The sequence below is a fragment of the Belliella calami genome, assembly GCF_022549695.1.
GTDB lineage: Bacteria > Bacteroidota > Bacteroidia > Cytophagales > Cyclobacteriaceae > Belliella > Belliella calami.
The window spans coordinates 1-115343 of the sequence record NZ_JAKZGS010000003.1; the positions used below are offsets into that span (position 1 = coordinate 1).

The 115343-nt window shown below is 37.6% G+C and carries 102 protein-coding genes and 3 tRNA genes (1 of these 105 running past the window's edge); 52 read left to right on the forward strand and 53 right to left on the reverse strand.

What is annotated here, in order from left to right:
* Window positions 1-107 precede the first annotated feature (107 nt).
* The 4 genes from MM236_RS04670 to mutS form a co-directional block, all read right to left on the reverse strand.
* A tRNA-Leu gene (locus MM236_RS04670) sits at window positions 108-191 on the reverse strand.
* 62 nt (window positions 192-253) lie between these two features.
* Window positions 254-326: transfer RNA gene (locus MM236_RS04675), tRNA-Gly, on the reverse strand.
* Window positions 327-469: 143 nt separating this feature from the next.
* Window positions 470-1273, reverse strand: coding sequence for a LuxR C-terminal-related transcriptional regulator (locus tag MM236_RS04680; protein WP_241273785.1), 804 nt, complete (start codon window positions 1271-1273; stop codon window positions 470-472).
* A 91-nt stretch (window positions 1274-1364) separates the two neighbouring features.
* Window positions 1365-3977: a DNA mismatch repair protein MutS gene (mutS, locus tag MM236_RS04685; RefSeq protein ID WP_241273786.1), complete on the reverse strand. Its 2613-nt coding sequence runs from the start codon at window positions 3975-3977 to the stop codon at window positions 1365-1367.
* 87 nt (window positions 3978-4064) lie between these two features.
* Here mutS and MM236_RS04690 point away from each other — a divergent pair, with 87 nt between their 5' ends.
* A complete protein-coding gene (locus MM236_RS04690) occupies window positions 4065-4601 on the forward strand; it encodes an RNA methyltransferase (RefSeq protein ID WP_241273787.1) in 537 nt (178 codons plus the stop codon).
* 115 nt (window positions 4602-4716) lie between these two features.
* Here the strand turns inward: MM236_RS04690 and ccsA (MM236_RS04695) are convergent, their stop codons facing one another.
* The 6 genes from ccsA (MM236_RS04695) to MM236_RS04720 all read right to left on the reverse strand — a co-directional run bounded on the left by ccsA (MM236_RS04695) (window position 4717) and on the right by MM236_RS04720 (window position 13587).
* Complete coding sequence (gene ccsA, locus MM236_RS04695; RefSeq protein WP_241273788.1) at window positions 4717-7245, reverse strand: cytochrome c biogenesis protein CcsA; 2529 nt, start codon at window positions 7243-7245, stop codon at window positions 4717-4719.
* 20 nt (window positions 7246-7265) lie between these two features.
* Window positions 7266-7682 (reverse strand): cytochrome c maturation protein CcmE domain-containing protein, encoded by a 417-nt coding sequence (locus MM236_RS04700; RefSeq protein ID WP_241273789.1) that lies wholly within the window; start codon window positions 7680-7682, stop codon window positions 7266-7268.
* Between the two features lie 121 nt (window positions 7683-7803).
* Window positions 7804-8067: a CcmD family protein gene (locus MM236_RS04705; protein ID WP_241273790.1), complete on the reverse strand. Its 264-nt coding sequence runs from the start codon at window positions 8065-8067 to the stop codon at window positions 7804-7806.
* A gap of 4 nt (window positions 8068-8071) precedes the next feature.
* On the reverse strand, window positions 8072-8749 hold the full coding sequence (ccsA, locus tag MM236_RS04710; RefSeq protein WP_241273791.1) for a cytochrome c biogenesis protein CcsA: 678 nt from the start codon (window positions 8747-8749) through the stop codon (window positions 8072-8074).
* A 365-nt stretch (window positions 8750-9114) separates the two neighbouring features.
* Window positions 9115-12864 carry a DEAD/DEAH box helicase gene (locus MM236_RS04715; RefSeq protein ID WP_241273792.1) on the reverse strand — a complete coding sequence of 1250 codons (3750 nt, stop codon included), beginning with the start codon at window positions 12862-12864 and terminating at the stop codon, window positions 9115-9117.
* Window positions 12865-12921: 57 nt separating this feature from the next.
* Window positions 12922-13587, reverse strand: a complete 666-nt coding sequence (locus tag MM236_RS04720; protein WP_241273793.1) for a heme exporter protein CcmB — start codon at window positions 13585-13587, stop codon at window positions 12922-12924.
* A 215-nt stretch (window positions 13588-13802) separates the two neighbouring features.
* Here MM236_RS04720 and MM236_RS04725 point away from each other — a divergent pair, with 215 nt between their 5' ends.
* The 5 genes from MM236_RS04725 (at window position 13803) to MM236_RS04745 (ending at window position 16276) form a co-directional block, all read left to right on the forward strand.
* Window positions 13803-14258 carry a mobile mystery protein A gene (locus tag MM236_RS04725; protein WP_241273794.1) on the forward strand — a complete coding sequence of 152 codons (456 nt, stop codon included), beginning with the start codon at window positions 13803-13805 and terminating at the stop codon, window positions 14256-14258.
* A complete protein-coding gene (locus MM236_RS04730; RefSeq protein ID WP_241273795.1) occupies window positions 14249-14845 on the forward strand; it encodes a mobile mystery protein B in 597 nt (198 codons plus the stop codon). Before MM236_RS04725 ends, MM236_RS04730 begins: the two co-directional genes overlap by 10 nt.
* A 231-nt stretch (window positions 14846-15076) precedes the next feature.
* Window positions 15077-15469, forward strand: coding sequence for a VOC family protein (locus MM236_RS04735; protein WP_241273796.1), 393 nt, complete (start codon window positions 15077-15079; stop codon window positions 15467-15469).
* Window positions 15470-15471: 2 nt separating this feature from the next.
* Window positions 15472-15855, forward strand: coding sequence for a hypothetical protein (locus MM236_RS04740; protein ID WP_241273797.1), 384 nt, complete (start codon window positions 15472-15474; stop codon window positions 15853-15855).
* A gap of 55 nt (window positions 15856-15910) precedes the next feature.
* Window positions 15911-16276, forward strand: a complete 366-nt coding sequence (locus MM236_RS04745; protein WP_241273798.1) for a DUF2200 domain-containing protein — start codon at window positions 15911-15913, stop codon at window positions 16274-16276.
* A gap of 316 nt (window positions 16277-16592) precedes the next feature.
* Here the strand turns inward: MM236_RS04745 and MM236_RS04750 are convergent, their stop codons facing one another.
* Window positions 16593-19790 carry a chemotaxis protein CheB gene (locus MM236_RS04750; RefSeq protein ID WP_241273799.1) on the reverse strand — a complete coding sequence of 1066 codons (3198 nt, stop codon included), beginning with the start codon at window positions 19788-19790 and terminating at the stop codon, window positions 16593-16595.
* Window positions 19791-20928: 1138 nt separating this feature from the next.
* Window positions 20929-22182 (reverse strand): methionine adenosyltransferase, encoded by a 1254-nt coding sequence (metK, locus tag MM236_RS04755; protein WP_241273800.1) that lies wholly within the window; start codon window positions 22180-22182, stop codon window positions 20929-20931.
* Between the two features lie 425 nt (window positions 22183-22607).
* Between metK and MM236_RS04760 the strand changes: the two genes are divergently transcribed.
* The 3 genes from MM236_RS04760 to MM236_RS04770 are packed head-to-tail and all read left to right on the forward strand — an operon-like array spanning window position 22608 to window position 24488.
* The gene (locus MM236_RS04760) at window positions 22608-23054 is read left to right on the forward strand and encodes a hypothetical protein (RefSeq protein WP_241273801.1); all 447 of its coding nucleotides are present in this window, start codon (window positions 22608-22610) and stop codon (window positions 23052-23054) included.
* A gap of 4 nt (window positions 23055-23058) precedes the next feature.
* Window positions 23059-24252 carry a GTP-binding protein gene (locus MM236_RS04765; protein ID WP_241273802.1) on the forward strand — a complete coding sequence of 398 codons (1194 nt, stop codon included), beginning with the start codon at window positions 23059-23061 and terminating at the stop codon, window positions 24250-24252.
* Window positions 24253-24308: 56 nt separating this feature from the next.
* Complete coding sequence (locus MM236_RS04770) at window positions 24309-24488, forward strand: hypothetical protein (protein WP_241273803.1); 180 nt, start codon at window positions 24309-24311, stop codon at window positions 24486-24488.
* A 224-nt stretch (window positions 24489-24712) separates the two neighbouring features.
* Here the strand turns inward: MM236_RS04770 and MM236_RS04775 are convergent, their stop codons facing one another.
* The 3 genes from MM236_RS04775 to MM236_RS04785 are packed head-to-tail and all read right to left on the reverse strand — an operon-like array spanning window position 24713 to window position 27411.
* Window positions 24713-25594 carry a mechanosensitive ion channel family protein gene (locus MM236_RS04775; RefSeq protein ID WP_241273804.1) on the reverse strand — a complete coding sequence of 294 codons (882 nt, stop codon included), beginning with the start codon at window positions 25592-25594 and terminating at the stop codon, window positions 24713-24715.
* 33 nt (window positions 25595-25627) lie between these two features.
* A complete protein-coding gene (locus tag MM236_RS04780; RefSeq protein ID WP_241273805.1) occupies window positions 25628-26338 on the reverse strand; it encodes a methyltransferase domain-containing protein in 711 nt (236 codons plus the stop codon).
* A complete protein-coding gene (locus MM236_RS04785) occupies window positions 26335-27411 on the reverse strand; it encodes a type III polyketide synthase (RefSeq protein ID WP_241273806.1) in 1077 nt (358 codons plus the stop codon). Before MM236_RS04785 ends, MM236_RS04780 begins: the two co-directional genes overlap by 4 nt.
* Window positions 27412-27495: 84 nt before the next feature.
* Here MM236_RS04785 and MM236_RS04790 point away from each other — a divergent pair, with 84 nt between their 5' ends.
* Window positions 27496-28386, forward strand: coding sequence for a UbiA family prenyltransferase (locus tag MM236_RS04790; RefSeq protein WP_241273807.1), 891 nt, complete (start codon window positions 27496-27498; stop codon window positions 28384-28386).
* A gap of 3 nt (window positions 28387-28389) precedes the next feature.
* Here the strand turns inward: MM236_RS04790 and MM236_RS04795 are convergent, their stop codons facing one another.
* Window positions 28390-29502, reverse strand: a complete 1113-nt coding sequence (locus MM236_RS04795) for an NAD(P)/FAD-dependent oxidoreductase (RefSeq protein ID WP_241273808.1) — start codon at window positions 29500-29502, stop codon at window positions 28390-28392.
* 117 nt (window positions 29503-29619) lie between these two features.
* Between MM236_RS04795 and MM236_RS04800 the strand changes: the two genes are divergently transcribed.
* Entirely contained in the window at window positions 29620-32145 is a 2526-nt protein-coding gene (locus MM236_RS04800; RefSeq protein ID WP_241273809.1) for a zinc-dependent metalloprotease, read from the forward strand.
* 142 nt (window positions 32146-32287) lie between these two features.
* Complete coding sequence (locus MM236_RS04805) at window positions 32288-32707, forward strand: Fur family transcriptional regulator (RefSeq protein ID WP_241273810.1); 420 nt, start codon at window positions 32288-32290, stop codon at window positions 32705-32707.
* Here MM236_RS04805 and MM236_RS04810 read toward each other — a convergent pair.
* Complete coding sequence (locus tag MM236_RS04810; RefSeq protein ID WP_241273811.1) at window positions 32704-32940, reverse strand: hypothetical protein; 237 nt, start codon at window positions 32938-32940, stop codon at window positions 32704-32706. The genes MM236_RS04805 and MM236_RS04810 overlap by 4 nt on opposite strands.
* 164 nt (window positions 32941-33104) lie before the next feature.
* Here MM236_RS04810 and MM236_RS04815 point away from each other — a divergent pair, with 164 nt between their 5' ends.
* Window positions 33105-33584, forward strand: a complete 480-nt coding sequence (locus MM236_RS04815) for a YcxB family protein (protein ID WP_241273812.1) — start codon at window positions 33105-33107, stop codon at window positions 33582-33584.
* 83 nt (window positions 33585-33667) lie between these two features.
* Here MM236_RS04815 and MM236_RS04820 read toward each other — a convergent pair whose 3' ends face one another.
* Window positions 33668-34171, reverse strand: a complete 504-nt coding sequence (locus MM236_RS04820) for a fasciclin domain-containing protein (RefSeq protein ID WP_241273813.1) — start codon at window positions 34169-34171, stop codon at window positions 33668-33670.
* 261 nt (window positions 34172-34432) lie between these two features.
* Here MM236_RS04820 and rlmH point away from each other — a divergent pair, with 261 nt between their 5' ends.
* Window positions 34433-34906 (forward strand): 23S rRNA (pseudouridine(1915)-N(3))-methyltransferase RlmH, encoded by a 474-nt coding sequence (gene rlmH, locus MM236_RS04825; RefSeq protein WP_241273814.1) that lies wholly within the window; start codon window positions 34433-34435, stop codon window positions 34904-34906.
* 75 nt (window positions 34907-34981) lie between these two features.
* Window positions 34982-37780, forward strand: coding sequence for a M16 family metallopeptidase (locus tag MM236_RS04830; RefSeq protein WP_241273815.1), 2799 nt, complete (start codon window positions 34982-34984; stop codon window positions 37778-37780).
* 2391 nt (window positions 37781-40171) lie between these two features.
* On the opposite strand, the gene guaB is transcribed toward MM236_RS04830, so the two are convergent.
* The 4 genes from guaB to MM236_RS04850 all read right to left on the reverse strand — a co-directional run bounded on the left by guaB (window position 40172) and on the right by MM236_RS04850 (window position 45763).
* The gene (gene guaB, locus MM236_RS04835) at window positions 40172-41650 is read right to left on the reverse strand and encodes an IMP dehydrogenase (RefSeq protein ID WP_241273816.1); all 1479 of its coding nucleotides are present in this window, start codon (window positions 41648-41650) and stop codon (window positions 40172-40174) included.
* A gap of 229 nt (window positions 41651-41879) precedes the next feature.
* Window positions 41880-43226, reverse strand: coding sequence for a dicarboxylate/amino acid:cation symporter (locus tag MM236_RS04840; RefSeq protein WP_241273817.1), 1347 nt, complete (start codon window positions 43224-43226; stop codon window positions 41880-41882).
* A gap of 18 nt (window positions 43227-43244) precedes the next feature.
* A complete protein-coding gene (aroC, locus tag MM236_RS04845) occupies window positions 43245-44321 on the reverse strand; it encodes a chorismate synthase (protein ID WP_241273818.1) in 1077 nt (358 codons plus the stop codon).
* Window positions 44321-45763, reverse strand: coding sequence for a BatD family protein (locus MM236_RS04850; RefSeq protein WP_241273819.1), 1443 nt, complete (start codon window positions 45761-45763; stop codon window positions 44321-44323). The genes aroC and MM236_RS04850 overlap by 1 nt, the downstream gene beginning before the upstream one ends.
* 117 nt (window positions 45764-45880) lie before the next feature.
* On the opposite strand from MM236_RS04850, the gene MM236_RS04855 reads away from it, so the two are divergent.
* A complete protein-coding gene (locus MM236_RS04855; protein WP_241273820.1) occupies window positions 45881-46072 on the forward strand; it encodes a hypothetical protein in 192 nt (63 codons plus the stop codon).
* A gap of 39 nt (window positions 46073-46111) precedes the next feature.
* On the opposite strand, the gene queG is transcribed toward MM236_RS04855, so the two are convergent.
* On the reverse strand, window positions 46112-47053 hold the full coding sequence (gene queG / locus MM236_RS04860; RefSeq protein WP_241273821.1) for a tRNA epoxyqueuosine(34) reductase QueG: 942 nt from the start codon (window positions 47051-47053) through the stop codon (window positions 46112-46114).
* 169 nt (window positions 47054-47222) lie between these two features.
* A complete protein-coding gene (gene ruvB, locus MM236_RS04865; protein WP_241273822.1) occupies window positions 47223-48257 on the reverse strand; it encodes a Holliday junction branch migration DNA helicase RuvB in 1035 nt (344 codons plus the stop codon).
* Between the two features lie 158 nt (window positions 48258-48415).
* On the opposite strand from ruvB, the gene MM236_RS04870 reads away from it, so the two are divergent.
* The 11 genes from MM236_RS04870 (at window position 48416) to MM236_RS04920 (ending at window position 62667) form a co-directional block, all read left to right on the forward strand.
* Window positions 48416-49477: an FAD:protein FMN transferase gene (locus tag MM236_RS04870; protein ID WP_241273823.1), complete on the forward strand. Its 1062-nt coding sequence runs from the start codon at window positions 48416-48418 to the stop codon at window positions 49475-49477.
* A 30-nt stretch (window positions 49478-49507) separates the two neighbouring features.
* Window positions 49508-50281, forward strand: coding sequence for a ZIP family metal transporter (locus tag MM236_RS04875; protein ID WP_241273824.1), 774 nt, complete (start codon window positions 49508-49510; stop codon window positions 50279-50281).
* Window positions 50282-50418: 137 nt separating this feature from the next.
* Window positions 50419-50841, forward strand: a complete 423-nt coding sequence (locus MM236_RS04880; RefSeq protein ID WP_241273825.1) for an IS1/IS1595 family N-terminal zinc-binding domain-containing protein — start codon at window positions 50419-50421, stop codon at window positions 50839-50841.
* Between the two features lie 137 nt (window positions 50842-50978).
* Window positions 50979-52430 (forward strand): porin, encoded by a 1452-nt coding sequence (locus tag MM236_RS04885; RefSeq protein WP_241273826.1) that lies wholly within the window; start codon window positions 50979-50981, stop codon window positions 52428-52430.
* 12 nt (window positions 52431-52442) lie between these two features.
* Window positions 52443-52706 (forward strand): DUF4212 domain-containing protein, encoded by a 264-nt coding sequence (locus MM236_RS04890; RefSeq protein ID WP_241273827.1) that lies wholly within the window; start codon window positions 52443-52445, stop codon window positions 52704-52706.
* A 20-nt stretch (window positions 52707-52726) separates the two neighbouring features.
* Complete coding sequence (locus MM236_RS04895; protein ID WP_241273828.1) at window positions 52727-54412, forward strand: sodium:solute symporter family protein; 1686 nt, start codon at window positions 52727-52729, stop codon at window positions 54410-54412.
* Between the two features lie 300 nt (window positions 54413-54712).
* Window positions 54713-57436 carry a sensor histidine kinase gene (locus MM236_RS04900; RefSeq protein ID WP_241273829.1) on the forward strand — a complete coding sequence of 908 codons (2724 nt, stop codon included), beginning with the start codon at window positions 54713-54715 and terminating at the stop codon, window positions 57434-57436.
* A gap of 6 nt (window positions 57437-57442) precedes the next feature.
* Window positions 57443-57799: a response regulator transcription factor gene (locus tag MM236_RS04905; protein ID WP_241273830.1), complete on the forward strand. Its 357-nt coding sequence runs from the start codon at window positions 57443-57445 to the stop codon at window positions 57797-57799.
* Between the two features lie 43 nt (window positions 57800-57842).
* Window positions 57843-59735 (forward strand): acetate--CoA ligase, encoded by a 1893-nt coding sequence (acs, locus tag MM236_RS04910; RefSeq protein WP_241273831.1) that lies wholly within the window; start codon window positions 57843-57845, stop codon window positions 59733-59735.
* A gap of 309 nt (window positions 59736-60044) precedes the next feature.
* Window positions 60045-61991 carry a DUF294 nucleotidyltransferase-like domain-containing protein gene (locus tag MM236_RS04915; protein ID WP_241273832.1) on the forward strand — a complete coding sequence of 649 codons (1947 nt, stop codon included), beginning with the start codon at window positions 60045-60047 and terminating at the stop codon, window positions 61989-61991.
* 1 nt (window position 61992) lies between these two features.
* A complete protein-coding gene (locus tag MM236_RS04920; RefSeq protein WP_241273833.1) occupies window positions 61993-62667 on the forward strand; it encodes a 3'-5' exonuclease in 675 nt (224 codons plus the stop codon).
* A 362-nt stretch (window positions 62668-63029) separates the two neighbouring features.
* Here MM236_RS04920 and MM236_RS04925 read toward each other — a convergent pair whose 3' ends face one another.
* From MM236_RS04925 to glyA, 5 genes are all read right to left on the reverse strand, one after another.
* Window positions 63030-64499 (reverse strand): glycine--tRNA ligase, encoded by a 1470-nt coding sequence (locus MM236_RS04925; RefSeq protein WP_241273834.1) that lies wholly within the window; start codon window positions 64497-64499, stop codon window positions 63030-63032.
* 77 nt (window positions 64500-64576) lie between these two features.
* Window positions 64577-65368: a M15 family metallopeptidase domain-containing protein gene (locus tag MM236_RS04930; protein ID WP_241273835.1), complete on the reverse strand. Its 792-nt coding sequence runs from the start codon at window positions 65366-65368 to the stop codon at window positions 64577-64579.
* A gap of 381 nt (window positions 65369-65749) precedes the next feature.
* Entirely contained in the window at window positions 65750-66187 is a 438-nt protein-coding gene (gene rpiB, locus MM236_RS04935) for a ribose 5-phosphate isomerase B (protein WP_241273836.1), read from the reverse strand.
* A gap of 4 nt (window positions 66188-66191) precedes the next feature.
* Window positions 66192-67040 (reverse strand): twin-arginine translocase subunit TatC, encoded by an 849-nt coding sequence (tatC, locus tag MM236_RS04940; protein ID WP_241273837.1) that lies wholly within the window; start codon window positions 67038-67040, stop codon window positions 66192-66194.
* A gap of 169 nt (window positions 67041-67209) precedes the next feature.
* Entirely contained in the window at window positions 67210-68478 is a 1269-nt protein-coding gene (gene glyA / locus MM236_RS04945; protein WP_241273838.1) for a serine hydroxymethyltransferase, read from the reverse strand.
* A 603-nt stretch (window positions 68479-69081) separates the two neighbouring features.
* Here glyA and MM236_RS04950 point away from each other — a divergent pair.
* Genes MM236_RS04950 through MM236_RS04960 form a run of 3 tightly spaced genes read left to right on the forward strand, consistent with a single transcriptional unit; the run spans window position 69082 to window position 70657 of the window.
* Window positions 69082-69573: an RNA polymerase sigma factor gene (locus MM236_RS04950; RefSeq protein ID WP_241273839.1), complete on the forward strand. Its 492-nt coding sequence runs from the start codon at window positions 69082-69084 to the stop codon at window positions 69571-69573.
* The gene (locus tag MM236_RS04955) at window positions 69557-69883 is read left to right on the forward strand and encodes a hypothetical protein (RefSeq protein WP_241273840.1); all 327 of its coding nucleotides are present in this window, start codon (window positions 69557-69559) and stop codon (window positions 69881-69883) included. The genes MM236_RS04950 and MM236_RS04955 overlap by 17 nt, the downstream gene beginning before the upstream one ends.
* A 15-nt stretch (window positions 69884-69898) precedes the next feature.
* Window positions 69899-70657: a Spy/CpxP family protein refolding chaperone gene (locus MM236_RS04960; RefSeq protein WP_241273841.1), complete on the forward strand. Its 759-nt coding sequence runs from the start codon at window positions 69899-69901 to the stop codon at window positions 70655-70657.
* A 257-nt stretch (window positions 70658-70914) separates the two neighbouring features.
* On the opposite strand, the gene MM236_RS04965 is transcribed toward MM236_RS04960, so the two are convergent.
* Window positions 70915-71787: an alpha/beta fold hydrolase gene (locus tag MM236_RS04965; protein WP_241273842.1), complete on the reverse strand. Its 873-nt coding sequence runs from the start codon at window positions 71785-71787 to the stop codon at window positions 70915-70917.
* A gap of 374 nt (window positions 71788-72161) precedes the next feature.
* On the opposite strand from MM236_RS04965, the gene MM236_RS19680 reads away from it, so the two are divergent.
* Genes MM236_RS19680 through MM236_RS04975 form a run of 3 tightly spaced genes read left to right on the forward strand, consistent with a single transcriptional unit; the run spans window position 72162 to window position 74064 of the window.
* Window positions 72162-72290: a DUF2306 domain-containing protein gene (locus MM236_RS19680; RefSeq protein WP_255742339.1), complete on the forward strand. Its 129-nt coding sequence runs from the start codon at window positions 72162-72164 to the stop codon at window positions 72288-72290.
* Between the two features lie 38 nt (window positions 72291-72328).
* On the forward strand, window positions 72329-73357 hold the full coding sequence (locus tag MM236_RS04970; protein ID WP_241273843.1) for a sensor histidine kinase: 1029 nt from the start codon (window positions 72329-72331) through the stop codon (window positions 73355-73357).
* On the forward strand, window positions 73354-74064 hold the full coding sequence (locus MM236_RS04975; protein ID WP_241273844.1) for a LytR/AlgR family response regulator transcription factor: 711 nt from the start codon (window positions 73354-73356) through the stop codon (window positions 74062-74064). The genes MM236_RS04970 and MM236_RS04975 overlap by 4 nt, the downstream gene beginning before the upstream one ends.
* 142 nt (window positions 74065-74206) lie before the next feature.
* Here MM236_RS04975 and MM236_RS04980 read toward each other — a convergent pair whose 3' ends face one another.
* The 17 genes from MM236_RS04980 to MM236_RS05055 all read right to left on the reverse strand — a co-directional run bounded on the left by MM236_RS04980 (window position 74207) and on the right by MM236_RS05055 (window position 88146).
* Window positions 74207-74431, reverse strand: coding sequence for a hypothetical protein (locus MM236_RS04980; RefSeq protein ID WP_241273845.1), 225 nt, complete (start codon window positions 74429-74431; stop codon window positions 74207-74209).
* Between the two features lie 93 nt (window positions 74432-74524).
* Complete coding sequence (locus MM236_RS04985) at window positions 74525-75283, reverse strand: hypothetical protein (RefSeq protein ID WP_241273846.1); 759 nt, start codon at window positions 75281-75283, stop codon at window positions 74525-74527.
* Entirely contained in the window at window positions 75283-76233 is a 951-nt protein-coding gene (locus MM236_RS04990) for a hypothetical protein (protein ID WP_241273847.1), read from the reverse strand. The genes MM236_RS04985 and MM236_RS04990 overlap by 1 nt, the downstream gene beginning before the upstream one ends.
* 465 nt (window positions 76234-76698) lie before the next feature.
* The gene (locus MM236_RS04995) at window positions 76699-77016 is read right to left on the reverse strand and encodes a hypothetical protein (protein ID WP_241273848.1); all 318 of its coding nucleotides are present in this window, start codon (window positions 77014-77016) and stop codon (window positions 76699-76701) included.
* 88 nt (window positions 77017-77104) lie between these two features.
* Entirely contained in the window at window positions 77105-77338 is a 234-nt protein-coding gene (locus MM236_RS05000) for a hypothetical protein (RefSeq protein WP_241273849.1), read from the reverse strand.
* A gap of 140 nt (window positions 77339-77478) precedes the next feature.
* Entirely contained in the window at window positions 77479-77886 is a 408-nt protein-coding gene (locus tag MM236_RS05005; RefSeq protein ID WP_241273850.1) for a hypothetical protein, read from the reverse strand.
* Between the two features lie 326 nt (window positions 77887-78212).
* On the reverse strand, window positions 78213-78599 hold the full coding sequence (locus MM236_RS05010; protein WP_241273851.1) for a hypothetical protein: 387 nt from the start codon (window positions 78597-78599) through the stop codon (window positions 78213-78215).
* Window positions 78600-78610: 11 nt separating this feature from the next.
* A complete protein-coding gene (locus MM236_RS05015) occupies window positions 78611-78793 on the reverse strand; it encodes a hypothetical protein (RefSeq protein WP_241273852.1) in 183 nt (60 codons plus the stop codon).
* Between the two features lie 857 nt (window positions 78794-79650).
* Window positions 79651-80037 (reverse strand): hypothetical protein, encoded by a 387-nt coding sequence (locus MM236_RS05020; protein WP_241273853.1) that lies wholly within the window; start codon window positions 80035-80037, stop codon window positions 79651-79653.
* Between the two features lie 11 nt (window positions 80038-80048).
* Window positions 80049-81896, reverse strand: coding sequence for a hypothetical protein (locus tag MM236_RS05025; RefSeq protein WP_241273854.1), 1848 nt, complete (start codon window positions 81894-81896; stop codon window positions 80049-80051).
* Between the two features lie 151 nt (window positions 81897-82047).
* Window positions 82048-83010: a Fic family protein gene (locus MM236_RS05030; protein ID WP_241273855.1), complete on the reverse strand. Its 963-nt coding sequence runs from the start codon at window positions 83008-83010 to the stop codon at window positions 82048-82050.
* Between the two features lie 167 nt (window positions 83011-83177).
* The gene (locus tag MM236_RS05035; RefSeq protein ID WP_241273856.1) at window positions 83178-84017 is read right to left on the reverse strand and encodes a CPBP family glutamic-type intramembrane protease; all 840 of its coding nucleotides are present in this window, start codon (window positions 84015-84017) and stop codon (window positions 83178-83180) included.
* A 23-nt stretch (window positions 84018-84040) separates the two neighbouring features.
* The gene (locus tag MM236_RS05040) at window positions 84041-84451 is read right to left on the reverse strand and encodes a hypothetical protein (RefSeq protein ID WP_241273857.1); all 411 of its coding nucleotides are present in this window, start codon (window positions 84449-84451) and stop codon (window positions 84041-84043) included.
* Between the two features lie 209 nt (window positions 84452-84660).
* Window positions 84661-86544 (reverse strand): molecular chaperone HtpG, encoded by a 1884-nt coding sequence (gene htpG, locus MM236_RS05045; protein WP_241273858.1) that lies wholly within the window; start codon window positions 86542-86544, stop codon window positions 84661-84663.
* A 557-nt stretch (window positions 86545-87101) separates the two neighbouring features.
* Window positions 87102-87332, reverse strand: coding sequence for a hypothetical protein (locus tag MM236_RS05050; protein ID WP_241273859.1), 231 nt, complete (start codon window positions 87330-87332; stop codon window positions 87102-87104).
* A gap of 13 nt (window positions 87333-87345) precedes the next feature.
* Window positions 87346-87702: an RDD family protein gene (locus MM236_RS19760; protein WP_369415184.1), complete on the reverse strand. Its 357-nt coding sequence runs from the start codon at window positions 87700-87702 to the stop codon at window positions 87346-87348.
* Window positions 87703-88074: 372 nt separating this feature from the next.
* Window positions 88075-88146: transfer RNA gene (locus MM236_RS05055), tRNA-Arg, on the reverse strand.
* A 304-nt stretch (window positions 88147-88450) separates the two neighbouring features.
* Here MM236_RS05055 and MM236_RS05060 point away from each other — a divergent pair.
* The 10 genes from MM236_RS05060 to MM236_RS05105 all read left to right on the forward strand — a co-directional run bounded on the left by MM236_RS05060 (window position 88451) and on the right by MM236_RS05105 (window position 96179).
* Window positions 88451-89017 carry a 30S ribosomal protein S16 gene (locus MM236_RS05060; protein ID WP_241273860.1) on the forward strand — a complete coding sequence of 189 codons (567 nt, stop codon included), beginning with the start codon at window positions 88451-88453 and terminating at the stop codon, window positions 89015-89017.
* 15 nt (window positions 89018-89032) lie between these two features.
* On the forward strand, window positions 89033-89563 hold the full coding sequence (rimM, locus tag MM236_RS05065) for a ribosome maturation factor RimM (RefSeq protein WP_241273861.1): 531 nt from the start codon (window positions 89033-89035) through the stop codon (window positions 89561-89563).
* 1 nt (window position 89564) lies between these two features.
* On the forward strand, window positions 89565-90251 hold the full coding sequence (trmD, locus tag MM236_RS05070) for a tRNA (guanosine(37)-N1)-methyltransferase TrmD (RefSeq protein WP_241273862.1): 687 nt from the start codon (window positions 89565-89567) through the stop codon (window positions 90249-90251).
* A 92-nt stretch (window positions 90252-90343) separates the two neighbouring features.
* Window positions 90344-90715: a 50S ribosomal protein L19 gene (gene rplS / locus MM236_RS05075; protein WP_241273863.1), complete on the forward strand. Its 372-nt coding sequence runs from the start codon at window positions 90344-90346 to the stop codon at window positions 90713-90715.
* A 268-nt stretch (window positions 90716-90983) separates the two neighbouring features.
* The gene (gene gltX / locus MM236_RS05080) at window positions 90984-92522 is read left to right on the forward strand and encodes a glutamate--tRNA ligase (protein WP_241273864.1); all 1539 of its coding nucleotides are present in this window, start codon (window positions 90984-90986) and stop codon (window positions 92520-92522) included.
* 55 nt (window positions 92523-92577) lie between these two features.
* On the forward strand, window positions 92578-92781 hold the full coding sequence (locus MM236_RS05085) for a hypothetical protein (protein WP_241273865.1): 204 nt from the start codon (window positions 92578-92580) through the stop codon (window positions 92779-92781).
* Window positions 92782-92791: 10 nt separating this feature from the next.
* Entirely contained in the window at window positions 92792-93451 is a 660-nt protein-coding gene (locus MM236_RS05090) for an outer membrane beta-barrel protein (RefSeq protein WP_241274165.1), read from the forward strand.
* Between the two features lie 68 nt (window positions 93452-93519).
* Window positions 93520-94101 carry a NifU family protein gene (locus tag MM236_RS05095; protein WP_241273866.1) on the forward strand — a complete coding sequence of 194 codons (582 nt, stop codon included), beginning with the start codon at window positions 93520-93522 and terminating at the stop codon, window positions 94099-94101.
* A gap of 4 nt (window positions 94102-94105) precedes the next feature.
* Window positions 94106-95194 carry a DUF3810 domain-containing protein gene (locus MM236_RS05100; RefSeq protein ID WP_241273867.1) on the forward strand — a complete coding sequence of 363 codons (1089 nt, stop codon included), beginning with the start codon at window positions 94106-94108 and terminating at the stop codon, window positions 95192-95194.
* A gap of 85 nt (window positions 95195-95279) precedes the next feature.
* Window positions 95280-96179, forward strand: a complete 900-nt coding sequence (locus tag MM236_RS05105; RefSeq protein WP_241273868.1) for a M23 family metallopeptidase — start codon at window positions 95280-95282, stop codon at window positions 96177-96179.
* A gap of 93 nt (window positions 96180-96272) precedes the next feature.
* Here MM236_RS05105 and MM236_RS05110 read toward each other — a convergent pair whose 3' ends face one another.
* The gene (locus MM236_RS05110; protein ID WP_241273869.1) at window positions 96273-97190 is read right to left on the reverse strand and encodes a DMT family transporter; all 918 of its coding nucleotides are present in this window, start codon (window positions 97188-97190) and stop codon (window positions 96273-96275) included.
* A gap of 11 nt (window positions 97191-97201) precedes the next feature.
* On the reverse strand, window positions 97202-98191 hold the full coding sequence (gene dusB / locus MM236_RS05115) for a tRNA dihydrouridine synthase DusB (RefSeq protein WP_241273870.1): 990 nt from the start codon (window positions 98189-98191) through the stop codon (window positions 97202-97204).
* Between the two features lie 38 nt (window positions 98192-98229).
* Between dusB and MM236_RS05120 the strand changes: the two genes are divergently transcribed.
* From MM236_RS05120 to MM236_RS05140, 5 genes are all read left to right on the forward strand, one after another.
* Entirely contained in the window at window positions 98230-99189 is a 960-nt protein-coding gene (locus MM236_RS05120; protein ID WP_241273871.1) for a CPBP family intramembrane glutamic endopeptidase, read from the forward strand.
* Window positions 99164-99370: a putative signal transducing protein gene (locus tag MM236_RS05125; RefSeq protein ID WP_241273872.1), complete on the forward strand. Its 207-nt coding sequence runs from the start codon at window positions 99164-99166 to the stop codon at window positions 99368-99370. The genes MM236_RS05120 and MM236_RS05125 overlap by 26 nt, the downstream gene beginning before the upstream one ends.
* Entirely contained in the window at window positions 99354-100211 is an 858-nt protein-coding gene (locus MM236_RS05130) for a phosphatidate cytidylyltransferase (protein WP_241273873.1), read from the forward strand. The genes MM236_RS05125 and MM236_RS05130 overlap by 17 nt, the downstream gene beginning before the upstream one ends.
* A gap of 74 nt (window positions 100212-100285) precedes the next feature.
* Window positions 100286-101563, forward strand: coding sequence for a Glu/Leu/Phe/Val family dehydrogenase (locus MM236_RS05135; protein WP_241273874.1), 1278 nt, complete (start codon window positions 100286-100288; stop codon window positions 101561-101563).
* Window positions 101564-101647: 84 nt separating this feature from the next.
* Window positions 101648-102307, forward strand: a complete 660-nt coding sequence (locus tag MM236_RS05140) for a phosphatidylserine decarboxylase family protein (protein ID WP_241273875.1) — start codon at window positions 101648-101650, stop codon at window positions 102305-102307.
* Window positions 102308-102578: 271 nt separating this feature from the next.
* Here the strand turns inward: MM236_RS05140 and MM236_RS05145 are convergent, their stop codons facing one another.
* The 3 genes from MM236_RS05145 to MM236_RS05155 form a co-directional block, all read right to left on the reverse strand.
* Window positions 102579-103052, reverse strand: coding sequence for a Clp protease ClpB (locus tag MM236_RS05145; protein ID WP_241273876.1), 474 nt, complete (start codon window positions 103050-103052; stop codon window positions 102579-102581).
* A gap of 66 nt (window positions 103053-103118) precedes the next feature.
* Window positions 103119-103496, reverse strand: a complete 378-nt coding sequence (locus MM236_RS05150) for a hypothetical protein (RefSeq protein ID WP_241273877.1) — start codon at window positions 103494-103496, stop codon at window positions 103119-103121.
* Window positions 103497-104126: 630 nt separating this feature from the next.
* Window positions 104127-106307, reverse strand: a complete 2181-nt coding sequence (locus MM236_RS05155; RefSeq protein WP_241273878.1) for a S9 family peptidase — start codon at window positions 106305-106307, stop codon at window positions 104127-104129.
* Window positions 106308-106755: 448 nt separating this feature from the next.
* Here MM236_RS05155 and MM236_RS05160 point away from each other — a divergent pair, with 448 nt between their 5' ends.
* The 3 genes from MM236_RS05160 to MM236_RS05170 all read left to right on the forward strand — a co-directional run bounded on the left by MM236_RS05160 (window position 106756) and on the right by MM236_RS05170 (window position 112525).
* Window positions 106756-109911, forward strand: coding sequence for a SusC/RagA family TonB-linked outer membrane protein (locus MM236_RS05160; protein ID WP_241273879.1), 3156 nt, complete (start codon window positions 106756-106758; stop codon window positions 109909-109911).
* Window positions 109912-109923: 12 nt separating this feature from the next.
* On the forward strand, window positions 109924-111417 hold the full coding sequence (locus MM236_RS05165) for a RagB/SusD family nutrient uptake outer membrane protein (RefSeq protein WP_241273880.1): 1494 nt from the start codon (window positions 109924-109926) through the stop codon (window positions 111415-111417).
* Window positions 111418-111535: 118 nt separating this feature from the next.
* Window positions 111536-112525 (forward strand): D-alanine--D-alanine ligase, encoded by a 990-nt coding sequence (locus tag MM236_RS05170; protein WP_241273881.1) that lies wholly within the window; start codon window positions 111536-111538, stop codon window positions 112523-112525.
* A 123-nt stretch (window positions 112526-112648) separates the two neighbouring features.
* Here MM236_RS05170 and MM236_RS05175 read toward each other — a convergent pair whose 3' ends face one another.
* Window positions 112649-114943 carry a T9SS type A sorting domain-containing protein gene (locus MM236_RS05175; protein WP_241273882.1) on the reverse strand — a complete coding sequence of 765 codons (2295 nt, stop codon included), beginning with the start codon at window positions 114941-114943 and terminating at the stop codon, window positions 112649-112651.
* Window positions 114944-115019: 76 nt separating this feature from the next.
* Between MM236_RS05175 and MM236_RS05180 the strand changes: the two genes are divergently transcribed.
* Window positions 115020-115343: the beginning of an Lnb N-terminal periplasmic domain-containing protein gene (locus MM236_RS05180; protein ID WP_241273883.1), read on the forward strand. It continues 870 nt past the right edge of the window; the window shows 324 of its 1194 coding nt (coding positions 1-324); its start codon is at window positions 115020-115022; its stop codon lies off the right edge, out of view.

Sequence of the window (115343 nt, forward strand, 5' to 3'; positions counted from 1 at the left end):
GAAGTTAGTCCTACGTAGATATACTTTCTAATAGAACTTGATATGGCGTATACAAAAAACATAATCAAATATAAAACAAAAAACCTCGTAGTTATACGAGGTTTAAGTACCAGGAGCGGGAATCGAACCCGCACGGCCGTGAAGCCACAAGATTTTAAGTCTTGCGTGTCTACCAATTCCACCATCCCGGCTTCACTTCGACATAAGCCGGAGCTACTTGTAAACAACAAAGCCCTTTTTCAAGGGCTTTTTGAGCGAGAGACGAGATTCGAACTCGCGACCCCGACCTTGGCAAGGTCGTGCTCTACCAGCTGAGCTACTCTCGCTTTTGTTATTTTCTGACTTTGACCTTTTGTCTCTATCTTTTGTGTGTGCAAAGGTATATCAGTTTTCTTTATTTGCAAAAGGCAAACGCAAAAAAAATCAAATATTTGTGCTGATAGATGTTCCTTTGTTGATTATCAGGAAATTAATTTATCGATGTTGTGATCAAAATTTTCATTAACTCTACTGTATTTTTGGCTTTAAGCTTTTTGAAGATGTTTTTTCGATGAGTATTGACTGTGTTTTTGGCAATATTGAGTTGATCAGCGATTTCTTGTGAGTTCTTACTCTCCAAAATCAACTTTGCAATCTCCTTTTCTTTTTTTGTCAGTTTAAAATTTTTCGTTTGAGGGTCTTTTTTGGAGGCATGGATTTTATTACCACTTTTGGAAGTGTAAGAATAACTCCAGTCAAAAATATTTACTTGAGGAGGATTGACCAAATGGACTACAATGTGAAGATCGAAGACAACATTTTTATTCTTATCTATCAAATATGGCCTTACTTTAGATGCAAACCATTTTACTTCTTGTGTTTTGAAATGAACCCAGCGGACTGTATAAGAAAATTCAAAACTTTCCATTTCTTCTCTTGTGAGTTCTTGCAAAAGATCGAAGACAATTTTCTGGAATTTTGCCAACTCAGGAACATCTTCAGGATGGAGCATTTCCAAGACAGCTTCCATTCCTTTGTTATGGAAAAATGAACTTGGGTAACCCATGATCTCTTCAACATTGTCTGTGAAAAATGCCAAACTCAAGTCTCGGTAATCTATACATCCGATAATGATACCTTCTTTCATTCCTAGATTTTGGCTGATCACTTCAAGATCACTTAGTAACTTATCTTCATCAATGTCCTGTGTATTAAACTCTTTCTCTTTCCAATCAATAAAAAAATCCGCAAAGGAATTTTGCCTTTTTAGCCTTTCCCGTAAAAATTTATCCATAATCTTATATATATATGCGCAAACTAGCTTTTAAAATAACAGGATTAACATTCTTTTTCAATTAATTAATTTAAAAAAAAATTATTTTTTTTCATTTCTCTAATTTTTTCTTTATTTCATTTAATTTGATCAATGCTTCTACAGGGGAAATGGTATTGATATCAATTAGGTCTAGCATTTCCTTTGCTTCTTTATATTTTGGGTCTATTTCAAACATAGACAATTGATAGTTGTTTTTGGGCATATCCTTTATTTTTTCCTTTTGCTTGTTGAGGTCTTTGTCCTTCTCAAGATGTACCATGATCTCAGATGCTCTTAGCACCACAGGATTAGGCATCCCTGCCATTTGTGCGACATGGATACCAAAGCTATGTTCACTGCCCCCTTCTTTCAGCTTTCGCATAAAGATCACTTTGTTTCCAACCTCCTTTACGGACACGTTGAAGTTTTTGATTTTTGGAAAATCCTCAGCAAGTTGATTCAATTCGTGGTAATGCGTGGCAAAAAGTGTTTTCGCCCTTGATTTTGGGTGGTTGTGCAAAAATTCTACAATGGACCAAGCGATGGAAATCCCGTCATACGTGGAGGTGCCTCGCCCGATTTCGTCCATCAGTACCAAGCTTCTGTCTGAGAGATTGTTCAGAATGCTGGCCGTTTCTGTCATTTCGACCATAAAGGTAGATTCCCCTTTAGCCAAGTTGTCTGAGGCTCCTACACGTGTAAAGACCTTGTCGATGATACCAATTCTTGCAAAAGATGCCGGTACAAAGCTTCCCATCTGAGCCATCAGTACAATCAATGCAGTCTGTCTGAGTAGTGCCGATTTACCTGCCATGTTTGGGCCTGTGATGATGATGATCTGCTGCGTGTCATTGTCCAGATAGATATCATTAGGAACATAAGCCTCCCCTACAGGCAATTGCTTTTCGATCACTGGATGTCTCCCATCTTTGATTTCCAGCGTGTCAGTGTCTGATATTTTTGGTTTGCTATAATTGTTGTTTTTAGCCACTGTTGCAAATGAAAGCAATCCATCTACAGTAGCCAAAACCCTCGCGTTTTGCTGGATTTGAGTGACATACTCTGAGGCATCTTGAACCAAAGCAAGAAAATACTTCTGTTCTATGGCAATCATCCTTTCCTCAGCATTGAGGATTTTCTCTTCGTATTCTTTGAGTTCTGGTGTGATATAGCGCTCAGCATTGACCAGAGTCTGCTTTCTTATCCATTCTTCTGGAACTTTATCTTTGTGAGCATTGGTGACTTCTAAATAGTATCCAAATACTTTATTGAAAGCTATTTTTAAAGAAGATATTCCCGTTCTTTGTACCTCTCGTTGCTGCAATTGTACCAAGTAGTCTTTTCCAGTATTGGCAAGTCCTCTGTATTCATCCAATTCTCCATCTACACCATCATTGATAATGTTTCCTTGATGTGTAAGCATAGGAGCATCTTCTTGAAGTTCCCGTTCGATTTTTTCCAACAGAAACTCACAAGGATTTACTTGATCTGCTAATTTTTTGAGTGAGTTGTTAGAGGATTTTTTAAGAAGCTCTTTTATCGGAAGTGTGTTTTTGAGTGCTTTTTTCAACTGATTCATCTCCCGGGGATTGATCCTTCCCACTGCTACTTTAGAAATCAACCTTTCAAGATCTCCTATTTGCTTGAGATGGGTTAGAGTTTCATCAGAAAGCTCTCTTTCTGTAAAGAAGTGCTCCACCACCTTCAGCCGCTCCTCGATTGGTTCTTTTTCTTTTAGTGGTAATACCATCCATTTTTTCATCATCCTCGAACCCATTGGCGTCACGGTATGATCCAAAATGGATATCAATGGAATCCCACCTTCCTGCTGTGGATATACCAACTCTAGATTTCGGATGGTGAATTTGTCAAGCCATACATATCTCTCTTCGGCAATTCTGGAAATGGCAGCGATATGTTTTACCTCTTTGTGCTCAGTTTCTTCCAAATAGAAAAGTACAGCACCGGCAGCAATGATTCCATGCTCCAAATTTTCGATCCCAAATCCCTTTAGGTTGTTTGTGGCAAAGTGATTGGTAAGTTTTTCATACGTATAGTCAAATTGATAAACCCAATCCTCACAATGAAATGTTGAAAAATTGTCCTTGAGAATCTCAGAGGCCCTGGCTTTTGCAGTTTTGGAATAGATGACTTCAGAAGGGCTAAAACTTTGGAGTAATTTTTCGATATAGGATTGAGAACCCTCAGCACACATAAATTCTCCTGTAGATAGATCCAAGAATGCTATGCCTAAAGTGTCTTTCCCAAAGTATATTGATGCAAGGTAATTGTTTCTTCTTTTGTCAAGTACATTGTCATTGAAGGAAAGTCCTGGGGTGACAAGCTCTGTGACACCACGCTTGACGATTCCCTTGACTTCTTTAGGATCTTCAAGTTGATCGCAGATAGCAACCCGATTTCCAGCTCTCACAAGCTTTGGCAGGTAGCTGTCCAATGAATGATGCGGAAATCCTGCCAGTTCAATGTGGGAAGCAGAGCCATTTGCTCGTTTGGTCAATACAATATCAAGTACTTTGCTTGCCTTGATGGCATCTTCTCCAAAAGTTTCGTAAAAATCCCCAACTCTGAAAAGCAGCAATGCTCCAGGGTGTTTTGCTTTGATAGCATTATACTGCTTCATCAAGGGAGTTTCTTTTACTTCTGTTACCTTCGCTTTGGCCATTTTCTACCTTAAGTTAAATCTTTATGCTAATTTTGAATCTGCTTGAAAGCTTGAAATTAAAATATTAAGAAAGGTAATCAAAACCCAATGAAAAAATTAAGTATGGAAGAGCTTAATAGGCTCTCAGTGGAGGAATTCAAAGAAGTGGATAAAAGCCCGATAATCATTGTATTGGACAATATTCGCAGCTTGAACAATGTTGGGTCTGCTTTCAGAACTTCCGATGCATTTTTGATAGAAAAAATTTACCTCTGTGGGATTACAGGCACTCCTCCACATCGCGATATCCAAAAAACCGCCCTTGGCGCCACAGATTCCGTTGCTTGGGAATATAAATCAACAACCCTTGAGGCATTGGATGAAATCAAGTCACAAGGTTACGAAATCTGTGCTTTCGAACAAGTCGAAGGAAGTGTAAAACTGAATGAATTTGATGCCAAAGCTGATCATAAGTATGCGTTGGTTTTTGGAAATGAAGTATTTGGAGTAGAAGATGAAGTTGTCAAAGCTTCCGATCATGTCATAGAAATCCCTCAGTTGGGGACAAAGCATTCATTGAATATCTCCGTGACTTTGGGTGTCGGTATATGGGATTTTATGACAAAAATGGGTTTGTTGAGATAAACGCCCTTAAATAGTATTCTCTCCATTCCATCCTTTTGGTAAAAGAGGACTGAAAAATTGCACAAGTACAAATGCATTATGTCCATGATTCTGCACTTGTACTTGTGTAAAATATTTATTCCAATCCTTTATCTCGCATTTTGGAGAACTCGTCATACCTTCTGTAGATCGCCACACAGAAGCCGATCAACATAATGATCGTACCAGCCCATAGAATATTGATCTGAGGCTTGACAATGGCTTTGAGGATTACATAGTCTTTTTGAGTGCTATTGACTGTAAAGACAAATTTGTTTTCTTCCGGTAAAATATTTGTTAACTCGATTTTGATTCCAAGTTCATCATCTATGATTGGAACTCTGCCGACTTGATTATTTCTGATGATAAATATTGGTTCTAGCACTTTTTCCACATCATAATCCTGAATGGTTAGCTTTGCTTTTACGGCTACATCGCCGTCGAATAGCTGCATCCCATCCAATTCCTTCACTACATCTGCACTTTCAAACTTGGTGACCATGTCAGATATGAAAAATGTGTCATTTGGTGATACTTCAAACACTTCGTCTTTATTCCACTCTGGATCTTCAAGGTCGTTGATTACAGACACAAATGTGTACAAATCTTTGTTCAAGTATCTCTTCGAATCTGGTGATGATATCAAGCCCATGGAAGTATTGTACTGTGCCATAGGACTGAGGGAAAAAGCCAATTGATCTTCTTGATAGTAGTCTATTTTGTAGTAGTTGTTTTCCTCTAATACAATTTGGACAAATTCACCTTCCCTGTGGTATGTTTTTCCATCCACCACGATATCTTTTAAAGCAATTGCATGATTTACCCCTTCCGCTTTTTTCAAGATTTTGCTTTCTACAAGCCCTGGTACTCCTACTACCTTTTTCTGACGACCTCTATAGATGGCGGTATAGTCTTTGATTTGTGTAGGTTTGTTGATCCAAAGAAGTACATGTTCCTTGTTGATTTCATCTTCAAAACTATTCTTGTATGTCAGACCGGATAGGTTGTACGAAATCGTCTCGGAATAGCCCGAAGAGAACATCACGCCGATCAAAATCATCCCCAATCCAATGTGTGCCAAAGATCCACCTGCGAGTTTGAAGGTGGATTTTTTTAGAAGTTTAAATAGAATAGTAGCATTGGCAACAATCGTAAATGAACCGGCTAGTACTACGACGATATAGCTGACATTGTAAACCTTTCCCAAGACAATGATCAAGGCAGCTATCAAAACTGAAATAATGTATGGCATCACCAAAGTGTCTTTGAGTGTTTTTCCATCCATTTTATTCCACCAAAAAAACTGTCCAACCGCAGTAAGTAAGGCTAAAACAACAGCAAACCAAAGTTGAAATTTGGTGTAAAACCCAACTTGATCGGTAGGAGGTGCCATATTTGAGATTCCTCCGAAACTTTCTACGATAGCGTTCCAAACTGGAATCGAGGTAGGAAGGATCACTTGAAAAGCCATCAATGATAATGTCGTAGCTCCTATGAATATCCAAAATTCCCGTGAATACACAGATGCTTCTTTGTCTGAAGTAGGAATGTACTTCCAAGCTCTGACAGACAGAAAAATAGCAACTGCCAAGAAAAACAGTAAGTATATCAAAAGCTGTCCGGAAAGTCCCAAGTCAGTGAATGAATGTACTGAAGAATCTCCCAATACGCCACTTCTAACCAAGAAAGTAGCATAAAGTACCAATATAAACGAAGCAATAATCAGTACGATGGAAGTCTTCAAGGCTGTACTACTTTTCTTGAATGTAATCATCGTATGGATCCCAGCAACCATAATCAACCATGGAACATACACCGCATTTTCCACTGGATCCCAGTTCCAGTAACCACCAAAGTTCAGGGTAACATATGCCCAATAAGCACCCATGATAATCCCCATACCCAATATCATTGCAGAGAATATTGCCCAAGGCAATGCTGGACGAATCCATTCAGAATACCTTTTGGAAGCTAAGCCAGCCATCAAGAAAGCAAATGGCACCAATGTGCTAGCATATCCCAAAAACAATGTCGGTGGATGGATTACCATCCAGATGTTTTGTAACAAAGGATTCAGGCCAGTCCCATCTTCCGGCACAAAATCTGGGTTCATTTGGAAAATAGGGGCAGATATGGCATCTCTCAAGAGTATAAATGGAGAACTGCCTATTTTCAAATCACCAATTACTACTCCCAAAATCATTGATACCAAGAAAGCTTGAACCAATGCAAATACGATCATTACAGGGCCTTCCCAAGACTTGTTGGTATGAATGACCACTAGACCCAATACCACATTCCAAAAGATCCATAATATGAACGCACCTTCTTGACCTTCCCAGAAACTGGAGATCATGTAGTGGACAGGCAATGCTATGGAAGAATGTGAGTAAGCATAGAAATACTCAAATCTATGGCTGTAGATAATTTCAAAAAGAGAAATGGCAATTGTCACACTCGCAATAGAATGTATATAAAAAAGTATGCGGCTGAAATTTCTCCAGTTTGGTTTCTCCAGTTCGGAAGCTACAGTATATTTATAATAAGAAAAGGCCGTCACCACAGCACTCACAAAAGCAAGAATAGTAGCAAAATGACCTAAATTACCAGCAAAGGTATTAATCATAACTTAAATTTTAATCAAAATTACATTCCGGCAGTATTCACTTCCGTTTCTTGGTATTTGGAAGGACATTTCATCAAGATTTTGTCCGCCATGAAAATCTCCTCAGATTTGTAAGCACCAATCACCACAACTTGTTCAGATCTATGAAAATCTGCAGGTACAGGTTCATTGTAAAATACTTTTTGCTCAGTGCCATCATTATCAATCATCATAAAGTAAAATGAAGTTTTGTTTTCATTTACTTCTATCCCTTCTACTTCTCCTGAAATCCCTTTTTTCAGCTGACCCACTACGTGTATCGCTTTATCTTCACCTTTTACCTTCATCTCCTTTGCAGTAGCAAAGCTTTCATAGGTACTTGCATCTCCAAGCATCGATACAATGATCACTATTGCTATTGCAATAATTCCAAGTCCTAAAATGTGCCCTTTTTTCATCTGTTTATAATTTGATTTTTAGCCTTCGTAATTTTACCCAATAATAAAGATTTTCTATCCCCATTTTTGGAGGAATCCACTTTGACTTTGTTTGTCATTTATCTTAGATTTCAAAACATCTTTATTTTGAATTTACCCCACGATCTTCTTGAAGTAATTTTTCCAATCTGCTGATTTTTCTATCGGTTGCTATGACATAAACCAAAATTCCGGCAAATACGATCCCGATAATTCCTACTAAGACATATATTTTTCCTTCTGACCGCATGATATCAGCCATTTCGATTTTCGAATTGTTGTAATCGTCTTCTGTGATGGCGATTTTCTCCTGAGCGTAGCTTTGAAAGCTAAGTAAGAGAAACAACATAATAAACCACTTTTTCATCTATTTATAATTGATTGATCAATCTGTCTTCTATTTTTCTTTCTGCTCTTTTGAGCTTTATTCTAGTGACACTAATCCATGTGCCCAAGAGCGTCCACGCTAACACAGCCGGATAGAATACTTGTCGTAAGTTGCTATCCATATCGTATGCGTTGAACCCTGGGTTGCCACCATTCCCTGGGTGGAGGCTATCCGTCAGTCTTGGTAATACGAAAATCAAAGGAATAAAGGCAGCAAAAGCGAAAATATTATATACAGCACCGATTCGCGCTCTTTGGTGTACATCTGTCAGTGAATTTCTCAAAATCAAATATGCAAAATACATCAATAAACCAATTGCTGATGCATTCTGTTTCGGATCTCCACTCCAATAATCTCCCCAAGTGAATTTTGCCCAAAGCATTCCAGTCACGATTCCCAATACTCCAAACAAAATCGCTGCATTGGTAAATTCAATAGCAATGTCATCGTTTCTTAGATCATTTGTCTTGAGGAATTTGATACTATAAATGACAGCTACCACGAGCATGATGATCATTCCAAACCACATCGTGACATGAAAATAGAGCGCTCGGATTGTCTCGTTGAGAATAGGAAGTCTGGGAACATCGAGTAAAAGTCCTGCAAAAATAGTATAAGCTAATAGTACTATTGTCAGAATTTTCCACCAGCTTAATTTCATGTGTCTATAATTTTTTTTCAGAGGTCACTAGGAATCTCGCATGATTAATCAAATCTAGCATTGACATTTTCGTTATGCTCGATTTCATGTAATCGTTTTTTGCTTTTCGAGTGCAAAAATAAGGTATAAGTTCTTGATTCTTGTGCTTTTTGTTAGTTATTTAAACAGTGCCAAACGAATGTCAATGAATTGCAAAAAATTCGATATCAACTTCTCTATAAAGATGGAAAAGAAATATAAGATGTTGCCAAAAGAAGGTCTTAAAACTCTATACGTTTACGCCATGATTTTTCGATTCACTAATGCTGTCATATTCGAAAGCATCTAATTGTCAATGTGATAGTTTCATGTTCGGAAATTGATGATTAATCAAACAACCCCAACATTGCATCTTTATCCAGTGACGCCAAAAAGCTATCTCCATCAGAAATTACATCCTTGGCAAGTTTGATTTTTGCCTGTTGTAAATTCATGATTTTCTCCTCAACAGTATCTTTGCAAATCATTCTATAAGCAACGACATTTTTCTTTTGTCCCATCCTATAGCACCTGTCGATGGCTTGGTTTTCCGATGCGGGATTCCACCATGGATCTAGAATGTACACATAATCTGCTGCAGTTAGGTTCAAACCTGTACCTCCGGCTTTCAAGCTGATCAAAAATACTCTTTTGGATTCGTCATTTTGAAATTCGGTAACAGACTTTTCCCTCGATTTTAAACTTGATTTACCGTCCAAATATGCATAAGGGATCTGGTATTCCTCCAATTTTTCTTTTACGATTTCCAACATCTTAACAAATTGGCTGAAAACAAGTATTTTGTGGTCTCCAGTTTTTTCCAAAATATGTTCGATCAAAATATCGGTCTTGATCGATGCATTACTTTTTTCTGTGTGTTTAACTAGTTTGGTAGAATCACATATCTGCCGAAGTTTTGTAAGGCCTTCCAAAAGATACATTTTGGAGTTTTCAGCTCCTTCCTCTTCTATTTTTTTCATCATATAATCACGATACTCGTTCCTATATGCATCATAGATTTTTCTTTGGCTGGCATCCATAATACAGTAGAGATACTCTTCCATTTTCTCAGGAAGCTCTGTCAATACCTCTTCTTTAGTTCTCCTTAGCACAAAAGGCTTGATTTTCTTCTGTAGCTCCATCAAAGCTTCTTTGTCCCCATTTTTCAATGGAGTGAGATAATTATCTTTGAAGTTTTTTAGGGTAAAGAAAAAACCAGGGTTTACGAAACTCATCTGGGCAAAAAGTTCTGTAAGTCCATTTTCGATTGGTGTGCCAGACATGGCTATCCTCAGTTTGGCTTTCAGTTTGGTGATGGACTTGAACCGAAGGGAAATTGGATTTTTGATGGCTTGCGATTCGTCTGCTATCAATAAGTCAAACTCAATCTCTGAAAGTAATGCCAGATCATTGATGACTAACCCATAGCTTGTAAGCAATACTTGGTGTTGAAGCAAATCCTCACTACTCGTATATCTGTTGCCATGGTGGATAAAATAGTCCAGGTTCGGGGCGAATTTCTCAATTTCATCACGCCAATTGAAAAGCAAAGTGGTAGGTGCTACAACCAAGATTTTAGCTTTAGGCTTTTCTTCGATTATTTTGCAAATAAAGGCGATCATCTGGAGTGTTTTTCCCAATCCCATATCGTCAGCCAATACTCCACCCCACTGATATTCCTTCAAGAAACCCAGCCAATTTAGTCCTATCTGCTGGTAGTTTCTCAAATTGGCCTTTAGTGAAGATGGTACAGTTGTATTGGTTATACCTTGGAAGGCTTGGAGACGCTCTTTCTTTTCTGTGATTTCCTGTAGGATTTTCGGAAATAGGCTTGCCTCTTCAATTTCCTCCAGCACTTGGAAGTGTGTCTTTGCAATCTTGAGCTCTTCTTTGTCCAAATTGGCGGTTCGAAGAAGTTTTTTGAATTTATTGAGCCATCTTTCAGGAAGTAGGCCAATAGAACCATCGCTAAGCTCTACAAAATCCTCGTTTCTCTCTATTGCTTTTTTGATGTCTTTTAGTTTGATTTTTTCATCTCCAAAAGCTACAGATACATTTACCTCAAACCAATCTTGTGTAGATCCGAAATCCATGCCTATGACAGGAGGGAAAGGGCTGTATTTTTTGATTTTGAGATTTTCGAGTCCAAAAACTTTGATTTGATGGGTTTTGAGTGTCTCGAACGCGTCCATAAACCAAAGCCCTTCCATAAATGCATCTTGATTAAGATGGAAGAAGCCTTGCATCCCTGCATTTTTGAACTTTGGGTGTAGGTCTCTCAGCACTTGCACAAATTCCCTTTCCAATTCTTCATTCCTTAGATAAATTGTCCTTGAGATAGGATCCAGAACTGATCCAGTTTCTAAGGGGTTGGAAAATGCTTCTTCACTGTATCTGACTTCTGGTCGAAACAATATCAAGCCATTCAATTCTGATATGTATAAACTCCGAAGTGGTGGATGATCAACTGTAGCCTCTTTGGTGAGACCACTTTCATCATGTATCTCCATAGATTTGGATAGTTTTAAGAGAATTTTGTTGACAAATTCATCTTTTTGACCTTCAAGAAACTGGATTTTTGGGATGTTTTTGAAATGTTTTAATGCGTCTATAGATTCGAAATTCTCCGTGTAAAGAAGGTGTTTTTCTTGATAAATTATGAAAATATCCGTGAACAAAATGGATTCGGAGGTGACGGCATCCAATAAATCAATCTTTTCATCCTTAAAATAAACAACAAAGTTAGAAGTGTAGAGCGGTCCAGTTTTGCTGATGTTTAATTTTATCTTGGCTAGATGAGGTTGGAGCTCGTTTTTGACATTACTTTTTCTTATGTCTTTTTGATAAAAATGATCTGGTACAAACTTAAAGAGAGGATAATCTTCTGCTGTAGCCAAAAACTCTTTGAATAACCTAAAAGTGGATTTGCTATGATTTTTTTGAGAAACCTTAATCAAATTATTGGTTATTGATAGTAATGAAGAAAGGTTTTTTGATTCTCTGAGCTTTATGTCATCAGGATCCTCGATCGAAGTGAATTTTACACTGAAAGATTCCGGATTTTTCTTGGTGCCTTTTGCCATAAAAGGAACAACAGTGTGAAATTTATGGTAGTCGAAGACCAATCCAAAACCTGCATTGTAAAGGCCCGCTTCATTTTCACTCATCAAATTTTCGAGAACTGTTTCTGCTGTGTTGGCCGAAACATCAACGAGATAGGATTCGATATCTACAGGAAGCCTACTCAGATCTCGAAAACCAACCAATTCCCCATCAGGAATTAGTAAAACCTCTCCTCTGGAAAAGACCACTCTTAACGCATTTTCAGGATCTTTGACGAAGTCTGTCAAGCCCATCGATTCCAGTTGATTTATTTTGAATTGTTTTCTTAAAGGTTCTGTCAGAAAGTTGAGTTCTTTCTTTTTCTCGCTGGCATATCTTACTTTGAACCAAGTCAAAGCCCTTTTCTGTATGAAATCTCTTCTATCTTCTGACGAGATTATGACTTTCCCTTCTTTATAAATGACGTAAAACCTTCCAGAAAAGTCCATTCCACGCAAATCATAACCTAGTCCATTTTCCATAAAGTGGAGATTTACCAAATCAGCCCTTACATGGCTTTGGTTTTGGAAAGGGATACTTTCAGCAAGATTCAAAATGTCCTTTAGCTCACAGCTGATTTCTATTGGAAGGACTGACTTTGGTGATTCTTGAGGAAAAAGAGGAATTATTTTAGATGAAAGATCAGATTTTTTTTTGGCAAGCAAAAAATGAATAGCTGCCGCTGTATGCTTACAGTAATCATTTTCTTCAAAATAAACACACTCACAGGATAGGTTGTCAGTTTCAAAATCTTCAAACTCATCGTATTCATCAAACTCAAAATGTTCATCATCTTCAAACAGACAAATGGAAACCTCATAAGAAGAAGTTAGATTACCTTTTACCTTGAATAAATAAGTCTGGCTTCCTTTCTCATAATCCAAAAATCGGACTCCTCCTTCCAAGAATAGCTTATATCCTCGATCCAAAATCTGAGGGTCATGATAATCTAGGAAATCTACTAAAGTACTGATCTCGGCAGATGATAAACTCATTTTTATTTGTCTATTTGGCTTTGAAAGCAAACATAATCAAACATCATAAAAATGCAATCAACTCCTCCACAAATAGGGGAACAGAATATAAGCTGTAGCTGAAATTATTGCATTGATAGCCAAAAGTGTAATCAGCTTATCCAAACTGACACTCCAGTCCAAGCCGTCAATAGCGTTTTTGGAAACTCTGATCGCCATCAGTAGAATCGGAATGATGACAGGAAAGCTCAAAATTGCCATCAATGTGGCATTGTTGCTGGCTTTGGAGGCAATGCCGGAGACCATGGTAAGGCAAGCCGAAAAGCCCAAGGAGCCTAGAATAAGGTTTAGCAGAAACAACCCTTGATCCTGAACGGGATTCCCCAAAATGATACTAAATACCAAATATCCCAAAAGTGCCAAAACCAATGTCAAAATTGAATTATAAATGATCTTCGAAATGATAATGGCTTCTGGCGAAGCAATCATATAATAGTACAATTGCCGTCCCTGATGCTCTTGCACAAAACTTTTCGCCACAGCATTTACAGCTGAAAAAAGGATAATAATCCAGTAAAGCGCATTCCAAGTAGGAACTCCAATATTTCCCTGCTTTGCACCTACACTGAGGTAAGTGATAAATACAGCTGAGACCACATACAGCAAAATCCCATTGAGAGCATATTTCTGCCTCCATTCAAGTGTGAGTTCTTTGAGGATTAGTGTATGGATCTGTTGGAGCATGCGTGATGATTTGTGCCAAAGATAGTGGATAAATGGGATTCATTGCTTCTAAATATTTTATTTAAGCCTGAGAAAGTTTACAGTAGAAAAAAATTTAGGAAAGATCTGATGAATAAATTTAAAAATAAAGTAAGGTTAAAACTTGATTAAATTAAAATTATTGTCAATATTTAACCTTACAAATAAATATAAATAATCAATCTTTAGACTGACTTATGAAAAAGAAAAAATTACTTCTTAATCAACTTGAATCGAAGCTTGAAAGCTTTTCTAAAGTCAGTGTAGCTACACCCCCGACAGGTTGGATAAGAGGAATCAGAACTTCACTTGGAATGACGTTACAACAACTAGCAATTAAGCTCAATGTGACCAAGCAGAGTGTTCAGGAATTAGAAATAAGAGAGAAGGAGGGGACAATTACAATCAAAACTTTAAGAGAGGCTGGACGAGCCCTAGACTTGGAGTTTGTATATGGGTTTGTTCCTAAGGATGGTTCATTAGAAAAATACATTGAAAAAAAGGCATATATTTTGGCTAAAAAGATTGTTTCTAGAACATCTGATACCATGAAACTTGAAGATCAGGAAAACAGCAAGCAACGAATAGACAAAGCTATTGAGGAAAGAATGTTAACTCTAAAAGAGGATCTACCTAAAGCTTTATGGGATTAGATTTACCTAATTTCTTTGGTCAAACCCCTCTGGATGAAGATGAAAAAGAAGGGCTTTTAATTCCCGCCATTTCGTCTAGGGAAGAGCTTGATGAGTTCGAACAGCAAAACATAGAAGACGCCATGCAATGGGTTTTTGGTAAATCCTTGAAAGTGGAATCTATCTTTATCGAAAAATTTGTTTGTGATTTACATAAAAGAATGTTTAAGCATGTATGGAGTTGGGCAGGGAAAATCAGAAAAACAGATAAAAATCTAGGAGTTAGCAAATATCAAATAGCTGTTGAATTAAGAATTCTTTGTGATGATGCCCTTTTTTGGATTAAAAATGACTCTTTCCCAGCCGATGAAATAGCTTTGAGATTCAAACACAGAATTGTAAGCATTCATTGTTTTTCCAATGGAAATGGTCGGCATAGTAGGTTGATGGCTGATATTATTGTCAATAAAGTATTTGGAAAGCCAATGTTTTCTTGGGGCTCTAAGGGCTTGATTCAAAACGATGAAGTAAGGTCACGGTATTTGAAAGCTATAAAGAGGGCTGACATAGGTGAATATGAACCTCTTTTAAAATTTGCAAGATCTTAGAATAATTGCAAATTCAGAATTCAAATTGAGCACTTGCTAGATTGACCAATACCCCAAAACAGGATCAATAAATGGCTTTGATTAATGTAAAAATTTTTTAATTTTAATTAAAAGTATTTAAAGATTAGCATCCTATAATCTCGAACAATCATATCGTATAACTCAATATAAATATATTGATCTCCATATTAAATTTCTTTGTATCTTAAATCATCTAAAAATAACTCAATCATGTCAAAAGCTACAAAAAACCCTTTTACATGGCTCGAAATCTATGTTGAAGACATGGAGAGAGCTAAAAAGTTTTATGAAAATGTATTTCAAATCGAAATGATCTCCATGCAGACACCGGGAGATTTTAGTGATTTGGAAATGTGGTGTTTTCCTTGGGCCGAAGGTGAAAAAAATATCAGCGGAGCACTCTGTAAAACAGCTGATTTCAAACCTGGGCCGGGAGGCACACTTGTTTACTTCACTTGTGACGATTGTTCAATAGAGGAGTCCAGAGTTCAGCAGGCAGGTGGACAAGTTATCCAAGAAAAAATGCCGATTGGAGAACATGGCTTTTGTAGTGTAATCATTGATACAGAAGGCAATACCATTGGACTGCATTCAGATCTGTAAAAATGAATTTTAGAGTAGATGTCGATACCTGGTTTGTCTTTAGCATTCTGTTCATAACAGCGCTTTTTTTGTTGATAGTTGGATTTGTGGCAATACCTTTTTTCTTGAGAAAAAAGCAATTGAAACGGATTCGATCTAAAACATTACGCAAAAAAAGTCTGTATGAACAGCTAGAGACAAAAATGAAAGAGCAAGAAATTTCGAGTTTGGAATCTAGGAATTTTCTCCTTGAAACTAACTTAGAAGCTTCATTGCAAGAACTTATCAGATCTAACTTTAATGCATTACAAGTCAGTGCATTTTATGCGGAGTTTGAAAAAGCTTTAGCTTTAATTTTCAAGATAATTGGATATGATTCCAGTCTTTATGCCCATTTTATAAAATAGGGTTTATTTTAGTCAATAAATATCAGAAATTTTCAAGAACAAAACCTCAAGAAAAATGATACCCACCCCAGAACATAATGAAAGAATGGCAAAAATGACCTTTGCCTCGGTCTATCCGCACTATGTCACCAAAGTAGAAAAAAAAGAGCGGACGAAAGATGAATTGCATCAAGTCATCAATTGGTTGACTGGCTTTGATGATGACAAGATCCAATCTTTGGTAAATGAGGGAGTCACATTTGAAGAGTTTTTTGCTCAGGCAAAACTACATCCAAATGCAGAAATGATCACCGGAACCATCTGCGGATACAAAATCCAAGAAATTGATAATCCTCTCACCAAACAAGTAAGATATTTGGACAAACTGGTCGATGAACTGGCCAAAGGGAAGAAGATGGAGAAGATAATGAGGGATACTTAATTGATATATGAATATTTGATTTTGAGGGTATTGATAGATGAAATAAAGTTGAAATATGGTAGAAGTAGAATTGAAATATTTGAACTGATTAATTCTTTTGCTATTTGAATAAATCCAGTATCCTCTGTGGTAAAATCAAGTTAACAAATAATGAAAATTAGGCTTTTAGCCCTGCCATCTGAGGTAGCGATTAAAGTTTAACCACAAAGTGCAAGGAGGTTTTCACTAAGGGCACAAAGGTAAATTCGAAGAATTGGAATCCTTGTGTTCTCCGTGCCACCTTGGTGACCACAAGAAAATTAGAGTCATGGATTTCTTAAATTGCTTGGGCACATTTGAAATAGACCTTGAATGTCGAGCCTTTCCCCAATTCACTTTCCACTTCGATATCTCCTCCTGCGAGGTTGATGATTTTTTTTACCAGAAATAAACCTACGCCACTACCTTCTACATGATCGTGAGCTCTTTTGAACCTCGCAAAAATTTCATATTTTTTATTTTCAGGGATACCTAGTCCATTGTCGGTAATAGTCAGTATGATATTATCATCCTTTGATTCTGTACTAAACCTTACCTCAGGTGCTCGATCAGGGGAGCGGTATTTTATCGCATTGCTAAGAATATTTGTTAGGATACTCCTTAGGTTTTTTCTCGAAAATGGAATTTCAGCAACTTTTAAGTCTAGACTAATGACACCTTTTGACAAATTGAGCATATCTTTCATGCTAAATTCGATGTCTTTGAGCATTTCTGCCACATCTATGTTTTCACTTACATCGATTTCATTTTCAATTTTGACAATATCTGTAATTTCATTGATGATAGAATCAAGGTTAAGGGTGGACAGGTTTATCATTTCCATAATTTCCTTGTCTTCATCTTTATGAATATCCAGAGAATCTTCCAAGATTGTGATCAGTGATCTTAGATTGTTGAGTGGTCCCTTCAAATCATGCGATACAGAATAGATAAAAGTATCATGGTCTTCATTGATTCTTGAAAGTTTGTTTTGGACTTTTTTCAGCTCCGTGATATCGTTGAAAGTAATAATAGCACCATCATTTTGGTTGTCTTTTAGCTTGATATAGGGTATCACTTTCATTTGATACCATCGTCCGTCATTGGTCTGCACTTCTTTCTCTATTTTCGTTTCTTCAAAAATCACTTTAGCAATGTCATCCATCATCGTCGAGAATTTGATATTGGTTGACAGATCACTTATCAATCTGCCCAAATCGCTTTCTTTCAAGTTGATTTGTAAAATAGCTGATGGTGTGAATTTCCTTAAAATAAGATGTCTGTCTACATAAAGTTGTGTATTGACTGTAGATTTAAAATAGTTGTTCAGATCGTCATTAAGGTCTGCAAGTTCTTTGATTTTGAGCTGATACTCATTGTTTACCGTTTGAAGCTCCTCATTCACGGACTGAAGCTCTTCGTTTGTACTTTGTAATTCTTCATTTCCCGAAATCAACTCTTCATTGTAAGAAGAAATGTTGTTATTGGACACTTCAATCGCATCATAGGCATCTATCAGCTTGTGTTTGGTTTCTGCCAACTCAAGTTTCATGTCTTCAAAATAGCGAGCAGTATGCTCTTCTACGACGAAAGTCTCTACATCCTCTACCTGCAATTCTTTTTCTTTTTCCTCACTGAACAAAACCAACGCGATATCTTGGTAAGATTGATCTGAAGAGATGAATGGTTTTATGACGACATTTACTAATTGGTTAGCATTATTAACTTTAGAAGTGACTTTCTTGATTTTGGTTTTCCTGTTTTTTTGCACAGCTTTTTTCAAAGTAGTGGAAGTCGCAATAGCGAGTTCTTCAGGTAACATTTCCAAAAGATTGAAGTTGAATATTTTTGGGAGAAGATATTTTTCGTAGTTCCCTATGGTATGCAGAATTTCAAAATTGGTATCTATCCAGATTCCCGCTTCATGCCCAGACTCCTCTAACAAAGTATGATTTACAAGTTCTGTGAGATTGTTTTTTTTCAGGTTTTTTTGTGGTGTCGTACTCAAGTTGGGGTTGATCATTTGTCGTTCCAATCCAGGAGTGCTATAAGTTGTGTTTCGTAAGTTCTGTACTACTTCTATGCTTTTGAAAATTTTCCATTTCTTATCCTGCTCTATGAATGATTTTTTCAAATCCCCCAAGCTCTCACTTGGCCCCAAGAACAAATACCCGCCCATATTCAGGCAGAAGTGGAGTGAAGCAAGGATTTTCCTCTGTAATAATGGGTTGAGATAAATCAGTAGGTTTCTACAACTTATCAGATCTATTTTTCCATAGGGTGGCTGCTTTACGATATCATGTTCGGCAAAAATGATCATTTTTCGGACATTGTCCCTGACTTTGTATTTCTTGTCTTGTTTTATAAAATACTTTTCAAGCCTTTCTTTAGATACCTCTCTTGAAATATTTTCAGGATAGACTCCTTTCGAAGCATGCTGAAGTGCTGACTTGTCGATGTCGCTAGCAAAGATTTTTACTTCTAGGTTTTTTTGAAGCGAAGTGAGAAGTTCCAGAATAAGGATGGCAATAGAATAAGCCTCTTCACCCGTGGCACATCCCACTATCCATACTTTCAGGGTATCGACTTGAAGTTTTTCTTTGATGATTTCTTTTAGGACTTTTTCTTTGATGATTTCAAAAGCTTCGCTGTCACGAAAAAATTTAGTCACACTGATCAAAAACTCCTTTGCTAGAATGTCGATTTCAGAAGGGTCAGAATTGAGGAACGCTGTATAATCTTGAAAAGTACCGATATCGTTTTTTGCCATCCTTATCAGCACTCTCCTTATTATGGTAGGTCTTTTGTATTCCAAAAAGTCGAATGGGGTGTTTTTTTGGACAAGATTAAGGATTTTAACCAGTTCAGCTTCATCGTTTTTTGATATTTGGTTGAGGTTGTTTTCCAAAGAAGCTTGTTTTAGATAGCTAAATATCGCTTCCGGGATCAATTCCGAAGGACGGATGATATCTACATTTCCAGACTCAATGGCACTTTTGGGCATCCCATCGAATTTTGCGCTTTCGGGGTCTTGGGCGATTACGTATCCACCATTTTGCTTGATGGCTGTGATTCCTTTGGTGCCATCAGATCCGGTTCCAGAAAGTACGATCGCTATACTTTTGTTTCCACAATCATTTGCCAATGAATCAAAAAATATGTCGATTGCAGTATTTGGTTGCTTTGCATGGCTATCGGAGAGAGACAATATTCTGTTTTTGATTGTCATATTCTTTCCTTTTGGAATCAAATAGACACAATTTGCCTTTACGATCATGCCGTTTTCAGCAATTGAAATTTCAAGCTTACTGTGCTTAGCAAGCAACTCTGCCATGAAGCTTTTGTGGTCCGGAGAAAGGTGTTGAATGATCACATAAGCCACTCCGTCTTCTGGAGTATTGTCAAAAAGAGAATGAATAGCCTCCATTCCTCCAGCGGATGCTCCAATTGCAATTATGAAGAAATCATTATTAGGGTTTTTGGTTTTATCAATCATAGCTGTGGGTCTTAATAATATATGAGTATCCGCAATGTTGCACGTTGGCTCAGAAGAGGCACTATGTGTTGCGGATTCTCGTCAACAGACAACTGTCAACTGTCAATAGAACCTCTAATCATTTATCAAACATTCTATTGATTGGCTACGTGCAATCAAGCGGATAGACATATAATAATATTGGTCTTGCAACATTTTTTAGAGACAAGCCAAATAATAATCAAAGATTTTGATCGAAGTTTCTTACTTAGTACTCTTTTCGTATTGAAATAAATAAAAGTCTGGCTGCATAATTATAGGTGCTTTTTGTTCAAGTTACGTTTAATTTCAACAATTATACCTTTTATGTTTTTTTAATTATCTTCTTGAAATTTAGAATGTTAAACCCGTAAAACTTGTGCACTATCAAATGGCGCCTTCCCATTAGATAATAGTTTGTTGCAAAATGCTGTAAAACTCGATTCTCAAGGTGAGTATAATCAAAAGTGATGATCAAATACAGTTGTTACCAGAAAGAGTACAAATTTCACAAATGTCTTGCCTTTATAATGTCAGCTTATTCTTTCCTAGTGCCCCTGTGGTTAAAATTTGATGATTCTTTGGGGTGTTTTTTGGTGGGAACTGGGTGTTGTTTAGAAACAGATATATTTTTACCCCAAAGTGCGTAAAAGTTGCACAAAGTTCACGGTGGCAATTCCCAGAAATGAGGATTTTATCATTTCCATAAATTTTTTTTATGAATATCTGCCTACATAAAAGTAGCCACTTAAAATAATGTATTCAGTTCAAATCCATCAGCAGTTGACCGTAAACTATTGTCTGTTGACGATTATAATAAGTGATATATTCACCTATTGATGTCATTGCGGATAATCATAAAAATATATCCCCTTTTGAAAAAATCCTTGAAATAAAAACTGTATCTTCCTTACAAATATATTCATCATGGCAAAGGAACACACGGTCAAAAAAGCGGACAAGAAAAAACCTGAAAAGAACTTGAAGGAAAAAAGAGCCGAGAAAAAAGCCAAACAGGCAGATAAAAAGAATAGGGACTAAGCATTGAAAACTGTTTTCTTTGATTAGACATAAAAAAAGCGACTGAGAAGTCGCTTTTTTTATGTCTAATTAATTAATCTCAAAGCGAAAATGACTTCTTGATTTTATCTACATAATCCAGTTTTTCCCAAGTGAAAAGCTCTACATCCAAATTAATGGACTTGCCATCAGGTGTGTAGAATGTCTTATTCACCACTTCGTTGGTTCTACCCATATGCCCATATGCGGCTGTTTCTTCATAAATAGGATTTCTCAATTTCAACCTTTGCTCGATGGCATAAGGTCTCATATCGAAGATCTCTTCGACTTTTTTGGCGATTTCGCCATCTGACAAACTTACTTTTGAAGTACCATAAGTATTGATGTAGATTCCCATTGGCTTGGCTACACCAATAGCATAAGAAACTTGCACAAGGATCTCATCAGCTATTCCAGCAGCCACCATATTTTTGGCAATATGTCTAGTTGCGTAAGCTGCTGATCTATCTACTTTTGATGGATCTTTTCCAGAAAAAGCCCCTCCACCATGTGCACCTTTTCCACCATATGTATCCACGATGATTTTTCTCCCTGTCAATCCTGTATCTCCATGTGGCCCTCCAATCACAAACTTGCCAGTTGGGTTGATGTGATAGGTGATTTGATCTGTAAACAAAGCTTGGATCTCAGGCTTCAATTGGGCTTTTACCCTTGGGATAAGAATATTGATCAAATCTTCTTTGATCTTGGCTAGCATGGTAGGTTCATCGCCAAAGTCATCATGCTGAGTAGATATCACAATTGCTTCGATTCTTTGGGGCTGATTATTATCAGAATATTCGATTGTTACTTGGGATTTTGAATCAGGTCTCAAATATTTGATCGCGTCAGACTCCCTTCTCATCTCCGCCAATTCTTTCAAAATCCTGTGGGAAAGATCCAAAGCCAAAGGCATATAGTTATCAGTTTCCTTTGTAGCATAGCCAAACATCATTCCTTGATCTCCAGCACCTTGCTCTTCTGGACTTTGACGATCTACACCTTGATTGATATCAGGTGACTGTTCGTGAATCGCAGAAAGTACACCACATGAATTCCCATCAAACATGTACTCACCTTTGGTATATCCGATTCTATTAATGACATCTCTTGCGATTTTTTGTACGTCTAGGTAGGTTTCTGACTTCACCTCACCAGCCAATATAACCTGCCCAGTAGTTACCAATGTTTCACAAGCTACTTTGGATCTAGGGTCAAAAGCTAAAAAATTATCAATCAATGCATCTGAAATTTGGTCAGAAATCTTATCCGGGTGACCCTCAGATACTGACTCTGAGGTAAATAAATATGGCATATTTTTATTATTTTTTTACATTTTCTAAATAGTGCGTAAAAATAAGCTTTCATAGGGAAATAAAAAACCTGATTTCTTGAGATCTTTAAAGTATATGCAATCTCCAGAATTACATTTTTTATTTCTATTGATAATTTATGCATAAATTTGATTCTTAATCCAAACCAAAGGCCACCAACCGTAGCTTTCCGTATTCTCAAATACTTAGACTGAACAATAGAACGTCCTAAAGAAAATATAATCTGATTTTTGAGAATAATTAATACAAGAACAAAAATATAAATGCAACATTGTTGCGTTTATAATCAATAATATCTTACCTTTGAACCATATCATTCACATAGTGTTCTCTTCATTTGAATGATGATGGTTGACAACAGGCTCTGAATTTAGGTTCAGAGCCTTCTTTCAAAAAAATGAACACGATGAAAAAGATAGCATTAACGTTAATAGGAGGGCTTTTGCTCCTCAGCAGTATGGTAAGCGTAGAGCCTGATATGTGGGCTATGTTTTCCAAAACCAGGTTTGTCGAAAAACTGAATCGAGAGTTTGGCATGTATTTTCTTTACCCAAAATTCCCTGATGAATTGATGGAGTTTGAGGGAAAAGTCGTTACTGTTTCGGGATTCTACATTCCCTTGGACATGAATGCTTCAAACATTGCTGTCCTTTCAAAATTTCCCATGGCAGAATGTTTCTTCTGTGGTGGAGCTGGACCTGAAAGTATTGTCGTAGGCTATCTTAAAAAGAAACCCAATCGTAAAATCAAAACCGATGAAATCGTCAAAATCAAGGGTAAATTGAAGCTCAACGAGAATGATATAGACGAGCTGAATTTTATTCTTCAAGATGCCGAGATCATCTTAGACTAAAAAAATGCAAAACAAACTTCCTGTAACTGTTCTTAGTGGTTTTTTGGGAGCGGGGAAAACAACACTCCTCAATCATATTTTACACAACAAAGAAGGTTTGAAAGTAGCGGTGATTGTCAATGACATGAGCGAAATCAACGTGGATGCCCAACTGGTAAGACAAGAAAACACACTTTCCAGAACTGAGGAAAAGCTGGTAGAAATGAGCAATGGCTGTATCTGCTGTACACTTCGGGAAGATCTCATGCTAGAAGTAGAGAGATTGGCAAAAGAAAATAGGTTTGATTACCTATTGATCGAAAGCTCAGGAATTTCCGAACCACTTCCAGTAGCGCAGACTTTCAGCTTTATTGATGAAGAGCAAGGCATAGATTTGTCAAAGTACAGCCGACTTGACACCATGGTCACGGTAGTAGATGCGTTAAATTTTTACAAAGACTTCGGAAGCAGTGATACTGTCCATTCCAAATCCCTCAATGACGATCCTGAAGACCAGAGGAGTATTGTCAATTTACTCACCGATCAGATCGAATTCGCAAACGTGATCATTCTCAACAAAGCAGACCTTGTATCTGCTTCACATATCGCAGAATTGAAAGCCATCATCTACAAGCTTAATCCAAATGCCAAAATAATAATCTCCGATCATAGCAAAGTAGATCCCAAAGAAATTCTAAATACAAATCTTTTTGATTTTGAAGAAGCTTCTGCATCAGCAGGATGGCTGGCAGAATTGGAAAACGACCATGTCCCAGAAACAGATGAGTATGGAATTTCTTCTTTTGTTTTTAGGGAAAAGCGTCCATTTCATCCCCAGAGATTTTGGGAGTATATCTCATTCAACTGGCCAGCAGGCATCATTAGAAGCAAGGGATTGTTTTACATCGCTTCTCGAAAAGATCAGGCAATATCCTGGTCACAAGCCGGCGGCTCTGTCAAAGCAGACCCTGTAGGTGTCTGGTGGGCAAGCATGCCTTTCAAAGAAAGAAGTCGCTATGCCTCCTATATAGACAACCAAGCGTACATAGAATCGAAATGGGATAAGAATTTTGGAGATCGACAAAATGAGTTGGTACTTATTGGCCAAGATATAGACAAAGAAAAAGTCACCAATGAACTGGAATCTTGCTTATTGACACCTTTGGAAGTTGCTGATTTTCTAAACGGAGAAAAATTCTCAGATAATTGGCCTATCTAGACCAGATGATTTCTGGAAATGATTGTCTTCTTTTGCTGATTTTACGTTAGACAAGCATGGCAAAGAAAAAAGAACAAAAAAATGAAGAAGAAGCTGAAGAATGGGATTTCAGCGAAGGTTTTGGAGGGATTCCTGATGATGTCGATCTGACCAGAAATATAGGTTGTGCATCTGACAGCAAAAAAGGGAAGAAATCTAGGAAATCAGAAAACGAAAATAATTCAAATAAAGGTTGATTAATAAATAAAAAAAGCTACCCAGTTGACTCTGAGTAGCTTTTTTTTTATGTTGTCATATGCTTCTTTTCCAGTGGATTTGATTGATAAAACAATTGGTTGCTTCAAACCAATGTCTGTCAGTATCCATTATCAATCCACAATTGATTGAGGACAAATGAATGCATTAAAATCATTACTGGAAAACTTGCATATGCCCATATTTTCCATTTCAACTTTAGAAATTATTCCTGACTTCCTTCAGAATCTCCTTTAACTTTGGCTGCTGGTATTCCTTCAGGATAATAGTGATTCACATCTCTTTGCGGGAATGGAATCTCAATATCATTGGCCTCAAATGCTTCTTTGAGTGCTTCCATATTGTCCCAATATACAGGCCAAAGATCCCCAGCATCTGCCCAACATCTCACAGAAAGGTCTAGTGAACTATCACCAAAGCTTGTAAATAGAACTACAGGTGCAGGGTCTGCATGAATCCGCTCATCCTTTTTCAAAATATCAAGTATGATCTGTCTAGTCTTCTTTAGATCAGTACCATATGCCACCCCTATGGACATCTCAACTCTTCTCGTTGGCTTTTCGGATAAGTTTATTATAGAATTATTTGCCAATGCACCGTTAGGGATAGTAACTACTCTGTTATCAAAGTTTCTGACTTTTGTGTATAGAATGTCAATAGTCTCAACAGACCCCAAGGTACCCTGTGCTTCTATTGTATCCCCTACTCTAAATGGCTTGAAAATCAATATCAAAACCCCACCAGCAAAATTAGATAAAGAGCCTTGCAATGCCAAGCCAATAGCCAAACCTGCAGCACCTAAGATTGCTATAAATGAAGTCAATTCGACGCCCAAATTTGATGCAATGGTGATGAATAAGAGAACATACAGTATTGCCCTAGCAAAGCTTTTCAGAAAAGAAGACAGTGAAGCATCAATGTTATACTTTACAAACAGTTTGTCTATTGTCTTTATCAAAAATCCAATTACTATCCTACCAATGATAAAAATAAGTAGGGCACCCAAAATCTTTGGGCCAAACTCAAACAAAAACTCTACTGCTTTTTTCCTGATTTCTGAAACTGTGTCTAAATCTAATTCCATCATAATTAATCTATTTTTAATTTTCAAAGTACAAAACTACAAAATCAATCCGATTACTCGCCAACGAAATGCCCAAAACCATCGGATTTGAATTGTTTTTAACCCTGACAATCTTAAAATTCTATGTAAATCCTTTTTTGAAAATCCTCTTAGCACAGACAGCGGCCCATCATTCTGAACCATTGGGGATTTGGAAAAAAACCTTGTCAACACCTTGATGCTAAAATATGCCACCCGATGACGGTGAAGGTCATTGATAACGATTCCAAGCCTTGCTTTCTTTACAAAAGACTTGAAAAGTCTAACCAATTCCTCGTCTGTAAAATGATGGGTGAACAATGTGCAGGTAATTATATCTACTTGATCTTGTTCAAAACTTTCGTCAAAAACATTCTCAGTCTTCAATAAGACCCCATTCAAATCTTTCAACCTATCCTTTGCAAAATCAATTGTATTTCTATTTGCATCTATCCCCAGAAAGTTACAGTTGTAGCCTTTTTTCTTTGACCAGTCTGACATCACACGAATCATGTCCCCTCCTCCACAACCTAAATCTGCTATGGAATAATGCTCTTGGGGGTGCTTTTCTATGATATGCTGTAAGCCCGTTGTAGTCACTTTATTCCCACCTAGAAGCTTATTGATAGTCCTGAGTTCTTTGAGAGATTGCTCCAATACAGGCCCTTCAAACTCCAAATCATCCATGATCTCCTTTTCGTAACTCCTTTGGCTGAATCTTCCCATCATTTCTCCAATAATAGTGTCTCTAATGTCAACCCTGGGCCAAAACCCATTGCAAGTATATCACCTGATTTCTCCTGGTCTTCGAGCCATTTTTCCAACACAAATATTATAGTGGCCGATGACATATTCCCTTTTTCCTGTAGAATCTTGTGAGAATAAATGTTTTGATCTGATGATATTTTGAAAGCTTCCTCGACTTTTTGCAAGATCTGCTTGCCTCCCGGATGTACCGCAAAGTGCGAAATCGACGAAAGCTGATGCTTTGATTCCAAATAGCTCATAAGTTTATGAATCCCTTGACTCAGCAACTCTGGCACATATTTGCTCAGCTTCATCTCAAAACCAAAATCACCAATAGACCAAGCCATATCATTTGCTCCTTCTTTTACGATCTGACTACCATAATTTTTGATTTTCAGTCCTCTTCCATTTTTTGAAATAAGCACAGCCGCGGCGCCATCAGCAAAAATGGCATTGGCAATAAGATTATCTTCGGTATATGTTTTTTGGAAATGAATCGTACATAATTCGACTGACAGAATAAGCACGTTTGCTTGGTGATCTGAATCACAAATTCTGTCAGCTAGTTTTATCGCATTGAATGCTGCATAGCAACCCATAAAATGAATACTATACCGCTCAACCGTGGAGAGAAACCCCATCTCGTGGATTAGATCTATTTCCAGTCCTGGAGCATACATACCAGTACATGACACCAATATTAGGTGGGTTATATCTTTGGTTTTCAAAGATGATTTATTCAAACAATTCCCTATAGCTTCTTTACCCAACTCCATGGCTGTCTCTTGGAACACCTTCATTCTATCTTTGGTACTTGGAAAAGGTTCTAATTCTGAATTTTTTGGGAAAAATGTAAACTCCTCTGGGTTTTCATATCTAAAGTCATTCAGTACACTATGTCTTGAATCAATTCCCGAATGCCTATATACAAACTTCAATTTCCTGGACTCACTCTCATCCAATTGATGAGCTTGCTGCATAAATTTGCTGATCTGCTGCTGGGGGATGGGACTACCGGGATTAGCAGTACCTATACTCAAAATGTAATTGTCCATTGGGTGAGTTCTCTCTTTTAAAATATTTGGATGCTTTATTCTAAACAAGTACTTTTCCCAAAAGTTAGCAAAACAAATCAATATATGTTCAGTCTCTCAAGTTGGAAACATCTTCGAATTCCGTTTTCCTTTTATCTCCTACCGGTATTTATTTTTGCTTTGGCTTTTACACCCAACCACAATCCCGAAAGGATGGTATTGGTTTTCATTACTTTACATTTATTTCTTTACCCTTCGAGTAATGGTTACAACAGTTATTTTGACAAAGACGAAGGAAGTATTGGCGGATTAAAAAACCCTCCAAAAGTCAAAAAAAATCTTTATTTTCTTTCATTAATATTCTTTTTGGCATCCATAATCCTTGCTGCATGTATAAATATTTCTTTTGCAGGAATGGTTATAGTTTATGGATTGGTATCAATGGCATATAGTCATCCTTCCATTCGTCTAAAAAAAATGCCTTATATAAGTTGGGTTGTTGCCGGTTTTTTTCAGGGCTGTTTCACCTTTTGTATGGCTTATGCAGGATTGAGCGACTTTGGATTCGAAGTATTGGGCAAGTCTCATGTATTTATCCCAGGTTTACTGACATCAATTATGCTTTGGGGTTCATATCCTTTGACACAAGTCTATCAGCATGAGGAAGATTCAAGAAGAGGTGATCAAACACTGAGTCTCAAGCTTGGAATCAAAGGTACTTTTCTTTTTTCTTCAATCTGGTTTTTGTTTGCAGGATTGGCATTTGCATGGTTTTTTGTAGACAAAAATCAAGATTGGGCTTTTTACGGATTCTTGGCAGCAATGCTACCTGTAATTCTTTACTTCTACGTTTGGTTTTGGTTTATCAGAAAAGATGAAAACAAATACGCAAACTACACTTGGGCTATGTGGATGAATAGAATTTCTGCCACTGCTTTGAATATTTTCTTTTTTTGGTATTTCTTGGAAAACACTCAAATATTGCAGGTAATCTAATATTCAAAAAGGCTGCCCATGGGTTCTTTTCATTATATTTCTCGCTATGAAGTTCGAGTTTTTAATCAGGCCAACTGCGAATTCTGACACCCCCTTGGCTCCAAACAATTTCTGAACATTTCTACCTACCCATAGTCTGTTTTTGAAATTCTTCAGCCAAGCCTCAGTATAGTTTGCTTCAATCAAAGCTCTATCCTGATGATAGAGGATAGCTTCTGCAGCAAGCTTTCCAGCATGTATCGCTATTGCCATTCCATTACCACAAAGAGGTGTAATCAGCCCAGCAGCGTCTCCAGCCATAATTATATGATTCTCTACTGGTTGCTTTGGCAAAAAACTAATCTCATTGATCACCTCTGGTTTTTCAAACAAAAACTCACTGTTCTGCCAAATTTCTTTCAAAAATGGATTTTGCCACAGGAATTTCTTTTCCATTGCTTCAATACTGCCCGTCTCCCTCAACTGATCTCTAGAACCCAGGTAGCAAAGATTGAATTTTTGGTCTTCTATACTGTTGATTCCACAATACCCTCCTTCGAAATTATGTAAGGCTACAGTATTTTTATCGAAATCAGTTTTGATATGATATTTGATTCCTATGTATGCGCTTCTTGTTTTTATAAAATCCCTACCAAGTGCCTTATCGACTTTTGATCGCTTCCCAAAAGCCCCTATCACGTGTTTACAACTTATTACTTTCCCATCATCAAGTGTTACAGCAAAATTATCTTCATTTTCATCAAAAATGATGTCCTCCACTTGCGTTTCGAGTAAAAATCCCGTTCCAAAAGCAATAGCTTTATGGTACAAAAAATCATCCAATGCATACCTGCTCACTCCAAAACCTCCCAAATCCAAAGGCATTGTTACACTTTTCCCCTTCACTGATGTCAAAAGAAAACTATCAATCTTTGACACTTCTATTTCATCTGGGAACAAATCTTCTTTTTTCAAAAAATCCTTAACTTCATTAGAAATGTATTCCCCGCAAACTCTGTGAAAAGGATAACGCTTCTTTTCGATCAACAAAACTTGCCTCCCTTGTTTGGAAAGCATACTTGCTGCGGTCAAACCAGCCAATCCACCCCCAATAATCACAATGTCATGCATACTCATAAAATTTCCTACCTTTCATTTTATTGATCAACCGCTTATCAAATTTAGTAATCGACCTTTAAGAATTCTCACCAATAACGAGTTAATTTCCATATCTAAAAGTCAACTAAAATTAATATGAAGAAGTTTACCCAAGTAAAATTACATCAAATTTTGATGTGCTTTTTCTTTTTGGGATCATTGCTTTTCGCAGAAGAAGGCATTGCACAAAACAAAAAGAAAAAAAACAGCAAGAAAGACGCTCCTATAGCAGAAGCGACTCCAAAACCCCAAGCTTCTAAATCTGGACCGAAGCCATATTCTGAAGTAATCACTTCAAAAGCAGTAAGCAAAGAGGGGCTTTTTAAAGTACATGAGATAGAAGGAAAATTTTTCTACGAAATCCCTGAAGAGATGCTCGGGAGAGAAATGTTGATCGTAACTACCATCGCAAAAACTGCCGAAGGCATTGGTTATGGTGGAGAAAGAACAAATACCTTATTGGTAAGATGGGACAAAGAAAAAGACAACGTCCTTTTGAGAGTGGTTTCCTACACCAACACAGCTGCTGATTCCCTTCCAATTTCGATAGCTGTAAAAGCTTCCAACTTGGAACCCATCCTACAGAAATTTGACGTAAAGGCAAAAGCCAAAGATGACAAAGGAGTAGTCATCGAAGTAACTGATCTATTCAGTAAAGATGTACAAGCCATTGGTCTTCCTCGTAACAACAGAACACAATATAAAGTAACGAGATTGGATACAGACAGATCTTATATCGAAAGAATCAGTCCATATCCAATGAACATCGAAGCAAGGTATGTAATGACTTATGCTGCCACAGAGCCACCATCCAATTCAAGCACTGGCCTGATCACAGTTGAAATGAACTCTTCAATGGTGCTTTTGCCACAAGAGCCAATGATGCAGCGTTTGGCAGATCAGAGAGTAGGTTGGTTTAGCAGATCAGTCGTAGACTTCGGTCTTGATGAGCAAAAAGCCACTTCCAGAAGATTTCTTGACAGGTGGAGACTGGAAGTAAAAGAAGAAGATTATGAAAAATTCAAAAGAGGTGAATTGGTAGAGCCAAAAGAACCAATTGTGTTTTACATAGATCCTGCTACTCCAAAGCAATGGATTCCATATTTGAAGCAAGGTGTGGAAGATTGGCAAGCAGCTTTTGAAGATGCTGGATTCAAAAATGCCATCATCGCAAAAGATGCCCCAACTCCAGAAGAAGATCCAGATTGGAGTGCAGAAGATGCTAGATACTCTGTAATCAGATACTTTGCATCGGATATCCAAAATGCTTATGGGCCGCATGTATCCGATCCAAGATCAGGAGAGATCATCGAATCTGATATCGGATGGTATCACAATGTGATGAACTTGTTGAGAAACTGGTTCTTTATCCAAACAGCTGCTGTAAATCCAGAAGCTAGAGGTGTGAATTTCAGAGAAGAAGTAATGGGCAGATTGATCCAGTTTGTTTCCTCACACGAAGTAGGGCATACTTTGGGTTTGCCACATAACTTTGCGTCTTCACATGCATATCCAGTAGACTCTTTGAGATCCGCTACTTTCACTGACAAATTCAGTACTGCTCCTTCCATTATGGACTATGCAAGATTCAATTATATAGCACAACCGGAGGACAAAAATGTCAGCCTTATGCCAAATGTCGGTCCTTATGACAAGTATTCCATTGCGTGGGGTTACAGACCTATATTGGATGCAAAAACTCCAGAAGAGGAGCAACCTACCCTTGATAAGTGGATTTTGGAAAAAGCTGGAGACCCTATTTATAGATTCGGTCGTCAGGGAAATAATTACGATCCAAGTACACAAAGTGAAGACTTAGGTGATGATGCTATGAAAGCTTCAGAATATGGAATCAAAAACCTTAAAGTAATCCTTCCAAACCTCATGGATTGGACAGCTGAAGAGGCTAAGCCATTTAAAGGCTATGCAGACTTGGAAGAAATGTATGGTCAGGTGATCGGTCAATACAATAGGTATATGGGTCACGTTAGGACAAATGTCGGAGGGGTATATGAAATATACAAATCAACAGGTCAAAACGAGGCAGTTTATCAGCATACAGACAAAGCCACACAGAAGAGAGCAGTTCAATTCTTGAACAATGAATTATTCAAAACTCCAACTTGGATGATGGATCAAGATATAATTTCGAGAATTGGTGATTTTGGTGCACTTGAAAGAATCCGAGGCGTACAAGTTGGTGCTTTGAATGGAATTCTTGAGTGGGGTAGATTAGGTAGAGTTATAGAAAACGAAGCATTGAACGGTGCTGATGCGTATTCAATGACCGAGCTATTCGATGATCTCAGATCAGGTATCTGGACAGAACTATCTGCTGGAAAAGCGATAGATGTACACAGAAGAAGTCTTCAAAGAGCCCATATCGAAAGATTGGAATATTTGATGACTAATGACGAGCCTAACATTCCTGCTAATTTCAGGAGATTTGCAGGTCCTCAGATCAATGCATCGCAATCAGACATCAGACCAATGGTCAGAGGTGAGTTGAAAACTTTGCAGAGACAAATTACAGCTTCGATTGGCAGAACTTCAGACAGAGCGTCAAAACTTCATTTAGAAGATGCTTTGGAAAGAGTAAAAGCAATATTGGACCCAAAATAATCACTTTTAGCTATTAGATTGAACTTTAGCTAATTGAAAATTATTGTATAAAAGCCAGCTTGTGATCAAGCTGGCTTTTTACTTATGTGAAAGAAACGAAATTATCACTATTTTTACCATTTCAGATGAAATTATGTAAACCATGTCTATAACCCCTTTGGAAATACTTAAAGAACACAATCTTCGAATTACTAATTGTCGAAAAGAAGTTTTGGACACATTTTTAAAGAAAAAGTCTGCTCTTTCACACGCTGATTTAGAACAAATTTTTCAAAAAGATTTTGATAGAGTAACCTTATACAGAACGCTTAAAACTTTCCTAGACAACGACCTTATCCATAAAGTATTGGATGACAGTGGTGCTGCAAAATATGCATTATGTCACCATTCACACGCAAAAGACGAGCATCATGACCACGAACATGTACACTTCAAATGTGAAAAATGTGGCCAAACTAAATGTATTGAAGAATCAATATTGCCTAAAATAAATTTACCTTCAGGCTTTATCAATAAAGAAGTGAGCTTATTGGTTCAAGGAATATGTGACCAATGTAGTTAAAAATTCACGGGAGTTTTGTCATTGTGTTTTTCAACAATAGTTTCATGCGGCCAAACAATCCCTGGAGGCAAATCTATCTTTGGCGGTGTATAATTCTCTACTCCCCCTTCTCCATCATCTCTGGAGTCATTTTTTCTTTGATTTAACCTAGCTTTGGTCAGCGTAGCAACGAAGTAAATCAACACCACATAGGTGAGACCAAGAAGTACCAAATCGATGACGAGACTATTCATAAAACAAAATTTCCTTAAGATAGAATTTATTGTGGTAAATATCAACTATAAACAATCAATTATAACAAATCCTTCTATTTTTTTTCAAAAATAATTAAAGGTTAGGGCTTGGCTTGTTAAATAGCCGATATCATCGGATATTTGCAAACTGAAATTTCTAAAAAATGATAGTAAAAACAAAAAAATACAAACTCGAATCTGGTACCTATATAAAGATGGGACTTGTGAATGTCCTGAAAGAGCAATGGTGGGTAATTCTTATAGCTGTAGCGATCGCCTGTGGGTACTTTTGGATTGCTTCTTGGTGGTGGATAAGCATGGCCATTTTGGCTTATATTTTATACTTGTTGTTTTGGGTTATCCAATTTGCGGGTGTTACCCAAATGGAACAAAACAAAGTCATGTTCGAAAAAATGTCCTATGAAATAGACAGCAGACAAGTCTTGATGAAGTTAAATGTCAAACAGGGAATGCCAATCAATTGGAATATGATCAAAAAAGTAGAGATGACTAAAGATGCATTTGTCCTTACTATGTCCAAGGCGCAATTCATACATCTCCCTTATAAAATCTTCAATTCAGAAAATGACAAAAAATTTGTAGAAACTATCTTGAAAAGAAAAGGATATTTAGCAGAAAAGTAGACTTCAAAAATTCATTTGATAATCATGCATAAAAAAAGCCTCTCAAGAAATCCTGAGAGGCTTTTTTTATGATTATTCTAACATTACATAGGAGGTAAAATCACAGAATCAATAACGTGAACTACTCCATTGGAAGCTTCGATATCCGCAGTAGTCACATTAGCATTGTTAACCTTTGCTTTTCCATCTTTCAAGGAGATTTTCACATCTGCACCTTGTACTGTTTTGGCAGCCATTCCATCAGATAGATCTTTGGAATACACTTTCCCAGCTACTACATGATAAGTCAGTACCGCTACTAATTGAGATTTGTTTTCCGGCTTCAGTAAATTATCTACTGTACCAGCAGGCAACTTTGCAAATGCATCATTAGTAGGTGCAAACACTGTAAATGGACCATCACCTTTCAATACATCAACCAAGTCACCTGCCTTCACAGCAGCAACTAAGGTTGATAGGAATTCAGTTTGCATGGCCAAGTCAACAATATCATCGTCAGCATTGACGGTTGTAGCGTTATTGTTGAGGGTGAATGATGATGTTACAAAAAATGCAATCATCATTGCAATTGTGAGGAAATTTTTCATGATAATTATAGTTTTGGTTTATGTAGGTATATAAGCAGATTATGTACTACATTGTTTTTCAAATATTTATACCATATTACAATAAAAATATTCATAAACATATTCTATATATTGATCTACGATTATCAACCATTCATTATAAATCCCAATGGGAAATTTACACAGACGGTACTAATTAATCTTATTTTAATCCAGTTTCAAACTTTCTTTTTTAACCAATTTTATCTTTCATAGCTGAACTCACGGAGTTAAATTTGCTACATGCAAATCAAATTAATAGCAGTTGGAAAAACTGATAGTAGGGAAATCCAATCTTTGATAGAAGAATATATCAAGCGGCTTGGGTTTTACATCAAGTTTGAATTGGAAATTATCCAAGACCTTAAAAACACCAAGAGCCTTTCTGAGGATTCCCAAAAGGAAAAAGAAGGAGAATTGATTCTGAAAAAACTCCAAGCTTCAGATGACCTGGTATTACTTGATGAAAATGGAAAACAATACGGATCAGTTGACTTTTCAAATATTCTCCAAAAAAAAATGAACTCAGGATTAAAGCAACTCGTGTTTGTGGTAGGAGGTCCATATGGGTTCTCTGATGCTGTCTATCAGAGGGCAAACAGTAAACTCTCGCTCTCAAAAATGACTTTTTCCCATCAAATGGTCCGCGTTTTTTTTATAGAACAACTCTATAGGGCATTTACAATTTTGAGAAATGAACCTTACCATCATCAATAAGAAGATTTAAGAATTGAATAATACCGAACTAAAATATTTTTCTTAGATTACAAGTCGATTTATAAAAAAATGAAAATGAAAAATTCAAGAATCATTGTTTTAATAGCTTTTTGGCTTGGAAGTATAATCAGTGTATTTGCCCAAGACAGCGAAAAAGTTCCTTTGGACAAAAGAGTCAGAAAAGGAAAACTAGAAAATGGATTGACATACTATGTCCAACAAAATCCTAAACCAGAAAAAAAGGTGGAATTGAGACTCGCTGTGAATGTAGGTTCAATTTTGGAAGATGATGATCAGGCAGGGCTTGCGCATTTTACAGAGCACATGGCTTTCAATGGGAGCAAGAATTTTGAGAAAAATGAACTAATAAGCTATCTTCAGTCGATAGGCGTTTCTTTTGGAGGGGATTTGAATGCCTACACAGGTTTTGATGAGACGGTGTATATTTTACCTATTCCATCAGAAGATGAAGAGATCTTAAGAAAAGGATTTCTAGTCCTAGCCGACTGGGCAAATGGAGTTCTCATGGAGGATGAGGATATAGATGGAGAAAGAGGGATTATTGTAGAAGAATGGAGAACGGGACAAGGTTATTCCCAAAGGATCAGAGACCAATATTTACCTGTCCTACTTCATGAAAGCAAGTATGCAGATAGGTTGCCAATAGGCAAAATGGAGATCGTAGAAAATTTTGAATATGAAACTATCAGAAGATTCTATAGAGACTGGTACAGACCTGACTTGATGGCTGTCATTGCAGTAGGTGATGAAGATCCAGATAAGTTGGAGGCTTTGATCAAGGAGTATTTTGGAGATATGGAAAATCCTGCAAATGCAAAACCACGCGAAAGCTTTTCTGTCCCAGCACATGAAGAAACTTTTGTGACGATTGCGACAGATGCAGAAGCACCAGGAATTCAAATTCAGCTTTATTACAAGCACGAGGCACGTCCCACTGAGACTAAAGAAGATTACAAAAACACCATTAAGCGTTCGCTATATAGCGGAATGCTCAATCAAAGATTAGACGAAATGAGACAGAAGCCTGATGCTCCATTTATATATGCTGGCACGGGTTATGGCAACTTTGTCAGGGAAATGGATTATTTTTCTGCTTCTGCAGCAGTAGTTCCGGGGAAAATTGACGCTGGACTTACTGCACTGATCCAAGAGAATGAAAGAGTTGCCCAGTTTGGATTTACTGAGCAAGAATTGGAAAGGGTAAAAAAATCTATCCTAAACAGTGCCGAAAGAGCTGCCAAAGAAATGGATAAAGCAGAATCGGCTTCAATTGTAGGAAGGTATGTATCAAACTTCCTGAGCGGAAGGTTTGCTGAGAGTCAGGATTGGAGGTATGAATTCTACAAAGAAACCCTTCCCCAAATCACTGTAGAAGAAATCAATGCATTGGCAAAAGAGCTTGTGAAAGACGAAAATCGAGTAGTCGTAATCATTGCTCCTGAAAAAGAAAAAGAGAATCTTCCAACAGAAGAAGCTGTTTTGGCATTATTTGATGCCGTAGAGCAAATACAACTCACACCTTACGAGGAGAAACTACTTGCTGAAGACTTGATTACTGACCTTCCTGCTGCTGGCAAAGTAACATCTAAAAACACCATAAATGGTGTAGATGTACAAGAGCTTACTTTGTCCAATGGTGTGAAAGTATTTATCAAATCGACCGATTTCAAAAATGACGAAATCCTAATTTCTGCTTCCTCTAAAGGAGGTTCTTCACTTTATTCTTTGGAAGATCACCTTAATGCCAGCAATGCCGGTGTCATGGTCAACGTGATGGGGGTAGGTGATTTTTCACCAACAGACTTGAGAAAAGTGCTTTCTGGAAAAACTGTTTCTATTACCCCAAATATAAGTACCTACAGTCAAACAATTTCTGGAGTTACTTCACCAAAAGATTTGGAAACTGCATTCCAATTGATCCATTTATACTTTACCAAACCAAGAAAAGACCTTGAACTATATGAAGTATATAAAGCAAATCAAAAATCGCAGCTCGAAAGTGCACAAGCGAATCCAGACTACCAGTTTTCAAAGCAATTGAACAAAATCATTGCTGATGGAAACCCGAGAGCACTTGGGATTTTTGATCCTGAAGATTACGATAAACTGAACGTAGATAGAGGCTTGGAAATCTTCAAAGAAAGATTCTCAAATGCAGCAAATTTCGAGTTCTTTTTCACAGGAAATATAGACACTGAGACTTTCATTCCTCTTCTAGAGCAATATATCGCAAGCCTTCCTGGCGACCCTGACAAAAAAGAAGATTTTGTTGATCTGGGAATCAGAGCACCAAAAGGAAAAACTGAAAGAATCGAAGTAGGCACTGACGAGAAAAGCCAAGTGATCATGTATTTCTCAGGAGAAACAGAATACGACCGCAAAAAAGCAGCTGATATAGGATATCTTGGCGAAATATTGACCATCAAGCTAATCGAGAACCTGCGAGAAGAAATCGGTGGTGTATATGGAGTCGGTGCAAGTGGCAGCATGGGTATAGAACCTGTAGGGAATTTCAGATTCTCTATACAGTTCCCATGTAGTCCTGATATGGTTCAAAAATTGACTGATGCAGCTTGGGCAGAGGTGAAAAAAATCCAAGAAAATGGACCAACTGAAGAAGACCTCAACAAGGTGAAGGAAAAAAGAAGAATCGCCTACGAAGAAAATCTAAAGCGTAACAATTACTGGAATTCCCAAATGTCAAGTGTTAGGAATTATGATTTTCCATGGGAAGTGATTTTGGAAGGTAAAGCTTCAATTGACGCTGTAACTCCTGAAAGGATCCAAACCGCTGCAAAAGCATATTTGACAAAAGAGAATTTACTTGAAGTTCAAAGATTTCCAGCCAAGTAAATTTGTCTGAATCGAATTTTGGAAGTAAGATTTTGCTGTAATTATGAAAAGGCCTCCCATACATGATATTTTGGGAGGCCTTTTCATTTTGAAATACTTAATTTTTTGATGAGAATTCAGGGCTACGCCCCTCTAGGTTTTATCTAGCTATTGTTTTTCTACGAAGAAGACAGTGCTACGCCCCAAATTTGTAGCATTTCTACCAACCTAAATTTTCTAGGAATGGGTTGAAAAAAATGGCAATCATTATCCCATTTCTAATAAATCAATAGTCTTCAAAAGCTTCATTTGGCCGAAGAAAATCCAAAGATTTAGGCTTAGATCTCAAAGGGGGCACTAGCCCACATTTCTTCGTAGAAAATCAACGTCAATCCAAATTTCAGGGGCGTAGCCCTGCAATCTGATATTTATTTGCCAATGGTGGAGTTGGAAATAATTTGGCGACAACAAAGAATTCAGGGCTACGCCCCTTTGGGTTTATCTAGCTATTGTTTTTCTACGAAGAAGATAGGGCTACGCCCCTAACTTGTAGCATTTCTACCAACCTACATTTTCTAGGAATGAATTGAAAAAAATGGCAATCATTATCCCATTTCTAATAAATCAATAGTCTTCAAAAGCCTCATTTGGCCGAAGAAAATCCAAAGATTTAGGCTTAGATCTCAAAGGGGGCGCTAGCCCACATTTCTTCGTAGAAAATCAACGTCAATCCCAATTTCAAGGGCGTAGCCCTGCAATCTGATATTTATTTGCCAATAGATATGGAGTTGGAAATAATTTGGCGACAACAAAGAATTCAGGGCTACGTCCCTCTGGGTTTATCTAGCTATTGTTTTTCTACGAAGAAGACAGTGCTACGCCCCAAATTTGTAGCATTTCTACCAACCTACATTTTCTAGGAATGAATTGAAAAAAATGGCAATCATTATCCCATTTCTAATAAATCAATAGTCTTCAAAAGCCTCATTTGGCCGAAGAAAATCCAAAGATTTAGGCTTAGATCTCAAAGGGGGCGCTAGCCCACATTTCTTCGTAGAAAATCAACGTCAATCCCAATTTCAGGGGCGTAGCCCTGCAATCTGATATTTATTTGCCAATAGATATGGAGTTGGAAATAATTTGGCGACAACAAAGAATTCAGGGCTACGCCCCTCTGGATTTAATCTAGCTATTGTTTCTACGAAGAAGAAAGGGCTACGCCCCTAACTTGTAGCATTTCTACCAACCTACATTTTCCAAGAATGAATTGAAAAAAATGGCAATTATTATCCCATTTCTAGTAAATCAATTGTCTTCAAAAGCTTCATTTGGCCGAAGAAAATCCAAAGATTTAGGCATAGATCTCAAAGGGGGCGCTAGCCCACATTTCTTAGTAGAAAATCAGCATCAATTCAAATTTCAGGGGCGTAGCCCTGCAATCTGATATTTATTTGCCAATGGATATGGAGTTGGAAATAATTTGGCGACAACAAAGAATTCAGGGCTACGCCCCTCTGGGTTTATCTAGCTATTGTTTTTCTACGAAGAAGATAGGGCTACGCCCCTAACTTGTAGCATTTCTACCAACCTACATTTTCTAGGAATGAATTGAAAAAAATGGCAATCATTATCCCATTTCTAATAAATCAATAGTCTTCAAAAGCCTCATTTGGCCGAAGAAAATCCAAAGATTTAGGCTTAGATCTCAAAGGGGGCGCTAGCCCACATTTCTTCGTAGAAAATCAACGTCAATCCAAATTTCAGGGGCGTAGCCCTGCAATCTGATATTTATTTGCCAATGGTGGAGTTGGAAATAATTTGGCGACAACAAAGAATTCAGGGCTACGCCCCTAACTCGTTGCAATTGTATAATTCTCGCTTTCTTAATAGGTACCAAAAGAATTGATGAATATTAAGTCAATTAATGCACTCACTATTAACAAAATCGACTAATGAAGATTACCCGTATGATTTTATTGAGAAACTCACCTACTAGTTTCATTGTAGACAATAAAAAAAGCCAATGGATCAGATCCATCGGCTTTATATTTTTATGTATTTCCTCTTTCTTCCACGTAGCCAATCAATAGAATATTTGATACACGATTTGAGTGTTCTGTTGACAGTTGTCCGGTGACTAGATGATCTTACCTGAATTTGGTTTACACATTAGTGTCTAGTGTCAGGTTTTGATTCTTCGTTTAATTATGTATCCGCTTTCTTATACGTGGCCAAACAATAGATGGTCGGATGAACGATTTGTGGTTCTGTTGACTGTGAGCTGTTGTCTGCTGACGAGTATCCGCAACTTACAAAGCTACTTATTACCTAACGTGCAACATTGCGGATACTCATATTGTGGAATTAGCAAATCTTTTATTGACAACGAGCATTCAACATTTGATCAAAAAACTACATCTTCGCAGAGTAGTTTGGCGCTTCTCTCGTGATACTGATATCGTGAGGATGTGACTCTTTCACACCGGCAGCTGTGATTTTTACGAACTTGCCGTTTTTCTGTAGATCTTCGATCGTTTTGGTACCACAATATCCCATCCCAGCCTGAAGTCCACCAACTAGTTGGTAAAGGACTTCCTGAACCAAACCTTTATAAGCTACTCTCCCTACGATACCTTCTGGGACTAATTTCTTGATGTTATCTTCTGCATCTTGGAAATACCTGTCTTTTGAACCAGATTCCATTGCTTCAAGAGAGCCCATTCCTCTGTAAGACTTGAATTTTCTTCCTTCGAAAATGATCATTTCTCCTGGAGCTTCTTCTGTACCAGCCAATAGGGAACCAATCATGATAGAACTTCCACCAGCGGCGATTGCTTTTACCAAATCGCCCGAATACCTGATACCACCATCAGCTATTACTGGGACATTTCTGCCTTTTAGCGCTTCCGCACATTCAAAAACAGCAGAAAGCTGAGGGACACCAACTCCGGCAATCACCCTAGTTGTACAAATACTTCCTGGTCCAACACCCACTTTCACCGCATCTGCTCCTGCATCTGCCAAAGCAATAGCAGCTTCAGGTGTAGCTATATTCCCAACAATCACATCAAGATCAGGAAATGCATCTTTTATCCTTCTGCACGTCTCGATAACACCTTTGGAATGTCCATGTGCGGTATCGATAGAAACTACATCCACACCAGCATTTTTCAATGCTTCGACACGCTCTACAATATCCGCAGTGACACCAACAGCAGCACCCACTCTCAATCTGCCATATTCATCTTTACAAGCATGTGGTTTGTCTCTTCTTTTAAGAATATCTTTGTAAGTGATCAATCCAGTAAGCTTATTTTCATCATCGATGATTGGAAGTTTCTCAATTTTGAATTCTTGAAGAATCTCCTCAGCTTGTTCCAAAGTAATCCCAGCTTTTGCCGTTATCAACTTATCTTTGGTCATGATGCTTTTGATATCTCTGTTTGGATCTTTGATAAATCTCAAATCCCTATTGGTAATGATGCCCATCAAAAGTCGGTTTTCATCAACTACTGGAATTCCGCCGATATGGAATTCTGTCATGATTTTCTCAGCATCTCTTACTTTTGAATCGATGTGAAGGGTAATTGGATCCAAAATCATCCCTGACTGCGAACGCTTCACTTTTCTTACTTGGGCAGCTTGCTTTTCGATGGACATGTTTTTGTGAATAAAACCAAGTCCGCCTTCAAGTGCTATCGCAATCGCCAGCTCTGCTTCTGTGACAGTGTCCATAGCAGCTGAGACCAAAGGAATATTTAGCCTGATGTTCTTAGTAAGTTGTGTAGAAGTGTTGGTGTCGCGCGGGAGGACTTCTGAATATCCTGGGACTAGTAGCACGTCATCGTACGTGAGTGCCTCAAAGAGGAATTTATCTGAATTTCGGTTCATAGCAAATTTGGTTAGGTAACCCTATTTGCACGCCAAAGATACAAACAAATCCTTGAGTCAATCAAATGATACTCAAATAAATTTTCTTTTAGGTAAAAAAAACTTGTACAATTCTGAAATAAAACTTCAATTCCATTTAAAAAGCCCAACTCGTTTACGCATCAAAAAAGCTGACTTGGTACCAAGTCAGCTTTCGTTAAAATCAATGTAAGTCATTTATTAAATCAGATTATTGATTTTCCATTTCATCAACATTTGCTGTGAATGGATTGGAATCCCTAATCAGTCTTGCTGGCAACTCACCTTCTGTAGAAGCTACAGTCACGCAGACTGCTGCATCACCTGTAATGTTCACTACTGTTCTGAACATATCCAAAATCCTATCAGGAGCTATAATCAGGGCAACTCCTGCTCCAGGAACACCGATAGCCTCTAATACAATAATCAACATGATCAATCCTGCCCCAGGAACTCCTGCAGAGCCAATAGCTGCCAAAGTCGCCGTAAGGACAATAGTCAGCTGCTGAGAAATAGTCAAATCCATTCCCAAAGCTTGTGCAATGAACACTGCCGCTACAGCTTGGTACAAGCTAGTCCCATTCATATTGATTGTGGCGCCAAGTGGCAATACGAAACTGCTCACTTCTTCAGAAACACCCAATTCCTCCTCTACAAGTTTCATCGTAACAGGAAGTGTAGCAGAACTTGATGAAGTGGAAAAACCCAATAACATCGCAGGTCTCAATGCTTTGATAAAGTCCAAAAATGGGATTTTTGTGAAAGCTTTCAGCATTAATGAATATACTCCGACAATAATCAAGAATAATCCTCCCATCACTACCAACGTATATTTCAACAATGCCAAAAGTAACTCAACTGCCGATTCGGGATTTTCTCCCGCTATCTCGACAATCAAGGATGCCATCAAGGCGAATACACCGTAAGGTGCTATCATCATGATATATTCCACGATTTTGATAATGACATCATTCAGTGCATCAAAAAAATCTGTAAATGTCTTTGCTTTGTCTTTTGAAATTTGAAGGAGTGCTATGCCAGCAATAATCGCAAAAAACACAACTTGAAGCATGCTGCCATTGTCTGCCGCTGCAGCGATAAGATTTTCTGGCACTATGTCCACAATAGGCTGTAGCGGGCCTGCGTCTTTGATTGCCGCTGCGTCACTTGCTTTGGAACCAGCCGCTGCATCAAACTGAAGCATCAATTTATCCCTTGTCTCTTGAGGCAACTGCTCCCCAGGTTCAAAAAAGTTGACTAAAAGCAATCCTAAAGTAATCGCTATTACTGTAGTGACGAGGTATGCTAAAATCGTCTTGCCTCCTATTCTCGAAAGTTTAGATATGTCTCCCAGATTTGCCACACCAACTATCAACGATGCTAATACCAAAGGCACAGCGATCATCTTTAAGGCATTAATAAAAATTGTGCCTACAGGTTTGATATAGTTAACTGTGAAATCAGGAGAAATTCCAAATTGCACAATCACCAAACCGAAAATAAGGCCTAGAACCAGACCAGCAATAATCTGGGTGTGTAAGGGTATTTTTTTGAACATAATATTTGGGTTAATTTTTTACAACTTATTTGCTCTGCTAATCAAAAGGTAATCTGCCAAAACCAATGCTCCCATTGCCTCTACAATCGGTACTGCTCTTGGCACGACACATGGGTCGTGCCTACCTTTTCCGGAAACTGTCACTGATTCACCTGCTTCATTTACAGATTCTTGATCGATCATAATCGTAGCCACTGGTTTGAAAGCAACTTTAAAATAAATATCTTCTCCGTTGGAAATACCTCCTTGTATACCTCCACTGTGATTCGTCCGGGTTCTCACTTTGTCCCCTTCTGTATAAAATGCGTCATTGTGCTCAGAACCCCGCATTTTCACTCCTTCAAAGCCACTTCCGTATTCAAAGCCTTTTACTGCATTGATGCTTAGCATGGCTTTGCCAAGCTCAGCATTCAGCCTGTCAAACACAGGCTCTCCAAGCCCTGGAGGAACTCCCTTGATGACGCATGATACGACACCACCAACTGTATCTCTAGATTTTCGGATTTCATCGATAAAGCTGATCATTTCCTCTGCCATTTCCGGATCAGGGCATCTGATAATGTTTTTTTCTGTTTGTTCGAGATCTAGCTCTTGGTATGGTTTGGTCAATTTCAAATCACCAACCTGACTTACATAAGCTTGGATACTAATTCCAAAATGTTGCAAGAGCAATTTTGCAATAGCTCCAGCTGCGACACGTGCAGAAGTCTCCCTTGCACTACTTCTTCCGCCTCCCCGATAGTCTCTTATTCCGTATTTTTCTTGATAAGTGTAATCAGCATGGGAAGGTCTGAATTTATCCGCGATATGACCATAATCTTTACTCTTTTGGTCAGTATTCATGATGACCATCCCAATAGGGGTACCAGTACTTTTCCCTTCAAAAACACCTGAAAGAATCTGGAATTCATCTTCCTCTTTTCTTTGTGTTGTGATTTTGGATTGGCCGGGTTTTCTCCGCTGCATTTCATTTCTGATATATTCCTCGTCGATTTTCAGTCCTGCTGGACATCCATCGATAATTACCCCCAAGCCTTTTCCGTGTGATTCACCGAAGGTGCTTATTCTAAATAGTTTTCCAAATGAGTTTCCCATTACCGCTTTTTCATAATCAAGACAGCCAATAGAATTACTGATACTGCCAACAATAAATTGATAAAGATGGAAAAATAGTACTTATATCGCTGGTTTAAAAGTTTATTGTTCTCAACTTCAATCAAATCATAGATTCCACCCAGTCGTTGGTTGGAAATGGCTTGGTTTACCTTAGATTCTCCTGTGATATTCAATATCGCTTTTGGACGGAGAGTATCATACTTTGCTAGATTTGGGTTGAAATAGATCCATTCAAAATGATCCGACAGTGCAACCTCTCCAGGTTCATTGACAGTAAGGTAATAGCTGAATTCTTTTATACCCGTGACTTTCCCCATTCCCCGATTGACTTGTTGCCTTACATTTGGATCGTAAGTGTTCAGCTTCTGGATTTGATTTGTCTTAGGTTTGGAAATCGAGTTGACATTACCTTCTCCAGAAATCCCGAAGTTATAGGTAATTCCCTCGCCTGTTTCTGCATTAAGCTCCTTGATATTTTCCCTCAATTGAAACACGCCCACACTCACTTCATTTCTCAGCGGATGTGGAGGTAAAGGTTTCACTTTAATTGATTTTGCTGCCGAATAAAAGGTTTTGAAATCTTCCTGCCTATTGCTTCCAAAGAATGTCGGGTTTTTGGCAACTTTATATTTGATCATTTCCCATCCTATCGAAGGTATGATGATTTCTCCTTCCGAAAATGGAAAGAATGTAGCTTCATAAACCTTGTATTTCACCCAATTTTCACCATTTATAGAAACTCTTTCTGGCTGAATACTGGTGATATTGAAGTTTTCTTCCCACGCATTACCTGGCTTGAGTTTCTTAAGAATTCCATCCAACTGTCTACCTGGTTCATGCCAACTGAAAGGAGCTTGATTTGCCTCTGCCATATAAAACGCCAAACTGACATTCACACCTTCACCAATAAATACTTCTGGCTTATCCACAGAAGTCGCAAAAAATGCTTCATCATCTATCTCGATAAATTCGGGCTCTTCGCGAGATTTTCCAAACATTTCATCAAATGGATCAAATGCATTGCTTTGTCTTTGTGCTGATCGCGCATCGACTACACTAACCTTTTTTCCCGAAGAAGAATAATTGTCCCCGTTGATTTTGACTGTAAAATCAGGAACTTGAAAATCACCTTTTCGACTCGGTCTATAGTATTGGATAATGCTATTTGTACTGCTCATCTGTCCATTGATGATATTCATGGAAGAGGATTGGGAAATACCTTGTTTTTGAAATCCAACGATCTCTGGAAACTGGTCGTAGGATTTGATTTTATCATCCGAAATCGTTACCTTAATAGTGAAGTTTTCATTTAAGGCTATTTCACTGGGACCAAGTTCAATTTTCACTTCCTGAGCTTGAAGGCTTGCACAGATAAAGCTTAAAGTAAATACCAAAACCCAAGTGACCGTCGTTCTAATCATAAGTTGTTCGTTTCAAATATAAGCGCAAATTAACTTTATATTTTAAACGCAACAAACGATTAGTAGTATCGTATCAGTATAAAAATTGTTTCTGTTTAACCTAATACATTTTGAGCCATGCTAGAATACGTTAAGACTATCTTATTGAAAGTGAGTTTTGACAAAGCGCTCTTCGAAAAAGAGCTGAGAAAAAGCCTTAACCTGATCCTACCAGCAGAGATCAGCGAATTTAGGGCCTGGTGTTACAGGACATTTTCCCGTAACTACGAACCAGTTTTAAATAAATATTTTGTCAAACTCGCAGGTTGAAAACCCACAAAGGCTCTGAAAAGAGCCTTTTTTTTGCTTTTACTTCTTCACAAAAGAAATATTCCTCGCCAAACCTTCCAATTTGGTCCTCTTTACAGCTGATTTTTGAAAAACTTTATTGAAAGTTTCTTGAGTTATTTCTTCCCAATCTTTTGCAGAGAATTCTTCCAACTCTGGATGGGTCAAAAATGCGGGCTCCTCATGTGGTTTGGAAAATCTATTCCAAGGGCATACATCTTGACAGATATCACATCCAAAAACCCAATTTTCAAATTTACCCTTCACTTCTGTGGGGATTTGATCCTTGAGCTCAATTGTGAAATATGAAATACACTTTGATCCATCCACTACACCGGGTTGGACTATGGCATCTGTGGGACAAGCGTCAATACATTTTGTACAGGTTCCACAATAATCTTTTGTCATCGGAGTATCTGGGCTAACTTCCAAGTCAATGATCAATTCTGCCAAAAAGAAAAAACTTCCCATTTGACGGTTGAGCAAAAGGCTGTTTTTTCCTGTCCATCCCAAACCGGATTTTTGTGCCCATTGTCTTTCCATTACTGGCGCAGAATCTACGAAAGCCCTTCCGCCAATTTCTCCTATTTCTTCGTTTAGTTTTTGGAGAAAATCTCTCAACTTGTCTTTGATCACAAAATGATAATCTTTGCCATAAGCATATTTTGCGATTTTGTAATCTTGGGGATCTTCACTCAGTTTTTTTTCTGGATAATAGTTGTAAATCAAGCTTACCACAGTTTTTGCCCCATCAACCAGCTTGGTTGGATCAAGCCTTTTGTCAAAATTGTTTGCCAAATAACCCATTTGGCCATGATAATTTTGATTGAGCCAATTCTCAAGTCTTGGCGCTTCCTCTTCCAAAAATCCAGCCTTTGAAATACCACAAAAGTCAAAGCCCAGGTTTTTGGCCTGGGTTTTTATAATTTGGGCATATTTATCTTTGGAATATAGTAAACTCATTTAATTTTATGTGATGATTATACGCTATTACACAAGTGAATGAATTTTACAAGATTTAAACATCACTTTAAGACCAATATCTATGAATATCGAATATCAATTAATATCTGGATTTTAAATATCCCTTTTCTATATACTTAATGGTGTCATTGCTGACATAAATTTTTTATTAAGAAAATAAGCTTCCGGTTTCACTTCCAAAATTCGGTTTGATTTTGAGATGCTTATAGGCCAATTCTGTAGCCATCCTACCTCTTGCAGTACGTTTGAGATAGCCTTCTTGAATTAAAAACGGTTCATAAACCTCTTCGATAGTCTCCGCTTCTTCACCACAAGCAGTAGCTATGGTGCTTAATCCTACAGGACCACCTTTGAACTTTTCTATGATGGTCATCAGGATTCTGTTGTCCATTTCATCTAGACCATTCTCATCTACATCGAGTGCATTCAGTGCGAACTTTGCGATTTCCAAGGTAATGGTTCCATTGCCTTTGATTTCAGCAAAGTCACGGGTTCTCCGAAGAAGCATGTTTGCGATTCTAGGCGTACCACGGCTCCTTCTTGCTATTTCAAAGGCCGCAATTTCATCTATGGGTGTTTGAAGAATACTAGCCGACCTGATCACAATGTCAGTCAATAACTTTGCATCATAGTATTCCAAACGGGAATTAATACCAAACCTTGCCCTCAAAGGTGAAGTGAGCAAACCTGATCTGGTCGTAGCTCCAATCAGGGTAAATGGACTCAAAGAAATCTGCACCGAACGGGCATTTGGGCCAGAATCCAACATGATATCGATCCTGAAATCCTCCATAGCGGAGTACAAATATTCCTCAACAATAGGATTGAGTCTATGAATTTCATCAATAAAAAGCACATCTCCCTCTTCAAGATTGGTCAATAGACCTGCCAAATCAGAAGGCTTATCCAAAACAGGCCCAGAAGTGATTTTAATACCTGCCTGAAGTTCATTTGCTATAATATTACTCAAGGTAGTTTTTCCCAAGCCAGGAGGGCCGTGCAGCAATACATGATCAAGTGGCTCCTGTCTCCTCTTTGCGGCCAACACGAAGATTTTCAGGTTTTCAACAATTTTATGCTGACCAGTGAAGTCATCAAAACTCAGAGGTCGGAGTGCTTTTTCAATCTCTTTGTCCTTTGGACTCAAATGTTCATCATCTCCACTTAAATAATCTTCTCTCATGTTCTTAAATTCAATAGGTACAAAGATAGAAAAATCAAGCAAGGCAAAAAGATAAATGATTTTCCATCTACCACTGTGCAATATTATTGCAACTGATAACAGGTTCAGACCCATAATTCAAAAATTAGACTTAAATTCGCAAAAAAATATTAGCCCCTATGCGTAGCAATGCGAATAAAAATATAATTTATTCAATCATCCTCTTCCTTTTGGTAGCAATTGTCTATCTGTATCGTGAAAGCAAACAAAAGCCAGCTGAAAAAGTAGTAGAACCTACTTCTGAAAAAGTAGTGCTTTCTGGAAACACAATGGGGACCAGCTACAGAATCGTCTATCTGGATAAAGAATCGCGTGATTTCAAGGCAGAAATTGACTCTATTCTAGTTGATTTCAATCAATCATTGTCCACATACATTTCAGATTCCGAACTCAGTACTTTCAACAATTCTGACACTTTACTCTTTAGGACAACATATTTCCCTGAAATATTGAAAGTAAGCAAGGAAGTTTTCGACCAGACAAATGGTGCTTTTGACCCAACTGTAGGCCGAATGGTAAACCTTTGGGGATTTGGACCTGGAGGTCCTCAGCTCAAAGACAGTGTAAACATAGACGCAATGTTAAATTTGGTCGATTTTTCAGCGATACAATTTGATGAAAAGAAAGTCTGGAAAATGAAGCCAGGTATGTATTTGGATTTTTCGGCTATTGCAAAAGGCTATGGGGTAGATGTCGTAGCAGATTACCTCTCAGGACAAGGTGTACAAAATATGCTGGTAGAAATCGGAGGTGAATTGGTTGCCAAAGGTGTGAATGATGAAGGAGAGCTTTGGAAAGTGGGGATCAATAGACCTGAAGAAGGTGGAAACCCTAGTGAATTATACAGCATCGTAGCTTTGAAAAACCAAGGCATGGCTACTTCTGGAAACTACAGAAATTACTATGACCTGGACGGCAAAAAGATTTCCCATACCATTGATCCAAAAACAGGAAGACCAGTGAGGCATGGACTCTTGAGTGCAACTGTATTGGCTGCCAACTGTATGTATGCAGATGCAATCGCTACATCTTTGATGGTCATGGGTACAGAGAAAGCAATTGAATTGCAAAAAAATTCCGATTTTGAAGTTTTCCTAATTTATAGTGATGAGGAAGGAAATACCCTATCTTACGCAAGTGAAGGTCTCAAGCCTTATTTATCTTTTACAGTCCCAGAATAATATTCAAACCAGTTCTCAGTTTAATTCGACATGTTAGTAAACTTCCTTTTGTTATTCTTCACCGCCTTGATAGCTGGTAGTCTTGCGTATTTTATTCCTAGTTGGCAAGAAAGATACTTCAAACTAATCTTGGTATTCGCAGGTTCGTATTTATTTGCAATCACAGTGCTACACATTCTTCCTGAGCTATTTGTAGGAACAGAAGATGCTACAAAAATGGGCTTGTACATTCTTTTGGGCTTTTTACTTCAGCAGGTTTTGGAGTTGTTTTCCTCTGGAGTAGAGCATGGTCATATTCACCATCATGGCCATCACCATGGAATAGAATCTGGGGTTTGGACATTGATGATTGGGTTGTTTTTACACGCCTTTTTGGAAGGCACATTACTTTCCCATGACGGAATGCTCGTAGCACATGACCATGGAGCCCATGAAGGCCACCACCATCATCATCACGGAAGCAACAATTTGATGTTTGGAATTATGCTCCACAAAGGACCTGAAGCATTTGCACTAGTGGCAGTGTTGATGAGTGCTTTGAAGAAGCGATGGGTATTTGTACTATTGGTGATATTTGCACTAGCATCTCCGCTAGGAATGATGCTAAGTTCTGCTTTGTTTGATCAAGAATTGATTGGAAGAGGAGCTTTGAATGTCTTTTATGGGATGGTAGCAGGAGGATTTTTACACATTTCCACGACGATTTTCTTTGAAAGCAGTCCTGACCACAAATTTCATCTAAATAAAGTATTTATTAGCATTCTTGCATTTGCTTTAGCAATTTCGTTTGAGTTCTTATCTTAGTATTTTTAAGTTGGCATAAAGGATTAATTTCGGAATTAAATTTGGTTTGAATCTTTTGAATATCAATATAAACTTATATATTGCTAAAATATTATACTTTCGCTAAATTAGTATATTGAGTCCAAAATAGTTTTTTTATGGAAAAGCCAATTTGTCCAAAATGTGATCACGTCAAGACTGTGAAAAGTGGCGTAGTTGGCGGCAGGCAAAGATTTAAGTGCAAAAAATGTGGATACCATTTTACAGTGAATAAGCTGGGTAAATCCATAGATAAGTACTACGTAATCAAAGCCCTTCAACTCTATATCGAGGGGGTTTCTTATCGAGAAATAGAAAGAATCTTAGGCGTCAGCCATGTTTCGGTAATGAACTGGGTCAAGCAATACAAAATCAAAGCACCAGAAAGCAATGATTACAGACCTACCTACAGAGTCTTGAACCATACTGAATTAGTGAAATTTATGGCCAACAAGGAGAACTTATTGGATACAGGAATGCTGATAACCGAACTTGGGGATAAGTTTATGATCATCAAATGGGAGCGGTTCAAAAATCGATAAACCAAATTATATTATTTTTTCTATAATAAATTAACAAATATCTACATCTATTTTTTCATTTCACGGGGAACTTTTCAACTTGGCCTACTCGCAATCAGAAATGTTGTGAGAAACCCAATAAGTAAACCCAAATAATCATGAAAATCCAATTGACAATGTTTTCTATTGTATTTGTCATGGTCGCATCAAATAATTCAACCATTGCTCAAAACACTATTCCATCAATAGTAAATATGGGGAACAAAGCTGGGGATTTTGTAGACCATACATACAAACCACTCACTCTAAAGCTCAATGAAGATGGGTCCAAATACATTAGATTCCTATTTTGGAATCAAATGTGGGCGAGAGTTACAGAAAATAACCCAGGGACTCTTGATGTATCAGGTAACCCACAATCCACTTCTACAGACATTGGAATTCGAAGAGCAAGAGTTCTCGCTTATGCTGAAATTTCTCCACGTTTCCTTATTTTATCACATTGGGGAATAAACAATCAAACCTTCACAAATGGAGGAGTGCCTGGTGGAGGATTGACTGGAAACCCAGGGAATGTTCCCGTCATCATAGATCCTGAGACTGGAGTAGGTAGCGCATCTGGAATGTCAGCAAAGAAACCCCAACTTTTTTTTCACGATATCTGGACGGAATTCAAGATCACCAATGAACTCCACGCAGGCATGGGGCTTCATTATTGGAATGGAATTTCTAGAATGTCGAGTCATAGCACTCTTAACTTTATGGCAATAGATGCACCGATTTTCAATTGGCCATTGATCGAGTTAACAGATCAATTTGCTAGACAGTTTGGTTTCTATGCAAAAGGTCAAATAGCAAAATGGGATTATAGAATTGCTTTGAACAAACCTTTTTCGGTAGGTTCTGGTGGAAGGTATGAAGCAGCCACCAGCAGACCTGTAGCGGCAAATGTGGTCAATGACAATTGGGCAACTCAGGGATACATAGCATATCAATTTCTCGAAAAAGAAAATAATAAACTTCCTTTTTTTGTCGGGTCCTATCTAGGTTCAAAAAAAGTATTCAATATTGGCGCAGGTTGGCATCATCACCCCGAGGCTACCAACTCGGTAACTGCAAACGGTGAAATCCAGAATCACGATATCAAACTGTTTGGCATAGACACATTTTTAGATTTGCCAATAAACAAAGCTTCAGGAACTGCATTGACTACCTATTCCGTCTTTTACCATTATGATTTTGGACCAAATTACATTCGAAATGTAGGTATCATGAATGTTGGTTTCGGATCAGGAGCTACTCAAAATGGCCCAGGAAATTCACAACCTATGATTGGTACGGGAAAAATTTATTATAATCAAACAGGATTTTTACTACCAAAAAACTGGCTTGGAGAAAAAGGAAGACTTCAACCATTTGCTGCAATTACCCACAAAAATTTCGAATATTATAATGAAGGAGCTTGGCAATATGATGCAGGTATGAATTATTACATCAATGCCCATCAAGCCAAACTCACTTTACAATATAGCCAAAGACCGATTTTTGAAAATTTCAACAAATCAGGCAACGCAGGTGAATTTATCTTTCAAACACAAATATTCTTATAAAACCCAATAACCATGTCAGAAAACAAATTTAGTAAAGAAGCCTATTGGAAAAAGAACCTCCGAATCTTGGGAGTACTTCTATTCATCTGGTTTATCGTATCATTTGGATGCGGAATATTATTCGTAGAACAACTCAATGAAATACGTCTTGGCGGTTTCAAGTTAGGGTTCTGGTTTGCCCAGCAAGGCTCCATTTATTCCTTTGTGATTTTGATTTTTGTGTATGTTGTGCGCATGAATCAGCTTGACAAGGAATTTGATGTAAATGAAGATTAATTTCAAATAGAAATCGCAAAATGGATATTTTAACTTGGACATATATACTTGTAGGTGCATCATTTGCACTCTACATTGGAATTGCGATCTACACAAGAGCTGGATCTACAAAAGAATTCTACACAGCAGGTGGAGGCGTATCTCCCCTAGCCAATGGAATGGCAACAGCCGCAGACTGGATGTCGGCAGCATCATTTATTTCTATGGCTGGAATTATTGCCTTTTCGGGATATGATGGATCTGTATATCTTATGGGCTGGACCGGAGGCTATGTACTTTTGGCTTTATTGCTCGCTCCCTATTTGAGAAAGTTTGGCAAATTTACTGTCCCTGATTTCGTCGGAGACAGGTACTATTCCAATAAGGCACGTGTGGTTGCTGTAATTTGTGCACTATTCATCTCATTCACTTATGTGGCTGGACAAATGAGAGGTGTTGGAATCGTATTCTCACGCTATTTAGAAGTCGATATCAATACGGGGGTATTCATTGGGATGTGTATAGTATTTTTCTATGCAGTATTAGGTGGTATGAAAGGCATTACCTACACCCAAGTCGCCCAATATTGTGTTCTGATTTTCGCCTTTATGGTACCTGCCATTTTTGTTTCCATGCAGCTGACAGGCAATCCCATTCCTCAATTGGGTATGGGAGGAACAGTAGCTGATGGTACTTACTTATTGGACAAGCTTGATGGTGTGTTGGGAGATTTGGGATTTGCTGAATACACTTCTGGTAGAAAAGGAATGGCTGACATCTTTGCGATTACTTTAGCTCTGATGGTAGGGACAGCAGGCCTACCGCACGTTATTGTGCGATTTTTCACTGTTCCTAGGGTAAAAGATGCCAGACTCTCTGCGGGATATGCGTTGGTTTTTATCGCGATTTTATACACCACCGCACCAGCTGTAGCAGTGTTTGGAATCTACAATGCCATAGAAACAGTCGCAGACAAACCTGTGGATGATTTACCTGTATGGGTAGAAAACTGGGGAAAAACCAATCTGATCACTGTGAATGATAAAAATGGAGATGGTATTGTTCAATATTCTGCAAATCCAGAAACCAATGAGTTAAATATTGACAAAGACATTATGGTTTTGGCAAGTCCAGAGATCGCAAATCTTCCAAATTGGGTGATTGGCTTGGTGGCAGCCGGTGGAATGGCAGCAGCATTATCCACTGCAGCAGGACTTTTATTGGTAATTTCCACCTCCGTTTCCCGTGATTTGTTTAGGACATTCAAACCAAATATGACAGAAAAAAGAGAACTTTTGATCGCTAGAATTTCGGCAGCAGGAGCGGTAGTTTTAGCTGGATACTTTGGTGTCAAACCTCCAGGATTTGTAGCTGAAGTTGTTGCCTTTGCTTTTGGTTTGGCGGCAGCATCCTTTTTTCCAGTGATCATTATGGGGATTTTCTCCACGAGAATGAACAAGGAAGGGGCAATAGCAGGAATGCTCTCTGGACTGATCTTCACGATAGGCTATATATCCTATTTCAAATTTATCAACCCTGAGTTGAATAGCATAGACAACTGGCTATTTGGCATTTCTCCTGAAGGAATAGGCTCTATAGGCATGTTGATCAATTTCATAGTATGTTTTGCAGTTTCAAAAGCAACTCCAGCTCCTCCGCAGCATGTTCAAGACATGATTCAAGAAATCAGAATCCCTCGCGGTGCAGGCAAAGCACATGATCATTAATCTTAAAAAAGAGGAAACTCCATTGATTCAATCTTGGGGTTTCCTTTTATTAAAATATGAAATAGTTTAATTTAAACTTTTGATTTGAAAATATAAATAAGATGAAAGAAGGTTTAAAAAACCAATATCTGTGGGTCGTTTTTTTCTTAGGATTAATTCTTTTGAATTACCCAGTCTTGGGGATTTATAATATCCCGGAAACTTGGTTTGGCATTCCTGTACTTTTCTTATTTGTTTTTGCTATTTGGCTCGGGATTGTTCTAATGACTTATCTTATTGTCAAAAAAGTAAAAAAGAAGGATGTTTAGCAATGCGCTGATTATATCGTTCACTTTTGGATATCTGGCTTTGCTCTTTGCGATAGCATGGTTTTCTGAACGTTCTGCATCAAATGGCAGAAGGCTTTCAAACCACCCAGCCATTTACGCATTAACATTGGCAGTATATTGCACTGCGTGGACTTACTATGGATCCGTAGGAAGAGCAGCAACCAACGGCCTAGAGTTTCTCACAATTTATATTGGTCCGAGTTTGATCGCCCCATTGTGGTGGATTGTCATGCGGAAGATTATCAGGATTTCCAAAGTACAGCGAATTTCTTCCATCGCAGATTTTATTTCGAGCAGGTATGGAAAAAATATCACTTTGGGCGGAGTAGTCACTATCGTTTGTCTTTTAGGCATATTACCTTATACTTCTATTCAGATCAAAGGCATTGCATCTTCATTTCAGATTTTACAAGGCAGTGGGGTTACTGAAACGCTCGCAAACCTTCCTTTCTATCAGGATACCGCCTTTTATTTGGCCTTGGGACTGGCATTTTTTACAGTTTTATTTGGCACCAGAAATATAGAAGCTACGGCACAACATGAAGGGATGGTTATGGCGGTAGCTTTCGAATCCATCTTTAAATTGATAGCTTTTCTGATTGTCGGAGTTTTTGTTACTTACTTTGTTTTTGACGGATTTACCGACATTTTCAGCAAAGCCGCAGCTGAGGGATTAAACCATCTTTTTGTAATGCAAGGAGAAAACAGCGCTTCAGAATGGTTTTGGATGAGTGTGTTATCCATGATGGCCATCCTGTTTCTTCCAAGACAATTCCAGATGGGAGTGATTGAAAATACCAACGAAAGGCATGTTGATACAGCCATGTGGCTATTCCCGCTTTACTTACTATTGATAAATGTATTTGTGCTTCCTATTGCTTTTGGAGGTTTGGTACATTTTCCTATTGGAAATTATGAAGCAGACACTTTTGTTTTGGCGTTTCCGATTGCTTTTGATCAAAAATGGCTAGCAATTTTAGTGTATTTGGGAGGCTTTTCTGCGGCTACAGGTATGATCATTGTCTCTACTATTGCCCTCAGCACCATGGTCAGCAACAACTTGGTAATGCCTTTATTGCTAATAAATGATCGATTCCAAAAAAAATATCAGCACAGACTTGGATTGGTATTGATATGGTCTCGGAGAGTAGCAATATTCTTAATTATTCTAGCAGCTTACCTCTATTACAAACAAATCGCAGGGCAATTCTCCTTGGTTTCCATTGGGTTGATTTCATTTGTAGGAATAGCGCAGTTTGCACCAGCAATCATTGGTGGGATTTATTGGAAAAAAGGTGCAAGAACTGGTGCATTGGTTGGGATTCTAGCAGGCTTTTCTCTGTGGTTTTTCACATTGGTCGTGCCAACCATGGTGACAGCAGATTATATCTCCGAAAAACTACTGAATGAAGGTTTATTTGGGTTCGGCTTTTTGAAACCTCAAGCTTTATTGGGATTCGCTGACTTGAGTTACATTAGTCATGGGCTATTCTTCAGCTTGACTATCAACACAATATTATATGTCGTCATTTCACTTTTCAGTCAGCAAACCTCCAAAGAGCACAATCAAGCTGTAATCTTCGTAGACATATTCAGATACAGTGAGTCACTAGATACGGCCATTGTATGGAAAGGACAAGCATATGTGCCAGACATCAGAGCATTGTTGATAAATTTCCTTGGTGTCAGCAAAACCCAGGATGCTCTTCAGGATTTTGTAAAACATACAGGAAAAGAGCTTGATGATAATATTTTTGCCGATTCAGAATTGGTTAATTATTCAGAGCTTTTACTATCAGGCATCATAGGTTCCGCATCAGCTCGGATTATCGTTGCATCCGTAGTCAAGGAGGAAGAAATCAGCATGGAAGAAGTATTGGGAATCCTGAAAGAAACACGTGAACTGAAGTCATTGAATGATCAACTGGAGATCAATTCTAAGGAGCTTCAAATAGCGTCGGAAAAACTGAAATCTCTTAATGAATCTCTTCAGATCAATGATATGCTGAAAGACGAATTTATATCTACTGTCACGCATGAAATGAGGACACCGATTACCTCAATTCGCGCATTTTCTGAGATTTTGTTGGATCAAGATCTTCCAGAAGCTGATAGAGCAAAGTTTTTGGAAATAATCATACAAGAAACCAAAAGGATGAGCAGGCTAATTGATCAGGTGTTGGATTTGGAGCGCTTTGACTCGGGAAGACAGGAGTTGAACCTTGAAAATTCAAATGTAGATTCACTGATATTGGAAGTAATTGATTCTATGAATCATATTTTCCAAGAAAAAGGCCTTCATTTTGAATATAACTTGATAAATTCAACTGTCTTGATTCCTATGGATCAGGATAGGATCAAACAAGTCCTTATAAATCTATTGTCCAATGCTTCAAAATTTGCCAAATCAAACATCAACCTAAAAGCCAAAAAAACAGAGAATCATTTATTGATAAGCGTTTGGGATGATGGAAAAGGAATACCAGAGGAAGAAGTGCCCTATATATTTGACAAATTCTTTCAGGCTAAGAATCAGACCAGTAAGAAGCCTTTGGGCAGTGGCTTAGGTTTGGCAATTTCAAAAAAAATAGTAGAATATCATCATGGAACAATAGAAGTACGTAGAATATTAGATCGTACCTGTTTTGAATTCACCCTTCCATTGGTCCAGTCGAAAATGAAAATAATTAATTGAAACATTATGAATAAGATTTTGATAGTGGATGATGAACCCAATATTCTTTTGTCACTGGAATACCTATTCAAAAAAGAAGGATTCAAGGTATTTATCGCAAGAGATGGAGAAGAGGCACTAGACCTAATTTCAGAAATAGAGCCTGAGCTAGTTCTACTGGACATCATGATGCCAAAAGTCGATGGGTATGAAGTCTGCAAACACATCAAAGAGCAGCACACTAAAATAAAGGTAGTGTTTCTCACTGCAAAAAGTAAGCAACAAGACATCCAAAAAGGACTTGATCTTGGTGCTGATTTATACTTGACAAAGCCCTTTGGCAACAAAGAGCTTGTCTCCAAAGTCAAAAACTTATTAAATTGATTAAATCAAAAATTTTAAACCTAAAATCTTAAATAACCACATTATGAGTGATAGAATTCATACCCTTAGCGGTTACTTTCATGAGTATCAAAAATCCGTAACACAACCTGAGGAGTTTTGGGCGAGAATAGCCGATTCTTTTCATTGGAAAAAAAGATGGGATAAGGTTCTAGAATGGGATTTTGAAGGCCCAGATGTGAATTGGTTTGTAAATGGCAAACTGAATATCACAGAGAACATTCTTGAAAGACATTTATATACATTGGGTGACCGCCCTGCAATTATCTGGGAAGCAAATGACCCGAATGAAGCAGGACGTACGATTACTTATAGAGAGCTTTATCATGAAGTTTGTCGTTTTTCGAATGCTTTGAAAGCAAAAGGCATAGGCAAAGGTGACAAAGTAATCATCTACATGCCAATGGTTCCCGAAGCAGCTACTGCAATGTTGGCATGTGCCAGAATCGGTGCGATCCATTCTGTAGTTTTTGCTGGATTTAGTTCTTCAGCACTATCTGACAGAATCAATGACTGTGGAGCAAAAGCAGTATTGACTTCTGATGGTAATTTCAGGGGCAATAAAAAAATAGCTGTGAAAGCTGTCGTAGACGAAGCATTGGAGAAATCTTCAGTTGAAACAGTCATTGTATACCAAAGAACTGAACAAGAAGTCACGATGAAAGAAGGTCGTGATTATTGGTGGCATGAAGTAATAGAAGGTGAAGCAGACACAAATACTGCTGAAGAAATGGATAGCGAAGACATGTTGTTCATTTTATATACTTCCGGTTCTACTGGAAAGCCAAAAGGTGTAGTACATACCACTGGCGGGTACATGGTTTATACAAAGTATTCATTTGAAAATGTATTCCAATATTCGCCTGGTGATGTGTATTGGTGTACTGCGGATATTGGCTGGATCACAGGACACTCATATATAGTTTATGGGCCTTTGTTAGCTGGAGGCACTTCAGTCATGTTTGAAGGTGTACCTACTTATCCAGATGCAGGAAGATTCTGGGCAGTGGTAGAAAAATACAAAGTAAATCAATTCTATACAGCACCAACAGCTATTAGGGCATTGCAAGCTTACGGAACAGACCCGATTCAACCTTATGATTTGAGCTCCTTAAAAGTGCTAGGTTCGGTAGGGGAGCCAATCAATGAAGAGGCGTGGCATTGGTATCATACACATGTTGGGAAAACAAAATGCCCAATAGTAGATACTTGGTGGCAGACGGAAACTGGCGGAATCATGATCTCTCCAATTGCCGGAATCACACCAACCAAACCTGCTTATGCTACATTGCCACTTCCAGGTGTACAGCTTTGCATTGTAGATCCTGAAGGAAAAGAACTAACTGGCAATTCGGTGGAAGGAAATTTATGTGTCAAATTTCCTTGGCCAGGAATGATCAGAACCACATATGGTGATCATGACAGATGCAAGCAAACCTATTTCTCCACGTACAAGGGAATGTATTTTACGGGAGACGGTGTCAAAAGAGACCATGATGGCTACTACCGCATCTTGGGAAGAGTAGATGATGTGATCAATGTATCTGGCCATAGAATGGGTACCGCAGAAGTCGAAAATGCCATCAACGAACATCCTTTGGTGATCGAATCAGCAGTAGTCGGCTATCCACATGAAGTCAAAGGCCAGGGAATCTATGCCTATGTGATCTGTGATATGACGAATAGAACTGAAGAAAATTTGATAAACGAAATCAAAGCCACAGTTTCCAAAATCATTGGGCCTATAGCCAAGCCAGATAAAATCCAGATCGTATCCGGACTTCCAAAAACCCGCTCAGGAAAAATCATGCGAAGAATTCTCAGAAAAGTCGCTGAAGGCAATCTTGATAGCATGGGAGACATTTCCACCTTATTGGATCCTGAAGTGGTGAAGGAGATCATTGATGGGAGGCAATAATTCATCTTAACTCATTGCTTTTGGAGGTGAATAGATATTGATCGATATTTGATATTGATTGAAATTTGGCTTTAATCCTTCATTCATAAAGAAAAAAGGGGCAAATACTAAATTCAAATTTGCTCCTTTTTTGATATATGCGCTTTAAAATCGGGATTTAATCCAAAATGCTTTCTTTGAAAATAGCTGTCAGAAGTATGAAGAATATCAAGCAATATCTAGTATCAACTTATATATTTACCAAAAGAAGAAATTCTATAAAAAAACCCTGAGAAGAATAGAAGCTAAATTAACCAAATTCACCATCAAATGTCCAACGTCATTGTCAATAGGGTAAAAGAGTTTCTCAAGCGTTTTCCCCCGTTTACATTTCTTAATGATGCCACTTTAGGCTTGGTTGCCAAAGAAGTGGAGGTGAAATACTTTGCCAAGGACGAGTTTCTTTTCCGCCAAGGAGATGCTGCGCAGAATTTCTTTTTTGTCTTGAAAGAAGGGATTGTGCAACTAGCAGAATATCGTGAAGGTAGAGAAAAAGTGGTAGAAGTTTGTGACGAAGGAGATGTTTTTGGGGTATTGGCACTTTTGGGCAAGCGACCATATATTTTGAATGCCCAAGCGAAAGAAGATAGCTTGGTATATGCTGTTCCTGTTGGCATATTTGAAAAAATTCTGGAAGAAAACAGCAGGGTAAGTTTGTATTTTGCAGCTGGATTTGCATCAGGTCAGGTAGTGGTAAGATCGGATCTTTCCCAATCCCAAAAAGCCAGAAGTGAGTTTAAAGAATTGTCGAAAGATAATGGTTTGATGATCTTCTCTGGCCAATCTGACTTGAATTTCTCAACAGATGTACTTTGCTGTTTGGCAGGCAAAAGTATAGGAGAAGCAGCTAAGGCGATGTCAGAGAAAGGAGTGGGATCAGTCATCATCGTCGATGAAAGTAAATATCCGCTAGGTATCATCACAGATAAAGACATTAGGAACAAAGTCGTAGCACAAGGCTTATCTTACGATACTTTGGTTGAAAAAATAATGACCAATCCTGTCATTACCAAAAGCAAAGATGCAGGCTTTTCTGACCTTTACTTGACAATGATCAAAAATAGGCTTCATCATCTCATTTTCACTGAAGATGGATCTAGCCAAAGTCCAGTTACAGGGATTTTATCAGACCATGACATATTATTATCCCAGGGAAATAGTCCAGCTGTATTGATCAATGCCTTGATGAATACTTGGGATATCCATGAAATGGCAAAAGTCAGAAATCGTGCTGAGTTACTTTTGAAGTATTATTTGGAAAATGAGGTTGCGATGGATTTTGTTGCAAATATAATTTCCGAAATCAACGACATCATCATCCAAAGAGCAATTCAGATTGCCAAAAGCAAGCATGACCCAGATTTTCCCAAAGCTTCAAAAGTTAAATTTTGCTTCCTTTCATTGGGCAGCGAAGGGCGGGAAGAACAGTTGTTGAGAACTGATCTGGACAACGCCATTGTCTATGAAGACGTGGCTCCGGGTCAAGAGGAAGAAGTACAAAAATACATGTTGCTGATCGCAGAGGAGGTTATCGAAACATTGCTGATTTGCGGATTTCAACCTTGCCCAGCAGATATGATGGCCAATAACCCTAAGTGGTGCCAACCACTATCCAAATGGAAGCATTATTTCTCTGATTGGATCATCAGCCCAAATCAGAAAGCTTTGCTCCATGCGACGATTTTTTTCGATTTCAGACCTGTATTTGGACACAAGACCTTGGCAGATGCCATGACAGACCATATTTATCAAGAGATCACTGGGAAAACCATTTTCTTGAATTTCTTGGCAAAAAATGCCTTGCTGAATCCAGCTCCTTTGGGATTTTTCAGGAATTTCATTGTGGAAAGAACAGGTGAGCATAGGGATAAATTTGATATAAAATTACGTGCCATGATGCCATTGGCAGATATTGCCAGGATTTTGGTACTGAGTCATAAGATAGTAGGGATCAACAATACTTTCAAACGATTCGAGAAACTTGCAGAATTAGAACCAAATCATCAAGAATTGATGCTGGAAGCTGGTAAAGCCTATGAGATCCTTATGCGAATGCGGGCAATAGAAGGGATGCGGTCTGATAGTGGTGGAAGGTATCTACAGCCAGAAGTTTTGGGTAAATTGCAGCGACAATTACTCAAAAACACATTTGCACCAATAGATGAATTACAAAAAATCATGCGGGTAAGGTTTCAATTAGATTATTTCACAAACTGATATGGGTTGGTTAGATTTTTTTACCGGAAAAAAAATATCCAAGTCTCCTTTTGTAAAGGAATATGAAGCCTTGTTTGAGAAAAAAACACCCAAACTAAGACCGATTTCCCAGCTCAAATTTGTGGTATTGGATACTGAAACCACAGGATTGGATACCAAAAAAGACTACATCGTGTCATTTGGAGCTATCAAACTGAAGGGATATAGCATTCAAATACAGGAAACTTTTGAAACTTACCTAGATGCCCCCATCCAAAACACCAACTCTGTGAAAGTCCATGAAATACTCTATCCAATAGAAATTTCACCTCTAAAGGATTTTGCTTCAGATCTCCTTCGTTATGTGGGTTCTGATATTATAGTAGGACATCATATTGGATTTGATTTGGCTATGATCAATAAGATTTTGAAATCATTTGGCTTAAAAGAATTGCTAAACCCGATGATTGACACCAAGGCTTTGGCAATTCGTTTGGAAAATGGGCCACATTATGATCCCAGAATGGGTAAAAGAGGTGAATATTCATTGGATAGTCTTTGTGAGCGCTATGGGATTCCTCTGGATGATAGACACACCGCAGCGGGAGACGCATTCCTTACAGCCCAATTAATGATGAAACTTCTAAAATTAGCAGAGCAAAAGGGCATCAAGAACTTCGGGGAATTAATGGGGTGATTCTCAAATCAATGCCAGACAGTTTCTTTGAAGACATGTTTACGCATTAAATGTTCATGGATATAAGGAAATTTGCAACAAACTAAAGAAAAAACGGATATAGCTTAGGTCTGATAATGATTGATAGTAGATACTCTCAAATATTGAAAATAAGTGCGCGATCAACCATGGAATTAAAGCTACTAGCAAAGAAGCGTATAAATGTTTATCAGTTAACAGTGCATTATCTGATATAAATCAATATTAGATGTTACCCGATTTTTTCAATTTTTTAATTTTCCAATCTACAAATCATCTACAAAAAAAGGAGCAAACCCAAAAGGCCTGCTCCCTAATCTTTTAATTTTCTAATCTTCCAATCTTCAATCGACCTTCTCGAAAATCCTCCTAAAGCTACAAGCTTCAGCCAATCTTTCCTGAAGTTCAGAGATAGTCACCCTTTCCTGTTCTGTGGTGTCTCTATGCCTGATCGTAACTGTGTTGTCTTCCAAAGTTTGATGATCCACAGCGATACAATATGGAGTTCCTATCAGATCTTGACGTGTGTAGCGCTTACCGATAGATCCAGAATCTTCATAAATGATATTGAAATCATATTTCAACGCATCGAAAATTTCTTTCCCTTTTTCAGGCAATCCATCCTTTTTGGTCAAAGGAAGAATAGCTGCTTTTACAGGTGCGATAGCTGGATGGAATTTCAGGTAGGTTCTTTTCTTACCCTCCACTTCTTCATCTACAAAAGCATTGCACAAAGTCATCAAAAACAATCTATCTGCTCCAATAGAAGTCTCGATCACATAAGGAATGTAATTCTGATTGATTTCTGGATCAAAGTACTGTTGCTTTTTCTTTGAGAATTCCTGATGGCTCTTCAAATCAAAATCTGTTCTTGAGTGAATCCCTTCTACTTCTTTGAACCCAAACGGGAATTGGTACTCCAAATCCATTGCTGCATTAGCATAGTGAGCCAACTTCTCGTGGTCATGTCTTCTTAATTTCTCTTGAGGAATGCCCAAGGCTAAATGCCATTTCATTCTTGTATCAGCCCATTGCTTGTACCACTCCAGTTCTGAGCCCGGTCTTACAAAGAATTGCATCTCCATTTGTTCAAATTCCCTCATTCTGAAAATAAACTGACGGGCTACGATTTCATTTCTGAAAGCCTTACCTATCTGTGCAATTCCAAATGGAACCTTCATTCTCGCTGTCTTTTGGACATTGAGGAAATTGACAAAAATTCCCTGTGCTGTCTCAGGTCTCAAGTAGATGGTAGAAGAATCTTCTGCCACAGATCCTACTTGGGTTGAAAACATCAGGTTGAACTGGCGTACATCTGTCCAATTGGTAGTACCAGATATAGGGCATTTGATATTTTCGTTGATGATCAAGTCGCGAACTCCCGCAAGGTCTTCCGCTTCCAACAATCTACCCATAGCATTGAGTAACTCCTGGGCTTTTCCTTTATCACCTGCATTTTCGTAGGAAGCTGCTTTTTCCTCGATCAGCACATCCGCTCTGTATCTTTTTTTGGAGTCCTTGTTATCAATCATCGGATCGTTGAAACTATCCACATGACCAGATGCCTTCCAAGTAGTCGGATGCATAAAAATCGATGCATCAATCCCAACAATATTATCGTTGAGTCGGGTCATCGTTTCCCACCAAAGTCTCTTGAGGTTGTTTTTCAATTCCACCCCATAAGCTCCATAATCATAGACAGCTTGCAAACCATCATAGATCTCAGAGGATGGATACACAAAACCATACTCTTTGGCATGTGCAATTATATCTTTCAGTTGCGTATTTTCCGCAGTTTGTTCATTTTTTGCCATAGCGGCAAAATTAAGTAAACTTATCGAGAACTTAAAGGAATGAAAGTAGGATAAAAAAGGAATTAGAAGGCTTAAATCTATAAAGTGGCTGCCTGTACATGCATCCAATCAAAGTTCCGCTGTCTGCCTAGGCTTACCCAGCCTTCTTCCTCCCAAATCCTCCACCAAGGCTCATAAGCAGACTTTGCAAATGATGCTCTATCTCGTCCCCATTGAAGTTGGTTGTTGATAGGATCAAAGTCTATCGCAACTGCCCAGCTATGCATGCTCGGGAGGGTCCCTCCCCTAATTGACCTTTCATTGTAACAGCCTCCAAAATAATCAAGCCTCAGCTCTTGGATTCTTTGGAGTCCATAGTGACTCAAAACTTTCTGTAAAACCCTTTCTGCACTTTCTTTTACTTTTGCATGGCAAGTGAATCTACTGACTTGTTGGTTTGGATTCCATGCGATTTTGAATGGGTAAGGAGTGTTGGCAAATACCAGATTACTCCCTTTCAACCCATAGAAATTATTGAACTCAGTTGAGTATTGCTTTGGCCAATTGCTGGGCTTGATCGCAATTTCTTCTGGTCTCCAAATTTCAGGTTGATTTCCTGTTTCAGAAATCTTACGACTACTCTCAAAAGCATATTGCGTATTTGGACCGAAATAGCCATCAACTTCACCAGGTTTTTGTCCATATTGCATGGTGATGTACTGTAGCATTCCTACTAGTTTCCTCCGATCTGACCAATTTTTTGGAATTTGATCTGTAGCATCTATAGCTGCCAAAGTCTTTGGACCACAATCTCCATCAATCTTTCCTATATACAAACCTTTACCTTTGAGCCAAGTTTGCACAAAAACAGTTACTTCTTTGGTATTCATACATTTATAGTTTATGGTGAAAATCAATATCAAAAAATAGAACCAGCTTAATTTGAGTAAAATTTACTAATTAATTTCCATATAAACAACTTATCCAGTTGATTTACAGTAGTTTTTATCAAATTGGAAGATGCAAAAACTAATGAGCGAAAATCTTAAATTAACCAGTGTCTTATTTAAGATATTGATCAAAAACTTAAATAAGAGAATTCCTTATTTAAGAAAAATGGGATTTTCTTAAATAAGGGCTTACATAATTTAACCTTTTGAATTTTTCGAACCAATCGTATCAAAAAGAAAGAAATGGTTGTGCTTGATACATGAAATAAAAAAAACCAGATAAAAAAACACAAAAAAAGCGAGACCTAAGTCTCGCTTTTTTTATTTACAAGCAATTTTATTCACTCGGGTAGCATGCCTTCCACCTTCAAAATCAGTCGAAAGGAAAATTTCTGCCAACTCTACTGCCAAATCAAAAGGTATAAACCTCGCTGGAAGTGCCAATACATTTGCGTCATTGTGTTGTCTTGACAATGCTGCCAAATCTTGATTCCAACATAAAGCAGCTCTGATCCCTTGGTGTTTGTTGGCTGTTATTGCCACACCATTTCCACTTCCACAGATAAGGATTCCTTTTTCAAAATCCCCGCTCTCTATCGCTTCAGCCAAAGGATGAACGAAATCTGGATAATCTGCAGAAGCATCAGTATAAGGCCCAAAATCCTTGATGATATAACCTGCAGCTTCTAGCTTGGCAATCATATCTTGCTTGTAAGCGTAACCTGCATGGTCACCACCGATAGCTATTTTCTTTGACATGGTTTTATTGTTGGTTTTCTTTAAGTTCTTCTAATGCCCTTTTCTTTTCCAATCTCTTGGCTATCATGATTCCTGTTTCGTAAAGAACCATAATCGGCATCGCAATGATAATTTGACTAATGACATCAGGAGGTGTAATGATAGCAGAGACTACCAGAATGACTACAATCGAATGTCTCCTGTAAGACTTCAAAGTCGCTGCAGAAACCAATCCCGACATAGACAGGAAGTAGATCACAACGGGAAGTTGGAACATCAATGCTGAGGCCAAGACCAACATAACGACTGTTGTCACATAAGAAGTGATGTCAAACTCGTTGAGAATACTTGGATCCAACTGATAGTTTGCAAGGAAATTGATAGACAGAGGCGACAGAATAAAATACCCGAATGCAGCACCCATAAAGAACAACAAACTCACGAAGAAAACTGCTCCCCTAGCTGCGTTTCTTTCCTTGCTGTACAATCCCGGACTGATGAACCTCCAAATCTCCCAAAACAAATAAGGGAAAGCAACCACCAAACCTACGACCAAACTGGAAGTGATGTGCATGGAAAATTGCCCTGTCATCTGACGGCTTTGGATTGTAAAAGGTAATTCTTGAATGCAAAGCGCTGGAATATTCAAATAATCCGAAACCTTGCAGAGCAATTGATATGTAACGAAAGTAACTTTGGAAGGCCCCAAAATCACTTTTCCAAACACAATACTTTTCGCCAGAAACGCAGCTATAGTAAATACCAAGACTGCTGCTACAGAACGGAGCAAGTGCCATCTTAGCTGCTCCAAATGGTCCAAAAAGGACATTCCTTCTTCTTCCTCGTCTTCTTCTCTATACTGATCTAATGCCACCTTTGATTTTGGTAATTAATTAAATTTTTATCCACCTTCTTACCTATAGCCTCTTAAAATAATGTTCATACATTATAATATGCCACTATGGACAGTCGGCTGTTGACGATTATCCGCACGATTACATTTTAGAAATTTGTAATTCTTTGTCCAATTGCGGATAATCACATTAATATAATGGGAACTGTACCATCCAATCGTTAACTTCCGATTTGATTTTGGCAAGAACTTCTTCATTTTCATGATTGGTAAGTGCATTATCTATCAATGTCACGATACGCTTCATGTCTGATTCCTTCAACCCTCTCGTGGTCACAGCTGCCGTACCTACTCGCATACCTGAAGTGACAAAAGGTGATCTTTTATCAAAAGGAACCATGTTTTTGTTGATGGTGATATCTACTTTGCCCAAAGTTTCCTCTGCGATTTTTCCTGTAAGCTCTTTGTTGCCCAAGTCTATCAACATCAAGTGATTGTCTGTACCACCAGAGATGATTTTATATCCTAAACCTACAAAGGCATCAGCCATCACTGTCGCATTCTTCTTCACTTGTAGGATATATTCCATATATTCATCCGAAAGCGCTTCTTCAAAAGCAATCGCCTTGGCAGCAATGATATGCTCTAAGGGTCCACCTTGCGTACCTGGAAACACACCAGAATCCAAAAGTGCAGACATTTTTCTCAATTCGCCCTTTGGAGTCTTGATACCGAAAGGATTATCAAAATCTTCTCTCATCAAAATCAAACCGCCTCTAGGACCTCTCAAAGTCTTGTGGGTAGTCGTAGTCACGATATGGCAAAATTCCAAAGGATCATTTAATAAACCTTTGGCTATAAAACCAGATGGATGTGATATATCTGCTAACAAGATAGCTCCAACTTGGTCAGCAATATCTCTCAAACGTTCGTAATCCCAATCCCTACTATATGCAGAAGCTCCACAAATCAACAATTTAGGCTTCACCTCAAGTGCTGTAGCTTCTACTTTATCATAGTCAATCAAACCTGTCTCTTCTTCGACACCATAAAAATGAGGCTTATATAATTTACCAGAAAAATTCACTGGAGACCCGTGTGTCAAATGCCCTCCATGAGAAAGATCAAAACCCAAAATACTATCTCCTGCATTCAGTACAGCCAAGAATACAGCGGCATTTGCTTGTGCACCTGAATGTGGTTGAACATTGGCCCAAGTTGCCCCGAAAAGCTCTTTTGCTCGATCTATCGCCAATTGCTCAATCTGATCAACTACTTCACAACCGCCATAATACCGCTTGTTCGGAAGTCCTTCGGCATATTTGTTGGTCAATACACTTCCTGCCGCTTCCATTACCTGCTTACTGGTAAAATTTTCAGATGCGATCAATTCGATTCCGGTTTTCTGACGGTTTTCTTCTTTTGCAATTAAGTCAAAGATAGCCTGATCTCTTTTCATGTTGATAATTTTAATTAGGTTGCCCAAAATTAGTTTTAATCAATGGATAATCCAATTCAATAAATCCCTAAAAAAATACTTCTCCTAACAAATCTCTGTCTATGCCACCAATATTGATAATTCCAAAGAATATTTGGTGAAATTCTGTGTATGACCTCTTAATTTCTTTGGTGAATTTTCTAAGATTTCTCCAAATTCCCTTTTTTGAGGATAGCGTCAAATTAAGAATCAAAATTTTGAATTATGACTATCCGCTTTCTTGCACGTAGCCAAACAATGGGTTGTTGGATGAACGATTTGTGGTTCTGTTGACTGTGAGCTGTTGTCTGCTGACGAGTATCCGCAACTTATAAAGGTACTTCTTACCCTACGTGCAACATTGCGGATACTCATATTTTGAATTGAACTGAACGTAACAAACAACACATCACCTAAATAAAAAAACGATGTGAAATTGTTTAAAAATCAACCACAAGAGATCGGAAAGACTTCATGTTGGATCAAAATACAGAAACTTCATTTATCTATATTATCATTTTGAATCTTGAGAAAATTCTTAGCCCTTGTCATATATTCTGTATTTTTAGACACTAAGGTACAAGTATGAAGCAAGAGCTACTCGATCAAATCATCAAAGAACATCACCGTGAGGCCTATTTTTGGTCACGACAGTGTTGCAATTTCGATGATGATCTTGCGAAAGATGTCCTTCAACAGGTGTATTTGAAGATTTGGGAAGAAAAAGCAAAATTCAATGCCGAAGCAAAAGTCAAGACCTGGCTGTTTTCAGTAATCAGATTTACAGCATTGGAATGGCAAAAGAAGAATAAGAAAACAGTCCCTCTTAATGCTGACTTTGACTTGGTAGAACCTGAAAAAATCCCAGAGGCTACATCGCACGAGGAATTGATCTTGATGCTGCCAGATAGACAAAAGGAAATACTCTTGTTGGTATTTTATCACCAAATGACATTGGAAAAGGCTTCTGAAATAATGGAGATTGGACTGGGAACAGCACGGACACATTACGACAGGGGAAAGAAAAAATTGAAAGAACTCATTTTAAAAAAACAACATTATGAAGCTACAAGATGATATTGCTGATGAAGAGCTGGAAATGTTTTTTTCTGAGCTTCGAAACAAAGACAAAAAAATAATTACTCCTCCTTATTCAAAAAAAACACCATTCAAGATTTGGAAGCTAATTCCAATAGGAATAGCAGCTTCACTTTTTTTGGGAATATGGGTTTTGAATCAAGAAAAGGAGGAATCCCAACTTTATCAAGACATGATCATCATTTCATTGATAGAAGGAGAGGATGATGAACAAAAGTTTATCATCGAACACACCTCCTCCATGGATGTATGGGAATCTCCTACCGCATCATTGTTAGACACTTACTAAACCAATTAAAAAATTATGAAAAAATTACTCACAGTATATTTGTTACTCTTGGCAGGGATGGTTCAAGGACAGGATTTGTTTAAGGGAAGTTTGTTTCCAGCCGAATTGATTATGAAAAATAGGGAAACAATCTCCTTAACCGATCAACAGGCAGAAAAGATAAAGGCTATTCACAGCAAAAATGCTGGTGAGTTCAGCACGCTAAGGTGGGATCTGGATGCTGAAAATGAAAAACTCAAGAAAATACTCCAAGAACCAAAGATCAATTCAGAAGCAGCCCAAAAGCAAATGGATAAAGTCCTAAACTTAGAAAACCAATTAAAGAAAAGGCAATTCAGCAACCTATTGGCCATCAGAAATGAGCTGAATGCAGAACAGGCAGCTGAATTGGCAAAGTTAAATAAACCTAATATTTCAGTTATGGGATATAAAGGTAACGGAAGAGTAGATGGGGTTTCAACAAATAATAGGGTATCCACATTTAGTGTTACGCCAACCTATTCAGAGACAGATGGAGAGAAAAAATCAACGAGTATTGTCCTACGGGGAACAAGTAATTTGTCAGGGGAAAACCAACCTCTTTACATTATCAAAAAAGATGGTAAAGAAACAATTATCAAGGATGGGGATATGAATGACATGGATCCAAATGATATTGAGAGTATCACAGTACTCAAAGATGCTACAGCAACAGTTCAATATGGATCGAAAGGATCAAATGGTGTGATCATCATCACCCTCAAAAAAGGTGTGGATTTCAATTTTGAAGACTAATTTTTTTTTAAAAGCAAAAAGCCATTCAAGTCTTCGATTTGACCTGAAAGGCTTTTTGCTAAATAGTTAATATGATTATACGCATCTTTGCCAGTAGCTTTAATTCCATGGTCAATTGCTTGCTTATGTTCAATATCTAAGAGTATCTAATATCAATTAATATCGGATCTAAGCTAAATCAGGCTTTTCTGTAGTTAGTGGCAAAGTTCCGTATATCCAGAATAGTTAATGCTAATTCTAATAGGAGCATATATAAATCATTTGATAAATCGCTCCATTTCCGAGTAAAACCAATCTGGCTCGTCCACGAATACAAAGTGATAAGCACTATCTGCAACTAGCAAATTTGCATTTTGGATGTCTTTCAACTGATTTTTATATCCAAATGTCACATTTTCTTTGGTAGCACCGTAACTTTGATATGCAGCCCAAGCACCAAATACCTGAACTGGGATTTGGATTTTATCCATTAATGGACGGATATCCGTGGTATACATTTCTCCATATGCTTGTCCGATTATTTGAGGGTTGCTCTTCATTCCCATATCTACCACTTTTTCTCTTTTTGAAGGAGTAGCAATCATCGATTCCACTATCATTTTTTGGTTTTGTAATGCTTGCTCCTCATTCATTGAGGCCATGCTTGAAGTCATTTGCTCAACGATAGGCTTGGCTGACTCAGGAGTGATCCCTGGCATTTGCAATACAGGGAAATACGGCACTCCATCTATTGAAACCACTTTTTCAAATAGTTCAGGTTCCTCTGCTGCTGCCCAAAGCCCCAAAAATCCTCCCATACTGTGACCTACCAGAATAGTATTTTTCATTTTTTTTTCCTTCGTGTAAGCAATCAATTCTTCCAAAATTGCTTTGAGGTAATGATCTTTTTTCACAAACTCATCATTTCCAAATCCCTTGATATGAACCAGATGCAATTCATAGTTTTCCTTATATCTTTCCACCAAATCATCCCAAACATCGGAATTGCAAGCCATCCCATGAATTAAGATCATCGGCTGTCCCTTACCAAGCACTGTCGTACTCATTACTTTTTCTGATTGCTGCCCAAATAATATCCCTGAAAAGCCCAAGCATAATAAAAGCGTCAAGATTGAATTTGTTGTTTTCATGATTTTGTTAATTTGTTTGACTCAAATTTGGCAGAAGGAAAAGACATCTTAAAATTACTTTGACATAGGGAGTCTGGGACTTGACGAAATGTAAAAAGCTCTCTCAAAAACTGTTTCTAAGGCCTAAAACTTCCCTTTTCTCAAACAATTCGCTTTTATCGGCAATTGGTCATGGAAAACTTACGATTGGTCAATCAATTTTGATTGCTTTCTTGATTATTGCGATTTTTGAAAAAAGAATAAAATGATTTGGTGGACATTATATATTGTAGCTGTTGTGTTTTTAACTTTAGGTTTGGCTAAAGCTTTTCAAAAAAAAAGTAAAGGTTAAAGCTCAAAGTTTGAATTCATAGATATTCAAAACAAATAAATTTATGGGTAGCATTACTGGCAACTTCATTGGGCAAATCCATTTGCTTGCTTCAATTGCGGCATTGGTTACAGGATTTTATGTTTTGGTCTCTGCCAAAGGAACAAAAAGACATAAAAAAATCGGGACCTAATTGCGCATGAATACTTTAGATTCTAAAAAAAAAATGAGATGATTGAAAAACTGAGACAGTATAAACTTCACCATGTATTATTTTGGGTGACATACTTTTTCTTTTGGGTCAAATACTATACTCCATACTATGAAAACATAATTGATCTTTATGGAGTAACGGGAATTTATCTCATTGCCCATGCCTCACTTTTCTATCTGATGCGGTGGTTATTTCTATCAGAGAATCAAAAAAAGCTAAATTCTTTTCTATTGATCATGATATATCTTGCTCTATGCGGAGCTATAAGTTTTGTGATGTATGGCATGATCAAATTATGGCTTGGAGTCATGCCCGAAGAAATCTTTAAAGCAGATTTCATGCAAGTCATCATGTTTTTTTCTATTTCCAACTTCTTCACGGTGGGTGCCTTATTGGTACTTGCGATATTCTCCCACAATAAAAAGCAGCAAAGAAAAGTAGAAGCCATGGAAAAAGAGCGGGTAGAGACCGAACTACAATATCTCAAATCACAAGTCAATCCACATTTTCTCTTCAACACCATCAATTCTATTTATGTATTGATAAAGATTGATCCGGAAAAGGCCTCTGACACCTTGATCAAGCTGTCTAATTTGCTAAGATCTCAGCTTTATGAGTTTACAGAAGAAAGGATAGACATCGCCAAAGAATTGGATTACCTCGAAAACTACCTTGCTCTTGAAAAGATTCGAAAAGGTGAGAGATTGGATTTGAAGTTTGAAAAGGAAGGGGATTTGAGTGGCTTTAAGATCGCACCCTTGATGCTGATTCCATTTTTGGAAAATTGCTTCAAGCATCTATCAACGTATACAGACCGACCTAACATTGTACAGATCAATATAAAAAGAGACGGAAAACTTCTGAAAGCCACATTTTTCAATACTTGCGAAGACAAAAATGTATTGAAAGAGCAAGAAGTGGGTGGAATTGGTCTGAACAATATCAAGAGAAGACTTGAACTGGTCTATCCAAAGCAACATGAGCTGAATATTAGGCATGACCAAGAGGGATATTTTGTACATTTGAAAATCAAGCTGGAAGTATGAAAATGAGGGCAATAATAGTCGAAGATGAACCACTTGCCCGTCAGGGATTGGAAAGCTATGTGCGTGAAATAGAATGCCTAGAACTCTGCGGTGTCTGTGAAAATGCCCTCCAAGCCAATGAAATGATAGCTTCGCAAAAACCGGACTTGATGTTTTTGGATATTCAAATGCCCAAGATCACTGGCCTTGATTTCCTCAAGACGCTCACAAACCCACCTTTGGTGATCTTGACTACAGCTTATCCAAACTATGCCTTGCAAGGATTTGAACTGAATGTGGTGGACTATTTGGTAAAACCTTATCCCTTCGATAGATTTATCAAAGCTATAAACAAAGCCAAGGAAATCCTCGAACTCAAGCAAAATCGCAATACTTTCACTGCCAGCACCATAGAAAAAGAACACTTCTATATCAAAGTGGATAATGCCTTGAAACGCATCAACTTTGTTGACATCTACTATATAGAAGGCATGGAAAACTACGCTTCTATTTTCACCGCTAAGGATCGCTTCATTACTCTAATGACGATGAAAAGCCTCGAAGAACTTCTCCCACGAAGCGAATTCCTGCGTGTCCACAAAACCTATATCGTATCCAAATCAAAAGTGCTTGGAATCATGGGAAATGAACTGGATATGGGATTCATCAAGATCCCTATATCAAGAAGCAGGAGAAATGAAATAATTGGCGAGTTGACTAGGGGTTAGAAGATTGGAAAGTGGGAAAGTTGAAATAGCCCGACCTCGGCAGGTTTGATGGACAAGGGATACAAACTCTACTTTTTTTGGATTGAAAGATTTGAAAATTACCCAAAATATGCAGATGAAAGGGATAATAGCATTCGTGCTGCTAATGAAGTTGCTTTTCTCCGCCAAATCCATTTTTTTTTAATTGATACTGAAAAACTAATAATCTTGCCAATTTCCTATTGGCAAGATCATTTATGTAACTATTTACATCATGGTAGATTCCTCTTCTCAGCTTGATGTGTCTCATCACAAAACAAGGTGTTTCCAATCCAATATGTAACTTAATCCCTAACCTGACTGATATAGTTTTTGTTATTCCTAACATTTTGGTAATTGGTAGAAAAAAAGAAATCAGCCTTTATCCAGTCGAGAACTTTTCTAAAGTTTCGAACTTTGGAAAAGTTTACTTCTTGCTAACCTATCTCCTTTCTGACTTCTTATCCCAATTGAACACCCCTCCCATTCCTACTTGAAAAAACCAATAATTGAAATTGTCAGTTGGAGAATTGGTGATTGGCGTGTAAAAAGATTCCCAAGGACTACTTCTTTCCATTTGAAATCGCTTTCCAATTTTTATTGTAGATGTTACGGATTCTTTCTTGAACAACCAATGGCCATCAAATCCAACACCTACAAACAAGCCTGACGATTCATGGAACAGATTGACAGAGTTTCCAGGGGAAGCCAATATACCATCTAGGGATGTGCTTGGCGCCGTGGTGTTGGATAGAAACAGATTGGTATCCGTAAAGCTGAATCCCACTTGTGGATATATAGCAAATCCATCTCTTTTGAATACATGGTAGGCAAAATTGAAAGAGTAAGTCCATGGATTTCTTTTGGACATAGCTCGATCCGGAATATCTATAGTGTTGATTTGGTTACCCCAAAACATATCTGAGCCCATCATAAACCTATTCAGCCTATAGTTAAACCCAAAGCCATAATTTAGATGTCCTCTAGGCAGGATCGGATAGTCATTTTGGAAGAGGTTTGCATTGATGTTCGCAAAGGAACTGATCGTATAGGTTGGAATAATAGCATATATTTGAAATCCTCGCTTAAAATCAGACCTATCTCTTATCACCCTTCCTTCTATTTCGTCAAAATCTTGGGCGAAAGTATTGCCCAAGATTCCGATAAAGAATACTAAAAAGAAAAACCTGTATTGAGTCATTATGTGAGTTTTATTTTTACTAAAGCCTTGGTCTCTTCTTTGATTCCTTTCCATTCAGTGTCCCATTTTTCACCTGCGCTTTTCACTCCTGCATAGAGTCCAGTCAATAATGCACCCGAGACTTTAGTAGCACCTCCAATAGCAACACCTTTTGTCAATGAAGCAGCTACAATTTTCCCAATCCCTTGGGCAACACCAATCTTAACTGTGCTAAGAGTCATACCAGTTACTAAAGTTTTTGCAACCGCCACAGCTGCAACTGGAACAGCAACAACTACAGCGGTGGCTACAACTGCCAGTAGAATTCTTCCGAAAGCTCTTCCAAGCCTACTTTTGAAAAATGCATTTGTAGGGTTACCTTCCAAGAGTAACAATTCATGGATTGGTAAAGCCATTTCACTTGTTGAATAGAAAATTTCTGAAAGAGCTTCTCTATCTTCTAGAGTCAAAGACGGATCATTTTTCGACAAATTCCCTTCAACAGTTGATGCTGATTTAATTTCATTAATTAACTGATTATCATTTATTTGATTATTCTCATATCTTGAAAGGATATTGTCAATTTTGTTTTCATAAGCAATTACATGTCGCCTAACATTAATCGGTAAATCACTTTGATCAAAGGTGTACTCCTCTATGTTACTATTCCCCTGAATTGGAGCATCCCAACTATTCCCGGATACTACATTATAACTAAAGTTAGGAGTTTCAAGTGCATCAGCAATATCTCCAATATATCGCTCTACCCTATTCTCACTATCATAAATCGATCTGAAATTTTTACCCTTTTTGGAATTTCTTGCTTCCTCTTGATAAATGTTCGTCGCTTTGTTGACTGCACTGAGGAATTTGAGCCTGTCAAACTTTTGTTCTAAACTTTCAGGCTCCTTGGCCAGTGGCTCCTCTTTCAACTCTTGACAAGACGCAAAAAACAATAAACCTACCATCATAAAAACAGTCAAGCTGTTTGACCATAATCTGCTTACAAAATTAAATCTGTAATGTTCTGTAATGTTCTCATAATTAAAATTTGTTTTTGATTAAAGAATAAGTATTAAATAATGTGCTTTTAAATAAATAAAATATTTCTTAAAAGTCAAGTTCAAAGATAAAAAAACATTTAATTTTTCATCAAATTGCTGTTGTTGATGGTTTCCATTGTTTTGCAATAATCTATTCCTAAAGCCCTGCACTGTCTCGACGCCCGGACGTAGTGCCCCAAAGATTTGACTTATAGTATAACCACTTACATTATCCGTAAATCCGGGACTGATAATTTCTGCGTTGGTATCTGTTAAGTCAAGTAGGAGAACTTTTCCAAAGTTTCGAACTTTGGAAAAGTTTACTCCAAACTATTCACTTTATAGACAATCTCACTAACTAATTTGTTTCTTGTTTTATTTTGGTGATAGTCCTTATTTCAAATCCTCTTCTGTGATCTCAAAGACAAACCTTCGGAAGGTTTTTTTATTTTTTTCTATCCGCCAAGAATTCTGGTCTTGAGTGTTAAAAATATTCTTTCCAGGAGAATCTGGGTAATAAGTTTTTACTACACGTTTATGAACTGCTATTTGAATTGAGTCAATCAAAAAAAACTCAAAAAAGGATTTATCACCTCTCTCATCACAAAATGCTGATTTAATTATAAAATCACCTTTTGCTATTTCGCTCGTAGCATTTTCCTCGCCATAAAAAAACAATTCAATATCATTTTCAGAATTATTACGTATCAAATAATCATAGCAAAATTCGGGTCCGCAACTTACCCAAACTAATAAATAAATTGGAATTAACTTAAAGTTTCTCATAGCATTCAAGATCTTAATTATAGAAATAAGCTTCAAAAAGATTATTCACCGCTTGTTGCTGTTGATTTCCATTATTTTGTAATAGCCTATTTCTAAAACCTTGAACGGTTTCTACTCCTGGTCTTAGGGCTCCAAAAATTTGTCCAACAGTATATCCACTTACATTATCTGTGAATCCAGGTCTTATCAGATCAGCATTGGTATCTATTAAATCGTGAATTAAGCCGACTGGTATCCAGCTTTTCATCGTATGCTAACTAATAACCAATCTCATTCATCCCCCATTTTTCTAATTTGAAAGGATATAGCTAAATCTCCTCTTGCAACATCTTAAATCAACTTTCCGAGCCTTTAGCTATACCCTCGCATCCTATGACTTTTAGCTACTTAACGCAAGTATTCTTCAGTAATCTCAAAGACAAACTTTCTGTAGTATTTTTTACTCTCAGATATTCTCCATGAATCTTGATCTTGAGTGTTGAAAATGTTTTTCCCAGGACTATCTGGATAATAGGTTTTTACAACGACATCGGAAATTTTTATTTGAATTGAATCTATCATGAAATATTCAAACCTCCAAGAATTCCCTAAAGCACAATTGCTTTCCTGATTATAATAGTTATTGGAATTTATTTCAACAAAGCTTTCTTTTTGATTTTTTTCAAAACTAAAAAAATAAATTTCTAAATTTTCTTTTGTAGTATTTTTGATAAGATAATCAGCACATGATTCTGGATCACAAGCAAACAAGCTTAGAACCAAAATAGTCAACGAAACAAGTTTTATCTCTTTCATATCTACTCCTTTCAATTATAATAATACGCTTCAAATAAATTATTCACTGCCTGCTGCTGCTGATTGCCGTTATTTTGCAACAATCTATTCCTGAAACCCTGTACTGTTTCCATTCCTGGACGTAATGCCCCGAATATTTGGAAGACTTTATATCCGCTTACATTGTCTGTAAACCCAGATCTGATAAGATCCGAATTGATATCTATTAAGTCAAGTAGGAGAACTTTTCCAAAGTTTCGAACTTTGGAAAAGTTTACTCCCAGATACTCACTTTATAGCCAATCTCACTAACTGATTTGTTTCAGGTTTTATTTTGGTGATAGTCCTTATTGCAAATCCTCTTCAGTAATCTCAAAGACAAACTTTTGGTAATGTTTTCTATTGACTACTAATAACCAAGTATCCCTATCGTCCACATTGTATATATTCTTTCCAGGAGAATCTGGATAATAGGTTTTAACGATTATATCATTGACTTTTAATTGAATTGAGTCAATAGGTTCATAAGTAATTGAATTTATACCCGACTCACAAATACTTAATTCGCTAAAAACACCATTTGAAAGGATTTCGGTATTGCGAAATTCAAAACCTTCTTCAAATAAAATTAAATTCAAATCATTTTCTGTTTGATTTTCAATCAAATAGTCTACGCAATTATCTTTTATACAAGAAGTTAGAGCGAGCAAGATTAATACAAATAATTTTTTCATGATCTCAGTTATCAATTATAATAATAAGCTTCAAACAAATTATTCACAGCCTGTTGCTGATGGTTTCCATTGTTTTGCAACAATCTATTTCGGAAACCTTGAACTGTCTCTACTCCGGGACGTAGTGCCACAAAGATTTGACTTATAGAATAACCACTTGCATCATCCGTAAATCCAAGTCTGATAAGATCCACATTGGTATCAGTTAAGTCAAATAGGAGAACTTTTCCAAAGTTTCGAACTTTGGAAAAGTTTACTCCCAGATACTCACTTTATAGCCAATCTCACCAACTGATTTGTTTCTGGCTTTATTTTGGTGATAGTCCCTACTTCAAATCCTCTTCTGTGATCTCAAAGACAAACTTTCTGTAGTATTTTTTACTCTCAGATATTCTCCATGAATCTTGATCTTGAGTGTTGAAAATGTTTTTCCCAGGACTGTCTGGATAATAGGTTTTTTTGACTATGTTATCAACTATTGAATGAATAGAGTCACTTGTTATCTCCAGAATGTTTGGTGAACTCCCAATATCGCACCTTGAAAGTTGATTCTTAAAGGATCTCGAATTAATTTCTTGGTCAATAAAATTAGATTGATCATGTGAACGTAAAGTTATATTTGAATTCAATTTATTTTCAATCAAATAATCTACACATGAATTTGGATCGCAGCTATACAAACCCAAAATAATAATACTTAACACTAAAATTTTTATCACTTTCATATCTTTTCCTTTCAATTATAATAATAAGCTTCAAAAAGATGATTCACCGCCTGCTGCTGTTGATTTCCATTGTTTTGAAGCAACCTATTCCTAAAGCCCTGCACTGTCTCTACGCCCAGACGTAGTGCCATAAAGATTTGACTTATAGAATAACCACTTGCATCATCCGTAAATCCAGGTCTGATAAGATCCGAATTGGTATCAGTTAAGTCAAATAGGAGAACTTTTCCAAAGTTTCGAACTTTGGAAAAGTTTACTCCCAGATACTCACTTTATAGCCAATCTCACTAACTGATTTGTTTCTGGTTTTATTTTGGTGATAGTCCCTACTTCAAATCCTCTTCTGTGATCTCAAAGACAAACTTTTGGTAATGCTTTCTATTGACTTCTAATATCCAAGTATCCCTATCGTCCACATTGTATATATTCTTTCCAGGAGAATCTGGATAATAGGTTTTTAGGACTAAGTTATTCACTTTAATCTGTATAGAATCAACCCCACTAAAAGTAATACCCCATCCGCCAGAGTCACATATACTTAACTCTGTAAATGAAGCGTTTGATTTAATTTCAGTATTTCGCCATTCAGTTCCTTCTTCAAATAAAACTAAATTCAATTCTTTTTCTGTTTGATTTTCAATCAAATAGTCTACGCAATTATCTTTTGCACAAGAAGTTAGAGCGAGCAAGATTAATACAAATATTTTTTTCATGATCTCAGTTATCAATTATAATAATAAGCTTCAAACAAATTGTTCACAGCCTGTTGCTGATGGTTTCCATTGTTTTGCAACAATCTATTTCTGAAACCTTGAACTGTCTCTACCCCAGGACGCAATGCCCCAAAGATTTGACTGATCGTGTAACCATTTACATTATCTGTGAATCCAGGTCTTATCAGATCAGCATTGTTATCAACAAGATCGTGTAATAAACCGACTGGAATCCAGCCTTCCATTTCTCTTACTGGAAACCCAAGTCTTATTATATCCTTATCAGAAGGTCTCTGAACAGGCGTGAAATCCTCTAAACCAATAGGTCTGATAATTGGATTATTGTTATTATTGCCAAAATGCTGCAATGTCAGAAAATATCCATAGTAAAAACCCCACATCTCACCTACAGCACATACGCCGTTGTTCATCCCACCTCCATTTCCATAGGCCCCATATGTAATAATATAATTGATATATTTTATCCAATAAGCACTTCCGACCTGCCTAAAATGCGACGCATGTGCCAGTTCATGGAAAGTAGTGGAATATATGCTTGCTGTTCCTAGGGATGGGGCTGATTTAATGATTAAATCAGGCTGTATAAATTTGGTTATGTTTTGCAATAAATTTGCAGCTAATGTGATACCACTTGATTTAGAAAGAAAAGTTACCAATTGAGAATTGGTCGTAAAACCGACCATACCCCAAACTCTTCTCAACATAGGAGCTGAACTTGAACCAGTCCCATTTTGTGCTACAATTCTCAGATCTGAATGTGGCAAGCCAACATTAAATTGATTGCAATAATTTAGGTAATGCACTGTAGCATTATTTACTGTAGCAAATCTCCATGCATCTGAACTTGTAGTAAAAGTAATATTTTGCCCTGCTGGACTATGCTTTCCTCCATTATATCTACCAGAAGAAATGCTAATCATGGAAGGCCAAATTTTGAACCCTCGTGAATTTTTGAACACAACTTCATAGTTCACATCTCTTTGGTAAGTGTTGTCAACACTATAAAAACCATTATTATTTGTGTAGCCACTGCCCCACTTAAACCATCTCCTTGTTTTTACTTTTACTCCAATCACCGGATCAATAGTGCCAGTTGCGGTATTTTGAACTCTAATATACCCTTGAGGTCTCCGATAAGTTCTTGCCATTTGCAAATTGGAACTTTTATTTTCCCCTTGGTCTAAATTACCAGTCAATAGCAGAGACTCTTCTTCAAGAGCATATAAAAATGAACCTACATTTGATTCTTTATTATTTTGACGTCCAATCATTCCATTTTCACCATCAACTGATTCGGGCAAAAACAACTCTTCTAAAACTTCATATACAATTTCTTCATGGAAATTGTAGTCTGTAGGAACTGATGTATAGATCCAATAACTATTGAGATTGGTATCACCGATTTCAATGTTTCCTTGAGACACAATCTCATGATCCAAAGGTAATACAGAGTAGTTTAGCGAATCAGCAATGATCTTTTGTAAATCATCATCAGATTTTATATGAAACTTCACATAAAAATCCGTAACATCAATTTCCAATTCAGCAGCATTTTTATTTAAGCCTGTATTTTTATTAGTCAGCCCTGAGTTTTTAGCCAATAGACTTGCATAAGCTTTTCTCATATTTTTTACCGAATACGGATTTTCCAATTTTTTACCAAGAAAACTGTTTAATTCACTACTTGGGTTTTCTTCAGAAAGATCAGGGAGATCTTCTTCTTGACAAGATGCGAAAAACAATATTCCAACCATCATAAAAACAGTCAAGCTGTTTGACCATAATCTGCTTACAAAATTAAATCTGTAATGTTCTGTAATGTTCTGTAATGTTCTCATAATTAAAATTTGTTTTTGATTAAAGAATAAGTATTAAATAATGTGATATGAAGTAAATAAAAAATTAGATGAAAATCAATTAGCAAGATGACAAAGGTTATGAAAAATTTTATCTACAGTTGAGACATTCATTTTTTTTCGTCATTTAGAATTAATCTATAATGTTCTTTTCGTATCGGGTAGTTTTTTTATCTCCTGTTTTATTGATCAAGCCAAGTTCCACCCCATTTTTCAAATCTCTACTTGCTGTAGCCGAAGAAAGTGTATTGTGGAACTTTAGGTAATCCTTTCTGGTAAATGAATCATCGATTTGCTCCAAAAACACCTCAAGCCTCTCTGCATCTGTCAATTTTCTTGAACTTACTTCAAGAAGTTCATTTAAAGAACTTTCAATCACTGCTAACATGTATTCGATAAATTTAGTCGATTTTCCTTCCTTGTCACTTGCAGACAGTGCCATATAATATGCCTTTTGATTTTTGGCAATTAGACTTTCAAACGGCAGGAATTCGAACAGTGGATATTCATTCATCAAAATGGCCGTTTGCCATAATCTCCCCATTCTTCCATTTCCGTCCATAAATGGATGAATAAACTCCATCTCGTAATGAAAAACGCAACCTTTGATCAATGAAAGTTCAGATTTATCTTTCAGGTAAGAAAATAATTCTTTCATAAGGTAAGGAACATTTGCCGACGGAGGAGCAAGGTGCTCTACTTTTGAACCCTTGACGATGCCTACTCCTTTTGTTCTATATTTCCCAGGTGTAACAATCAATCCATTCATCAAGACTTTGTGCGCTTTCAGAAAATCCTTTTCAGATGAATACTTCCATTTTTTTATATTTTTATAGACTTCCAGTGCATTCAATACTTCTATGATGTCTTTTTCTGGACCTGACACTCTTTTATCTTCAATGATTGCCGAAATCTGATCTTCTGACAAAGTATTTCCTTCTATGCTTAGAGAGGAATGAATAGTTCTGATTCGATTCTGTTTTCGAAGTTTCGGGTTTTCCTTCACCAGGTTTTTGGCATTCACAGCTCCTATTTTTTCCGAGACGGAGGTAATTAATTTTAAAATTATGGCATTAATCTCGTAAGGTGGTTTCATTTTTTGATAGTATCAAATGATAGTATCAAAGATAATTAATTCGCGTGATAAAAGTATTTGTAAAATGAAAAATGATGTTTTTTATGAATCTACTTTAATTGGTTAAAATTCAATAACTTGAGTAGAACTTTAGAATTGTTAGACGGATATCATCTGTTGTACCGAACTTAAAAAGTTTTTCTTTCAACAATGAGTCCCTCCTTTTGAAGTAAATCCAAAAAGCTGCTTTTCCAGAAATTTTCATTTTTATAATTTTGATATTCAAAATCATACCTCATTGATGGTTCTGTCACAACAAATGAATCTGCTTTCATAATAAATAAAACTTCTCCTAAATCTACTGCTTTACCAATATATATACCAGCACTATCTTTAAATGATCTATTATGCGATTCAAAATAGGGGACTCGATTCCATTCGAATCTGTGAACTTCATTTTCAAAGATATTATGATCGCTTGACACAAATTGAAGAGAAGATAAGTGGATTAAACCTAAAATTAGATTCCAAAAAGCATGCACCAAGATAGCTTTGCGCAAGGAGTAGTTTATTACTATCCAACTAAGTATTTGAGCCATTCCGAAAGGGATCAATATAAATGGTAAATACTCCCAACTCATATTTATATCTTTTGGCAAATGGTTTATTGCAAAGTGAATGGCAGATAAAAATACCAATAAATATAAAGTTTTATTTAATTTACTTCTTCTGTAGCTGAAATATGCAATATATAATCCTAAATAGATACTTAATGAATACCAAGAAAACTCACCTAAAAACAAGTTTAAAGGTGTAAGTATTAAGAATAAAATATTGATTGATTTCTTGCTAGACAAGAAACCTCTGTACCTAATTTCCTCTATAATGGGTGCAACTAAAACTGGAATTAGAAATAAATTAATTATTATGTTTGATCCAATTTTATTTGGATGATACCCATAAGGACGAAGGTTAAAAATTAAAATAAAAGCAATGGCAAGAGAAATACAAGTTATTCCTCCTGCCATTAGACTAAACCTTTTTGACATTACTAGCATTCCACCTTACAAGAACTAGAAAACCACCCCTCAGTTATTTCAACACTTTTAGGACCACTTTCTCCGCAACTTTCTATAGCTTTAGCACAGTTACTGTCAAAATTATCACCTAAAGTATCCAAAATTGCTTCCACCAATTTTATTGCTGGGATAATCACACATTGCCAGCATTCCAATCTTGCATTCTCAACTTCTGCACTTAATGTTTCTGCATCAAGGATGAAGTTTTCTAACAATATACCTTCGCTGGTTAAAATGTCAAATGTCAATCTATTTTCAGAAACAGTTTCAATATTTATCATTTCAATAACTTCTCCTGTAAGTCTATTTTCAAATCTAAAATTAGAGTTTTCTGAACGAAGGTAAAAATCACTGAAAAATAAATACACTTTATTTAATTTCATACATGATAAGTCATAAAAAAGAGATTTTCTGAAAATTTAAATGTAATTTTTGTCATCACTTCATATCAAACAAAAAACCCCGAAAATATCCATTCAAGGAACTTTCGGGGTTTTGAAATTTAGGTTAATAACCTTCAGGGTCTGAAAGACACCAAAGTTTCTAGGGAAAAAACCTTCGGGGTCTGAAAAAGACCCCAAAGGTTTAGTATTTATATCATCCCTACAGACCTTTTCACAAACTCAGTCAAGTCCTTACCTGTTAGCAAGCCTTGGGCAAGGAGTGCCAAGTCGAAAGATTGCTTTGCAAGCTTGGTTTGTTCTTCTTCGCTTTCGGCTTTGAGGATTTTGTCGATCACTCCATGGTTTCCGTTGATGGCAACTTTGTAGTTGTCAGGAAGGGAACCGTAGAAGCCCATTCCTCCACCTGTTGCTGCCATGTCTTTCATCCTGCGCATAAACTCATCCATCGTCACAGTCACCGGAAGCTCTTCTGGATTCAAGCCTTCGACTTCTACACTGTAAGATTTGTTGTCAATCGCTTTTTCGAAGATTTCCTTCACTTTGGTCGATTGCTCCTCAGATAGAAGATTTGCGAAAGCATCATCTTTCTGGATCAACTTTTCTGCAACATCAGCATCCACACGCTTTAGTTGTGTCTTCTCTTCTTTGCCTTCCAAATGTTGGATAAAGTGGCTATCGATAGGTGAGTCCATCACCAAGACATCATAGTCTTTTTTGTTGGCAGACTGGATGAACCCATCCTGCTTGTTGACATCCGTAGCATATAGATAGATCGTCTGCTCGTTTTTGTCAGTTTGGATTCCCTGTACTTTTTCCTTGTATTCAGGTAAGGTATAGAATTCACCTTTGGTGTTTTTCAACAAAACGAAATCCTTTCCTTTTTCAGCAAATTTCTCCTCAGAGATCATTCCGTATTTCACAAAAAGACCGATATCGTTCCATTTCTCTTCATAGACTTTTCTGTCTTTCTTGTAAAGCTCCGCCAACTTATCCGCCACTTTTTTGGTGATATAGTTGTTGATCTTTTTCACATTTCCATCAGCTTGCAAGAAGCTTCTCGATACGTTGAGAGGAATATCCGGAGAATCGATCACCCCATGTAGCAACATCAAAAACTCAGGGACAATATCTTTTACTTCGTCAGTGATAAATACCTGACGGCTATATAATTTGATTTTGTTTTTCTGGAAATCAAAATCATTTTTCACTTTAGGGAAATACAAAACCCCTGTCAGGTTGAATGGATAATCCACATTCAGGTGAATCCAGAAAAGAGGGTCTTCACTCATTGGATAAAGTTCCTTGTAGAATGAAAGGTAATCTTCATCTTTCAAGTCACTCGGAGACTTGGTCCAGATTGGTGAAGTGGTGTTGATGATGTTGTCAACTTCTACAGACTTCCACTTTTTCTTACCTTCTTCATCCACACCATCTTCTACACTTTCGGATTTGGTGCCGAACTTGATCGTAACTGGAAGGAATTTGCAGTACTTGTCCAAGATGCCCTGAAGCTTCCACTTGTCCAAAAACTCTTCGGATTCTTCATTGATGTGAAGGATAATATCTGTACCTCTTTCTGTTCTGCTTCCTTCGGAAATCTCAAAAGATGTACTTCCGTCACATGTCCATTTGGCAGGCTCAGAACCTTCTTGGTAAGAAAGCGAATTGATCTCAACAGTGTGGGCTACCATAAAAGCTGAATAGAACCCAAGACCAAACTTACCGATGATCTCGTTGGCATCTTTTGCGTCTTTGAATTTTTCTACGAACTCAGTAGCACCAGAGAAAGCGATTTGATTGATGTACTTTTTGATCTCTTCGGACGTCATTCCAAGCCCTCTGTCTGAGATGGTGATAGTCTTTTTGTCTTTGTCAAAAGACACTTCCACAGTTGTATCACCTAGTTCTCCAGTATATTGACCGAGTGTAGCCAATCTTTTGATTTTTTGGGTGGCATCTACGGCATTGGACACCAATTCACGAAGAAAAATCTCATTGTCTGAGTAGAGAAACTTTTTGATGATTGGGAAAATATTCTCGGTATGGATCGAGATGGTACCTTTTTCCTGCATAGCTATATAGATTTTTAATTATTGATAAACATTTTTGACAATACAGCCTTATCAATGCCTGTTCCAAAGGGTAAAAAATGTCATTTTGGCAGAAATTGTGAAAAAATATGAGTATCCGCAATGTAGCACTTTGAGGTAAGAAGAAGCTTTGTAAGTTGCGGAGACTCGTCAGCAGACAACAGTTCACTGTCAACAGAACCACAAACCGTTCATCAGACAATCTATTGTTTGGCTACGTACAAGAAAGGGGATAGTCATAAAAAAAATTAATGATTATCCGCTTGTGTACAAGTACGTATATTAAAACACATAAATCATGCTGATAACGTGAATCGTGAACAGTCGAAAGTCATTTGACCACAGCGGATTGAAATGAACTATATAAATTATAATAAATGGCTACTGGTATTGAAGCAGATAAAACACTCGACGTCCGAAAGTCGAATGACTTGAATTCAAGTTATGTGCCAAATTAACCGTGGTTGTTGGTGTAAAACCAGATAATCAATAAAAAATAAAAGCTGCCTATTTCTAGACAGCTTACATTTTGGTTGAAATTATTTCCCCTCAGGTTTGTAGATTGCTCCAGTAGCAAAGTCCACAATTAGGCTAGGTGCAAATAACACAAGATCAGCGATTAGCGCACCTACTCTCACCTGCCTTTGTGGCTCACCTGGCCCCGGCTTAGTTCTTTGGTACTCTGTCACTGGCCCACCGAATATAGTAGCACAACTTGACATTGAAGCCATTATAAGGACAATTGATAATAATTTGGCGATTTTTTTCATTCGATATAATTGTTTAGGATTTGATAAGTATTGTTTGCGATAAATGATCGTGGAGACCTTTTTCTGAAATAAAATAGGTGATGAAGTAAAAAGGTAAGCCACGTAGTAGGGTTCTAATTAGGATCTGGTAAAATTTTGGTTTTTCTAAAGAGTCTTTTTGTACTACTTTGGTTTTGGTGAGTATTTTACCAATTGTCTTACCCACAAAAAATTCAGTGGTAAAGTAATAAAGAAAGTAACAGGCAATCAATATGTTTTTCAGCATGCTCTCTTCAATAACACCTCTGAAAATCAAAAGTATTATTATGGAAAAAACAAAAAAGACTATAGTGTCCACTATAAAATTTGCTACCCTATATTTAAAATGCATTATAATTTAATTTTCTACTAACATAATAATGATTAGTTTAAGGTGAAAGGATTGTTTGCGAATTTTTTTTATGTGTATCCGCTTTCTTGCACGTAGCCAATCAATAGCATGTTTGATGGATGATTTGAGGTTCTGTTGACTATCGACCGGTGAAGAGAGTCCGTAACACTAAAAACCGCTTCTGAGCCAAAGTGCAATATTGATGATACTCGTGTATTTTTTTCTACGTCTAGTATTATTTTGTAAAGCAAAATATTGAGCAATTTGTATAAAAAAATCTTTGAATCAACAGCTATGTTCTCTGCAAAGTTGGTGTCAATTGCTAAAATAAGGATGAAAAAAATTTTATTAAGTATCTGAAAAACAAACAAGTAGCCGCGCTAGGAATCGAACCTAGATCTAGCGTTTAGGAAACGCTTGTTCTATCCATTGAACTACGCAGCCATTTTTTAAATTAAGAATCTTGAACTCCGAATTATGAATCGAGAATTCGATAGGCTCTTAGTTGTAATCCCGCATTTAACACAAGTAGCACATCTCTGTAACTTTGCTTTTTTTGCGAGATAGTACTCACTTGAGCCTTACTTCTCTACGCTCACTCTCCAAAGAAACGCCAATTTAAACCAAAAAACATCAAACAAGCAAATATATTTCTGACTACTTGTGACTTTCAAATTAAAAATCTTATCTTTGCAGTCCAAAAATTACGATGGACGAGATCCATCAATTCACTAAATATCAATAAAATATGGCAGTAAAAATCAGATTAGCGCGTAGAGGTAGAAAAAGAATGGCCATCTATGACGTAGTAGTAGCTGATGCTAGAGCTCCACGTGATGGACGCTTTATCGAGAAATTGGGAACCTACAACCCAAACACTGACCCTGCATCTATCAACATCAACAATGAGCGTGCTCTACAGTGGTTGTTGAATGGAGCTCAGCCAACAGATACTGTTAAGGCTATGCTTTCTTATAGAGGTGTATTGTTGCAGAAACACCTTCAAATCGGTGTATTGAAAGGTGCTATTTCACAAGAAGATGCTGATAGCAAATTCGAAGCTTGGAAATCATCTAAAGATGAGTCTATCACTGGTAAAATGGATAAATTGACGCAAGCTAAAGCTGATGCTCGTCAGAAGGCTCTAGATGCTGAAGTAGCGAAAAACCAAGCTAGACTTGATGCAATCAAAGCAAGAGAAGATGAAGCGAAAGCTGCTGCTGCCGCTGAGGCTGCTGCTGCTGAAGCACCTGCTGCTGAAGAAGCAACAGAATCTCCTGAAGCTTCTGCTGAAGGTGAAGAAACTCAAGCTTAATATCCTATTTATACCATGAACAAAGACAATTGCTTTCAATTGGGCTATATTTCTAAAGTTCATGGCCTTCATGGAGAAGTAACAGTAGTACTGGATGTGGATTATCCAGAAGAATATGAAGACCTCAAGCATGTCTTTATCGACCAAAAATCCAGACTTGTTCCTTTCTTTCTTGAGTACTTCGATTTGCAGCCTAATAATAAAATGCTTGCAAAGTTTGAAGATCATGATACCATGGACGAGGCAGAGAAACTGGTAGGTTCTGAATTGTACCTCCCACTCACGGCTTTGGCAGAATTGGAAGAGGATCAGTATTATTTCCATGAACTTATAGGATTCGAAGTCATAGATGAAAAACTCGGTTTGATCGGGGAAATAAAAGTCATCTACGATCTTCAAACCCAAGATTTGATAGGGTTAGACTACAAAGGAAAAGAAGTCCTGATACCTATTCAGGATGGTATTATCCAAAAAGTCGATAAGACAGAGAAGAAAGTTTTCTGCTTGCTGCCCGAAGGATTACTTGAAATATACTTAGAAGACTAAGATGCGTATAGACATCATCACAGTTGTTCCCGGATTGTTAGATGGACCATTTGCACATTCCATTCTCAAGAGAGCGGAAGAAAAAGGGCTAGCTGAAGTAAGGGTTCACAATTTGAGAGATTACAGTACGAGCAGACAGAAGCAAGTCGATGACTATGCATTTGGAGGCGGTGCTGGAATGGTCATGATGATCGAGCCTATTGCGCGTTGTATCGAAGCACTGCAAAGTGAAAGAGAGTATGATGAAGTCATTTACTTGACTCCTGATGGAGAGACATTCGACCAGTCAATGGCCAATGAACTTTCTCTAAAAGGAAATATGATCATGCTATGCGGACATTATAAAGGTGTGGATGAAAGGGTAAGACAGAGATTCATTACAAGAGAGATCAGTATTGGAGATTTTGTCCTTTCAGGAGGAGAATTGGCAGCGGCAGTTTTGACTGATGCGATTATCCGATTGATTCCCGGAGTGCTCAATGATGAAACTTCAGCATTGACAGACTCATTTCAGGATGGATTATTAGCTCCACCGGTATATACCAGACCAGCCGCTTACGATGGGATGGAAGTGCCTGAGATTTTACTTTCAGGCCATCAGGCAAAAATCGATGATTGGAGGTTTGAGCAATCGGTTCGCCGTACCAAAGAAAGAAGACCCGACCTGATGGAAGGCAAAGATTTCTGAAAGGCGATAACAGCATCAAGCGTTAAAATAAATGAATTCAACAGAAGACTGCACTGAGGTGTAGTTGCTACAAGCACATAAAATACAAAGCTATGAGCGAACTAATTAAATTTGTAGAAGCGGAATACAAAGAGCTAAGAGCTTCTTTCCCTTCTTTCAAGGCAGGTGATACCATCAATGTTCACGTAAAGATCAAAGAAGGTAACAAAGAGCGTGTTCAGCAGTTTCAAGGTACTGTAATACAAAGAAAAAATGTAAATACTAACGGTGAAACTTTCACTGTAAGAAAAATCTCTAACGGAATCGGTGTGGAAAGAATTTTCCCAATCCTTTCTCCTTCAATCGACAAGATCGAATTGTTAAGAGAAGGTAGAGTTAGAAGAGCTAGATTGTTCTACTTGAGAGGACGTCAAGGTAAAGCTGCTAAGATCAGAGAAAAAATCAGAGTGAGAAAAGACGCTTAAGGTGTCTTCATTACCAAAAACAAAAAAGGAAACCCGAAAAGGTTTCCTTTTTTGTTATCGGGATTTCAGCTCTATTAGATTTTTTTTTGAGTATTAAATAAATTTAAGTTTAGGAATGAAGTTTTATTTCAATTTATCCACCTGACAACTATAACTACACAAAAAAATAAGGTTTCGCTCCATGATTTGTTTATCTTTGCTGATTGATATTTGAAGAAGTCATTGCAAGAGTAAACACTGAATTTTCAAAAAAAGAAAATCACGAAAAATGAATAGAGAAGTACGCGTTAGATTTGCACCATCTCCGACAGGAGCTTTACATATAGGAGGAGTTAGAACTGCTCTTTACAACTATCTTTTTGCCAAAAAAATGGGAGGTAAGTTTCTTCTGAGAATTGAAGATACAGACCAAACTCGTTTTGTGCCTGGTGCTGAGGAATATATTCAAAAATCACTGGAATGGTTAGGTATTTCTCCAGAAGAAAGCCCTTGGAATCCCGGTGATTGCGGTCCTTACCGACAGTCGGAACGCAAGCCTATGTACATGCAATATGCCATGGATTTGGTGGAAAAAGGCCACGCCTATTATGCTTTTGATACTTCTGAAGAATTGGATGCGATGCGTGAAAGATTGACTGCGGCAAGGGTAGTGTCTCCTCAGTATAACTCTATCACTAGGACCCAAATGAAAAATTCCCTTACGCTTCCTGAAGATGAAGTGAAAGAGAGATTGGCTTCCGGTGAACCGTATGTGATTAGAATAAAAATCCCAAGAAAAGAAGAAGTTAGACTTAATGATATGATTCGCGGTTGGGTGATGGTTCATTCCAATACTTTGGATGACAAAGTCCTGATGAAATCAGATGGAATGCCGACATATCACTTGGCAAATATTGTCGATGATCACCTTATGGGAATCACTCATGTGATTAGAGGAGAAGAATGGCTGCCATCTGCACCGCTTCACGTGTTGCTTTATAAATATTTTGGCTGGGAAGATACCATGCCACAGTTCGCGCATTTGCCACTTTTGTTGAAACCTGACGGAAATGGCAAGTTATCCAAAAGAGATGCCGACAAACACGGTTTTCCTATATTCCCAATGGACTGGACAGATCCAAATTCAGGAGATAAGGCAAGTGGATTCAAAGAAGAAGGGTATCTTCCTGATGCTTTTTTGAACTTTTTGGCATTCCTAGGTTGGAATCCGGGAGACCATAGAGAGATTTTCTCCTTGGATGAATTAGTGGAAGCATTTACCATTGATAGGATAGGAAAGTCAGGTACCAAATTCGATATCAATAAGGCCAAGTGGTACAATGAACAGTATCTTAGAAACAAATCTGATGATGAATTGGCAGGCTTCCTGATTTCAGATGTGGTAAAGGAAGGGCTTTCTGTAGATTTGGCAAAAGCCGCTCAAATAGTAGCAATCATGAAAGAAAGAGCAACCTTCCCATCCGATCTATGGAAAGAAGGCAAATTCATGCTGATCGCCCCAATAAGTTTTGACGATAATGTAGCTTCCAAAAAGTGGAATGCTGATGCTGTTACTGTTTTGAGCACTTATAGAGAAAAATTGGCTAACTTCGAAGATGCACTCACTCCGGAATCAGCCAAAGCGTTGTTGGAGACATCTGCAGAGGAGAATGAAATCAAGTTTGGCAAAGTCATGCAAGTCGTACGTTTGGCAATCACAGGTGTAGGAGCAGGCCCCGATTTGATGGCTGTATTTGCGATTCTAGGTAAGGAAGAATTGATGAATAGAATATCTTTTGCATTGGACACGTTAAAGATTCAAGCATAAACATAAATCTGAAAGCAGCAGTGAAATGCTGCTTTCAGATATAATCAATAAGAAAATGGCGAAGAAACCCAAAAAAGAAGAGAACCCAAAAGTTCACAAAGACCTTGAAGGCTTCCAAATGAATATTGATTCCTTTGGTGAGATTTCGAGCAGTTTTCCTATTGACAAGCTCAATGAGTTTTTGAACAACAATGTCGAAGACAAAAAATTGAAGGATAGAGAAGATATCGATGCTATCAAGAAAGGAAAAAAGAAATAGCTTGGTGGGGATGCATAAGACCTTTATCTTGTTTTTATTATTGTTTGCTGGTGTAGTCAATGAGAATCTTATTGCCCAAACGAGCATTGGCTTTAGGGGTGGATACTCTACTTCTAACTATAGCTATAGATTTAGGCCGGGTTCAATAGTCACGAGGACAGGAGGCATCACAGCTCCCACATATAGTTTGATCATTGAACAGTTTCTAGCCAAAAATGCAGGTGCTCAAATAGAAATCCAATACCTACAATTAGGCTATACACAAAGGGATACATTGGAAAGAACAAATCAAACTACTTTTGATTTTGTCAAAATTCCATTTATGTCTAATTTTTATTTTGGAAACAAAGGGAGGTTTCATATTAAATTGGGAACACACCTTGGATACATGCTGAATGTATCTGACCCAATTAGAGAGTACGATACACCCGGTGTCTTGCCCACATATGGGGGAGAAGGCGACAGGCCAAGGAAGCTTCTTTATGGCCTCTCTGCAGGGGCTGGATTGTCCAAGCTTTTTGGTAAAAGTACATTAGCTGGTGAGGTGCGGTTTTCTTATGATTTCAATAGACCTGAGAGGCAAAACCGTGTTTTTGACATGACCTCTACCAACATTGAGATTACAATGAGTTACCTATTTCAAATAATTAAACCGAAGTGGCAAAATTAGCGAAAAAAGGAACTATTTAGCTTGCTTGCTGTTATCACTTACAAACTACAAAATCAATCATTTAGATTATGTTACAAGCACAAAAAAGACCGACTACAATATATATGGAAGCCAATCCTAACCCAAATTCCCTGAAATTTGTGGTGAATTTCATGTTGGCTGATGAAGGAGTTAGCTTCGATTACCCAAATCAAGAAAGTACTGAAAATTCGCCACTTGCAAATGAACTTTTTAATTTTGCTGCGGTAGATAGGGTTTTTATAGCTTCTAATTTTGTGACTGTCACCAAAAAAGAAGATGTAGAATGGCTTGAACTTCAAGACATTGTTAGGAATCATATCAAAACTTATCTGGAATCGGGTAAGGCGCCCGTAAATGCAGAATTTGATAAGGATCCATTATTTGATGAAAACGATTCTGAAGTAGTTAAGAAAATCAAAGGTATTTTGGATGAGTACATCAGGCCTGCTGTAGAGCAAGATGGTGGTGCGATCGTTTTCCATAGTTTTCAGGATGGAATTGTCAAAGTTTTGCTGCAAGGAAGTTGCTCAGGCTGTCCATCAAGTACAGTGACGCTCAAAGCAGGGATTGAAAATCTACTAACTAGGATGCTTCCAGAAGTGAAGGAAGTGCAAGCAGAGGGAGTATAACCTGATGTTTCGCGGCAATTGGACTTGGACAATATTAGGCCTGATCAGTATTCTGATCAGGCATTTTGCACTTAAATCCCCAGAAAAAACAGAAGAACTTTATTCCCGAAAATTTTTTCCTGGAGTAAGAAATCTCATTGATTTAACCCTCTCCAAATTGCCTTTCGCTACAGTATATATTTTTATAGCATCGGTTTTTTTGTTTATTGGGATTTTTATTTTCCATTTTATCAAAAAGAATGGTTGGAAATATAAGTTAGGATTTACAATCAGGTCAATTTTCAATTATTTGGGAGCATTGATTTTTTTCTTTTTGGTCTTATGGGGATTCAATTACCAAAGGATTCCTGTATTTGAGCAAATAGGTATGACTCCTGCCCCTATGGACGAGCAGCAGTTGATCGGGGAAATGGAACTTACGCGGAATATCCTGAACCAACTTAGATCTGATATTCAAAACGATACTTTGCCAATAGAGTCAATCATGGATTACAATGATCTTGAGAAATTGGTCAGAGGGAATATGCGAGAGCATCTGTACCTCTTGGGAATGAATTTCACTGGAGAACCTCGTACAAAGCAATTTTATCCTGCGGGATTTATGCGTAAGATGGGAATATTGGGTATTTATTTTCCATATACTGGAGAGAGTTATATCGACCCGACCCTTCATCCACTAGAAAAACCTTTTACTATAGCCCATGAAATGGCCCATAGCTATGGTGTGACTGATGAAGGTGAAGCTAACTTCATCGCTTGGGTCATTGGCTCAAACAGTGATGATGTCCTCCTCCAATATTCAGCACAATTAAAATTACTTCGCTATCAAATGAATGATTTATATAGAATGTCTAAGCAATTATATACACATTTTTATAAAACTATTCCGATTGGAATTAGAAATGACTTAATCTCAATTAGTAAAAATTCTGAGAAGTATAAACCTATTAATTTGGAGTTGAGTAGAAAATCTAACGACTTGTTTCTCAAGACACAAGGTGTGAAAGCAGGAGTTATGAGTTACCAACAACTGCCAATGCTCGCTTATGCATGGAGAATTCGCCTTAAGGCAATGGGTCAACTGTATCAGTGATTTTTTCGTACATCTTTGTCAGATTAAAGAGTCTAATTATAGATTGTTAAATTAAATTATTAATTTCAGCAAAATTTGAGTAAGTATGAATAAAATAGTTTGCGTTTTATTGGTTGCCCTTTTCTCACCTTTTTTAGTAGATGCGCAAGTGAGGCTGTATACCCAAGAAGATAGAAAAGGAAACAAAGTTCTGATTTCAGAGAATAAAGATTTTTTTTCTTATTCAGTAATAATTGATTTGATTGAGTTTGAAAACCTTGATACTAGAGAAGTAAGTGGGAGGTATTTTATAGCCAAGCCCGGTAAAAATGTACTTGCGAAAATGAAAGTTAAAGATTCTAAAAAAGAATCAAATTTGGAATTTAATAGCCAAATAGTCAGAGGAAAATACAATCCTGATTTTAAAGATAAAATCCCTTTTTTACTGCCTGTAAAAGAGGGATTAGAAGTAAAGGTCTCAAAGGTTATTTCCGATGGGGTGGTAAGCTATGATGATCTGGACAAAAAGAGTGCAGGTGTCTTGATTCATTTTAATGAACCTACTTTCATTTGTGCTCCAAGAAAAGGAATTGTAACCAAAATTGTTGATGGTTCTGCGAGTGGATTCAATCAGATTGATTTCGATGAAGAAGATAACTACATTGAATTTTATCATGAAGACGGCACTTTTTCTAGATTATATGTATTTAAATCAAAAACCTTAAGGATTAAGGTAGGAGATACTGTTTATCCTGGTATGGAGTTGGCTGAATCAGCTGTTTTGAACCAACAATCTGAGCCCTATGTTAGATTTGTTAGGCTTCTGACAATCAGGGAAGGATATGAATTTAAGCAAAGAAATGAAGAGGTTGCTTTCGTAAGTAGCGCCAATTCTAGTTTGAAACCAGAAAATGGTTTTAAAATGATCTCTGTACATCCTGAAAGATGGATAATGTCAGAGATGACAAAAAAGGAGATCAAAAAATATTTACCCCTTATTAAATAAAGGGGTATTTTTTTTCTATAAGAAAGTTGGTTTCTTTGATCCCAATGGAATCATCATGCCACCAGCATGCTCGGATTATTATTTTTCTAAGACCTATTTCTTATTTCCTATCCAAACTCCCAAAATCACAGCCACTATACCGAAATAGTGGCCTATCAGTAGGACTTCGCCATCCAAAAGTCCCCATAAAATAGCCACAATGGGTATAAAGTAGGTAACTGAACTTGCAAATACTGGTGTAGCAACTTTGACCATAACATTGAATAGGATCAAAGCCAATGCTGTCCCCACGACACCCAAAAGTGTAATGTAAGACGCGGCTTCCACGGCTCCTTCAACTTGGGTTAGTTTAAAGGAAAAGTCTGTGAAAGCAAATAGATAAATAGAAGCCGCAGGAAGAACCATCAAGAGTGAGATAGCTGTAATTGCCACTGGCTTTAGTTCCACAAACCTATATTTTATGATATTCAAATTCACCCCATAGCAAGCGCATGCGAGTAGCACAAAGAATGCATAAGAATTGATATCAGCAAAAGTCCCGAAGATTGAATCTTCCTTTACTATTAAGAGCAATGCTACTCCCATGAATGCTATGATCAATCCAACCGTATTTCTCTTGGTGATACGAGCACTAAAAAACAAAGCTCCGATAACTACTACAAACAATGGAGTCATTGCATTAAAAACTCCAGTAAGAGAGCTGCTTAATTGTGTTTGGGCTTTTGCAAAGAGAAATGCTGGAATAAAACTCCCAACAAGCCCTACTATAATCAGATTCTGTACTTGTCTTCTGTTGAGGGTTTTTAACCTAGGCAAAGATAAGGGTAACAATACCATTCCGGCAGTTACGATTCTAAATGCACCTACTTCACCAGGAGAAAAGATTTCCAAGCCTCTTTTGATCAAGATAAAGGAACTTCCCCAAATCAATGCGAGGACGATAAGAAAACCCCAAGCTTTCAATGCCCCTTCCGCTTGGATATCCCTGGGCGAGTTTTGGTTACTAGACAAGATGGGGCGCTTTAAAATTGATAATCTGCATATACTTCAGCTACTTGGTCAAGTATAGCCGAAACCTGATCGTAAGTGTCTGCTGTCACCATTTCTGTCCTGAAAGGTTTGAAATTTGGCATACCTCTGAAATAGTTCGTATAGTGTCGACGCATTTCCAAAATCCCTTGTTTTTCACCTTTCCACTGAACAGAGAAATCTAGGTGCTTCTTAGTCACATTGATTCTTTCTTCCAACCCTGGAGCTTTAAGTTCCTCGCCTGTTGCCAGAAAATGCTTGATTTCATTGAATATCCATGGATACCCAATAGCAGCCCTGCCGATCATCATTCCATCGACATTGTATTTTTCTTTATACTCTTTGGCTTTTTGTGGAGAATCGATATCTCCGTTTCCAAATACTGGAATATGTAATCGTGGATTTTCTTTTACTAAGTTCAAATAAGACCAATCAGCTTCGCCTTTATACATCTGCTGCCTGGTACGGGCATGAATGCTTATGGCCTGAATACCTACATCTTGAAGACGCTCTGCGACTTCCACAATTCTGATGGTGTCTTGCGACCATCCTAGCCTTGTTTTGACAGTCACAGGGATATTCACAGCCTTTACGATTTCAGCTGTCATAGAGACCATTTTGTCAATATCCAACAAAATACCAGCACCAGCACCTTTGCAGGCAACTTTGTTTACTGGGCAACCGTAATTGATATCTAAAATATCAGGTCCAGCCTCTGCTGCTATTGCTGCAGCCTCACGCATAGACTCTATATCATTTCCGAAAATTTGGATACCAATCGGTCTTTCATATTCATAGATATCCAATTTCTGAACACTCTTCACTGCATCTCTAATAAGCCCTTCCGAACTGATGAATTCAGTGTACATCAAATCTGCTCCATTTTCTTTGCAAACAGCCCTAAATGGTGGATCACTTACATCCTCCATAGGCGCTAATAGCAATGGAAATTCACCTAATTCTAAGTTTCCTATCTTTACCACTTCTCAATTCTATTTAATCTTGTAAATTTACCTCAATTATGGAGATTTATAAAACACAATCCCCAATTGCTCGCAAAAGTAACTGGTTTTTGTCATTAGTTGTTATTGTATTGGTTACTTTCGGTGTCATGGCTGTTTTGCCTTCCATTGCAATATTTCTGGTTAATCCGATTTTTGGGATACCTATGGATGAGATGGTTGCGGCCCTTACAGGCAATAGTCCCAACTCAGACGCAAGGATGGCTATTCTTTTTGTTCAGGGAATCGGTGGTGGACTATCCTTCTTCGTTGCAGCATTATTCATTGCCAAACTTTTAGACAAAGCCGACTTTGAATGGAAACAGCAAATTGCTAATTTTAAGTTCAATGGATTCCTGCTAATGTTTATGATATTGCTAGGCGGAATCCTGTTCAACACCTTGCTGATATATTGGAATAGTGTTGTCGTTCTTCCTGAATTTATGAGTTCATTCGAAAGTTGGGCACGAGCCAAAGAAGATCAAGCTATGATCATGACAAAATTTCTAACAGATTTTGACAATATCAGCGAATTTATGATGGGCATTTTGGTTGTGGGAATTTTGGCAGGGCTTGGGGAAGAGTTTTTGTTTAGGGGTGTATTGCAACCAAAGCTCCATCTCTACACAGGAAATGCCCATCTTGGGATCTGGCTGGCAGCATTTGTTTTTTCTGCAATTCATTTTCAATTTTACGGATTCTTCCCAAGAATGCTCCTAGGTGCAATATTTGGATATTTATACCTATATTCAGGGAGTCTAATTTATCCAATATTAGCACATATTTTAAACAATGTCACAACTTTGGTATTGGTTTATATGAACAAATTGGGTAAGATTGATTTCGATATCGATGAAGTGGATATGGTATCTATTCCTGCAGCATTAGTCGGTCTATTGATTTTATTGGTAGGCTTTAAGATTTTCAAAGAAGTAAGTAAACCTAAAATAACAGATGGAGAATTGGATAAAAATATTTGATGCTGAGTCGCCTGTGAGGGCGGAGATTGTAAAGGGTGTTTTGGAGGCACATGGAATTGGAGCGGTGATTCTGAATAAGAAAGAATCTGCTTATAAAATTCACGGTTATTATGAAGTGATGGTTCAAAATGAGAATTCATCAAACGCAACAAAAATCATTGAGAATGAGATCACCTTTTAAGTTAAGATCAAGATTCAATATAAATAATTACAGCAATTTAGGTCAAAGAGTAATTACAGGTCTCATTGGTGCGTCTGTGATCGTAGTGGGATCCATCTACAGTGAATGGCTATATTTTCTTATTTTCGGTCTTATATTGATATTTTCCCAGATGGAGTTTTACAAGCTCTCTGGACTGGACGGGATGTTGCCTTTAAAAAGTTTCGGAACCTTCTTGGGGTTTATGATTTTTGCTTTGACCTTTTTGATTGAGCTTCAGCATCTTCAAGACAAATATTATTTCCTGATTTTCCCACTTGCCTCATTGGTGTTTTTCATCAAGCTCTATAGGAAATCAGACAAGAAACCTTTTACAGGCGTAGCTTTTACGTTTTTGGGGATATTTTATGTGGCAGTGCCATTTTCTTTATTGAATTTGGCAGCCTTTTCGGTGGACGGTACGTTTCATTATGAAATCATAATCGGATCATTGTTTATTCTATGGGCATCAGATACTGGAGCATACTTTGCCGGGACAAAATTCGGAAAGACGAAGCTGTTTGAGCGGGTTTCTCCAAAGAAGTCTTGGGAAGGGTTTCTTGGTGGAGCATTCTTGGCATTTACCATCGCTTATGTATTGAGTATTTATTTCAATTCATTACCAGAATGGCAATGGTTTTGCATCACAGGCATTATCATCATAGCAGGGACATATGGTGATTTGATAGAGTCATTGTTCAAGCGAAGCATTGAGATAAAAGATTCAGGAAAAATCTTACCCGGACACGGTGGTTTTATGGATCGTTTTGACGGATTGCTATTATCTGCCCCATTTATAGCAGCATTTTTGAAAATCTTTTAAAAATGCCTATCTCTTATTAAAAATACTCCTTAATATTGTATCATAATTCAAAGCTCAAATAAAGATACCCAAATATGGCTTACATTGAACCGGCACCGATAAAGGATTCAGAAAATCCTTTGGAGTCAATGATGGAAAGGTTTAACCTTGCAGCTGAAAAACTAGGACTTTCAGATGAAGTTTACAACGTCTTAAAAAACCCAGCAAAACAAGTGATTGTGTCCTTGCCGATAACCATGGACAATGGCAAAATCCAAGTTTTTGAAGGTATTCGTGTAATACACTCAAACATCCTAGGCCCAGCCAAAGGTGGAATTAGGTTTGCACCAGATGTTCACTTGGATGAAGTAAAGGCACTTGCTGCTTGGATGACTTGGAAATGTGCAGTAGTGGATATTCCTTATGGTGGTGGAAAAGGCGGTGTAAAGTGTAATCCAAGAGAAATGTCCAAAGGAGAGATCGAAAGATTGATGCGTGCCTACACGCTTGCGATGATCGATGTCTTCGGCCCTGATAAAGATATCCCTGCACCTGATATGGGGACAGGTCCTAGGGAAATGGCATGGTTGATGGATGAGTACTCAAAAGCTCACGGGATGACTGTCAATGCCGTAGTAACAGGTAAACCACTCGTTTTGGGAGGTTCTCTTGGAAGAACTGAAGCCACAGGGAGAGGTGTAATGGTCTCTGCATTAGCAGCCATGCAAAAATTAAAAATCAATCCATTCCAAGCTACTTGCGCTGTGCAAGGCTTTGGGAATGTTGGATCTTGGGCTTCGCTTCTTTTGGAAGAAAGAGGGTTGAAAATTGTTGCGATTTCTGATATTTCAGGTGCTTACCACAACTCAAATGGAATCAATATCCAAGAGGCTATTGATTATAGAGATGGTAATAATGGAACATTGGAAGGGTTCAAAGGAGCTGAGAAATTGGCTGATGCAATGGAAATCCTAGAATTAGATGTGGACGTGTTGGTACCTGCGGCTGTAGAAGATGTGATTACAATCCATAATGTGGATAGAATCAAAGCTAAACTAATCGTAGAAGGTGCGAACGGCCCAACTTCTGCCAAAGCAGATGCGATCATCAATGAAAAAGGAATCATGGCTGTTCCAGATATCCTTGCTAATGCAGGGGGAGTGACAGTTTCTTATTTCGAGTGGGTACAAAACAGATTGGGATACAAGTGGACTGCTGAAAGGGTAAACAGAAGATCTGATAGGATTATGAAAGATGCCTTTGACCATGTTTATGAAGCATCTATCAAATATGATGTACCGATGAGGATAGCTGCTTATATTGTAGCTATTGATAAAGTTGCCAAGACTTATACTTATAGAGGAGGCTTCTAATTAGCACCTGAGGAAAGTTTACTATATTTGAGGTGTGGAAGTTAAAGCTTTCACACCTTTTTACATTAAGAATTAATTTGAATTATGTCTATTCATCGCGAAGGAAGGTCGTTATTGTTCTGGTTGTTGCTAATATTGGCAGCATTGAATTATGCCTTATATTATTATTTGCCAGGTCAAGAGGTTTTGCTCAATGTCGTATTACTGGGAAGCGTTATAATTTACTTGATCGTTTTGCAGTTTTTTAGAAGTCCATTTGTCCCTGTCAGACAGGAAGAGGGGATGGTATTTGCCCCAGCGGATGGGAAAGTTGTGGTGATCGAAGAGACTTTTGAAGATGAATTTCTAAAGGAAAAAAGAAAGCAGATTTCTATTTTCATGTCTCCTATCAATGTGCATGTCAACAGATCCCCAATAGCTGGAATTGTAAAATATTTCAAGTATCACCCTGGGAAATATTTGGTTGCTTGGCATCCCAAATCAAGCTTTGAGAATGAAAGAACAACAATGGTTCTAGAGGCTCCAAATGGGACTACTTTATTGGTAAGGCAGATTGCAGGCGCTTTGGCAAGAAGAATCAAATGGTATGTAAAGGAAGGGACTCCGTTGCAGCAATGTGGTGAATTCGGTTTTATAAAATTCGGTTCTCGTGTTGACGTGTTTTTACCTTTGGATGCTGAAATTCTGGTAAATATAGATCAAAAAACCAAGGGCGGTAGAACACCAATCGCAAGGTTGAAATAAATACGGTTATACGAAATGTTAAATGTTGGCTAACAAGTAACTTTGAACGTCTCGGATACTCGGAAACAACTTGTCGCCCTGATGCAGATAAAAGTTCTCAGCAACAGGAGACAAATCGATATCTGACAATCTATTGTTTGGCCACGTGTAAGAAACCGGATAGTCATTTTCTTATTCAAAGAGGTTGTTTTTGAAAAAGGATTCAATACAAAACACAAAGGACTCCAAAATATTTTGGAGTCCTTTGTGATATTTGCCTGTAGGAAGATTACTAGTTTGTAAATTTACCTTTGACTTTTTTCCAATACAGATAGCCTAAGGTCAAGGTGGATAAAAAGAAGATAAATGTCGTCCATTCATAAGTCCTTTTATCCGATTTTCTTTCTACGATTTGCCCGTCCTTTTCTTGCAATGCTCTCTTTAGCGTAGCTATTTCCCTTTCCTGTTTTTGGGAAATAAATTTGTAATCATTTTTTTCATAAGTAATCTCTGTCTTTTCGATTTCTCCGAGCATTTTCAATTCATCCATGATTTGGTTGTCTTTTTGAATGATTCTTGACATCCAACCATTCGTTTCTATCATGTCTTTTTTTGTTCGGTTTCCAAAAATCCCAGACTTCTTGCTTTCAGATTTTTGCCATTGCTGATGTAGTGATTGTCGCTCATCGAGCATTTTTTCAAGCTTAGCTTGGGCATACATATTGAATGGAATGATTAATAAAACTAGGAGTAAGTACTTTTTCATTTGGATATTAGGTGATTTACTCCCCTTAAAATCAAATAATGTGCCATCTGGTAGAATTCACTTTTTCTATCTCATTTTCATTTTCTTGCCAGCACGCCTTTTGAAAGTTCCCGCCCTTCTTTTGTTGTTGGTATAGAAATTATAAAGGAAATTGACTGCAAAAGCTGTAATCGTCAAGGGGATAAAAAAACCTGGAGCCATTGTCTTGATTCCTATCAAAATAAGCAATGTGGCAATCATTCCCATTTTGAAGGAAGTATGGCTTTCCGGGTAGATTTTTTTTACCAAATACAAACTCAAAACCTCAACTATTGTGACCATCACAAGCAGATAAACTAGCATTTGTTTCATAGTAGTATCGCCTGACCATACTACCCACGCGAGGCCTGCTGCTACTAGAATTAAACTCAAGGATTGTATTGAAGTATTTAATTTTTCTTTCATGTGTTTATAATTTGTTTTTCAGAGGTCATCCCGATTGGTCGGGACAGGCTATGGAATCTCGCATGGTTGATAATCATCCCAGTGTGTGACGTTCTTCGTCATGCTTGATTTCATATTGTTTTATTTTGGGTATTAAAAGTGAAATAAGGTAGATATTATATCCTTAAAAAGCAATTTGGCTTTCATGAAAAAAGGAATAGCATCAAGTAAATATCAAATATTTCTACAAATGCTATTCCTTTAAGAATGGTTTTTTATAAATCTCTATATCCGCTCTCTTACCATTAGCCAAATGAATTAATACACGGACAACTTTTAAATTAATAACCCTTGTGCGCTCCACCATGGTGGACAGGCTTGGAGTAATTGACGATTATCCGCAACATAATGTTTTTCTTACTTCATTACTGGCAAAGTTTCTCCAATAATGGGTTTACATGCTGTTGACTTTCGTTCGTCGACACTTGACGATTTGATCTTACCTGAATATGGTTTACACATTAGTGTCTAGTATAAGGTTTTGTTCTTCGTTTAATTGGATATCCCTTTTCATACTAGTAGCCATTAATAATATTGTTTTAAGTTCAAATCAATCAGCTGTTGTCGGATGTCCGTCGACTGTTGTCAATTTTACAATTTATCCTTGATGAATTCAGTCATCATGTTGTACAAATGCCAGCTGGTATTTCCCCCTGAGATTCCATGATTTCTGTTTGGATAATAGAAGGAATCAAATTGTTTGTCAGCCTTGACCAAAGCATCTACCAAATCTACTGCATTCTGAAAATGTACATTGTCATCTCCTGTGCCATGGATCAGAAGCAAATTCCCCTTCAATTTATTTACATGTGTTATTGGGCTGTTGTCATCGTATCCCGCAGCATTCAATTGTGGTGTCTGAAGGTATCTCTCAGTATAGATTGTATCATAATATCTCCAAGTAGTAACTGGTGCTACTGCAATGGCAGACTTGAATACGTCATTTCCGATCATCAAAGCGAGCGAAGACATGTAGCCACCATAAGACCATCCCCAAATACCGATTCTACCTTTATCTACAAATGGCAATGTTCCCAAATGCTTAGCTCCTGCGATTTGATCTTCTACCTCAATTTTTCCTAAATTGGCATATGTGCTGTGCTTGAAATCTCTACCTCTCGCACCAGTGCCTCTATTGTCCACACATACCACAATGTAGCCTTCAGCGGCTAAGTGATGATGCCAAAAGTCCCGAGCTCCGCCCCAAGAATTTGTGACATTCTGTGATCCCGGCCCTCCATATACATACATCAATACTGGATACTTATTTGACTCGTCAAAATCTACCGGCTTGATCATATATGCATTCAGAGAAGAACCATCTACTGTCTCAAAGGTGAAAAATTCTTTTTTGGACATAGCGATATTCGTCAGGTTATCTTTAAGTTCCTGATTGTCTTCCAAGATTTGCATCTCTTTTCCAGAGACTTGGTGCAAGGTTACTTTGGATGGTGTATTTGCATCACTGTGATAGCCAATAAAGTATTTGAAATCCTTACTCATATTTACAGAGTGTGTTCCTTTGGCTGGTGTAAGGAGTTTTTTTCCTTTTCCATCCATGTTGATTACATAGAGATTTCTTTCCAAGGGAGAAGCTTCTGTAGAAATGAAATATATCTTCTTCCCTTTTTCATCTACGCCTACCAGGTTTGTCACTTCCCAGTTGCCTGAAGTTATTTGACGGATCATTTTTCCGGAGTTGTCATGTTGATAGATATGTTTATAGCCATCTTGCTCGGAAGTTCTGATAAAACCTTTGTTGTCTTTCAAGAAAAACAAATTATCGTTGTAGTCAAGATCTACATAGGTTTCCGACTTTTCTTGCAAAATCAAATCGCTTTTTCCTGTTTCAGTATTTGCATAAAATAAATCAAGCTGATTTTGTAACCTGTTCATTCTCAAAAATGCCAAAGTATTCGAATTGGCAGTCCAATAGATTCTTGGCAAATAGATGTCTTTTTCAGTTCCAGTATCTACAGTGATAGTTTTTTTCGAATCTAAATCATAAACATGGATACTTACTTCAGCATTTTTCTCGCCAGCTTTAGGGTATTTGAATTTGTAATCTTTCGGATACAATTCCCCCCAAGTTTGCATATTGAATTCAGGCACATCGGTTTCATCAAATCTGATAAAAGCAATTTTTTTACCGTCAGGAGACCAATCAAATGCTTTTGACATGGAAAATTCCTCTTCGTAAACCCAGTCAGCCGCACCATTGATGATCTCATTCCATTTGCCATCTTTTGTGATTTGGGTGATTGAATTGGAAGCAAGCTCTACAACAAAAAGATTGTTGTCTTTCACATAAGCAACTTTGTCATTGTCAGGAGAAAGTGTCGCATACATGATTTTTTCACCATCTGCGATCAACTGCTTTTCACTGGTTTTCAGATCTACTACATGATTAATGCCTTTGGAAGACCTTCGATAGATTCTTTCAATGTCAGACACAATCAAAGCTTTTGATTCTTCTGCATTGAAGGTATAGGAGGAGAAATTTATACCGATCTTTTGTCCATCGATCAAGACCTCTTCCTGTTTGCCTGTGGCAACATTGATTTTCACAACGGAAGGTGCACCTGCTGATCTATTTAGCGAGCTGTAAAACTGACCATCATTCATCCAATTGATTCCATACACCGATTTGGCAGAGAAAGTATTGGATTTGAAGACGTCTTCAAGCGTGATTTTCTTTTTTTCTTGCGCTATGGCCGTTGAACACAATAGAGTCACAAAAGCTAAAATGCAAATTCGATTTAATAGATACATATTATATTGGAGTTTATTTTCAAGGTGCTAAAATAGAAAAAGCGGCTAAGTTGCCCTAACCGCCTTTCACAAATCACTTAAATATTTCCCAAAGTTTTTGAAAATTCAAAATTTTTCTAAATAGTTCCATCAATCAATTTTGATAAGATATCATTAGTATGGCTCAGTATTACTCAAGTGATAAATTTTGGTTTTGCACATAAATTGAAAATTTCCTGAAAAAGAAAATATCACACAATAAAACGTTGTTTTATTTAAATTATAAGTATTTTTAGTTTGAGGCTGTTTTTGGGATTTTTTCTCCATTTATAGAAAAATATGACTTTTTTAAACCTAAAATTTAGAATTATTATGAAATTTTAAAGAAGTGTAAGCTATATTTAGCCATCAAAAAAGGAAATGGTCAAGTGGCCTGTTCTTAAATAAATTAGTTAATCCCACAAATTTTATGAGAAAAATTTTACTAAGTTTTGTCTTAGTGCTCTTCACAATCTCATTGGCATGGTCGCAATCGCGCTTAGTGACAGGTAAGGTTGTGTCAGACGAGGAGCCAGAAGGTCTACCAGGTGTTAATGTTGTCTTGAAAGGCACAACAACTGGTGTAATTACAGATTTGGATGGAAATTACTCCATCTCGGTACAAGGTGACAATGCGACCCTTGTTTTTAGTTTTATTGGTTATTCTTCAGCAGAGCAAGCTATTGGTAATAGATCCGTAGTGAATATCACTTTGAATCCAGACACACAGAATTTGGATGAAGTGATTATAGTTGCTTATGGTACTGCTGACAAAGGAAACTTTGTTGGTTCGGCTATTTCTCTAAAAGCAGATCAAATAGCAAATAGACCGATCAACAACGTTGTGAACGCAATCGAAGGTCAGTCTCCTGGTGTGATTACCACTTCTGCTTCTGGACAGCCAGGCTCTACACCTAATGTAAGGATTAGAGGTATTGGTTCTGTAAATGCTTCTTCATCACCTTTGTATGTGGTTGATGGTGTGCCTTTTGATGGTAACCTTTCTAACCTCAACCCAGATGATATCGAAGATATGACTATCTTAAAAGATGCCTCTTCTACTGCACTTTATGGTTCAAGAGCAGCAAATGGTGTGATCATGATCACCACGAAGAGAGGAAAGAAATCAAAATCTAACTTTACATTCAAGGCGCAGCAAGGTACAGCTTCTAGGGCTTTGCCTGAATACGATAGAGTAGGTGCTGACCAATATTATCCACTTCAGTGGGAAGCATTGCGAAATTCCCAAATTGGTTCTGGAATAGAACCAGGAGTTGCCGCACAGTTTGCTTCCAATGAGCTGATCAATACTTTAGGTTATAATATCTATTCAAATGTAGCAGACAATGCTGTTGTTGGTTTAGATGGTCAGTTGAACCCAAATGCAGTTAGTAATGTAAGAGGCCTTAATTGGTGGGATGAAATCCAAAGAGTTGGAGTAAGGGGAGAGTACAACATGACTTACTCTGGAGCAAATGATAAGACGGATTTCTATACTTCAATCAACTATTTGGATGAAGATGGTTATATTTTGAAATCTGATTTTAGAAGGATCACTGCTAGGCTTAATGTAAATACGAAAGTTACGGATTGGTTGAAAACAGGTATCAATGTGTCAGGTACCAAAAGTGAAGGGAATAACTCAAGAACTGGCAGTTCTTCATCATTTGTTAATCCTTTTTTCACAGCTAGAGCAATTGGACCCATTTATCCAGTATATGCACAGGATTTTCAAACTGGAGAATATATATTAGATGCTACAGGAAACAGAATCTTTGATTCAAGGGATTTGATCCAGTTAGGTTTGCCTACTGGTGGAGCGGGTTCTTTTCCAGGAAGACATGTGGTTCAAGAGACTTTACTAAATGATGATTTATTCAATCGAGTGGCACTTTCTACCCGTGCTTATGTTGAAGCAACATTCTTAAAGAATTTTACTTTCAGGTTGAATGTAGCCAACGATTATACTACTCTGTTGAACTCTGCTTATGACAATACGATCATTGGTGATGGAGCTCCAGCAGGTAGAGCAAGCAGACAAAACAATCAAACTGATTCATATACAGTCAATCAGTTGTTGACTTACTCTAATACGTTCCAAGATAAACATTTTCTTGAAGTATTATTGGGTCATGAGCATTACGATTACAGATTCCAAAGGCAAAGTATTTCGAAACAAGATCAAGTACTGTTAGGAAATACAGAGTTGGTTAACTTTGTGACCATCAATAGTGCAAGTAGTTTTGCAAATAGAGAGACTTTAGAGTCTTATTTCAGTAGAGTTAATTATGTGTTTGATGATAAATACTCATTCTCTGCTTCCTTGAGAACTGATGGTTCTTCAAGGTTTGCCCCTGATTCAAGATGGGGAGTATTTTATTCTGTAGGTGCTGCTTGGAGTATTGACAAAGAGGATTTCTTCAGTTCTAATTTCTTCCAAATGTTGAAGCTACGCGCAGCTTATGGAGAAGTTGGTAACAATGGCGTTTTGACTAGTGATAATTTGCAAGATTACTATCCGTCTCAAGCGCTGTATGATCTTGGATTTAACAATGCTGGAGAACCGGGTATCAGACAAGCTTCATTGTCTAACGATGATTTGACATGGGAAAAGAACGCTACTTATGATATTGGGATTGATTTTGCTTTTGCAAACAAGTTCTCTGGTTCATTTGAATATTTCAATAGAGGATCAGATGCATTGTTATTCAATGTGCCACTTTCTTTGACTACTGGGATTTCAAGTATTTCTAGAAATACAGGTACGATGCAAAACAGAGGTTTTGAATTCAACATAGGAGGAGATGTATATAGAAGAGGAGACTTTGCTTGGAATTTAAATTTCAACATTTCCACATTTAAAAATGAATTCAAAAAGCTTCCTTTTGAAGAATTGGTTTCTGGAACCAAAAAACTTAGAGTTGGAAACGGTATTAATGATTTTTGGTTACGTGAATGGTACGGTGTTGATCCTGAAACAGGAGAAGGTCTTTACAGAGTAGATAACTATGAAGCGGATAATGCAGCACATAGAATTATTGGTTCTGATACATTGACAAGTGTATTGAATCAAGCTAGGTTCCATTATGCAGGTTCGTCTATTCCTGATTTCTTTGGTGGGCTGAACAATACATTCACCTATAAAAATTTCAGTTTGAATGTATTGGTGTCTTACGCTGTAGGAGGAGATTTTTACGATAATACATACCAAAGTTTGATGAGTGCCGATCCTAACGGTAGAGCAGTACATGTTGACTTGTTGGATAGATGGCAGCAACCTGGTGATATTACCAATGTGCCAAAGATGGATGTATCGGGTGCCGCCCAAACTGATGGAGCTTCTGACAGATGGCTAGTAGATGGATCTTATTTGAATTTACGTTCCGTAAATTTATCATACAGATTATCAAAGCCTATGCTTGACAAATTGAAGCTTCAAGGGGCAACTGTGTATTTGGGAGGAGAAAATCTAGGATGGTGGTCTCAAAGAAAAGGAATGCATGTCTCAGGTACATTTGGTGGTACAAGCTCCAACGTCTTTACCCCAGCTAGAACATTTACTTTAGGTATAAATGTTAACCTTTAATATTGAATGATTATGAACAAGATATATAACAAATTATTCATTTTACTGGCATTGTTTTTTGTCAGTTGTGATGAAGATTTTCTCAATGAAATCCCAACTGATGCGGTTTCGGAAGAATTGGTTTTTACCAATATTAGCAACGCTTGGGCTGCTATCAACGGGATACATAGGTCACTTTATGTGAGATATGATTCACAAGGACAGCCTGGAGAAGGTGGAGTGATGATGTATAGAGAAGTATTAGCCGAAGATGTGGTACTTACTACTCAAGGAAATGGTTGGCATGTAGGGAATTCTCGTTGGTTAAATCATATGAATGAGAATAATGGCGATGTTCGTTTTGTTTGGAGATTTTATTATCTACTTATTGCAAACGCCAATATGATCATAGCCAATATTGATGATACACCAGGTGCACAATCGGAGAAAGATGAAATCAAAGGTCAAGCTTATGCATACAGAGCATGGGCTCATTGGAGTTTGGTACAGATGTTCGCCGAAAGATATGATGCAGGTGGAGCCAATACCCAATTGGGTGTTCCTTTGGCACTCGAACCTATCACTGAAGGTGGTCCTAGAAATACAGTTGCTGAGGTTTATGAGCAGGTGAATGCAGATTTGGATGTAGCAATTTCTCTTTTGACTGAAAGAAGAAACAACAAATCACACTTCAACCAAGCAATTGTAAGAGGTGTCAAAGCAAGAGTGGCGTTAACCCAAGGAAATTATGCATTGGCAGCACAGTTGGCGAACCAAGCTAGGTCAGGATATGCTTTGATGTCCCAAGACCAACTTTATGAAGGTTTTAATGATGTAGGTAATCCAGAATGGATGTGGGGTTCTGCTCAGCAAGATGATCAGCAAACTTTCTTTGCATCTTTCTTCGCCTATATGTCATTGAATTTCAACTCAACTAACATTAGACAAAATCCTAAAGCAATCAATAGTACATTATATGCCCAAATCTCCGATACTGATGCGAGAAAAGGACTTTGGGATCCTAATGCAGGTACTGCTTCTTTGAGAGATCCTTTTATCGATGAAATGACGCTTTCTAGCTTTGCTAAGATCAATTACATGAACAGGAAATTCTTAGCTCAAGCCAATGCTTCATCTGTTGGAGATGTTCCGTACATGAGAGCTGCAGAAATGTACCTTATCGAAGCTGAAGCTTTGGCTAGGGCTGGTCAGAATGGTCCTGCTCAAGATGTATTGTTCGAACTTGCTTCTGCAAGAGACGATGCTTATACCAAATCAACTAGCACTGGTCAAACTTTGATCAATGAAATTTTGATCCAAAGAAGAGTAGAGCTTTGGGGTGAAGGATTTAGATGGTATGATTTGAAGCGTTTGAATTTGCCTTTGGATAGAACAGGAGCGAATCATGTTGCTTCTGTAATAAACCAAAAATTCACAGAGCCTGCAGGAAGTCCTAGATGGCAATGGAAAATCCCTCTTGATGAATTAAATGCCAATGAATTTATGGTTCAGAATCCTGGTGATTAATTTTTCATAAATTCTATTATTGATTTTAGCCCAGCCCAGATTTATTTTGGGCTGGGCTTTTTTATTTTATTTAACTCTTTTTCTATCTTCATGAAAATTTACATACTTTCAGCCCCCCATGAAGAAAAAAATAGCCTTGGTCACCGGTGGATTTACAGGTGAGTCTGTAGTCTCTCTCAAAAGTGCAGCTGTCGTAGAGAAAAACCTCGACCATGATTTATATGATGTTTTTAAAATCTTGATCTATCCTGGAAATTGGTACTACCTGACTTTTTCAGGAGAGAAAATTCCCGTAGACTTAAATGATTTTTCAATAGTTTTGGATGGAAGTAAAATCACTTTTGATGGCGTGTTTAATATTCTACACGGCTCTCCTGGTGAAGATGGGAAACTGGCTGGGTATTTCGATATGTTGGGAATCCCTTACACTACTTGTGATGCCATAACTTCAGCCATCACCATGAACAAAGGTTACACAAAAGCTATTGTGCAAAGTATTCCCGAGCTTTTTGTGGCCCGATCTTTTCATCTTTTCAAAAATACCGAGGAAAGAAGAGAACAGATTTTACACGATTTGAGATTGCCACTTTTTATCAAACCGAATAGCGGTGGAAGTAGCATTGGGATGTCAAAAGTAAAAGAACCTAATGAACTGAAAGAGGCTTTGGACAAAGCTTTTGCGGAGGATTCTCAAGTTTTGGTGGAAGAATTTGTATCTGGAAGAGAGTTTTCTATTGGGATATTTAATACCAAGGGAAAAACAACAGTTTTACCTGCAACAGAAATTGTGAGCAGCAAAGAATTTTTTGATTTTGAAGCCAAGTATTCACCTGGTGTGACTGAGGAGATCACTCCTGGTAGAATGAGTGAGGAAGAAGTCGAAAGGGTAAACAGAATCTGTGAAAAAATTTATCTCAAACTGAATTGCAAAGGTGCAGTCAGGGTAGATTATTTCTTGGAACATGAAACAGGAAAGTTCTATTTTATCGAAATCAACACTGTCCCTGGACAGACAGAAACAAGCTTGATATCACAACAAGTCAAAGCCATTGGGATGACGATCAAGCAGTTTTATACAGATTTGATAGAAGAGATGTTTGAAGATTGAAAATTATAAAATTGAAAAATTCATTTTCTAGGACTTGAGTTCATATAATTCCGAAAAGAAAACTTCTAATAGACCTGGCAGGTTTTAAAAACCAGTCAGGTCTTTTAGTATGGTAATCTTTTTTTATTTTTTTATAAACTTAATTCTGTGCTGCTTTTCTCCTTCATGGATAAGAAGAAAATAAATACCAGGGCTCAAATTTGAGGAATCAAAAGAATCTTTGAAGACCTGTAGAGCGTCAGAAAAACGTATCAAGCCGTCCGTGCCAATGACCTGAATGAATGTATCCTTTTGATTATAACTTGATGTCATAATTAAATGGAGTTGTTCTGATCCTAGTGGGTTTGGATACAGTTTTGGTATTTCCAACTCATTCCAAGAGCCCTCTAATCTAAATACTTTACTATATGTACCTTTTTCATCCCTATCAATCTGCTTGATCCTGTAATAGATATTGTTCCAAGGTCTCTGTTCAGCATATTCATAGCTGTAGGTTCGCGGACTTTCTGTATCTCCTTGACTTGCCAATTCATGAATCATTTCAAAATGATCCACTCCATTAATAGAGCCCTCTATTTGGAATGCATTATTATCAACTTCTTTACCTAAAGTCCAATGAATATTTATTTTGCCGTTCTCCAAAATGGCTTTCGTCTCAAGCCATTCTACTGGAAGAATCGAAAGTACCCGATAGCTTCCGATAGTGAAAGTGGTGTTGTTGAGGTCTGAAAACACCAAATCTCTCCTTGCCCAAAGAGTGTCAGTGTCCACACCAGGAAGATGAAGCCCTGGAGCTGCGAGGCCATTGCTGACGATTCTTATGTCATCTACATTGTCTACAATAAGATTTTCTGCTGCCAGTTCCATCGAAATTGGGTCAGAACTGGATGATAAGCCAGAAAGCTCAAAATATGAATTGAGTTGATACATGATTGGTGTCCCATCATTATCATCATACATTGGATCCCAATTCGCTCCGGGAATCTCTATAAAGCGGATATTGAGATTGCCTCCTGGTGTATTTCCTATCAAGCGCATCCTTCTCACTCCACCTTGATAGGCATCTTCAAAAGGAAAAGTCGCATTTGACGGAGTAAAGGTTGAAGGGATGTTATTGTAGGAAAGGTTATGGAGATTTAGCCACTCTCCACCTTCATAAAGGTATTCACCTGTCCCACTTGTGTTGAGGTACAGGTCAAATCCATTGAAGTTCACTTGCCCATTTTTCATTAGAAAATTGTCTTTCACCAATAGATCATTATCAAGTGAAAGGCTATTGCTTGGTTTGTTGATTTCAATTTGAGATAAATTCATCTCCCAGTTTGTCACCTGCTGATTACCTGTTCCTTCAAATCTGATGAAAGTTGGCCCATCAGTAGGTTCAGGGCCAGAGATTCTCCCTATATCTCCGGTGACAAAAATTGAGTCTAGCAATACTTTACTTGCAGCATTTTCAAAATAGAGATTGTGGTAGGATCTTGGAAGATCGGATGGTGCAAATGAACTACTTATCATGTTTTGGGTCCCATTATCCGAAGCATATGTGACATTCCCTTCCATGCGAAACTCAGCAGCCTCCATCTGTGGATTGTTTCCCAACAAAATAAAATTGGCATTTGGCTTAAGGTGAAACAAGCCAGCTGGAATTGTCCCTGATCTTCGAATGATTTGTGCAGTAGGTGGTCCAGGACATTCACTGACCAACGTCGCCCCTGATTTGATTATCAGTTCACCATAGGGATTTGTTCCATTAAAGGCAGGTATATCTTGCGTGTTAAAAGAAAAAGTAGAACATGCAGGTTCTCCTACTGTGTTTAAAGTCTGCAATACTGTTCCACTTTCAATGTGGAATGCATTTGCCTTAAAGGCTGCATTAACAATCAATGTCTGACCAGCATTGGCACGAAACTTAACTTGGTATTTGCTATTAAATGTATTTCCACTCCAAGAACTTCTATCTACCACTATCCTTGAATTTCCGACAAATACTATGCTGCCTGTGACTGGATAGATCCAATCTGTACTTGCGTTCGACAAGTTATTGATGAAAAATGTACCAGCATTTGTTTCGAACGCACGCAAACTACCGTTTACCTCCAATTCAAAAGTTTGTAGGTTTAGTTTTCTTCCTGGGGAAGCTGCGCTGAAAAGGTAAAGATCATTTACTCTTTCTGTATTTGTGAGCCTAACTTCGTGATTTTGCTGTATAAAAACATTGTTGGAAATGTTGGGCTTCGCTGTAGCTGCAATCCATGCCGTACCATCCCATATTTCCCAAACCAAGGGATTGTCAAAATCCCCAGAGGCAATAGTCCTATAATCACCTACAGTTAATGGAATTTGCGAAAATGATAGGTCGGTAAAGAAAAGATAAAAAGGAATAAACAAGATAATCCTGTAAATTCGTATCGAATTCATAATGGGGAAAAAGCGATTTGTCCTGTTTGAAAAAGTCATTGAATAAAAAACTTTACTAAGCAATAAAATTAGTTCTATGAAAAGTGTTTTCAAAAAACTCTTCCTCACTTATACGTTTATTTATACGTTTAGCTTTTTTGCGCAAGCTGAATCTTACCAAATCAGTCTACTGACTTGCGACCCAGGTGATGAAATTTACTCTGTTTTTGGTCACAGCGCCATTAGGATCATAGATCAAGAGACCGGAGAAGATATCGTTTACAACTATGGCACTTTTGATTTCAATGCGCCTTATTTTGTAGTGAAATTCACCCAGCGAACATTGGATTACATGCTGAGTGTAACCACTTTTGATCGCTTTATTTACGAATACCAATATTTCCAGAGAAATGTCAGGGAG

Coding starts and splice junctions, on each gene's coding strand:
- MM236_RS04900 (WP_241273829.1), top strand. CDS start 54,713: ATGTTTAGCAATGCGCTGATTATATCGTTCACTTTTGGATATCTGGCT.
- rpiB (WP_241273836.1), bottom strand. CDS start 66,187: ATGTCAAAGAAAATAGCTATCGGTGGTGACCATGCAGGTTACGCTTAC.
- MM236_RS05095 (WP_241273866.1), top strand. CDS start 93,520: ATGTTACAAGCACAAAAAAGACCGACTACAATATATATGGAAGCCAAT.
- glyA (WP_241273838.1), bottom strand. CDS start 68,478: ATGAAAAGAGATCAGGCTATCTTTGACTTAATTGCAAAAGAAGAAAAC.
- MM236_RS04815 (WP_241273812.1), top strand. CDS start 33,105: ATGATAGTAAAAACAAAAAAATACAAACTCGAATCTGGTACCTATATA.
- MM236_RS04850 (WP_241273819.1), bottom strand. CDS start 45,763: ATGATTAGAACGACGGTCACTTGGGTTTTGGTATTTACTTTAAGCTTT.
- MM236_RS05145 (WP_241273876.1), bottom strand. CDS start 103,052: ATGAAAAAGTACTTACTCCTAGTTTTATTAATCATTCCATTCAATATG.
- MM236_RS05085 (WP_241273865.1), top strand. CDS start 92,578: ATGGCGAAGAAACCCAAAAAAGAAGAGAACCCAAAAGTTCACAAAGAC.
- MM236_RS04890 (WP_241273827.1), top strand. CDS start 52,443: ATGTCAGAAAACAAATTTAGTAAAGAAGCCTATTGGAAAAAGAACCTC.
- MM236_RS04950 (WP_241273839.1), top strand. CDS start 69,082: ATGAAGCAAGAGCTACTCGATCAAATCATCAAAGAACATCACCGTGAG.
- MM236_RS04725 (WP_241273794.1), top strand. CDS start 13,803: ATGAAAAAGAAAAAATTACTTCTTAATCAACTTGAATCGAAGCTTGAA.
- MM236_RS04820 (WP_241273813.1), bottom strand. CDS start 34,171: ATGAAAAATTTCCTCACAATTGCAATGATGATTGCATTTTTTGTAACA.
- MM236_RS04925 (WP_241273834.1), bottom strand. CDS start 64,499: ATGGCAAAAAATGAACAAACTGCGGAAAATACGCAACTGAAAGATATA.
- MM236_RS04750 (WP_241273799.1), bottom strand. CDS start 19,790: ATGATTGATAAAACCAAAAACCCTAATAATGATTTCTTCATAATTGCA.
- ccsA (WP_241273788.1), bottom strand. CDS start 7,245: ATGATTAATACCTTTGCTGGTAATTTAGGTCATTTTGCTACTATTCTT.
- MM236_RS05000 (WP_241273849.1), bottom strand. CDS start 77,338: ATGAAAAGCTGGATACCAGTCGGCTTAATTCACGATTTAATAGATACC.
- queG (WP_241273821.1), bottom strand. CDS start 47,053: ATGAGTTTACTATATTCCAAAGATAAATATGCCCAAATTATAAAAACC.
- MM236_RS04690 (WP_241273787.1), top strand. CDS start 4,065: ATGAAAAAATTAAGTATGGAAGAGCTTAATAGGCTCTCAGTGGAGGAA.
- MM236_RS05005 (WP_241273850.1), bottom strand. CDS start 77,886: ATGAAAGAGATAAAACTTGTTTCGTTGACTATTTTGGTTCTAAGCTTG.
- MM236_RS04765 (WP_241273802.1), top strand. CDS start 23,059: ATGCAAAACAAACTTCCTGTAACTGTTCTTAGTGGTTTTTTGGGAGCG.
- MM236_RS05155 (WP_241273878.1), bottom strand. CDS start 106,307: ATGTATCTATTAAATCGAATTTGCATTTTAGCTTTTGTGACTCTATTG.
- metK (WP_241273800.1), bottom strand. CDS start 22,182: ATGCCATATTTATTTACCTCAGAGTCAGTATCTGAGGGTCACCCGGAT.
- MM236_RS04770 (WP_241273803.1), top strand. CDS start 24,309: ATGGCAAAGAAAAAAGAACAAAAAAATGAAGAAGAAGCTGAAGAATGG.
- MM236_RS04870 (WP_241273823.1), top strand. CDS start 48,416: ATGCGTAGCAATGCGAATAAAAATATAATTTATTCAATCATCCTCTTC.
- MM236_RS05105 (WP_241273868.1), top strand. CDS start 95,280: ATGAATAAAATAGTTTGCGTTTTATTGGTTGCCCTTTTCTCACCTTTT.
- mutS (WP_241273786.1), bottom strand. CDS start 3,977: ATGGCCAAAGCGAAGGTAACAGAAGTAAAAGAAACTCCCTTGATGAAG.
- MM236_RS04720 (WP_241273793.1), bottom strand. CDS start 13,587: ATGCTCCAACAGATCCATACACTAATCCTCAAAGAACTCACACTTGAA.
- MM236_RS05120 (WP_241273871.1), top strand. CDS start 98,230: ATGGAGATTTATAAAACACAATCCCCAATTGCTCGCAAAAGTAACTGG.
- MM236_RS04785 (WP_241273806.1), bottom strand. CDS start 27,411: ATGGACAATTACATTTTGAGTATAGGTACTGCTAATCCCGGTAGTCCC.
- MM236_RS05050 (WP_241273859.1), bottom strand. CDS start 87,332: ATGAAAAAAATCGCCAAATTATTATCAATTGTCCTTATAATGGCTTCA.
- MM236_RS04960 (WP_241273841.1), top strand. CDS start 69,899: ATGAAAAAATTACTCACAGTATATTTGTTACTCTTGGCAGGGATGGTT.
- MM236_RS05170 (WP_241273881.1), top strand. CDS start 111,536: ATGAAGAAAAAAATAGCCTTGGTCACCGGTGGATTTACAGGTGAGTCT.
- MM236_RS19680 (WP_255742339.1), top strand. CDS start 72,162: ATGGGTAGCATTACTGGCAACTTCATTGGGCAAATCCATTTGCTTGCT.
- MM236_RS05090 (WP_241274165.1), top strand. CDS start 92,792: ATGCATAAGACCTTTATCTTGTTTTTATTATTGTTTGCTGGTGTAGTC.
- MM236_RS05125 (WP_241273872.1), top strand. CDS start 99,164: ATGGAGAATTGGATAAAAATATTTGATGCTGAGTCGCCTGTGAGGGCG.
- MM236_RS05010 (WP_241273851.1), bottom strand. CDS start 78,599: ATGAAAAAATTATTTGTATTAATCTTGCTCGCTCTAACTTCTTGTATA.
- acs (WP_241273831.1), top strand. CDS start 57,843: ATGAGTGATAGAATTCATACCCTTAGCGGTTACTTTCATGAGTATCAA.
- MM236_RS05060 (WP_241273860.1), top strand. CDS start 88,451: ATGGCAGTAAAAATCAGATTAGCGCGTAGAGGTAGAAAAAGAATGGCC.
- MM236_RS05140 (WP_241273875.1), top strand. CDS start 101,648: ATGTCTATTCATCGCGAAGGAAGGTCGTTATTGTTCTGGTTGTTGCTA.
- MM236_RS05030 (WP_241273855.1), bottom strand. CDS start 83,010: ATGAAACCACCTTACGAGATTAATGCCATAATTTTAAAATTAATTACC.
- MM236_RS04810 (WP_241273811.1), bottom strand. CDS start 32,940: ATGAATAGTCTCGTCATCGATTTGGTACTTCTTGGTCTCACCTATGTG.
- MM236_RS04905 (WP_241273830.1), top strand. CDS start 57,443: ATGAATAAGATTTTGATAGTGGATGATGAACCCAATATTCTTTTGTCA.
- MM236_RS04990 (WP_241273847.1), bottom strand. CDS start 76,233: ATGATGGTAGGTTTATTGTTTTTTGCGTCTTGTCAAGAGTTGAAAGAG.
- MM236_RS04855 (WP_241273820.1), top strand. CDS start 45,881: ATGCTAGAATACGTTAAGACTATCTTATTGAAAGTGAGTTTTGACAAA.
- MM236_RS05130 (WP_241273873.1), top strand. CDS start 99,354: ATGAGATCACCTTTTAAGTTAAGATCAAGATTCAATATAAATAATTAC.
- MM236_RS04880 (WP_241273825.1), top strand. CDS start 50,419: ATGGAAAAGCCAATTTGTCCAAAATGTGATCACGTCAAGACTGTGAAA.
- MM236_RS04955 (WP_241273840.1), top strand. CDS start 69,557: ATGAAGCTACAAGATGATATTGCTGATGAAGAGCTGGAAATGTTTTTT.
- rplS (WP_241273863.1), top strand. CDS start 90,344: ATGAGCGAACTAATTAAATTTGTAGAAGCGGAATACAAAGAGCTAAGA.
- ccsA (WP_241273791.1), bottom strand. CDS start 8,749: ATGAAATTAAGCTGGTGGAAAATTCTGACAATAGTACTATTAGCTTAT.
- MM236_RS05150 (WP_241273877.1), bottom strand. CDS start 103,496: ATGAAAGAAAAATTAAATACTTCAATACAATCCTTGAGTTTAATTCTA.
- MM236_RS04790 (WP_241273807.1), top strand. CDS start 27,496: ATGTTCAGTCTCTCAAGTTGGAAACATCTTCGAATTCCGTTTTCCTTT.
- MM236_RS04735 (WP_241273796.1), top strand. CDS start 15,077: ATGTCAAAAGCTACAAAAAACCCTTTTACATGGCTCGAAATCTATGTT.
- MM236_RS05165 (WP_241273880.1), top strand. CDS start 109,924: ATGAACAAGATATATAACAAATTATTCATTTTACTGGCATTGTTTTTT.
- MM236_RS04970 (WP_241273843.1), top strand. CDS start 72,329: ATGATTGAAAAACTGAGACAGTATAAACTTCACCATGTATTATTTTGG.
- MM236_RS04895 (WP_241273828.1), top strand. CDS start 52,727: ATGGATATTTTAACTTGGACATATATACTTGTAGGTGCATCATTTGCA.
- MM236_RS04700 (WP_241273789.1), bottom strand. CDS start 7,682: ATGAAAAAAGGGCACATTTTAGGACTTGGAATTATTGCAATAGCAATA.
- MM236_RS04745 (WP_241273798.1), top strand. CDS start 15,911: ATGATACCCACCCCAGAACATAATGAAAGAATGGCAAAAATGACCTTT.
- htpG (WP_241273858.1), bottom strand. CDS start 86,544: ATGCAGGAAAAAGGTACCATCTCGATCCATACCGAGAATATTTTCCCA.
- aroC (WP_241273818.1), bottom strand. CDS start 44,321: ATGGGAAACTCATTTGGAAAACTATTTAGAATAAGCACCTTCGGTGAA.
- gltX (WP_241273864.1), top strand. CDS start 90,984: ATGAATAGAGAAGTACGCGTTAGATTTGCACCATCTCCGACAGGAGCT.
- MM236_RS04800 (WP_241273809.1), top strand. CDS start 29,620: ATGAAGAAGTTTACCCAAGTAAAATTACATCAAATTTTGATGTGCTTT.
- MM236_RS05135 (WP_241273874.1), top strand. CDS start 100,286: ATGGCTTACATTGAACCGGCACCGATAAAGGATTCAGAAAATCCTTTG.
- MM236_RS04975 (WP_241273844.1), top strand. CDS start 73,354: ATGAAAATGAGGGCAATAATAGTCGAAGATGAACCACTTGCCCGTCAG.
- MM236_RS05040 (WP_241273857.1), bottom strand. CDS start 84,451: ATGAAATTAAATAAAGTGTATTTATTTTTCAGTGATTTTTACCTTCGT.
- MM236_RS05175 (WP_241273882.1), bottom strand. CDS start 114,943: ATGAATTCGATACGAATTTACAGGATTATCTTGTTTATTCCTTTTTAT.
- MM236_RS05020 (WP_241273853.1), bottom strand. CDS start 80,037: ATGAAAAAAATATTTGTATTAATCTTGCTCGCTCTAACTTCTTGTGCA.
- MM236_RS05100 (WP_241273867.1), top strand. CDS start 94,106: ATGTTTCGCGGCAATTGGACTTGGACAATATTAGGCCTGATCAGTATT.
- MM236_RS05160 (WP_241273879.1), top strand. CDS start 106,756: ATGAGAAAAATTTTACTAAGTTTTGTCTTAGTGCTCTTCACAATCTCA.
- MM236_RS04985 (WP_241273846.1), bottom strand. CDS start 75,283: ATGACTCAATACAGGTTTTTCTTTTTAGTATTCTTTATCGGAATCTTG.
- MM236_RS04875 (WP_241273824.1), top strand. CDS start 49,508: ATGTTAGTAAACTTCCTTTTGTTATTCTTCACCGCCTTGATAGCTGGT.
- MM236_RS04715 (WP_241273792.1), bottom strand. CDS start 12,864: ATGAGTTTATCATCTGCCGAGATCAGTACTTTAGTAGATTTCCTAGAT.
- MM236_RS04680 (WP_241273785.1), bottom strand. CDS start 1,273: ATGGATAAATTTTTACGGGAAAGGCTAAAAAGGCAAAATTCCTTTGCG.
- MM236_RS04740 (WP_241273797.1), top strand. CDS start 15,472: ATGAATTTTAGAGTAGATGTCGATACCTGGTTTGTCTTTAGCATTCTG.
- MM236_RS04730 (WP_241273795.1), top strand. CDS start 14,249: ATGGGATTAGATTTACCTAATTTCTTTGGTCAAACCCCTCTGGATGAA.
- MM236_RS19760 (WP_369415184.1), bottom strand. CDS start 87,702: ATGCATTTTAAATATAGGGTAGCAAATTTTATAGTGGACACTATAGTC.
- MM236_RS04760 (WP_241273801.1), top strand. CDS start 22,608: ATGAAAAAGATAGCATTAACGTTAATAGGAGGGCTTTTGCTCCTCAGC.
- ruvB (WP_241273822.1), bottom strand. CDS start 48,257: ATGAGAGAAGATTATTTAAGTGGAGATGATGAACATTTGAGTCCAAAG.
- MM236_RS04885 (WP_241273826.1), top strand. CDS start 50,979: ATGAAAATCCAATTGACAATGTTTTCTATTGTATTTGTCATGGTCGCA.
- MM236_RS05035 (WP_241273856.1), bottom strand. CDS start 84,017: ATGGCAGGAGGAATAACTTGTATTTCTCTTGCCATTGCTTTTATTTTA.
- MM236_RS04775 (WP_241273804.1), bottom strand. CDS start 25,594: ATGATGGAATTAGATTTAGACACAGTTTCAGAAATCAGGAAAAAAGCA.
- trmD (WP_241273862.1), top strand. CDS start 89,565: ATGCGTATAGACATCATCACAGTTGTTCCCGGATTGTTAGATGGACCA.
- MM236_RS04830 (WP_241273815.1), top strand. CDS start 34,982: ATGAAAAATTCAAGAATCATTGTTTTAATAGCTTTTTGGCTTGGAAGT.
- MM236_RS04805 (WP_241273810.1), top strand. CDS start 32,288: ATGTCTATAACCCCTTTGGAAATACTTAAAGAACACAATCTTCGAATT.
- MM236_RS04705 (WP_241273790.1), bottom strand. CDS start 8,067: ATGAAAAAGTGGTTTATTATGTTGTTTCTCTTACTTAGCTTTCAAAGC.
- guaB (WP_241273816.1), bottom strand. CDS start 41,650: ATGAACCGAAATTCAGATAAATTCCTCTTTGAGGCACTCACGTACGAT.
- MM236_RS04780 (WP_241273805.1), bottom strand. CDS start 26,338: ATGATGGGAAGATTCAGCCAAAGGAGTTACGAAAAGGAGATCATGGAT.
- MM236_RS05025 (WP_241273854.1), bottom strand. CDS start 81,896: ATGAGAACATTACAGAACATTACAGAACATTACAGATTTAATTTTGTA.
- MM236_RS04840 (WP_241273817.1), bottom strand. CDS start 43,226: ATGTTCAAAAAAATACCCTTACACACCCAGATTATTGCTGGTCTGGTT.
- MM236_RS04920 (WP_241273833.1), top strand. CDS start 61,993: ATGGGTTGGTTAGATTTTTTTACCGGAAAAAAAATATCCAAGTCTCCT.
- MM236_RS04930 (WP_241273835.1), bottom strand. CDS start 65,368: ATGAATACCAAAGAAGTAACTGTTTTTGTGCAAACTTGGCTCAAAGGT.
- MM236_RS04965 (WP_241273842.1), bottom strand. CDS start 71,787: ATGAAAACAACAAATTCAATCTTGACGCTTTTATTATGCTTGGGCTTT.
- MM236_RS04795 (WP_241273808.1), bottom strand. CDS start 29,502: ATGAGTATGCATGACATTGTGATTATTGGGGGTGGATTGGCTGGTTTG.
- rimM (WP_241273861.1), top strand. CDS start 89,033: ATGAACAAAGACAATTGCTTTCAATTGGGCTATATTTCTAAAGTTCAT.
- rlmH (WP_241273814.1), top strand. CDS start 34,433: ATGCAAATCAAATTAATAGCAGTTGGAAAAACTGATAGTAGGGAAATC.
- MM236_RS04980 (WP_241273845.1), bottom strand. CDS start 74,431: ATGTTAGGAATAACAAAAACTATATCAGTCAGGTTAGGGATTAAGTTA.
- MM236_RS04915 (WP_241273832.1), top strand. CDS start 60,045: ATGTCCAACGTCATTGTCAATAGGGTAAAAGAGTTTCTCAAGCGTTTT.